Below are 115,044 nucleotides of genomic sequence, written 5' to 3'. Positions count from 1 at the left end.
CCCATAAAAGAATCAATATTTTCAATGATATAAATCGGTTCATATTCAATTCCGCCACTTTTTTCCGGGCGGGAGAATTCTGATTTGGGTTCATTTTCGGCTTCTTTTATCAATATATCGTCAATATGTGGGATAATGTCGGATATATAATCTTCAGATAATATCTCCTCATCCACGCGGGCTGTAATCTGTTGATTTACTGCCGCGCTTTTCTTAGTTGTTCTCAGAAATTCAGGTTCTGTAAATTTTTTACGGCATTCTCCAATGGCCAGAAGAATTTTGTCATACATCTCCTCTTCAGGAGGCAGCATCCTTTTGAGTTCTTCTTTATCGGTTTTGCCGCAGTCTGCCTGAATTTCAGCGAGTTTAATTATTTTTCTTATTCTCTGATTTGTAATATCCTGCAGAGTGGCCTGAACGCTCTCGATCTCATTCAGCAGTTCACTTCCGCGCTCAGTCATAAAGTGATCGATTGAACTTGCTTCGGAGTAAAGTTCTGAGAGATATTCAAGCGCTTCGCTATAGACGTCATCCGGAATTTCAGATAACTTTCCGCTCCCTCTCTCATCAAGTACTATGAGTCTTAGATAATCCAGATCTATGTTGCATATGCCAGACATCATTCACCGGTAATTTATCTTCTGGCGCCCGAAAACTCAGCAATTCCTCTTGCGCAGAGGAACAGGGCAAGTGCTTCGGGTACTCTGTTTAATCCTTTATCCAGGGAATATTTATTCCCGAGTATAGGCATTGTCACAGGAAATTTAGCATCTACAATTATATCATCATCACCAAACACAACTGCATCAGTCAGAGGATCAAACCCTGAAAGTTCAGAAACCGGCATTGGTACAACCCTCATTGAACTTCCGCCATGAAGCGATCCGGGCATTCGTATAAGGCGTTTGATGTCGGTTGTAACCGGTTCATCGGTTAAAACTGCCCTTTTATCAAAAATTTCCCTATATTCGGCTGAATCAGATTTAAGAGCCTCCAGAATTTTTTTCTGAGTCTCTGAGATTATAATGTCGCTTCTGCCTGATTTCAGCGCCTTTGATAATGCCGGCATGGACTCAATAAATGCTGAAGCAGATTTTTCACCAATTCCGCGAAGTGCGCCAATTTTTTTAACTGCACACTTTTTTTCTCCGGAAGAGAGCAGGCACAGGTATTCAGCAAGGGATTCTCTGTACCTCTCAGGCCATCCTGAGCCGGTTGTGTGGGACTTCAGCATAATCTGGGGGTCAATCCCTGTCCCGCAGACATAATCTACAATCTCACGCCTCTCAGCACTGTTCCAGCCCAATACCTCAAGGTTTCTGATGTGGATGTGATATCCTCTTCCTCCGGAGAAGACAAGGAACATATCCTTCTCTGAGAATCCAAGTTCATCGCGCAGTATGGCAATTAGTTTGAATACCTCTTCCTTCACACGCGCAAGCATCATGTCATATGCGCCCCGGACTATGTGGTCGGCATCGAGATCAAATATAAGATCTGCCCCGCACCATTCCTTATCAGTCATTGTTCCTGCTGAGGGAGTACGGTAGTATGCTGTAGAATGATAGACGTGGCGCGGAATCATTGCATGGAGATAATTCTCAACTTCAGGTTTTGAACTGAATGATATGTGGCGCCTCATTCTTACATCATCGGAGGTATCAAAAAAGATGAAACCCCATTCACGCTGTTCAATGGCCGGAGGAACTTCTATGGTGGCTTTTTTATAATGGTTATAAAAATTCTGTTTTAAATACTCCAGAGTTGCAGCATTCATCTGATCTCCTTTTCCATATATGGACCGTTTCTTATGTAGCCCCTTTTCATGTAGTATGGCCTTACGCCGATTCCGCTCATTACGGCAATCTTTCCGTAACCATTCTCTGCTGCAATACTCTCTGCATATTTAAGGAGCCGGTCACCAAAACTCTTATGCTGCCATTCATTCTCTCCGGCAGAACCGGATATCGGCACAACAGAACCATATACATGAAGTTCCCTGAGAAGTGCTGCGTCTTTAAGCTCATCTCTCCAGGGCATGTACGGAAACCGCAGCCTTGCAAAACCAATGAGTGCATCACTTGCGGTGAACTGAATAAAAAATTCCCTGCCTCCGCAGCATGGATACTCAGTAATCTCAATATGCGGCTCTTCATCAATTCTGTTCCTTCCGGCTTCCCTGCATCTTATGCAGCGGCACTTTCCACCCCTTTCAGTCAGTCTGCTGCCTGCAAGCTGTCTGAAATTGCTGAAGTGCGATCCGGCTACAATCAGCTTTGCAGGTATGTCGCGCTGAACTCTCTGCAGGCGTACATATTCCGGAAGGCGTGATTTCCCATAAGCCACAAGATCAATGAGTTTATCCTCGTCATAGACATCGTAACTTCCTTTCGTCCACATATCCTCTATCTCTGAACCGGGAGTCACAAGTGTGGGATATATCTTCAGAAAGTCGGGACAGAAACCCTCATCGGTAAAGAGCGTGTCAAACATCTTTATGTCGTCATCAATCGTTGCTGATGGGAGGTTTGGCATGATGTGAAAACCAACCTTAATTCCGGCATCGCGCAGGAGTCTGTTAGCCTCTATGGAATCACTTACTTTGTGTCCCCTCCTGTTGAAGTCCAGTATCCTGTCATTAGTCTGCTGCACACCGATTTCAACTTTTGTCACTCCAAGTGTGAGCATTCTGTCAATATGCTCTTTTTTGCACCAGTCAGGTCTTGTTTCAAAGGTTACTGCAATGCATCGTACCCCGGAGGATTCATTCTCTCTGCAAAGTTCTTCGAATGTGAATATGTCTCCTCTGTTATCAGAATTATATTCGTTCATTGCCCGAATACATGACCTCATAAACCATTCCTGATATTCAGAGTCTCTTGCAGTCATAGTGCCGCCCATCACAATTAACTCGGCTTTGTCAATGTGATGGCCAAGTATCTCAAACTGTTTAAGCCTTGCCTGAACCTGATTATAAGGGTCGTATTCAAGCTGCCTGCCCCTCAAAGCCGCCGGTTCCTCTCCGGTATAACTCTGGGGAGATTTAAACGGATGGTCCGGACCTCCCGGACATGGCAGACATATCCCGTGAGGGCATGAATGCGGCGAAGTCATAACTGCCACGGGCGCTACCCCTGAGATAGTTCGTGAGGGCTTAACCTGAACAAAAGGCCTTAAAAGTTCCTTCTCAACCTCAGTTGCAGAAGAAAATATCTCTGAATTGCGCGGGATAGTATGAAGCCTGTATTTTTTAGCAACAGATGTTTTTATCCCGGGAACATCTGAAGAATCTCTGGCTTCCGATAAAATTCGGGAGATTAATTCCCTTAAAACAAAATCCTGATTTTTTGGGTCAGTGTTCAACAGCAACCTCTTCTGAACCTGCACCCGGTGAGTATTCAACTGTGGGCACACTTCTGCTCTGAATATATCCGACAAGTTCGTCACCAAGAGTCAAAATAGCCTCTTTATGGCAGATTTTGTTTTTGTGAATATGAACCGGTGATATTTTCAGATTATCATATCTCTCGGTCAGAATCTCATCACAGTTTGTTGACTCATAATATTTTTTTACCTGAACTAAAAGCATGTGTAGATGTAGTAATTCCTCTTTCTGCACTAGATCACCAATCCTTAAGATTTAGTTCAGCCGAAACCACATATAATTTATTGGTGAGGTTTATATCTGAGATAATGAAAAAAGCGGGGTCACTTGTAGGTTTATCTGTGGGGGATGCGTTAGGTGCAGCCTTTGAGGGCTTAAAACCAGAAAATAAGCCTGTATCTGATATTATTTCCGGGGGTGTTCATAATCTGAGGGGAGGAGAGGTTACGGATGATACATATCAGGCCTTATCTGTCGCTAAATCGTTAATCAAGCATAGAAAACTTGCCTATGACGAAACTGCGCTCTTCATGGCTGAAAGTTTCAGGATTCACAGAAAATTATTCGGTCCTACATCTGCAAGGGTGTTTGAAGCCGTATTAGCGGGCAAATCTGCATTTCGCATCTCAAAAGAGGTTTACGATTCAGGAGGCGGCAGGACAAACGGCAGTGTTATGAGGGGTGCGCCGGTGGGTATTTTCTTCGGGCCTGATAAAGTCAGGACAATGAGTATTCTATATTCACAGATGACACATTACCACCCGGTCGCCTGTGAATGCTCGGCTTTTGTAAATATGATGATTAGCTGTATGTGCAGGGGCCGCGGCAGGAGGGAGGCTTATTATCTCGCACTCTCCGGATGCAGAAATGAAGAGGTTCTGGGAGAACTCTCAAAGATTAAGAGAAGAGAACTCACCCCGTCCATTGATGCGCTGGATACAACGCACTGCGCACTCGCTTTTTTTATGCAGGGAAATTCATTTGAGGAGTCAGTCTCGGATGCTGTGTCAATCGGGGGAGATACAGATACTATAGCTGCAGTCACCGGTGCATTGTGTGGCGCTGAATATGGCTGTGATTCCATCCCGGAAAGGTGGCTGTCCAGTCTGAAAATCAGGGAAGAGATTCTAAAAACTGCTTTTCAACTTGCAGATGCCTCCGAAAAATAATTTTTGAGGTGGAAATAAATATTGAACCTTGGGTAGATATTTCTGAGTTTTACAACCAAAATGACGTTTTTCTTTCAGATCGGAGTAAGCTCTACTTTTCTTAACTTCCGGCTCATCGCGCATGGCTGGTCATTCTCCTCAAAAACTCCTGATACCTGATATCGCTCACCTTCAATCACACCTTCCGGGAAACAGATATCATAGAGGCTGCATGTGAGATTCGGGCATGTCTGATTGAATATTATTTCTGATTTGGGAATTGCCCGCTTTGATTCAATAAGTGCAATGACCGGAGGTTCAATCACTTCTATAGCGCAGACTCCGGAGTTATGTATATTGCAGGAATGAACTGTATTTCCTCTAAGTCCGACAATGCGATATCTCCTTTTTGGTACCAGATTGTTACAGACCTTAAACATTCTGCAACCTTCGCATTTTTCAAGCTCACCTTTATAAATAAATTCAAGACCCATTTTTGCGAGGTTTTTACCAATCAGTGTAATAATTACAGCATTTTCAGACATATTTCAGTTACTCCCTTTAAGCAGACGTATTTTATCCATACCTGATTTCTAATAGAATTTAATCCTTATAAAGCATTTTTACAAGTTTTACAGCACAGTCTCTTTCAAGACCCATATCAAGAACAGTAAATCTTTCCGGGCGTATTGTTCTTGCCATCATTAGTGCCTCAACTGCCACTTCATCATCAATGCCGAGTTCTTTTGGAGTTACAGGTGCACCTATTGCGCGAAGGGAATTTCTGATCCACCGCCAGTCGCCGCCGTGCAGATACATCGTCATTATAGAACCTATTCCGCACTGTTCACCGTGAAGGCCGGTATCCGGAGACAGTATGTCCAGAGCGTGGCTGAATTTGTGCTCACCGCCGCTAGCAGGTCTTGATGAACCTCCGATACTCATTGCAATTCCGGATGAGAAGAGTGCCTTTAGAACCATCCATGCCCCTTCTTCAGAACCGGGTTTTATCACATTGGCATTTTTTACAAGTATCTCTGCGGTCATCTTAGAGAGCGCAATGGCATATTCACTTATGACTTCTCCCCTGAGCCTGTGCGCCAGTTCCCAGTCGAGAATGGCTGTATAATTGGAGATGACATCGGCGCATCCTGATGCAGTAAGTCTGTGTGGAGCCTTTGATACGATTGCTGTATCTGCTACAATTGCAATGGGTGGGTGCGCATCAAGTGATACTCTCCCTCCCTCAATCGGCACTGATGCACGCGAGGAGGCTATTCCGTCATGTGATGCTGCTGTAGGGACGCTGATGAAATGTCTGTTAAGATTATATGAAGCAATTTTAGCCACATCTATCGGTTTTCCTCCGCCCACACCTATCAGAAAGTCTGAACCGGATGCGGCATCTTCAGCATCAGCTATGCTCTGTTCTGAAATTGAATCAATTGTAAAAACCGATACGTCATACTTGTCTTCCAAAAGGTCCAGAACACGCCCTCCTGCGGCTTTCATGGTATTTCTGCCGGAGATTATCAACGCAGAATTGCCGGTTCTCAGATCTTCACAGACTTTTGGGATCTGTTCTATTGAATCATGACCGATTATGACATCACGTGGCATCTGAAGCCATTTGGATTTGTCAAATTGCGGTTTTTTGAGTACTTTTATACCTTCTGCGCTCATTATTTTATCAATAAATGATAGGGGATTTTATATACAAATATTATGTAGGTCCGATTGTGAACGGTGAGGCCTATACAATTGTTGACACCCTTACCTACGCCCTGATACTGATACTGTCGGTATATCTGGTGTACAGATGGCTTGAAAGGACAGGGATCTCAATTGACAGGGATTTTATTCTTGCAGTAATTCCCTATGTTGTACTTGGAGGCACGCTAAGAGTTGTAGAGGATACAGGGATTATTCCGTACCCGTGGTATATCCTGCTGATAACTCCGGTGATATTTTTTGCAATATTCTTTTATGCTATAATTGTCCTGATAATATCGCGGACCCTGGAATCAAAGGGGATAATCAGGAGGTATACTCAGGGTTTTGCAGCCGGAGGTATAATCGCTGTTATTGCTTCACTAATTCCGCTTGTCTGGTATGGAATAACACAGTCAGAAATTCACATATCTGTGATGGTTATCATTCTGGCTATGGCTTTTGCATCATCGGCAGCAGTCTGGTTAGTGATAAGATATGTATTTAAATGGGATTTTGCGTCCGATATCCTGTACAAACTGCTGATATTCGGGCATCTGCTTGATGCAAGCGCAACAAGTTTTGGTATTGATCTGCATGAGATGGCATATGTTGAGCAGCATGTTGTCGGTTCTGCTCTGATTGATGCAACCGGAACCGCATTTTCCATGTTCGGGCTTAAACTTGTTGTGGTAATTCCTGCGATATATATCCTTGAGATGTACAGGAAAGAAGGAAACAAAGCGCTCTGGCATCTGATAATTCTTGCAATGATAATGGTCGGAATGGCACCTGGAATCAGGGATATGGTCAGGATGATTCTTTATGTTTGAAGGGAATCTGAAGAGAGCATTTCTGTTTTCTCTCTCTCTTTTTGTATTATTTTTCATATTCGGAGCACTTGCATTCTCGCAGAATCCCGAATCCGGTAAGGCGATGATTGAAACTATAAGTCAGAATATATTCCTGCCGATTTTAACTGACAATGATGCCCTGCTGGCTCTTAATCTCTTTATTAATAATACGGAAGCATCAATTCTTCTCTTCATCGGCGGTGCAACTTTTGGCATTGTTACGATGTTTATACTCATGACTAACGGAATTATCGTTGGTTTTATCCTTCAGTTTACAATGACTGAAAAGGGCCTTCCGGTTGTTTTTGCCGGGATAGTTCCACATGGAATATTTGAAATTCCGGCATTCATAACGGCAGCAGGACTTGGATTTATACTGTCAGAATCCCTCTGGAGAGAATTCAGGGGGAGTGGTGATGCAGCAGCTGAAGCCAGGAGACTTGGGAAGATATTTGTTATGACAGTTATACCGCTTCTTATTGCAGCGGCATTCACAGAGGCATTTATTACGCCTCAAATCATAAATTTAGTTAGTATTTAGGAGTTTTTCATAAATGTCCGAAGAGAAGGGCACACTGCCTTCAAAAGAAACATTCAGCGAATGGTACAATGAAATACTCTGGCGCGCCGAGGTAATGGACGTCAGATACCCTGTTAAAGGGGTTTATGTCTGGTACCCGCATGGTTTTGCAGTCCGAAAGGCTGTATATTCAGCATTAAGAGAACTTCTTGACAGGGATCATGAAGAAACTCTTTTCCCGCTTTTAATTCCTGAAAACGAATTCATGAAGGAGGCTGAGCATATCAAGGGCTTTGAGGAGGAGGTATACTGGGTTACTCATGGCGGAACATCTGAACTTGATGTACCTCTTGCATTAAGGCCGACAAGTGAAACTGCAATCTATCCTATGTATGCGCTGTGGGTGAGATCACATGCTGACCTTCCGTTAAGGCTGTACCAGATTGTTAATACGTTCAGGTATGAGACTAAGCATACCAGGCCCCTTATTCGCCTGCGTGAGATAACATCGTTTAAAGAGGCGCACACCGTCCATGCAACATGGGATGATGCAAAGGATCAGGTTGAAGATGCTGTTGCTCTCTACACTGAGTTTTACAGAAGGCTCTGTGTTCCGGTGATTATCTCTAAAAGGCCGGACTGGGATAAATTTCCGGGCGCGGATTACACCATGGCAACCGATGCGGTTATGCCGGACGGAAGAACGCTTCAGGTCGGCACTGTTCATCATCTCGGTGATAATTTCTCAAAGACCTTTGACATCAGTTTTGAGGATGAGAATGGGGAACAGAAGCCTGCATTCCAGACCTGCTATGGAATATCGGAGAGGTGTATAGCGGCACTTATATCAGTTCACGGAGATGACAAAGGTCTTGTTCTTCCGCCTGAGATGGCACCTGTCCAGGTCGTCATTGTCCCGATTATTATGAAGAAGAGGGCTGATGAAATTCTGGAATCTGCAAAAGCTCTTGAGAAGGAGTTAAAGGAAGCAGGACTCAGGGTAAGGATTGATGACAGGCCACTGAGGCCTGGTGCAAAGTATTACCACTGGGAGATGAAGGGTGTTCCCCTGAGGCTTGAATTAGGCCCCAGAGATATTGACAATAATGTTGTTATGTCGGCAAACCGCCTGGGAGAGAAGGCCAGTCTGAGCCGTGAGAATATTACTGAAGATGTAAGGAAAAGTCTTGATGCTTTTGCTGAGAGTCTCCGTAACAGAGCTGAGGAGACTGTAAAAGAGAAGATCAGAAAAGCGGATACTCTTGATGAGGCCGGAAAAGCTGTTGAAGACGGTGTTGCAGTTGTTCAGTGGTGCGGATGTGAATCCTGCGCCAATGAGATAGAAAAAAGATTAAACGTAAGCATTCTTGGCAGTGAGATAAGGTCTGAATATATCAGTGATGCTGAAGGCGAATGTATAATCTGTAAAAAAGCCGGAAAGCCGGCACTTGTTGCAAGATCGTATTAATTCAGCAGTTATAAATAATAAATCATAATATTTATTTTTGGGAAACCTGAGAGTTCCGGCAGTATTTTATATTGGGTTTTTAATTCATATAAATCCTGAATACGCAAATACAGCGGATAACATATGTTGTCATTATGTAACTGTGTGTATTATTTTTAAGTGCCTAAAAAAAAGTATAATTAAGATTAATGCAGGTCTTATTCCATTATAAAAACAGCAGCTGCAAGAGTTGTGGACCAGTCGCCGTTATCATTTACAACTGTTGATTTTGTCCTGTTCATGGTTTTCTCAGGTACTTTATCAGAAATACTCCTGTACATATTGTCTGCGATCTTTTCTGCATATGCACCTGCAACCTCTTTACTTTCGTCAAAACTGTGGTATTCCGCAAAATATCCCCAGTCTTTTTCAACATCGCGTGGAATTGCCATTCCAACCGATGCTGTTATTCTTTTTCCCGCTTCATTTGATGAAAGACGGGATAGTACGGTAAACGTAATACTGCCGGGGAATAACATTTTTATTCCTTCCTCTTTTGATACAATCCTGCATTTTGGGGGTAGAATTGAACTGACTTCTACAAGGTTGTAGCAATGTATTGACGCTTCTCTTAATGCCATCTCAAAAGATGTAAGTTTGTCAGGGTGAGAACCTGCGCCGGACGTGAAAAACACTTTTTTTGGAACAAACTGACCTGTCACTGAAATATACTCCGAAATTATTCTTTTTTATTATACCTGAGTAACCTTAAAATTATATGAAATTACCCGGGGAAATAACGGTTTTTCATATGCGGCAATGTTTCTGATTATCCGGCACTATCTGAAAAAGTAGTGACAATATTGATGGACAAACCCAAATTAAGTAATATATGGGTGGTGCAATATAATTATGGATGAATTGGGATAGTTGCGGAAAATATCAGATATGTCCTGGAAATACAGGGTAAAATATTGAATTATCCGGTTTACCGGTTATTGTTGGGTATTATGAGTTGTCCCAACTTATCAGCAGAGCGGTAATTCTTATTCTGAATTCAGTTCTTTTTATCCGTTGCAGGTGGTGTATAAACTCTTGTTGCAAGTTCCTTATCAAGCATGTAAAGAAGGCTGGAGTTTCCCTGAGAACCCATAAGTCTTAGTTGATTCAGGATCTCTTCAGCATTTGCCTCCTCTTCAACCTGTTCATCAACATACCACTGAAGCATATTATTTGTCGGATGATCTCTCTCTTCAATAGCAAGTTCAACCAGAAGATTTATTCTTGAAGTTACAAATTTTTCATGCTCAAGGGATGCCTCAAATGCATCAAGGGGTGATGCCCATTCTGTTGGGGGTTCTTTTATTGCCTGGAGTTTTACCCTCCCACCTCTTGAAATCATATAACTGTAAAATTTCATTGCATGCTCAAGTTCTTCCTGAGCCTGAACAGATTCCCAGTTTGCAAAGCCCTTAAGGCCTATGGATTCATACCAGGATGACATTGAGAGATACATATAGGATGAATAAAGTTCCCACATGATCTGTTCGTTAAGCTCTTTCTCAATTTTTGGATTCATTGCCATTTTTATTACGCCTCTTTTCCCTTTTATTTCCTGATTGAGCGCGAAGATATAATAAATTTTCCACCGGAATTATATCCGGTAAAAATCAGACAGTCATAGATAATCAGTCCCTGAAATCCGGTCAAATAAAGTTACACTCCGGCTGAATTGTCAGATTTTCTCCATAAACTCTTTTACAGAATTCTTTCTGGTATCTGTGTCAGAGAAGGGGGAGAATTCATCTTCGTATACAGATTTACTGACCTGATAAAATTCTCCCAGTGGTATTTCTTCACCGCCATTATAATTCCATAGTCTGATTATCTCTTCTGCACCGGAATAAGATGAAAGATTCTGATTATTATGGAATTTCACCTTCTCCTCATAGACATCAGTCATATTAAAATAACTTGCACATATCTGGAGCACTTCGATATATGAAAATCCTTTATGTCCGATGCCTGCTCTGATAAGTCCGGCGAGATGGTCTTTTCTCCCGGAATAACCTCTGGCAATATATGTGGCGCCGCTGACAAGCATCAGACTCATGGGATTAACCGGCCTTTCAGGAGAACCAACCGGTGTAGACCGGCCCTTAAAATGATATGGTGAGGTGGGCGTGTACTGCCCTGTTGTCAGGCCATATACCCGGTTGTCATGAACAATAACTGTAATGTCAAGATTTCTTTTTGCAGCAAATATGAGATGTTCAAGACCCTCTGCATAGGTATCTCCGTCCCCGACACAGCAGATAACCCTGAGATTATTGTTTGCAAGTTTAATTCCGGTTGCGAAGGGAATTGCACGCCCGTGAAGTGAATATACTGTATTTACGTTCAGATAATCCGCAATTTTACCATGGCACCCTATTCCGGCGACGAGAACAACTTTATTGAGGTTTTCACTTTCATCTGCCATATCTGCGAAAACCTCTTTCAGGCTGTGTTCAATTGAGAAATTTCCGCAGCCCATACACCATGTGTTCTGTTCAGTCGTAATCAGGTTTCTGTCCATTTACAGCACCTCCGATATTTTTGAGTAAAGTTCTTCAACAGTCATCTGTCTGCCTCTGTAACTGAGGATCTGTATGTCTGCATGAATTCCCATCCCTTTTAATATCAGGGATAGTTGTCCGGTTGAATTATCCTCGGCAACAATTATTTTTTTAACCCCTGAAAATTCTTTTTTCATCTCTTTTTCAGGGAAGGGAACCATAACAACCGGCTGTATAAACTTTAAGGCTAACTTTTCAGAGACTTCCTCACAGAGCATTGACAAAGAACCCCAGCATACCAGTGCAGTCTCAGAATTTACCATTCCCCCTGTATGTATGCACTTTATTTTCTCAACTGCTGACCTGAGGGCGTTTTCTTTCTTCTCTCTTTTGTCAGCAAGCCATTGCAGCATTTCAGGATCTCCTGTTGAAATTCCGGAACAAAAATGTGTCTTTCCATTAATTTTGACCACTGCATTTTTTGTTCCTAATGGGGCAAATGGGGAGATTCCGTCTTCTGAATCAGCATATCTTTCATATCTGGAATCATCCGGAACGGAATTGATAACAGAGGATTCTGAGAGAGTTTTATTTTCTGAAATTTTACCGGCTGAAGAGAGATCAAATTCAAATGTGTAAATGCCCTCACATACGGTTCTGTCCATCAGAATAATTGCCGGTATCTGAAAATCCCAGGCAATATCCATAGCAAGACGGGACCATGAGAATGCCTGTGAAGAATTTGCAGGCGCAACGACAAAACGGGGGAATTCACCATGTCCTGCATATGATGCAAATAAGAGATCACTCTGTGCATTATACGTCGGTGCTCCGGTGCCTGGAGACTGCCGCTGTGCCAGAACTATAACCAGGGGAATTTCAGCAATTCCGGCATAGCTAAGTCCTTCTGTCATCAGGCAGAACCCACCCCCGGAGGTTCCGGTTGCAGCCCTCCTGCCGGCACATGCAAAGCCTTCTGCCATTAATACAGCAGCGATCTCCCCTTCGGGATGTATAACCTTTATCCCGAAATTATCTGAATTTCCGGCGAGGAAGTGCAGGATACCGGAAGCGGGTGACATGGGATAAGCGATGTAGGCATCAAGTCCGGCATAAACAAGACCAAGTGCAAGTGCTTCGTTTCCGGATAATATTTTTTTCCGGCCCGAAATTTCAGATATATCCGGTATTTTACAGAATTCTGAGAGATAATCATATCCTTTCATGGCAATTTCAAGATTTTTTTCAGTTTTTACCGGCATTTCATCCCTGAGAACTGACAGGGTGAATTCGCGTTCAAGCCCGATGGTTCTGCAGAATGCACCGAGAAGGCAGGAGTTTATCATAACCGGAATTCCGCTGCATTCTTCAACAATCTGTTTTGCCGGGACAGCTGTCCCTGATACTTTTTTTACACTGTCAGAATCAAAAATAAGGATTGATTTCGTTTTGAGCTGTTTTCTGTGGATTTTTACGGTATTTTTATCCAGTGCGATCAGAATATCAATCTCATCTCTCAGTGAACCTGTCTTTTTATCAGATGCCCTGATTACAGAGAAGTTATGCCCTCCTTTGATAAGCGAAGGATGGTCAAAATCCATATATGCATAGTAACCAAGCCTGGAGAATAATCTGGCAATTGTAAGCCCTGCACTGCTGATTCCCTCCCCGGCCTTACCTCCTATAATAACTGAAAAATCCAGTTCCATTTCCTTTTTTCTCCTGTCTGGAAATGGTTTGGATATACATAAATAATTTATGTAAAAAATGATTTTTTTTTATTTTACTACGGGGGAAGCATTATCGTCAAACGGATTTGTCCTTATCATAAGGGAGAAAAGATATGGGTAGCGCTCCTGAAGGTGAGACATGTAATCCAGCCACTGAAATACAAGTTTTCCATATGCACGGTTTATATCTCCGTTAAGATGATCAAAATCTGTGGACGGCAGGCATGCAAAGTCATCACGGCACTGTAGTTCCTCTTCAAGATGAAATACTGCCCTTAAAAGCTCAGTAAAGTCTTCATGCTCAAGCAGAACAGGATTTTCAAGGAGCCTTATCATAAAATCCCTTTTTCCGCTTAAATAGCTTTCAAGAGATATTACATCGATGTCAGAGATATTTACTGTGAAACTGTGAGATTTAATATTTTTCCTGACTCTTTCAAAATCATCCTCTGAGAAATCCCCTTTTATGATAAGTTCTTTCCTTATATCCTCAATAGCCGAATCTCCGGATGATAACTTTGACATCAGTCCGGTTCCGACTTCTGAGAAGAAAGTACCTATGACCATGTTCAGTTTATCCATTTTATCTTTTTTTGACCTTACAGAAAGAAGTTTATTCAGCACAACTGTTACAAGAAGGACATTCATCGGCAGAAAACCAAAGGAATTGAAGATATAATTCACTGTATCTCCAGGATTTTGCAGTATTATAAATTTTAAGGAATACACAGTCAGAGTAATACATATAAGAATAACTCCAAGTTTAATTTCCCAGTCTGCTATTTTCATCATTCATTATTGAGTAAATCTGCAAAAAAAACTTTCCTGAAGAATGGATGAGAGCAGGTAAGTTTAAAATATAATATGGTTCATTTTAAAACCATGAGCAAAAAGTATATTTTCCCGCTATTACTGCTGATTACAGTGCTTCTTCTCTCTGCAGGATGTTCGGATTCTTCACGGACCGGTACCGCCGGAACAGAGAATAATCCCACGTCAGCTGTAACACAGGCTTCAGGTCTTCCTGAAGGTTTCTCTCTGAATCCTATGCCAACAGAAACTGTTCCGGACAATTTGCAGGTTCATGCTGCGGCTGTCAAGGATCCCATTTCCGGAGTGATCACCGTAACCTCAAGAGGTGGTTTTGGACAGTATATGGTTGATTATCTGAAGGTCACAGCATATCTCTCAGATGGCGAAATAATTGAAAAACAGCTCAGCGGAGATGTAAACTCAGAACTTATCATTGAAGAAGGAACAAAAGGTGATGACAGGATACTGGTTGAGGCTTATTACGTAAACGGAGAAGATTACAGGATATATGATGAACTGCTGAAATACAGGGAGAGAACTGACAACAGGTAAAATACCGCCCGATTATACGGGGCAGGTCTAACCGGATAAATTCAGACTTAAATAATTTACAGATCAGTAAATTTCCGGATTAAATGGGAATTATAAGAGTTATTCCGGAAATATTATCATTTTACTCTCCACCTGAGAAGGACACCATCATCAGCCTTCTCCATATCAATTAATTCAAGTTTGGTAAAATTTTCTTCTTTGATAAAACCTGTACCGTCCGCAGCTGTGGGTGCACTCTGCCCGCCGATTATGATGCTGCCTATGCAGGTGTAAAACTCATCAATCAGATTTTCTTCAAACAACGACCAGATAAGAGTTCCTCCGCCTTCTACCATTACTTTTTTTATACCAATATCTGAGAGAGCTTCCATAACTCCTCCAAGGTCAACTTTATCTTTCCCGGCTACAATTATATCTGCATAAGGGCTTAATCTCTCAAGATTTTTATCTGATGCCTTTTCAGAGACTGCGATTATCCTTCTGCCAGGCCCTTTATGAAGAATTTCAGCATTTTCCGGAGTTCTGCCTTCACTGTCAATTATAATTCTGACCGGGTTTTCATCACATCCCCGGTCTGTCCTCTCTTTTTTCAGCCTTTCGGATTTGACTGTTAGTGATGGATCATCTGCAATGACAGTTCCGATTCCAACCATGATTGCGTCACTTCCGGCTTTAATTTCATCAACACGAAGAAAATCGCTTCTTCCGGAAATTTTTACCTGACGTCTTTCTGTTGTGGAGAGTTTTCCGTCTGCACTCATTGCAAGGTTAACAAAAACAAAAGGTTTCATTTCAAATCTCTGTTTGTTTTTAGGAGGTCATAATAAAATTGGTTTCATCCGGAGCCATAAGTTTGATCTACATTGTTGGTGTGCAATTGTGAATACATACAGTAACTTTAAAAGAAATAATTTAAGATATAATATAAATGAGTTTTACAGAGGTTGTATCTAAGTCCGGATTATTTGGTTCAATTGAACATAAGGACGTTGTAAAACTCTCGGTTATAGGCTGCCTGATTATATTCTCTGTTCTGATAACAACTATATATTTTCAGTTCAGTTTTTCCGGCACCTATGAAGCCGTAATATTTCTAATCCCGCAGTTATACTATATACCAATAATTCTCATAACGGTCTGGTATCCAAAACGCGGCATCCTGGCATCAGTCCTGATAATTGCAGGATTTTTGCTTGCTGTAACATATTTTTATTATCAGGGTCTGAGAATCGATCCTTTTATTGCCGGAATAAACGCTGCGTTATTCCTCTGGGTTGGTCTTGCATCTGCATATATTGCTAAGAGTTCCGGCATTTTTAATTTTAGATATTTTGGTTATTTTTATAATTCAAAGAACGGGATACTTATTGTTGATGCAAAAAATCTGAAAATAATTGATGCCAACCCAAAAATATGTAAAATTTCCGGGCAGAGCCATAATAAGATTATTGGGAAAAATCTTACAGTATTTCTCTATAATCTGGGACTTGAAAGTTCAAAAACAGATAAAATTATAGATAAATCCGGAATAATAAATGAGAAAATTATAGTAAAATGTTCTGATGATGATGAAAAAATCTTTCTTGTAACATCTGTTGAGAATAACAAAGAAGACAATATTGAGTGTACCTTTATTGATATCACAGAAAGTGAGAGAGAGAAAAAAGATGCAATTGAAGAGAAAGAACTCTTCAGGCGTTTTGTTGATTCATCCGACAATATTTTCTTCATGCTTGATAAAACCGGAAAAATATTTAAGATTCACTGGTCAAAAGCAAAGGAGAATAACATCCGGGAAGAGCTATTATGCGGCAGATATCTGTCACAGTTACTTGGTAACTGTACAGATGAAGACTGCAAAAAATATACCGATTCCATCTTGAGTTCGGGAAGTACAAAATCCTTTAAATCTTATATACTCACATCAGACGGTTTAAAAAAATCCTGTTCTGTCATATCAGGGCCTCTGAATGATTCAGCAGGTAATACTATTGGTATTATCGGATCAGTTGAATTTATCTTTGATAACCACTCTGAGACATTTGAGGAAGACAAAAATATCGGAATCAATTATGAGATGAACAGATGGAATTTTTTTGTGAATAATGCTGCTCATGAATTGCGTACACCTCTTCAGCCTATTGTAGGATATCTGAATCTCCTTTTAGACGATCCTAAAGATTCGGGACTGAATGATTACAGCGCAGGTATGCTCAGAAGGTGTCTCAGCAGTGTTGAGAGGGAATGTGCAATTGTTGAGAGAATGCTTGAGCTGGGCATATGCGAAAGTTACCCGGTTAATCTTTTGATCTCTGAAATAAAACTGCATGAACTGGCTGAAAAAATCATTAAAATCGGTCATTATTCTGACAGTGCAGATATTCTAAACAGAATTGACGGGAATACAGTGATATATGCGGACCGGGACAGACTCTACCAGGTATTAAACGGTATTATTTCAAATGCAGTGAAGTATAATTCTGACCCCAGAGTCGTTGAGATCAGTTTCAGAAAAGACGAATTATACAATTTCATTGAAATTACTGACAATGGGAATGGGATTCCTCCTGAGTCACTGGCACTTATATTTGAACCGTTTTATATCGACAATCTTAGCTTATTAAGCCGTGAATATGGAAGAATTGGACTTGATCTCTCAATTGCAAAAAAATATATTGAACTTCATGGAGGAGAAATTCTTGTATCTTCAGAGAAGGGCAGAGGCAGTACATTTACTGTGAAAACCCCTGTAAATCCTGTAAATAGTTCATAATCACAGATAATGGTCCCCATTTTACTCCTGTGCTGTATCTGCGGAATAATTATTTTATTCTATAATTGTCACACCCAATAAAACCTCAGATAATTTTATCTATAAGCAGATTCACTCAATACATTTACAGAATGCTCTGTGTTTCGGCCTTTTAATTTCCGGGCGTGGAGAATGACGGGTTGTTATAATGGAATTTGTCAGGTATTTGTTTGGCTCATTTAAGAGGTATGCACTTATATTTGCAGGATTTGTAATTGCCTTTCCTGTTGCAGGATTCATTGGTTCTTTTGGTGGTGCAGAAGGGGGCATGTTCACAGTTGACTGTAATCCGGCATGTGTAATATTTTCGATTTTTCTTTTGGTCACCGGAATTTTAATCATATCATATGGGTTCATAAGACTGGAATGAAAAGAGAGTTTTCTTATTTTTGAATTATTGAGTTGCCGGGGCCTTTTCAGTGGGAGAGATGTTCAGCAAAAATTCCGGCTGAAACTCCTATTGGTTCATAACAATTTTTCTGATCAGCGACATCACTCCGGGAATTTCTTTATCTCCGTTCATCCCGCCGAAATGTGACATTCCCGGAGGCGGTGAACTGAACATCTCATTATCCATCCGGTCAGTAATTTCATCATATATTCTCTTATATGCCGGACAATGCGGGTCAACTCCTGCAACCTTTCCGCCACAGGGAACTATTGCATTATACGGACATCCACCGCGGCAGTACCTGATATGCCTGCATTCACTGCATGCAGAATCTACATAATCCTTAAAATCGTGCATAAGTTTCCAGGCTGCGGATTCTGAGAGTTCTTTCATTGTCGGGCGGTCATGAACATTGCCCATGGCATACTCGGGCATCCCTACAAAGCGATAACATGGATAAACTGCACCGTCAGGTCCTATTGCAAATGTTGTCCCCATGCAGTCAGCAAAAGTGCATACATTTCCTCTTCTTGTAAAAACGCTACGGCAGAGATCACTGATATTCATAATTTCCATATCATCCAGATGCTCAAGCGACATATCCAGAAGATAGACCAGAAGTTCACCATACTCCTCAGGAGGCAGCGCCCATTTATCCGGATCACTGCCCCTTAAAGAGGGAAGTGCCGGATGCAGCTTCATTACAAGGCCGTTTTCATAGAAGAATTCAAAGATATCTTCCTTTCTTTTTGCAGACTGGTTTGTGAAGGTGCAGATAAATCTGACACTAAGGCCGTTTTCAATTGCAGTCTTATAACCTTCAAGCGTTTTCCTGTAATAGCCTTTCCCTCTCTGAAGGTCATTGATCTCCTCCGGACCGTCTATACTTGAACCAACAGGAACTCTGTATTCAGCAAGAATTTTTGCCATTTCAGGAGTCATAAGCCAGAGATTGGTCTGTATGGCAAATTCTGGATTAAGATGGTTCAGACCTTCTGAAAGCAGAGGCAGGGCTTTTCTGTAAAATTCCTCTCCGGCAAGCAGAGGCTCACCCCCATGAAATGTAAATGTTACCCGGTCGTCTTTCCTGAAGTCTTTGAGCCATTCAACAATCTCCTTAACTGTCTCAATTGGCATAACAGGAGAATTAGTATCAGAACTCCAGCAGTACTCACAGTTTGCGGGACATCCCAGTGTCGGGATCAGCATGACATGAAAAGGGTTTTTCATCAGAGCAGTTTTTGATTTATTTAATGAATAATTTTGTCTTCCGGAATTCTGGTGATGATTATCTTGTGAATAAGCAAATGCTGAATGATCCGGGGATCAGGATGACGCAGAGAAATATTTACGAAAAATGTGTCGGACAACAGGGCATTAAACCATGTTGTCAGGATGCCTCAACCCGGATTTGAACCGGGGACAACCAGATCTTCAGTCTGGCGCTCTCCCAGGCTGAGCTATTGAGGCTTCGAACTCATGTGAGCAAATAGAATGGGATGTCTCAACTAATAAATGATTTGATTTTAAACCGGAATTATCAAATATGATATCTCTGTTCGATAATTATTTCATCAGAAAAATGTCCAAATCCGGCCTGAACGCGGAATGCTGCATTGGTTTTCCAGGCTGAGCCGCAGTAAACAGCTGAGCACGCATGCCCCAATTTCCGCATTTCAAAGCCTGAGAGCAATATATGCTGTGGAGACCCAGCTTCCGGATATGATCTTTTCCGGGATCAAAAAAGGAATATTGCAGGAAAACCCTGATTTTATCAGGTATATGGTAGAATAATAATCAGGAGTATCAGATGGGTAACAATAAGAAAAAAAGAGATAAAAAAGAGAAATTTATCAGTGCAGTAAGGCAGAGAAGAACGGGTATTGTCCACCTGACCCACAATGATCTGGATGCTGCCGGATGTGATGCAATCCACAGAAGAAAATACGGGAGGGATATATTTACCATCTGGTCATCAGTCGGAGGCTTCATAAATAATCTGAAGAACGTCTCGGAAACCGAAGGTAAGGGAGATATCCTCAGCATCTCAGATCTTGGATATCAGAAGGGGATAGACAGATATGTCAGAAAAGCTGTTTCAAACGGGTGGAAGATCGAATGGCGCGACCATCACAGGTGGACAGACGAAGAGATTAAGGAAACAGAGGGTATTGTTGAATACCTTAAGGTGGACACATCAGTATGTGCTACAGGAATTGTTGCTGAGGATCTGATGCCGGAAGACAGATCATCGGCAGAGATTGCAAAGGTCGTCTGCGATTATGATCTCTGGCGCCATAATGATCCAAGGTCAAAAATTCTCGGAGAGGTCTGCACCAAAAGGAAAAATCTGAATTATGTCCGCGACTGCCTTACTGAAGGCATAATGATTGATGAAGAGATCGAGAAGATATATTCTCATATTGAAAAGGAAAAGAATGAAGCTATTGAGAAGAGCATTAAAAAAACGAAGATATATCAGGGAAAATACAAAATTGCCTTTGCTCCTCTCTATGGCTATCCGAGTGAGACTGCGCATGCAATCCGTGACAGGATGGGGACAGATATAGAAGTGATAGTCTCTGAAAACGGAAGATTTTCGATCAGATCAGAACCACCTGTGAGCCATCTTATAGCAAAAGAGTTTAACGGAGGCGGGCATCCGCCTGCTGCCGGTGGGAGTTTTGACTTTAAGTTTACAGACAAAATGGTATTTAAACTATTAAAAAAGAGCAGATATTTCAAAATACTCTCCCGGAAATCAGAAAATATAACTGCTGAAAGTTGAGGGATTAATTTCCCGGAGTAGTAATGAATTATAGTTCAAATTCGGAAAATTCCGATATTTTTTTCCAGTAGTCCGGATTACCGGGTTTTTCAAAACCTCCGGAGATAATATTTTCCGGGTCAAAATGATTCATTAATTCCTTAAAATCATTTTTCTTACCATCAACAACGGTAAGGGATTTTACCTCGTATTCATTCATTATTTCTGTAAGCACCGGTATTTTATTTGGATAAATTACAATATTCTGCCGGTATTCCAGTATCAAAGACAATATAGAAGCATTAGCTGAGGGTGAAAAGAAGGAGGTTCTGTACTTTGACAGTTCTTCAAGTTCAAACCGGCTGAATCTGTCAGCTATTATGACATGACCTGAAATCCCTGCATCCCTCTGTTCTCTCATTATTTTTGAATATATATCACATAATGATGACAGGAATTCCTCATGATCCTTGTAGTAAACATCCTCAATTCCAAGGGACATTGGTGACGGCAGTGCCATATGTGCTCTCTTCCTGATCTTTGACGCCCTATTTGCATCATAAATAAGATCTTCCTTTAACGGGGCAGGTTCGGACCTTAAAAAACCGCATTTAAGACCGTCTATGGACTCTTCAATTCTTTTTCTGTAAAATATTCCACCAGTACAGGGACTGTCAATATTATTCTGGGATTTAAGCAGAGCTTCAATTTTGTATGTAATCAGATCACAGGATGTCCTGCGCTGATCTGATATCCACGATGAGAGCTCTTTAATATCCGGATTTTTAATATCGTCTGCACCAAGTGATTCTGTTTTCAGGGCTACTTTTTTTTTCATCTGATATTTATGTATTTATAGCATCAAAAGCTAAAAAAATAGGCATGAGTGATACACCGGTTCTTGTGACATGCGGACTTCCGTACACAAACGGACCATGCCACATAGGACATTTGCGCACATATGTGCCTGCTGATTTTTATGTCAGGTTTCTGCGCCACTGCGGAGATGAAGTTGTCTTTGTCTGCGGTTCAGACAATCACGGAACTCCTATAGTAATCAGTGCCGAAGCAGAAGGGATAACCCCGCGTGAAATGTCTGAGAGATATCACAGGCATTTTGATGAGACATTTAAGAAAATGCTCATCAGTTTTGACCGGTTTGGCATGACTGACGATCCGTCAAATCATGCAAGAACAAAAGAAGTCGTTGAAAAGCTCATACAAAACGATCATATCTATAAAAAGATAATAAGCCAGAGCTACTGTCCGGAATGTGATATGTTCCTGCCGGACAGATATGTGGAGGGAATATGCCCATTCTGTGGAGAGAAAGCAAGAGGTGATGAATGTGACCAGGGCTGCGGCAAGCACCTTGAGCCTGGTGAGATCAAAGATCCGGTGTGCAAAATCTGTGGCGGGAATGCAGAACTGCGTGATCAGGAGCATTTCTTCTTCAGGTTATCAGATTTCAATGAAATGTTTGAAGGTTATCTTCCGGATCTTAAAGGGACATCAAATGCCAGAAATTATGCTTCAGGATGGATCAGGGAGGGACTGCATGACTGGTGCATCACCAGAACCCTGAAATGGGGTGTAAAATTCCCCGAACATGATGATCTTGTGGTTTATGTCTGGGTGGATGCACCTATCGGTTATATTGCCTTCACAGAGGAGTGGGCAGAGAAGACCGGCGGCAACTGGGAACAGTTCTGGAAAGGGGATTCACCAGTCATTCATTTCATCGGTCAGGATATTATATATCATCACTGTGTGTTCTGGCCGGCTCTTCTGGAAGGTGCAGGTTACTCAAAGCCGGACGCAGTAGTGGCAAGCGGAATGGTGAAGATAGACGATAAGACATTTTCCAAAAGCCGCGGTTATGTCGTCTGGACGAATGACGATTATCTTGATCTCGGTCTCTCCCCTGACTATCTTAGGTATTACATACTTTCGTACACAAGTCACACAAAAGAACTGAACTTCTCCTGGAAGGAATATCAGGCGCGTGTAAACAATGAGCTTGTTGATACCTTTGGCAATTTCCTCTACAGAACTCTGCACTTCGCCTCAAAAAAACTTGGCGGAGTTCCGGATTACACCCCGGATGAAGAAATAACAGGAAGAATTGAAGAAGCTATATCGGAAACTGAGGCTGCAATACGCGAGTATGAATTCAAATCTGCCGTTGATTCAATAATGTCTCTGGCTTCATATGGCAATATATACATTCAGAATAACGCCCCCTGGAAACTGATAAAGGACGACAGAGAAAAAGCAGAGAAGGTCGTCAGAAACTGTCTTCAGATCGCAAAAGGTCTTGTGATACTCTTTGACTCTTTAATTCCGGAGAAAGCACAGGAAGCATGGGAGATGTTAGGGTTTACAACTTCTGTTAAAGATCAGAATCTCTCAGAGTCAGTTACAGGTTTTGAGAGTGAAATCCTTCCAAAACCTTCCATTCTCTTTGAAAAAATAGAGGATGAGAAGGTGGAGGAATATGAGAAGACACTGAATATCAGAATCGAAGAAGCAGTAAGAAAGGAAAATAAAGAGAATAAGGAAGATAATATGATAACAATTGACGAATTTGCAAAAGTTGAACTAAAGGTAGCAAAAATTTACGAAGCTGAACCTATTGAAGGTTCAAAGAAACTTCTTAAGATACAGGTTGATCTTGGGGATGAAAAGAGGCAGGTAGTTTCCGGAATTGCCCCGTTTTACACACCGGAAGAACTGATAGGGAAAAGTGTGGTCGTAGTGACAAATCTTAAGCCGGCAAAACTTTTTGGCGTGGAGTCAAATGGTATGATACTTGCGGCAGGAGATGATGCGTCACTTCTGACATCCTTACGGGATGTAGAAGCCGGAACAAAGGTGTTATAATCAATAATCAAACAAGAAGCGATTTAAAATAAATAAACTCTTTTTTTCAGAAATCAGTGAATTTTTATAATATCCCGGGGAACAGAGCGAGTGCCGTTATTTTATAATTTATCTGTTCTGTGGTGGGCAGATTTATTTTATTAAGGAATAACTCTGAAAAATAAGCGGACCTGGAGGGATTCGAACCCCCGACATCCGGGTTAGAAGCCCGGCGCTATATCCTGGCTAAGCCACAGATCCATGCAGTCATCTTCTGCTCTATTAGATTAGCATTACTTACTTATAAATGCTTTTTTTTTATCTGGAGAAAAAAATTAGATTTATCCGGCATGATAAACTGAAGATTCATACAGACAGACAGATGTTGGTTTTGCCCATTCACGCCCTTCAACCCTTTTTGCAAGTGCCATATCTATATATTTAAGTTTAATTCGGGCAGACATTCTCTCTTTCTCTTCACATAATAAAGGATTAATCCATTCGGTCACCCTTTTCATAGTAATATTGATCGACTGAACCTCTGCAATTATTCCCCTGTCACCCGTACAGACATCTTCAAGATCAACATCAGTCATAAATATATGATCTCCCGGGAGAATTTCGGTCAGTGTAATGATATTGTGGGCGCTGTATAGTTCCAGAGTTCTTGGTTTACCCTTCTTTAACTCAGTAATTATATTTGGAGAAATTCCTGTTAATGCTGAAACAATCATTTAAATCACCCGTACATAGGAAGATGTTCCTTCTTTGGAGTTCTCGTATCCTCTGTATCACGCACCTGCTCTGCCATCTTCTGCATTGATGCTTCTATCTCCTCGGCCTGTTCCATAAGGGGGTTAACATCAACATCAAAACCATAAAGATCATTCATGACGCCCAATACTGATACTGATGACCGTGGATCCGGGGTATTAACTGTTTCGCCTAAAAGTCCGACTGCGGGAATATTTCTGATTTTACATTCTGTCAGTATACTTCCCGGAATGCCTGAAATACTTCCCATTGGCAGAATTTCTGCTTTGTCTCTGATAATATCGAGGGCTTCAGTTTCAGTTCCTACACCAAATACTCTTTTCTCAGGTGTATTAGTAATAAGCCCGGCAATTACAACGATCTCTTTTAAGTCATATTCCATAAGCCACTCAATAATTGAATGTGATATTTCATAGCATATCGAGGGATGAATAGGAATATCTGCTACAAATGCGATAATGTTCTCCTTTTCATATATTCTTACAGGTGCATTGATGACACCTTCAATCATCATAGTAATTGGCGGGAAATACTTGCTGGTAATGCTACCAATATAGTTGAATCCTGCATTATCTACAAGATACTGTACAGAGATACTGCCCACCAGTCCGCTCCCCGGAAAACCGACTATACCTTTAATACCCCGGCCGGAGGGTGGTTTTGAGAGAATAGTAATATCTTCCAATAAAAACACCTCATATCTGATTATTCAATTATTACCATTATAGCGGCTTTAAATATAGTATTATCGGTGAAATATGTAATATGTCCTGTTTAGCATAAATATCATTTAATCTTCTGTAAGTTCTAAGGAATAAAACTGTATTCAAAAAATCTGATTAACTTTAACGACAGATAGTTAGGTATGCAGGAATATCCAATTAAAAGAGGTTTCAAAGAAGGATTGAAGGAAAGGATGTATGAGGGTATAGAAGAATATTTTGGCTTAAAACCTGAAGATAATGACGGTGTTCTTACCATAAGCAGCGGTGCATTCAAAAAAATGACCGTGAGCCTTGGGGATAAAGAAAAAGCCCTTGTTGTGGATACAGAGTCTGATATATCATTGTATGATAATCTTCCCGAAGAGGAAGCTGACAGAATAGTCCTTGAAACTTCACGAAAATATAATAAATATCTCGAATTTGTAACCGGTTACAATACAAAGGAGAGAAAAAAGAAGGCAACGGATGCAGCAAAGAAAAGCAAGTAATCTCCTCATGTGAGATACATAACCTATTTTTTTCACCGGAAATTCAATATCTGAATTCGCAGGTTTACGTAATTAATCATAAAAAAAGATAGATTTATTATTCTACTACAATTGCCGGTTTAAATGGCAACGCCTGTCCTGATTTTTTGCCCGGATAGTCATCAGCACGGACTACTTCAACAGGCAGATTGAATTCATGCCTCAAAAATTCGGCGGCTGACTCAAATACAGAGTACTCGTCCACCCTGTTTTCAGCAATTCTTAATGTCAGCTCAGGCGGGAATCTGTGTATCAGATTTGTAATCTGCTTTGCAGCGTCAGTTGCATCCTTTCCGCGCTTCTTCATCTCCTCATCTTTCATGATCTCAGAGATTACCTTCTTTCTGTTCTCTGATTTTGCAATTATATCAAAGACGTCACGCTTCCAGTCCGGTGCAATAATAAGAACAATCTTCTCAGCGTCAATCTGAATGAGCTTAAGGATAGATTCAACATCTTCAACTGTCCTTTCAAGAAGCTCTTCTGAGAGTTCAAGTAAAATATCCGTCTTTGATTCTTCAGGCACAGGCCATTTTGCAAAGGCAACTTCTCCTTCATTTCCGGTAATCTCCCAGAGTTTTTGTGCAGTAAACGGAATGAACGGTGAAAGAAGTCTTATCCATGCTGAACTTATCTCTGAAACTGCAGATGATGATCTGACATTTTCAGGCAGGCGGCGGCGGTACCATTTAAGATCAGATTCTATTCCGAAGTAAGCCTCCTGAAGAGCCTGCCTTGTCTGGAATGACTCCATGCATATGTTTGCATTTTTAATTCTCTCCTGCATCCTGGAGATGAGCCATCTGTCAACAGGATAACTTTCCTCTGATTCGGCACCTTCATGTATTGTATTCCAGAAACGTTCTATCTGTTTTCTTGTAGAAGATACAAGCTCTTTTCTCCAGTCAAAGTCCTGCCAGGGCTCTGCACTGCCAACAAGGAACATTCTGACGGTGTCAGCACCGACTTCCTGTACTGCATCCTCCAGAAGTATAACATTACCTTTGGAAGAGGACATCTTTGCTCCTTCCAAAAGACCCATTCCAAAGACAACCATCCCTTTTGGCTGAAGTTCTTCAGGGAAGAGCGCCTTGTGGTGGAATAACTGGAATGTCAGGTGATTTGATATTAGATCCTTAGCTGAAAATCTAAAATCATATGGATACCAGTATAAAAATTCTGACCTTAGATCGGATATTGTCTCTTCATCTAAAGGAAGATCTGCCGGGCTGCCTTTTCCGAGGAATACATAATCAAATACTTCGGGTGTCAGTTTATCCGCTTCAAGATTTACAAGCTTATGGGCAATTGTATAAAATGCCATATAAATTGTGGAATCGGAGAGCGGCTCAACAAGCCAGTTTTTGTCCCAGGGAAGTTTTGTACCAAGACCTACCCTTCTTGTACATGCCCAGTCCTTAAGCCAGTCCACAGTCCTGTCAAATTCTGTCCGGACTTCGGCAGGCACAAGATTAATTTTGCCAATCTGTTCATGAACTTCTTCTTTCCATTCAGGATCACTGTACTTCAGGAACCACTGATCCTTCAGAATTCTGACATAAACCCTGCCACCACAGCGGCACATGACATCTCTGACATCAAAGTCGTACATTGCCATTGAACCATGCTGTTCAAGCATAATAGCAGAAAATTCATCGCGCGCAACACGTACAGGCTGACCGCCGTACTGCGGGAGCATTCTTCCGGATGTGAACTCCGCGCTGTAAATCTCCTGTGTGAGGGTTTCCATGCCGGGGTCATTCTGGTCTTTAATACCTGATTTCTCTACGGCATCCATGGCGGGGAACTCACCATAGCCTTTTACATTGATTAGAGCAACCGGAACAATTTCTGTGTATCTGCCTTCTTTCTGAAGGTCCCTAAGTGCAATGTAGTCAAATGGAGCATGCGCGGGAACACTCATTACAATTCCGGTTGCCATATCCGGATCTACAAAAGTTGCCGGAAGAATGGGAACCTCTCCTGAAAAAGGATGTAATACCTTTTCATCTATCAGTTCACTGCCGGAAATTTCTCCCTCTGTTGTAAGTTCATGATCCTGAAGGCGTATTTTATCTGCTGCTTCGGGAGACAAAATCCATTTCTGACCGTCAACAGTTACTTTTTTGTACACAACATCCGGATTTATCCAGAGATTTGTTACACCATATGTTGTTTCAGGCCTGAGAGTAGCACAGGGGATTGTATATTCGCCCCATTTAAACATTACAAGAACGTACTTTACAATCTCTGCCTTTTCTCCCTCCAAAAGATCATGGTCCCCCACAGGATTATCGCACTGTGGGCAGTATTTGACTGGATGTGCACCCCTGATGACCCGGTTCTGGTCCATAAGGTGCAGATACTGCCATTCTATGAATTTGCTGTACTGGGGATATACAGTAGTAAAACGTCTTCTCCAGTCGATTGAGAGACCACACGCCCTCATTACGCGCTCATATTCACTGCTGAAATACTTTACAATCTCATCAGGGTCAGTAAATTTATCCAGGACATCAGCAGGGACCCTGTAAAGCTCACTGTACAGCTTTATTGTCTTCTCATCACCATTTGCAATCCTCCGGGATATTCCTATGACAGGCGTTCCTGTAACATGGAATGCCATGGGGAAAAGAACATGCTTCCCTTTCATTCTCCAGAAACGTGCGATGACATCAGGTACAATATATGTTCTTCCGTGTCCTACATGCATTGCTCCGCTGGGATAGGGATATGCAACATTTAAATAGAATTTATCTGCCTCACCCGGATCAGCTTCAAATATATGCGACCAGGACTCTCTGTAATTATCTTCGTAAACTTCTGTTTCAAACCTGCTCACTTACGATCACTCCAAAAAATAATATCAGACAGGTCTCAGCCTGATCTCTTCTCCTTCATTATACCTTCTTATCATTTCCTGAGCTATGCTGTTATTCTTTGACATATGAATATCGCCTTCCTCATTTACTGTAGCAGTAAAGAGATATTCTCTTCCGCCAAAAACATCAACTATTTTTTCGCTGTTTTCCGGAGTATGAATGATCAGGTATTTCTTATCGAAACGGATGTCAAGACCATTGCCTTTTCCGTTTTTGTCCGGAGTTTTTTGAACCGGAACTGTCGGTTTTTCCTTCTCTTCACTTACTTCCTTTGAAGGCAGTTCACTCTTTGGTTTTATATCAATGCCAATGCTGAGTTTGTTTACAATAGCGGCTACATTCTTTCCGCCTTTTCCAATTGCTGCCGGAACATCGCGGTCATCAATATATACTATTGCTTTGCTGTCATTCTGCATTCTGACATCAACAGCACCCTCAGTAAATCTTCCTATCTCTCTTTGTATTTCACGCTCAACAAGCTTTATCGAGATATCTTCTTCCGGGGGAAGTTCTGTCTCAGGAGCCTCTGATTCATCTTCTGTGCATATATGTCCTGATTCTTTTTCAGCTGAAAAAAAGATAGTCTCTCCTTCATAAAGAAATATCTCCGATACGTTCTTTTTACTAATGATATTCCTGACTGAAATTACAGGTCTTGCCATAAATTCCTCTTCATCATCAGGAATTGCATCGGGGACTTTGATCTCAAATTTGAGGTCATATATTCCTGCGACATCTCCTTCGTTGACGCAGACTACTGTATCAATAATCTGTGGAATCACTCCGAATCCTGTTCTGCTGATAACTCTCTGAAGTGCATCTTCAACATCATCTGCGTGCAGAATGCCCACCATATTTATGCCTGCGAGGCGCATATCAGCAAAGACACTGAAGTCATCACTTTTTCTGAGTTCATCAAATATTACATAATCCGGCCTTATAAGGAGCATCACCTCTCCGGTATTCTCCATGCTTCCGTCAAGCGCAGTATACTGGGTAATTTCGTCAGGAACCTGAATATCCCTTGGCGCTTCCATCGTCTTGACAGAATATTCTTTATCTGATAAAAATATAGCAACACTCTGTGCAAGAGTCGTTTTTCCTGTGCCGGGCATTCCTACAATCAGCATTCCCTGACGTCCGTCAAGAAGTCTTTTGGATATAATATCAGAGTGGGTATAGTCAGAGAGTTTTCTGTCAACAATAGGCCTTACGGCATTTATTTCCATTCCATCTGAGAAAGGTTTTCTTGCAATGGAAATTCTCATTGAGCCTATCTGAACAATAGTTATTCCTCTCTTTTCCAGCTCAATAAAGCCATCAGGATCCCTTTTTGCTCTTTCCAGAATCTCAAGTGAAATCCTTCTGAGTTCATATTCGGAAACAGGATCTTCACTTAGAATTTCAAGAGTGCTCTCTTTTAGTGAGCCCTTCTTTGCCACAGGTTTTGCCCTCTCTTTTAAAAAGACTGCAAGTGTATTTTCATCAAAATATTTGTCTATTGATAATGGCGAAAATTCACCGGACTGTGGTTTGAGATAGAGTACATCAAGACCTTTTGCCTTTCCGACTTCTGACTGGACAATATCGCTTGTTATAAATTTTGCATCTTCATTATCAAGAGCAACTTTTCTTATTAAAGCATCAATTTCTCCGCCACTTGCAAGTTTAACCTGATCAAGGCTCGGTCTTACACCTTCATATTTAAGAACAATTATTTCCTCTTCTGCAAGTTTTGATAATTCCTGAAGTTCGGTAAGACCACTGAAACCTATTTCACGCCCCTGGTTTGCCTGTGCCTCCAATTCTGCTATTACGGCCTCTGGAACAATTATTGTGGCCCCTTTATATTCACCCGATTCTTTAATCATCGAAGTGATGCGTCCGTCTATGACGACGCTGGTATCTGGTACAAGTTTCATTAAAAAACCACCGTATAAACTCATGTAATTAATACATAATTAATTTAATAGAGTCATGGTAAGATAAAGGATCAAAATATGAGATTGGCCTGAACTTTGTTCAGTCTTTTTCTGAACCGGAATAGACTTTCTCAGGATCAAATATTTTTTTCCCGATAATCTCTCCTTCAATAGTTCTGTAGAAACAGGAGTCATATCCTGTGTGGCAGGGCGCTCCTTTCTGACGAACCTGATATAATAGAGTATCACTGTCACAGTCTTTCAGGATTTTTACTATTTCCTGCGTATGGCCGCTCTCCTCGCCTTTTTTCCACATTTTATTCCTGCTTCTTGAATAATAATGTGCAAATCCTGTATCTATAGTCAGAGAAAGTGCCTCTTTGTCTGCATATGCAAGCATCAGTACAGCTTTTGTATCACAGTCCTGAACAATAACGGGAACAAGATTGTTTTCATTATACTTAATTTCCATATTTACTCCTGTAATTAATAATTTTAAATATTTATATCTCAGTTTCAAAAACTGTAGTAAATTTTATTTCTCTAATTATTATTCCTTATTTAAGCTCCTGTAAATACGCTGATTAAAGCAAAGAGGATATCTCCAAATATCAGAGCTGTAATTAATCCGGCAGTGATGGGGATGATAAACGGAACCGCGTAGGATATCCAGACAGATCCTGCTTTTTTGTAATATGTTATCTCTTTTGAATAATCCTCAGGATTTTTTCTTATGTCAGCAGTATACATCCTTCTTTTCCCTTCAACCATTCGTTTAAGTGAGCCGCCGTATGTCATAAAATGCCTTTTTATCCCGTCACCATCTTCTTCAAATTCCTCCATAATAAATCCATAATGGTCAGTCAGGGAGTCACTTTTTACCGGATACCCGATCATCATATATTTGATGGGCGCCCTATTCCCCTTCAGTATGTTATATATGAGCAGTACAGCCGGCACTGTCAGATTCAGGATGACAGCATTCACAAAAACGCTGAAAGGGAAAAACTGGTACGGGGGAATCCCCCATATTGGCTGTAGCGGATAGAATGGAATTAATATGGAGATAAATATCATTGCCCAGGCGTCTGCACCCCCAAAAAGGTGAAGATATGCCGACATAAAGTAAAACATTAAGGAGAAGATCAATGTCATTATTATCATGCCTGTGGCAAAATGAATCTGAATTCCAAAAAAAATCATGTAAGTCCACAATGTCATCGGAATTCCGACAGTCAGCATGGGGTACCATGTCTTAAAGGGCACCCGCCGTTCAAGGATATCCCTGTATGACGCATATAGGAGGGTCATTATTACAGCAAACGATGAGATTGCCAGGGGCACAATATACTGCATCTGTATTATAGTTTTGATAAAGTGAAATATAATATCGTGCACCCAGGTACAAAAAGTGATATTAATCTGTCAGGTGATACAGATTAGCATTAATAAATTATCCAGGTCTATTATTCAGAACTGCCATGAAAGTAATGTGTATACTATTAGTCCAATGAGGAATGAAATGGAAATTACTCAGGAACTTGAAAATATTCTAAAAAATTCAGATTATGCGGGTGAATATACCTATAATAATATGCTCGGGTATGTTTTTGATAATAATTTATCCGCCATAATCCTGTCAGAAATAAACGATACCGGATTACTTTTAATTTCAGATGGCGGAGAGATAGAAGGGGCAGTATTTGTTGATAAATTTGGTGTCCTTTATGGGGATAAAGCCCTGTACAAACTTGATAAATCCCTTAATTTCAGAGTATTTGTTATTGAGGACAGGCTGGCTTCAGCTGTAATTTCCCGGGCAAGAATATATAAGGACAGCATTTTAAAAGAGCACATCGATGAAAGTGCAATACCTCATGTGGGCAATTTTGGTGTTGAAGCATCAAAGGTCATCATATATGTATATTTAAACAATAATCCGGCTGAAGGTGCCAGAGTAATTATGAAAAGAAAAGGCAGATCCTCATATAATCATGCAACAACGTCTTCTTCAGGAATTGCTTCATTTCTGATTCCAAAAGGTGATTATTTATGTACTGTTATGATTAAATATCGTACTGATTTTAAGACAAAACTGGCAGTAACCGGTCCGGATGAGTCTTTCAGAATAGATTTATAACCGGAGAAAATATGTCTGATGAAGAGAAAAAGAAGGGATTTAAATCATTTTTTAAAAGGAAATCAGCAGATAAAGTTGATCAGCAGGACATTTCAATAAATATTCCGGCTGATAACAAAAGCAATACTGAAGAGAGTATTGATAAAAGCAATAAAGATCTTCTCTCCGGCAATAATAATGATAGATCTTATCTGAATAATCCTATACCAGACAGTTCTGAGAAAGATGATCCTGCTAAAAGCAGATTTGACCCATATGAACTGTTAAATAATAATTCATCTGGTGATAGTCCGGAAGAGAAACCTGATAGTTATAAGGCCGGAAAAAGCCTTGAAGAAATCTTAAAAAAGATCAGAACTGCTGAAGGTAAAAAAGAAAGTTCAGATAATTCAGATAATTTAATTGATTTTCAAACCGCAGGCAATGAAGAACTCCAAATCACAAATAAAGTACCTTCCGGAAATACCGGTAAAAAAGAGGGGACGTATAATGAAGGGCCGGGAGATGGTCCTGGAGCAACAGGTGTTTATGAAGAATCTGAAGAATACAGCGGTTCATCAGATAAAGAAAACTATGAATCATTTCCCGGAGAATCTGCTGAATTATTACCAGATTTAACAAAAAAGGAAGATAATTCAGGATCAAAGCCTTCAGAGGCCACTTTTGGTATTTCTCCTGATGAATTGCGTGTGCCTGCCGGAAGTCCGGATGAGTCAGAGGAAACTGCCGGAAGATACGGTTTAAGGCAGGAAAATAAATCCGCAATAAATGCAGCTGATACTACCGCAGATGGTCCGGCAGGTCCGCAGATTGCGGCTGCTGCAAAAAAAATATTCATTGATGATGATAGTGATGGGCAGTCTGAATATCCGGAAGAATATGAGAGATTAACTGAAAGTGAAGAGGGGAATGAGAAGAAAACTGAGATTGAAGTCAATGAAAAGAGCGAATCCGGAAATATGGGGTATTCCGGGGTTAAGTCAGAAACCGAAAGAGGCACCGGAAAGGAGAGTGAGACTGATGATTCTGAGCAGAAAGAAGAATCCGGAGCAGAGGAAGATATAATAACGAAAGATTTCCGGAAAGGAAAAAAACCGGAAGATAAAATAACTGATTATGCAGCAGAAATTGCTAAAGAATATAAATTGCAGGACTTTGAGGATAAAATAAAGGCGGTAGATACAGAAATTAAAATATATCCGGCTGCAAAAAAGACAAGGTGGTCTGATGAAGGAGGTTATGGAGACAGAGAGATTTCATATTCTTCAAACGAGGAATTTTCAGATCTTATTCTCCCGAAAGGTGCAACTATTGAACTTGAGGATTTTAAACTTAAATCAAAAGATAAGGCATTTTTACCTGAGGAAAAGGATGAAATATTATCCAGGATTGATTCGATATTCAGTAAGAATTTCCCTGATGAAAAGACGGTTATATCCGGCAGATTAACGGATTTTAAAAGAAAGAAGAAGGGAAAGATCTTTGGAGAAACCAAACCGGCTAAGAAGTTTTTTTCCGGGTTTAAAAAACCTGAAAAAGTATATCAGGCAGAATATAATCCTTCAGTTCATGGTTCAATTGTTGATCTCACATTTAATCCGGAAAACGTGGAAGGTCTTGAGGAGGTTGAATTATATCCTGTGAATGAGCCTTATGCATACGTCAGGATAATATATGACAAAAATACTAATGAGCACATATACAATGTTATTGAACCGTCCCTGAATAAGGCAGAAGAGGAGTTATTACAGGAGATCAAACAGAGACTATTTGAAACTCTTGATGTAAATACAAAAGATGTCACTAAAGAAGAATCGTATGATATTTTAAAAATATCAGTCTCTGAAATAATACAGGATTATGGCATTAAAATAGATCCTCCTTCAAAGGCAAAAATATTGTATATGATTTATAAGGAATTCCTTGGTGACGGTCTCATTGATCCAATTATGCACGATAAGTTCATTGAGGACATATCATGTGATGGCCTTAATGTTCCAATATTTGTCTATCATTCTAATTATGAGTCTATGCAGACAACCCTTTCTTATGAAAAAAGTACAAATCTGGATTCATTTGTTACAAGACTTGCACAAAGAGCCGGGAAATATATATCAATCGCAGAACCCATGCTCGATGCCACAATGTCTGACGGTTCAAGAATTCAGATGACTCTTGGAACTGAAGTTACGGCACACGGTTCCACATTTACAATAAGAAAATTCAAAGAAGAACCTATTACGCCGACTGATCTCATAGAATGGGGAACATTCACGCCACTTTCAATTGCTTACATCTGGCTTGCTGTTGAAAGCGGAAAATCATGTATTTTTGCAGGCGGAACTGCTTCCGGAAAGACCACATCACTGAATGCGATATCACTCTTCATACCTCCTCTTGCAAAAATTGTAACTCTTGAGGATACAAGGGAACTAAAACTTCCACATAAAAACTGGATTCCAAGCATTACCAGAGAGTCATTTGACTCTGACGGGAAGGGTTCAATCGATATGTATGAGCTCCTGAGGGCTGCACTCAGACAGAGGCCTGAATATATCATAGTAGGTGAGGTAAGAGGAAATGAGGCCCTTACCCTTTTTCAGGCAATGAGTACCGGCCACATTACGTATGCAACAATGCATGCAGATTCAGTTGCAAGTGTTGTGCACAGGCTTGAAAATCCACCCCTCAATGTTCCAAGAAATATGCTGAACGCACTTCACCTTGTCAGTGTTCAGGTTCAGTCAAGGGTTGGCGGGCAGAGGATAAGGAGAAACAAACAACTTATTGAGATTCTCGACATTGACCCAAGAACACGTGAATTGATCACAAATGATGTCTTTAAATGGTATGCTGCAACGGATGAAATACGTTATTCCGGAAAATCATACATTCTTGAAGAAATAATGGAAGAACGTGGCTGGAACGAGGAGAGAATTCGTGAAGAATTAAAGAGGAGACAGGAAATTCTTGAATGGATGAGAATTAAGAAACTCAGGAATTATAAGGATGTTGGAAAGGTTCTGATGTCATATTACAGAGATCCTGACGCAATTATGAATCTTGTAAGGGCTGATCTCTATGAATAGTCTTGAGAGATTCTGCTTCAACCTAATGGGTGAACGCGCCAGAAGAAAGAGAGATGATTATCTGTCTCTTAGAACTGATATGATTAAGGCCAGAATGAAAACGCCGTTTGAGGCATATCTTGCAACAGCGTATGTGTCAGCAATAATTGCGGGACTTCTTATGGCATTTATCATAGGAATCATAACATATATCTTAAAACTCCCAAACCTGGTAGTTTACCGCGGACAGGTTCCTGACATAATCATAACCCTTAGCCAGTATAATCTTATAATAGGTACAGTTCTGGTTGTGATACTCTCTCTTTTGATATTCGGGGGGATTACTTATTCTCTGTTTTTAATTTATCCCGGAATACTGGCAGGGGAAAGAAAGAGGAATATTGATTCTACTCTCCCATATGCAATAAATTATATTACTGCAATGTCCACAGCAGGAATCACTCCGGCAGAAGTATTCAGGCTTCTTGGAGAAAGTCCGATATATGGCGAAAGTTCAGTGGAAGCAAGATTTGTTGCACGCGATGTTGACATATTTGGAAAGGATCTTGTTGAGGCTTTAAGGGTGGCCGGCCAATATACACCGAGCGACAGAATGAAGGATTTTTATCAGGGCGCTGTTGCAAGCATATCAAGCGGCAGTAATCTCTCTGATTATTTCAGAAATAAAGCCTCACAGTACACGAGGGAAAACAGGCAGGAACAGAAGACTTTTCTAGAAACACTTGGCCTGATATCAGAATCATATGTTACTGCACTTGTTGCAGGCACATTATTCCTGATTATCCTTCAGTCAATAATGTCAACTATAAGCGGTTCTTCAAGTCCATTGTTTCTCTATGCTGTAATATACGGAATAATTCCTATGGGAAGTATAATGTTTGTAATTCTTATAGATTCCATGACTCCGGAGGTCTGAAATGAAACTGTTTAAGAGTAAGGCAAAAAATGATCAGATTTCAGATACGGATCCAAAACAGGAAGAAATTCTGGCCAAAATAGAAAACAGGCGCAGGTCAAATACAGGTATCAACAGAATATTTCATAATCCTCTGAAATTCCTTACCGAAAATCCACTCAATATTTTAGTTGTTTCAGTACCTGCGGCACTAATTATCTTCTTTACCGGATTTATAACAACAATAAGAGATTACGGCATAAAATCACTTATTACATCAACTTTTATAGATGATATCTTTGTAATCACGCTTGTTGTTGCACTTACACCACTTGCATTTTTTTATACCAAAGAAGGAATGAGAATAAAAAATATCGAGGTTGCGCTTCCGAACTTTTTCAGGGACGTTGCAGGAATGAACGAAAGTGGTATGACACTGCCTACTGCAATACATTCTGTTTCCGGTGGAGATTATGGGAGTCTAACAAAGCACATAAAAAAACTGGACAATGAAATCTCCTGGAATGTTCCTTTTGTTGAGGCGATATACAGATTTGGTGAGAATCTCGGCACCCCACTTGCAAGAAGAAGTGTTGATCTTATTGCAAAGGCCAGTAAAGCCGGTGGGGACGTCAGTGAAGTTTTAAATGCGGCAGCAAATGACTCCTATGAATTTGTAAACCTTGCTACCGAGAGGAGAAATAATATGATGATATATGTGGTGATAGTTCTTGTATCATTTCTTGTATTTCTTTTTGTTATTGCAATTATGACAGGTACATTTCTTGATACAATGGCTGAAGCTGGTGAGGCAGCTTCAGCGTCTTCAGGAGGGGATACGCCTGGAATGTCTTTTGGAGGTTCTGTTGATATGGGGCTGTACAGGAGAATATTTTCTCATGCTGCAATGATTCAGGGTTTCTTCTCCGGACTTGTTGCAGGGCAGATGGGTGAAGGGAGCGCTCTTTCCGGTCTGAAATATTCACTGATAATGCTTCTTATTGCCTGGGTTTCATTTAGGTTCTTTATATGATATTGTAATTTTATGATGCTTTATATCGTAGATTCAATATATTTTGAGTATAAGTTTGATAACTAAAAATCTGCCATATTTTCGGCTAAGAGAGAGTATAATGCCGGACGTTATGATGATAGCTTTATCTTTGCTATCCGCTCTAAAAAACTGAATTTAATCTTTCACTGCACACGGGATTGCCCTGCGCCTGAAAGATTACTGCCTGCTAAGGGTACAGGCATTTTTAAAATCTTTACTTCTCAATTATTTTGATAATTATCAAAGTATTCAGCTAAAAATACCTGTTTTGATTCAAAAAAAGATCAATTTATATTGTCAAGTTTATATCCCTTATCAAGAAGCAGATTCTTGACCCTTTCACGGTGGTTACCCTGAAGTTCTATAGAATTGCCTTTAATTGTGCCACCGCAGGCAAGTTTTCCCTTCAGGAATTTCTGAAGCTCTTCAAGATCTATGTCGTAAGGGTCCAGTCCGTCTATAACGGTAACTTCTTTACCATAACGTCTTTTATTGATCTTTACACTGATCTGCTGCTGCTCCTTGGCAACTTCTTCACAGATACACAGTTCTTTTGGCAGTCCGCATTTCGGACAAATACCACCAGTCATTACCTGATACGTTAATATTCGGGTTATATATTTGTTGGCATGCAAATCACAGCATTTCCTGTACAGAAAGGTAATACAATAAAATAATCATATAAAATATCCTTCAATTCTCTTTTAATTAGCATCCGCGCAAAATCAAACCGTCTCAAACCCTCCCGGTTACTATTTAAGATGGGGCTGTAACCTGAATTTTCCAGTTTAGTTGCTCAGGATTTTTCCGGAAAACAAAAGGCAAATACTCAAATTAAGAGCAGAACATATAAATTACTGAATATGTCTCTCATGATCCTTGGAACTTCTTCTCATGCGGGAAAAAGTACAGTCGTTGCTGCAATATGCAGATCCCTTAAAAACAGCGGTATTGTAAATTCCCCTTTTAAATCGCAGAATATGAGCCTCAATTCATATATAACATCTGAAGGCGATGAAATTGGAATAGCACAGGCCATGCAGGCATTTGCCGCAGGAGTAAATCCACAAAAAGAGATGAATCCGGTTTTACTGAAGCCAAAAGGTGATAAGACATCTCAGATTGTTCTTCTGGGAAAACCGTTCAGAGATGTATATATCGGCGATTATTACATGGAGTTTGAAGAACTGCTGAAAATATCCCTGGATTCATTTTATTCACTTGAAGAAAAATACGGCACTGTTATTGTTGAAGGGGCCGGTGGAGCAGCCGAAATTAATCTCTATAAGCGTGATATAGCAAATATTCAGCTTGCAAAAAAGCTACAGATTCCAATAATTATCGTAGGCGATATTGAAAGGGGGGGGATTTTTGCACAGCTAATCGGAACATACAATCTTCTCCCGGCTGATGTCGCGCCCAATGTTGCGGGATTTATAATAAACAAGTTCAGGGGGGATCCGGAACTGTTCCGGGAAGGTGTTCGTGAGATTGAGAAACGCACCGGAAAACCGGTTATCGGGGTTATACCATATATAGATATAAATATTCCTAGTGAGGATTCTCTCTCTATTCAGGATAAAACTTCGGAGAAGAGGCCTGTAAAAATTGCTATTATAAGACTTCCGAGAATTTCCAATTTCAGTGATTTTGAGATACTTGAGAATTATACAGGGGTTGAATATGTTCATCCTGACAGGATACCCGGAGATTACGATCTGATCATTATTCCGGGCACAAAAAACACAATCGAAGATCTAAAATATTTAAGGGAAAACGGTTTTTATGAGAGATTAAAGGAGGCAAGAGATAAGAAAATACCTATTATCGGGATCTGCGGCGGATATCAGATGCTTGGAAATACAATAACAGATATGTCGGTAGAATCAGATTCTGATGAAATTTATGAGGGTATAGGTCTTCTTAACATCAGCACAAGATTTGAGGGCTACAAAAAGACTACGGTTCAGGTGTCAAGAAGATCAAATCCTGTTGGCCCTATTCTCACCTCTGCCGGAGAGGTCATAGGGTATGAAATTCATATGGGTGTGACATCATCAGAGGGCATCCAAAATGCCTTCGAGGGTGAAGGTGCCGTAACTGATGACGGTCTTGTTATTGGTACATATATGCACGGGCTTTTTTCAAATGTTAAGTTTACAGAATCACTTCTTAAATATCTGCATTCAAAGAGGGGCGTTTTGTTTTCAGGTATTGATGAGTCACATTTTTCCCTTGATAAAAGCTTCAACGATCTTGCCAGTCACTTTGAGAAAAATGCTGATTTTGAATTCATAAGAAAGATCGCATGCAATAACAAAAATTCCGGCAGATAAATCCTCAGCTTATGATATTCAGAAAACTTCTGAAACCTTCTTTTTTAAGGTCATCACACATTACAGCATCTGCATTTTTGTAATCCGGCATCTCCGTTGTTCTGCACGACATACAGTATGTCCTTGCAGGTGAATCATACCATATACCATTAACCATAAACTTTCTTGAATGAACACAGAAGCGGCATCTTTCAGTATTTTCTTTTTTATCCGGAAGGCATTCAACAAAACCTGAAATAACCTTAATTCTGCGGTAATTTCCATCACTCATAAAAATCTGCCCTGTAACCTGCTTTTGTCATAATTTCAGTTATCTTCGCTTTAAGTAAATCTCCGGAATGATCTGAACTTTCGATACATTTCCAGATTTCCTTCAGCTCTGCATCCTCGGAGAGGAGTGTCTTCTCATCACGGATTCTGCCGGAATTCTGCCCGTAACTGTCATAAATTCTGCCCTGACAGCAGATAAAATCTTTACAGAAGGAAGGTCTTGTAGAATATATCACACAGTGGTGCTGCCCTTTTTCATCAGGTTCACTTAAAAAAGGGCACCAGTCCTCATGGCTGTCAGTAAATGGATCATAATCGTCCCTGAAATCCTTTTCAATTCTTGCAAAAAGATTTTCTCCTGAGATTTTATGCACTACAGCATAATTTCCCGGCCCCATCATGCCGGTAATTTTCACATATTTACCCATACCCATGCAGCATCTGCCACAGAGATCACAGTAAAAATCAGTCATAATTACTGATTATGTCAGGCTTTGATTTAAAAAGATTCTATGAAATAAATTCCGAAACATTTTCTTAAAGCTCATTGGCGGAAATTCCACATGCGGCATATTTTTAAAAATACTAATCTTCATCAATTATATCATATAAAATTAAACCGGAGAGTGATAAAATGAAAGTCTGTATAATGTGCGGGGGTGAAGGGACAAGATTACGCCCCCTTACCTTTGAAAGACCAAAACCCTGCATTCCGATAGTGAATAAACCATCCATACAGCATCTTGTTGCTCATCTCTCAAATCTCGGATTCAATGATATTATTATCACAATCGGGTATAAAGGGGATGACATTCAGAATGCACTTGGAGACGGGTCTCTATTTGGGGTAAATATAACATATGTCAGGGAAGATGTAAAACTCGGTACCGCCGGAAGTGTAAAAAATGCTGAGAGATATCTGAGTGATTCTCCTTTTCTGATTGTGGGCGGGGACCATATTACCGATATTGACCTTCTCTCATTTTACAGGGATCATATAAAAGGCGAAAGCGCCGTTTCAATTGCTCTTGTCAGCATTGACAACCCATGTGATTATGGAATTGCTGAAATTGATGTAAATTATCACATCAAACGTTTTCATGAAAAACCGTCACCTGGTGAAATTTTTTCAAACCTTGCAAGTACGGGAATATATGTCTGCAACCCGTCAATATTTGATTTTATTCCGGAAGACACAAAATTTGATTTTGCAAAAGATCTCTTCCCGCTTTTAATGGGTAAGGGAATTGTGATAAAAGGAAGTCTTGCGCGTGGAAACTGGACAGATGTCGGCAGTCCCAGTTCACTCCGGGAGGCAGAAAGATGGAAACTTCAGGAGATGAATTATACAAATATTAACGGAAATGTCACAGTCAAAGGTGCTAAAGTCCTTGGTCCGGTTCTCTTGGGTGATGCAGTAACAATTGGTGAAAATTCAAGGATAATCGGTCCGGTTTCAATCGGTTCCGGTACTGAAATTGAGGAAAATGTAATTATAGGTCCTTATACCAGCATAGGTGAGCACTGTATGATAGGGCATGACTCAAAAATATTTTCATCTTCAGTTTATAATCATGTGGACATCGGTAATAATTCAACAATAAGCGGCAGTATAATTGACAATGATGCCAAAATTGGAGTGTCAGTAAATATTGAAAATAATACTGTTATCGGTCCGAGAACAGTTCTTAAAAACAGGACAGTTGTCCATTCCGGAACAAGAATCTGGCCAGAGGTTACAACCGAGGAGGATGAAACAGTAAAAGAATATCTCCTGAATGAAGAGTTTGAAACATCTCATACAGGCTCTTAAATTTTTCTTATTTTCCCGGTATGCCGGCGTATTGTCTTAGGTGTGTTATTATAATATATTTTATATTTATTATATTCCTGGATAATCAGCCATGCCGGACAAGTCTGTGGGTTATTGCAACAAGGGGGTGCCTTGCGTAATCCAGAACCTTGACATCGTCAAGTGTCTCAAGATTCATCTCTCTCGCCGTTTTCTCAAGACCCAGTTCCACATCCTCCTGAATGTCGATTACGTAGGCATCGAGATTTATAATTCCAAGTCTGTTTGCTGCAACCGCACGGTGGTGGCCGTCAACAAGAATCAGTTTACCAGGTCTTCGGACCACAATTATTGGTTCTGCAAGACCTTTTTTTATTTCATAGATTCTACCTTCAAGTTCATCCTGATATATTTTTGACTGGGTTGGTAAGAGGTTTTTAACCGGAACTACTTCTCTTTCAAGTCCTGGTTTAATATCATGAAGCATTTTTAATGTTTCAATGAATTTATATACTTTTTCGGGAGAAACATGCTCGATCTGTGATCTTATAACATCTGTATTTGAAATAATTCCAAGGAGATCCCCGTTTTCATCCACAACTGGGAGTTTTTGAATTCCTGATCTGAAAATTACTCTTGCGGCATCATTTATACCCATGTCCGGATCTGCTACAATGAGATGTTTTGACATAATTCTCTCAACAGGAGTTGAAGGATGGGCGAAAAGCAGATCCCTTGCAGAAATATATCCTACTACTTTTCTCTCTTTTGTGACCGGAAAACCATCGTGTCCTGTCTCTTTTATAGCTTCAATAACGTCCTTAACTGTACCGTCTCCGGTAATTGTTACAACATCGTATGTCATATAGTCGTGGACTTTTTTTCTTTCCATTACCAGATTAAGTAGTTATAGAAAGACTTGAAGGATTCGGTAGTATGGATCATTTCTCCGGAGTTCAGACATAAAATATGCTTAAAAATCTATGAATAAAAAAAAGAAAAGCAGTTAATTCAGGGAAATAACTAAAGATTAACTGTTATTATTCGGTATTAATTGATATTGAATTATTCAATGGGGATAATTCCCCCTGTTTCATGTTCTGATTTTTTAAAATGAATTTCCAGTACACCATTCTTAAATGTTGCACTGGTATCCTTTTCCTCAACATCATAAGGAAGGGAGACGATCCTCTTCATACTGCCATAGATACGCTCACGCATATAATAATCAGAGTCCTTGTCTCCTTCTTCAACTGATTTCTCGCGGTTACATGCGATCTCAAGTGTAGAGGGGTTAATCAGGCGTATTTTTACGTCCTCTTTCTCCACACCCGGAAGATCTGCAACTACAACAGCCTCGTCCTGATGATCCATCACATCAACGCGGCACTCACCCTTTATTGCCGGCATTATCTGGTTGCTGAATAGATTTGCAGGTACAATGGATTCTCCAAGCCTTGTTTCCATCTCTGCCATCATTGAATCAATTTCATTCCAAAGGGAGTGAAATGGATAGAGTCTTCTTCTGATCATTTTTTATATCTCCAAACATTTTTTTCTTTCAGAAAATCTTCTGAAATTAAATCTCATTTAGCACATTGGCATTATTAATATTATCTGATGCTTAAAGGCGGGGTGTTATTATACAACTTTTTATCCTTTAAATTCAAATATATTTTAAGATGTCTCAAAAAAAAGGGAAGAAGAATGATACGGACTGGCAGAAGACCCTGTCAAGAGCTTTTATAGTATTCATTCTTATTTCATGTGTTGTAGGTTTTTCACTCACTTTTTCTTTCTTTTCGGTATTTAAGAAAGTTGAAAAGGGAGATTATGTAGCAGTAGATTATACGCTCAGTTATCAGGATGGAATACCAATTATCTCTTCAGACAGAAACCTTGTTCAGAGTTATTATGAAAAAGGATTTCCTGTAGCCTTATCAGAGTCTCTGATTATACAGGCCGGAGCACTGGCAGATCAGAAACTGTTTCCGGTGGATGCCTATGTCTATCCTGAGGGCATTGCACAGTATGCAATCTTTGATCTTGAAATGGATGCCGTCAGCAGCGGGGTGGAAGGAATGGGTTCAGGTGACGTTAAAAAGGTTAATCTTGACTTTGCCTCCACATTAACCAGGAATATGACTGCTGAGGAATACAATATGATAGGGGGCAATTTCTCATCTGCACAGGCAGGTATGGTTGTGCCGCTTGCATTTGGTTACACTCCGGATGAGGATGCAGAAAATTCAACAATGACTCTTGAAAGGCCTTCAGTAATTATCGAAAAAACAGATGACGGAATAGTTCTTCAGTATGGTTATTCAGTTATTGATTTGACTGTTCAGGAAATAAGATAGTTTCAGGGTTTAACTCCATAAACTCTCTTTATTTTACGTGCATATGCTTTCCATCCCTCTTTTCTCATCATAGAACCGTTTCTCAGTTTTATGTGTGTAACTTTGTAGCGGTGCCCGTCAGTACTGTAGATGTCACCTATGACAAAATCATCTTCGCCCTCAACTTCGGCATAAAGAGGGATTGTTTTTCTGTCATCATGAAATGAAACCTTTACTACAACCCTGTCGATCTTTCTTGTCCACAGTGCTGAAATATCAGAAGCTTTTGCTTTGTGCCGCCTTTTTTCTCCCATCTCTATATCTGTGACCTCTACTCCCGCCGCGTCGTCGCCGATCTCTGCAACCAGGAGGTCCCCTTTCTGAATAATCTCATCTTCAAAAAGTTCAATAATTCCTTTTTCGGAAATTCCTTCTGAACTGACTATTGCCTTTACTTTCAGCAGTTCCGGCTCTGCGGGTCTTTTAACATGGTGAATATTTCCACATGTACTGCACTTTACAAGGAGGTCTCCCGACTCTTTCAGGATCTCATGTTCACATTCACAGTTACAGGCAGGACAAAAAAATTCTTCATTCATTGCAATATTAGTAAACCGGACAGCAGATATATCCTTTCAGGAGATAACAATAATTTTCTGATCCGGTTACATGGCATTTGCAGCATCAGAAAGGGTTTCATCTAAATAAATCTAATAAATATTGGATAAATGGGAATAATCAGGGCAGAAGAGAGGGTCATATGCTATGGGCATCCAAATGTCAGGGCAGAGCATAAATCCACATTTGAAATTACATGCGAAGAAAACCTGTCAGTAAAAGGAACCTGTATTATCGGGGTTTCAGCTGACAAGGGGGCGGCAGGTCTATCGGATATTTTCAGAAAAACATTATGCAATGACGGGGCAGTTTTAAAAACAAGATTATCTGTCGGAAATATGACACATACTATTTTGTCAGATGGATCGGGCGCATTTACTCTCAGCCATCCGACTGATCTTGTATGGAGGAGAAGTACATTTGTCTGCCCCAGAACAATTGGTATTTATTCAGATACCGTTGCGAATAAAATTCCGGACGGGATTATCTCACTCTTAAAAGATGGGGCCGAGATGATTGTTGATCTCGAGGTGTCATTTAACCCTGAAGTTCAGTCACCTTCAGTTCTGCTTCCAGAAGGATTTTTTCACACTGTCGAAGGATGCCGGTGCCCTTCTCATAAAGAGTAATACTCTCTTCAAGGGACGCTTCTCCGGATTCAATTTTCTCAATAATATCTTTCAGTTCAGCCAGTAATTCTTCATAACTTTTTTTCATTGTAAACCGCCTCAATTTTTGCGTCTGCATAACCATCATTAAAATTAATAATTACTGATTCTCCCAGGGAGAGATCATTTACAGACGAGTATATTTTTCCTCCGGATTCAATTAAACAAAAACCGTTTTTCATTGGATTTTTTGGATTTGATGATGATAGTCTGGAATTCAGTGCCTCCAGGAAAATTCTCCGGTTTCTGAGTGATGATTCGATCCCGCGTTTCAGGCGTGTTGTCATCTCATCTGTCTTTTCATTCTCAAAATTCAGACGTCTCTCAAGTCTTCCGGGATGAAATCCAAGCTTAATGCTCTCCAGTCTTTCTCTCTCATTTTCAAGTCCTGAAAGAAGGCTTTTTTCTATCAGATTTCTGAAATACCCAAGCTCTTTTCTGAGTTCTTCCATATCCGGCACAACCAGTTCAGCTGCAGCTGACGGCGTTGGTGCACGTACGTCAGCAGCAAAGTCTGAGAGAGTATAATCAATCTCATGCCCGACTGCACTCACAACCGGAGTTTTGCATCTGGTTATGGCGCGTACAACATCGGGATGATTAAAAGCAAAGAGGTCCTCGAAGCTGCCTCCGCCTCTTCCTATAATAATTACATCTGTCATCCCGTCTATGGCGTGTAATGCGCTGGCTATTTCAAGGTGTGCCTTATCTCCCTGGACTGATGCGTGGCTGAGGATAATTTCTACCGGAAATCTTCTGCTGATTACATTTTCAATATCGCGCCGTGCAGCACCTCCGGCTGATGTTACAAGACCGATTTTTGCTGGAAAGCGCGGCAGAGGTTTTTTTCTTATTTCTGAAAAAAGGCCTTCCTTTGACAACTCTTCCTTCCATTTCAGGATAAGCAGATATTTATCTCCTGTTCCGGAGGTCTGCATTAATCTGGATACAAACTGGTACTTGCCATGTGGTTCATATACATCAACAGAACCAAAAACACGGACAAGATCACCGTTAACAGGTTTAAAAGGCAACTCCGAAGCAGCTGTTCTCCACATCACACAGTTTATTGTATATGTCCTGTTATTCCTGATTTCAATGAGGGAATAATAGAGATGACCTGATGCATGCGCCCTTAAGTTTGTAATTTCACCTTCCATCCAGACGCTGCATAACTGCTCATTGTCAAGCAGTTTTTTTATAATAGCTGATATCTCCGAGACCTTTTTTACCTTCTCTGTTTCGCCGTTATTCTCCTTTGTACTGAGATTATTTTCTGAGTAACTGCCAACCCTTATCTTATGATCATCATCCTGCCAATAATCCGAAATCTGTCTGTTTCGGTTTTGGTTAGTCATCAGTTAAGATTTACCCGGAGTGACAGATATAATCTCTGAATCAGCGGAATTATTTCGGCCATAATGGTATTATTCCCTCTGCTGTCATACAGCTGAAATATCCGACAAAAGTGTTTCACCGCAATTTATATTGGTCCGGCAGCAAAAATCTGATTTGGTTATATGTCCGGCAAAAAATCCAGCGGTAATGAAGAGATATTTTCCAAAGAGAAATCTAACCGGAATAATATTGATAATCCGGGTTTCAGTCAGAATAATTATATTCAGCAGAATAGTGAAATCCTGTCATTCTCAGATAAATACGGAGTTCAGCTTAAAGTTCCGGCAATATCAGTTATCCTTTCAGGACTTTTTCCGGGACTTGGGCAGGTTTATAATGGCGATTCTCTCCTAAAAGGACTTCTGATATTTTTTGGAACGACATTTGGCTTCTTTATATTCCTGATTCCAGGGTTAATTGTATGGATTTATGGTCTGTATGACGGATGGAAGAAAGCCGCCGGAGTTAATTCGGGACTTTATGAATATAAACCTGTAAAAACAGCAGATCTCATTCTTATGGTCATGATCCCCCTGATTGTGATGGTAGTTCTCATGTTTCTGAGCATATATGCAATGATGCATTTTACAGAGATGTCGTATGAATTAATCAATATTTAATCTAAAAGGAAATTATGCCGTTTTTCAGAGCCTCAGGATTGGAATACCGGTTTATATTTCGGACCTACAGACAAAATTATCATATATAATTACGGATCATCTATAATAATGCCAAAATATTCTGTGTCCAGTATGTTTTTTCATGAATTCAGAGTAGATGAGATTTTTAAATATGCCTGGGATGCGGGCTGCACATCCGTTGAATTCTGGCTTGAAACACCGGATTTCTGGCTTAATGGAATGGATACTGATAAGCTTCTCCGTATTATGGAAAATTTTCCTGGTCTTCTTCCTGTAACAATGCATGCGCCTGTGCTGGACTTAAACCCCTGTTCAATTAATCCGTTCGTTGTTGAAGCATCAGTAAGATCAACTGTTCTGGCGCTAAAGACCGCAGAAAAATGTAAAGCAGAAATTATTACCATCCACCCGGGAAGAAGAACCGCTAAAAGACCGGCAGGCAAAAGGGACTACAAAAGGTTTGAAAATTATATAAATATCATAAAAGAAGAGAGCGAACATCTGAAAGTGAAAGTATGCATTGAAAATATGGAGCAGAAAGTTAATTCTCTCTTCTATCAGCCTGAAATGGTCCATAAACTTCTGAATGAAGAAGAATGGCTGTACTTCACTCTTGATACGGCGCATGCGCTTGTATCAGGAGAAGAAAGACTGAATAAATTTATAGATCTAAATTTTGACAGAATTGCAAATATTCATCTGAGTACAGTGAATAATTCAGGAAGACATCTTCCGGTAAGCGGAGATGTGAGGATATCCAATTTTCTGGAAAAAATATCTGGATTTGGCTATGATGGCCATATAACTCTTGAAATAGAAGATTTAAATTTCCCTGACAAATTATCTGCTGAAGAAAAAAAAGAAATTATCAGTGGCGAAATTAATTATGTATCATCATTTTTCCGGTGAGGAAAAAAGCAGTTAACAAAAAAAATATAATATCTCAGGACAAAAAAAGAATCGGATAAATAGTATATGAATATAGAATTTATTTTTGCCGCAGATGCGGCGTGGTTGAATTGATCGAAGTAAATGTTGCAACTGCACTTTTCATATTATGTCTAATATTATCCGCTTTTTTTTCAGGATCTGAAGTTGCCCTTATATCATTGAATCATGCAAAGGTAAGGCATCTGATTGAAGAAAACAAAAACGGAGCAAAAGCACTTGAAAAATTAAAAAAGAATACAGATCATCTCCTTATAACAATTCTGATAGGTAATAATCTGGTCAATATCGGCGCTGCATCAATAGCAACTGCTATTGCAATAGAACAGTTTGGGAGTGTTGGAGTCGGAATAGCCACAGGTATTGTAACAGTACTCATGCTTATATTTGGTGAAATCGGGCCTAAGACATATGCTGCAAGGGAAGCAGAAAAATTTGCCCTGTTCTCAGCCAAAGGAATTCTTTTTCTCTCTTATATACTCACGCCTGTACTATGGTTTTACGATGGATTTAAGAAAGTATTCAGAATAAAAGGAGAACTTGGAAGTCCGGTGGTAACCGAAGAGGAGATTAAGCAGTGGATTGATGTGGGTGAAGAGAGCGGAACCATTGAAGAGGATGAACATGAAATGCTTTACAGAGTGTTCAGGTTCACAGACACCATTGCGAGGGAAATAATGACTTCCAGAGGGGATGTTGTGATGATCAGTGATGAAAATTCCCTTGAGGAAGCAATGGAACTCTTCAATAAAACGGGTTTTTCCAGAATTCCTGTATATCATGATCAAATGGACAACATAACAGGAACACTGAATGTAAAAGATGTATTTGCGGCAGTATATAATAAAAATACAGAAGGTGGAATAACCAGGCTTATCTATGACCCAATTTTTGTTCCTGAGAGTAAAAAGATCGATGAACTGCTAAATGAAATTCAAAAACAAAAGACCCATCTTGCAATTGTTGTTGATGAATATGGCACATATGCAGGAATTATAACTATTGAAGATATTCTTGAAGAACTTGTGGGTGAAATTCTTGATGAATTTGATGTTGAAGAACCTGATATAAAAAAGATAGATGAAAATGTTTTTATTGTGGATGCCGGAGCCTGGGTTGATCGTGTTAATGAAAAACTGAATATAAATCTCCCGATGGATGAATCCTATGAAACAATGGGCGGTCTGCTGATTGACAGGCTTGGTTACATTCCTAAAAAAGGAGAGTTAATGGAAATAGATGATACCGGAATAAAACTTAAGGTTATGAAAATGAGAGGAAGAAGAATTGTTGATATCAGGCTGACGATGCAGAACAGCAAAAACAGCATAAAATAAGAATAAAAATATCATTTTAAAAGCCAATATATTATGATGAAAAAGATAGCCTTTCTCGCTTCCGGAAGAGGTTCTAATTTCCAGGCTGTCATTGATAAGGTAAACGATGGCACAATAGACGCAGAAATTATTGCACTGATTACAGACAGACCGGATGCATATGCAGTTGAAAGGGCATGTAAAAACAATGTACCTGTTTTTGCCATTGATTTCAAATCTTTTGATTCAAGGGCCGATTACGATGCGGAACTTCTTAGGGTAATGGAGGAGGTCAATGCTGATCTCTATGTACTTGCTGGTTATATGCGCTTATTGGACCAAAGGACTGCGGGATGTTTTCCCGGCAGAATGATAAATATCCACCCGGCCCTTTTACCTTCCTTCAAAGGGCTTAACGCGCAGAAACAGGCAATTGAATATGGAGTCAGAATTTCCGGATGTACTGTCCATTTTGTTGATGAGGGGATGGATTCCGGAGCAATTATACTTCAGCACTCCGTTCCTGTTTTTGATGATGATGACGAGAACTTACTTGCAGAGAGAATATTGAAAGAAGAACATGAGGCACTTCCTGAAGCAGTGAAACTCTTCTGTGAAGACAAAATTTCAATAAGTAAGAGAAGAGTAATAATAAAGGAATAATTATTGGATAAACAGGGTTAAATTCCTTTTAAAAATAAATATATTGTTCTTAATTGTAAAATATGGCTGCAAAAAAATCCAGTAAAACGGCATTTAAAAAAATTGCAATGGAAAGAATTGATATTCTATTCAAAAATGCCGGAAGAGAATTTAGCAACAATCCTGAACTGAGCAACAGGTATGTAGATATTGCCAGAAGAATTGCAATGCGTCAGAGGGTCAGGATACCTACAGAATATAAGCGAAAGTTCTGCAGGAACTGCCACTCCTATGCAGTTCCGGGTGAAAATATGTCAGTCAGAATTCACAGGGGAAAAGTGATATACAGATGCAGTCAGTGTGGATACATCCGGAGAATACCTATAAATAATGGAGATCGGAAATGAGCAGAAGAGAACTGAACAAAGAGTTAAATGAACTAAAAGCAACAGTCTGGATTGGAAAAAACGGAATTGGTGAAAGTACAGTAGAGGAAATAAAAAGACAGATCAAGGATTCCGGAACGATAAAGATCAAATGGCTGAGAAGCACGGATGTAAACCCTGAAGATATTGCTGACAAAACAGGATCTACACTTGTTCAGACAAGAGGTAGAACTATGGTTCTTCAGAAAAGGAAAAAATAATTCCGTAAATTATTTTTTTGATAATTACAGATAGCTTTTTTTAAGGATATGTGTATTTTTCTGTTCATTGCAGCGCAGTGATCCAGAAATATATAATAACATATCTGACCAATATATAGAGACTGCTAATTTTAGCATTCAAGAGTGGTTAGAAAATGACAACAGTATATGATATTCCACCGGATGTCTTAATCGAAAAGGTGGCTGGCGAGCTTAAAGCGCTCGATTCGATTGAGGCTCCGGAATGGGCAAAATTTGCGAAGACAGGAGTACACAAGGAAATGCCTCCAAAAGATTCAGATTGGTGGTATATTCGTGCAGCATCAGTTATGCGCCGCATTTATATGGACGGGCCTGTAGGAGTACAGAGACTCAGGTCAGTTTACGGAGGTAAACAGAACCGTGGATCAAAACCTTCCAGTTTCAGGAAGGGCTCAGGCTCTGTTATCAGAAAGATACTCCAGCAGCTTGAAGCAGCAGGATTTATCATAAACACTCCGGAAGGAAGAAAAGTATCCCCTGCCGGGAGATCATTTATGGACAAAGTTGCAAATGATGCAATGGCGTCAGTAACTGAATCAGTACCGGCAATGGCAAAGTACTAAGGAGGAGTAGAAGATGGGTGACGACGAACTTGCAGAACTTAGAAGGAGAAGAATGGAAGAGATGAGGCGTCAGCAGATGGAACCAGGCGCTGCTGAAGCTGAGATGGAAAGGAGAAAAGAAGCTGAAGCTCAAATCCGGACCATTCTGACACAGATCCTCGAGCCTGAAGCTCGTGAACGTTTAAATACCATCAAAATGACAAAACCGGAATTTGCAAGAGCTGTTGAGCAGCAGCTGGTAATGCTTGCTCAAAGTGGAAGAATTCAGTCAAGAATTTCTGATGCACAGTTAAAACAGCTCTTAAGTCAGCTTGTTCCACAGAAAAAAGATTTCAACATCACAAGAAGATAATGAAAGCCGGAATACTCTTTAGTGGGGGCAAGGACAGTTCACTTGCGGCATTAATGCTGTCAAGAGATTATGAAGCCGAGCTAAACACTTTTGTCTTTGATGAAAATTATGACATATCCGGTGTGAAAGCAGCGGCAAATGTTCTTGGCCTGCCACTCAGAAAGAGAGTATTTGAAGAAGGATTGCTCGATATTGTCGTGGAGATGATGGTAAAGGATGGATATCCGAATGATGCCATCAACCTTGTGCACAGGAAAGCCGTCTATTCACTTACAGATGAATATGATGTTATAGGGGATGGTACACGCCTGAATGATCGTGTACCTATGCTTAAATACTCAGAAATCCAGAGGATTGAATCTAAGTACAAAAGCGCCCTCGTGCGACCTCTGCTTGGTTTTACAAGACGTGAAGTCAATTATCTGACAGAACGTTATTTCACCGTAGCATATGGTGAAACAGGTCAGATTATGAATGGAGACTATGAAAATGAAATCAGGTCAGCATTCACTGCAAAAGGTCATAATCCAGACAAAATATTTCCAGACCACCACGAGCAGTCCCTTGTCACCGGAATGAAATCAGAAAAAAAGTGGTGAAAGATAAATGAGTAAAGTTACAAAGGCCAGAAAAATAAGATTGGCAAAAGCATGCGAACAGAATCGCCGTGTGCCTGCATGGGTTATGATTAAAACAAAGCGCAATGTGGCTACACACCCAAAAAGGCGCAGCTGGAGACGCAGCACACTTAGGGTGTGAATAATATGGCAGATATTCTTAAAGAACAGATTTATATCATACCTCTTCGTGAGGTGAAAAGGGCACCACGCTGGAAGCGCAGTCCAAGAGCAATGAAGGTAATACGCGCATACCTTACAAAGCACATGAAAAGTGAAGACATTAAAATCGATTCCAGCATTAATGAAAAAATCTGGGAACGCGGATGCGAAAAACCTCCAAGGAAAATTCGTGTTCGTGCAATGAAATTTGAGGACGGTCAGGTTCAGGCTGAACTTGCCGAAGAGTGAATATGATTGAGACGATCGACTTCGCAGGCGATGAAAATATCGGAGTATATACTCGTGTATTTGAGGATCTGGCAGTTGTTCCGCTGGATGCCCCGGAAGAGTATATTAGTGTAGTAGAAAAAAGACTTGGTGTTGAAGTTATAAACACCACAATTCAGGGAAGTTCGATCATAGGCTCACTACTTGCAGGAAACAGCAATGGATTCATCGTAAGCAGCCTTGCAACTTCCAGTGAAGTAGCAGTTCTTAAGGGGCATGGAGATGTCATGTTCCTTGGTGCTTCTATGAATGCTGCGGGGAATGTAATACTTGCAAATGATGAACTGGCCATTGTGCATCCGGGAATTACTGACAGAGTGGCAGAGAAGATTTCAGCCTTTCTTGACGTGCCCGTATTAATGTCAACAATAGGAAACATTCCTACTGTTGGAATGGCCGGGGTTGCAACCAATAAGGGTCTGCTATTAAATCCAGGTCTCACAAAACATGAAATCCGGGATATTGAAGAGATAACGGATCTTCCTGTTGGAACAGGAACTGTAAATATGGGTAATGGGCTCATAGGCACAGGCCTTATTGCCAACACTACAGGTTTTCTTGTTGGATCATCTACAAGTGGATTTGAGCTTAGCAGAATTGATGAAGTTTTCGGTTATTAAAAGGAGTTGAAAACAAATGGAAATACAGAACTTTGAGGTAAATGGCACCTATAAAAACGGTAACGACTGGCAGCCTTTTACAAAGGAGATCTCAGCTTATAATGAGTCCCTGGCTACAGAAAAGATTTACACGATTATCGGCAGCAAACACCGCTTAAAGAGAAGTTATATTAAAATTAATGGCATCAGACTGATTAACGGTGAGTAAATTGGGAGATGTTGACCCTCGTGAAGTACAGATGCTGCAGCAGTACCTGAATGAAATCAGCAAAGAGGCTGAAGCATATTCTTCACAGCTACAGATTCTTGAATCACGCAGGCTTGAATCAATTTCCGCAATTGAGACCCTGAATTCATTTTCAGAGTCTCCTGACAATACAATTCTTCTCCAGATTGGTGGAGGGGCTTCAGTCAGAGTGAAAATTGAAGAACCCGAAAAGGTACTCTTAAACATTGGATCGGATGTTTTTGTAGAGAAAAATTGTCAGGACTCCGGCGCATATCTCAAAGATCGTGTTAAGGAACTTGAAGTTCTGGAACAGAAGATCTCTGCAACAATCGGGCAGCTCAACAAGCAGGCCGGCGATATTGCCAAAAAGATAGAAGCATCATATAAACAGCTTCAGTCTGAAAACGCAGAATCCTGATCATCCATGTTTAAATCGCTTAAGGAAAAGCTCAAAGGCGTTACCAGAAAGTTTGGTTCAAATATAGATGAGGTAATTGAGAGAGAGGATGTAAATAAACCGGCAGATGAAGAGAAATCTGTTTCTCAGCCGGAAAAAACAACTCCTACTTCTGGCGATAAAAATGAATTTAAGCCAGATTCTCAGAATATTACGGTTTTAGATAATGATCGTTCGCCCTCGCCGGTATCTGAACCAAAGAATATCTCTGCTGAAAAGCAGCGTCCTGTAAAAACCGGTTTTGCCCAGAAGTTTAAGGTTTTAATCACTGAAAGAGAAATTCTTCTGTCCGAAAAGGATATACAGGAACCTCTGGAAGAACTTGAACTTATTCTTCTGGAAAACGATGTTGCATATGATGCAACAGAGGCAATTATCGAAAGTATGCGCAGGAATCTTGTCGGCCAGAAGAGAAAGATAAAAACCTCTGCAGAGGATTTTGTTCTTGAAGCCCTGAAAAATGCTCTTCTGGATGTTCTTGGTGAAGGATTTTCACTGAAGGATTATATTGATTCGCATGAAAAACCGGTAAAAATTCTTTTTACAGGAGTTAACGGAGCAGGAAAAACAACTTCTATTGCGAAGGTTGCCTATTACCTGAAAAATAACGGATATTCGGTTGTAATCGGCTCAGGGGATACATTCAGGGCAGGTGCCAATGAGCAGATGAAGACTCATGCTGAGAGAGTCGGTGTTAAGGTAATTAACCACCAGGAAGGTGCAGATCCTTCTGCTGTCCTCTTTGATGCAGTGTCATATGCAAAGGCACATGACATTGATGTTGTACTTGGCGATACGGCAGGACGATTTCACAACAAAACAAATCTGATGAAGCAGCTCGATAAGATTAAAAGAGTTATATCTCCGGATATCATTTCATATGTAGATGAAGCAGTAGCCGGGAATGATGCTGTTATCAGAGCAGAGGAATTCAATAATTCCGTAGGCACAGATGTTGTAGTTTTGACAAAAGCCGATATGGATGTAAAAGGGGGCGCTGCAATCTCAATTGCGCACACTATAGGAAAGCCTGTAATGTTTCTTGGAACCGGGCAGTCTTATAGTGATATAACTCCTTTTGAGCCGGAAAAAGTAGTAAATGATCTTTTAGGGGAATAAATAACAATGCTTGATCGTCTGGGTACAGGTCTGAAAGATGCAGTAAAGAAGCTTGCCGGAAAGACAGTTATTGACAGGGCCGCAGTGGAAGAACTTGTAAAAGATCTCCAGAGAGTGCTGTTGCAGGCGGATGTAAACGTCAAACTTGTAATGAATCTTTCAAAGGCCATAAAGAAGCGTTCACTTGAGGAAGAACCACCTAAGGGAATGAGTGTACGTGAGCACGTCCTGAGAATTGTATATCAGGAACTCGTGAACCTTATGGGCGATGAAGTTACAGTGACTCTTGGTCCGCAGATAATTCTGATGGCGGGTCTTCAGGGAAGCGGTAAGACAACCACAACCGGAAAACTTGCAAGATATTTCCAGAGAAAAGGTCTGAGGGTTGGAGTTATCTGTGCTGATGTCTTCAGGCCCGGAGCTTACGATCAGCTGAAAAATCTTTGTAATAAAGTTAATGTCCCCTGCTATGGTGAACCGGGTGTTACTGACGCAGTTAAAATTGTTGAAAATGGTATTCGTGAATTAAAAAATACAGAAGTTCTGATTATTGATACTCAGGGACGTCACGCGCTCGAGGATGATCTCATCAGTGAGATAATCGATCTCAATAATCTTACAAAAGCCACGCACAGATGGCTTGTAATAGATGCTGCGCTTGGACAGCAGGCAAAAGAGCAGGCTGCAAGATTTCATGAAGCCATAAGCATAGACGGCGTTATCATCACAAAGATGGACGGAACAGCAAAGGGAGGTGGTGCCCTTTCTGCCGTTGCAGAGACCGGCTCAGGAATTGTCTTTACCGGAAGTGGAGAGACTATTGAAGATCTTGAACGCTTTGATCCTGACAGCTTTATTTCAAGGCTTCTTGGTATGGGTGACTTAAAATCACTCATTGAAAAGGCAGAAGAGGTCATGGCAGATGAGGAATTTGATGTCAATGCCATGATGAAGGGCAAATTCACTCTGAGGGACATGTACAAACAACTTGAATCCCTTAAGAAGATGGGTCCTTTAAAACAGGTGATGTCAATGCTCCCAATGGGAGGGGCAAAAATTCCTGAAGATGTCTTTGATACCACCAGTGTCAAAATGGAGCGCTATAAGATAATTATGGACTCTATGACTAATGATGAACTTGAAAATCCTTCTGTCATAAGCGGTTCAAGAGTTCATAGAATATCTCTCGGTGCCGGTGCAACCCCTGAAGAAGTCCGGGAATTATTGAAATACTACAAAACCATGCAGCGCGCGATCAAAGGATTTCGCGGTGCCGGCGGAAAATTTAACATGCAGCGCATGATGAAGAAATTTGGCGGAATGTAATATTATGAGAAGATTTCTTATAATCGGGCATAAAGCTCCTACTGCCGGAGAATTCTCTTTAAATGATCTACCCGGCAGTGCCGGAAGGCTTGATGTGCTTTGCAGATCTGTTAATTCATGTTTTTTCCTCTCACATGAGTTTAGAAGAGATGTTGAGTGTTTTCTTCTCCTTCTTGGAGAGCCAAACCCCCCAAAGACGATAATGATCAGCGGAGAAGAAGTCAGATATTTAAATCCGGATGAGAGAAGCGCAGGTTCGCTGATAAAAAAGGCACTAAGTATCCCCTGCGGAGATAAATTTACCGAATCCACAAAGGGAATATATGTCAGGAAAGGCGGATTAAAAGAGCTTCTTGATGAATATGAGTTTGTGGTTCTTGATGAAAACGGGACTGATATCAGAGATATTACTGATATGCCTGATAATTACATATTATCAGATCACATGAACTTTACAGAGGATGAAGAGTCACTCATAAAAGATCTGCCCAAAATCTCAGCCGGACCAAAAGTTCTCCATGCAGATCACACAATAATAACGATTCTCAACGAATCAGACAGGAGAGAGTAATGTCGGAATTATCAGAGCAGATTAAGGAAATTCTTAATTACGGGCCTATATGTGATCACTGCCTCGGAAGATTTTTCGGGAAGAGAACACACGGGCTTGGTAATGATGAAAGAGGAAGGGCATTAAGGATATATTCCTGTATTGAAGAGGACATACCCTTTCGCCCCGAAGAGGAAACCTGCTGGATATGCGGAAATCTCTTTGATACCGTTGATTCCTGGGCAGAGAAAGTAAAAGAATCTCTGGAGGGCCTGGAATTTAAAACCCTTCTTTTGGGTTGTAAGATCCCTCCTATGATCTCTGAGAGCGAGGAGATGGTCTGGAGCGATTTATCTTTAAAATCACCAGAACCTGTAAAGGCAGAATTCAACCGTGAAACGGGCAAGAGAATTATTTCACAGCTTGGCTGTGAGGTCAATTTCAAAAGACCTGATGTTGTTGCAGTCTGTAATATTGCCGGAGATTCTGTAGAAGTGGAAGTAAATCCGGTTTATATCTATGGTAGATATCGTAAAAATATAAGGGGCATACCACAGACAAGATGGCACTGCCGCGAATGCAGAGGCAGTGGCTGTGAGAGATGTGGTTTCACAGGAAAGATGTATCAGGATTCTGTTGAAGAACTGATCGGAAGACCCCTTATTGAACTTTTTGAAGCAGAGGATGCAATATTACACGGTTCCGGCAGGGAAGATATTGATGCCCTTATGATTGGAACCGGAAGGCCTTTTGTAATTGAAATTGTAAAACCCCGTCTCAGAGATATCTCTTTTGAAGATATGGAGTCTGCCATAGGCGATTATGCCAAAGGAAGTGTGGAAGCTGTGTTTGATCACGTGAGCGACCGGCATGAGGTAGAAACCCTTAAATCCGGAAAAGCTCATAAAAAATACAGTATTCTGGTTGAAGTAGACGGCGATTTCTCATCGGAAGATGTTAAATCTGCTCTGAATTGTCTAAAAGGTGCGACTATAGACCAGCGCACCCCGGACAGGGTTTCACACCGCAGGGCTGATTTAGTGAGAAAACGCAAGGTCATAGATATAGAGTGCCTTGGTGTAGAGGACGGTAAATTCAGAATTGAGGTTCTCGGAGATGCCGGACTTTACATCAAAGAACTTATATCAGGTGATGAAGGCAGAACAGAGCCGAATTTATCATTAAATCTCGGTGCTGATGCCAAAGTTACCGCCCTTGATGTAATTATGGTCGAAGGCGTAGTACCTGAATCAAGGAAGTTCGACTAAACCTTATACAATTAAAATTTAGGAGTATTAAAATGGCACATCATAATGGTCAGAGAAAAAAGACACGCTATAAGTTCAAAAAAGATCTAAGACAGCGTGGATTAGGTCCTGTAACAAGACTTATTCAGGAATTTGAGAACGGACAGAAGGTACACATTGTAATTGATCCAAGTGTACAGACCGGAATGCCCCACAGGAGATTCCATGGAAGAACCGGAACAGTAACTGGCAGACAGGGACGCGCATGGGTTCTGGAAGTTAAGGATGGAAATTCACTCAAGACAGTGATTTCAAGACCACAACACCTAAGACCACAGAAACAATAATCTTTTTTTATAACAGGGATTGGCATGAAAGTAAAAGGCATTATCAATGAGGAGAAAATTACTCTTCAGGAATTACGTGAGGAATTACTGAAGGTTGAGGCAGTGCGCCTTGAGGCTGGAAAAGAGATGTCATATGAGCTTCGGAGAAGCATTGAGCATGCCAATCATCTCTCAAAAACAAGCGCAGAAAGTTCAAGAGAACTTGTTGAGAAACTTCTTGAATTTGAAAAGATGAAGCCGGAGATTGCATTCAGAATTGTCGGTGTTATGCCACAGTCAAGGGATGAATTAAGGGCAATCTATGCTAAGGAGCGCTTCAACCTCACAGGTGAAGAGCTTGATGAAATCCTGGACCTTGTTAAGGCCCACCTCTGATTTTTTTCGGAAGGAATTCTTCTATGAGATCTGATAAAAAAGAACTTTATGCTGTAGTAATTGACGTCCTCCCGATGGGACATGGTGATGTAAGACGGCCACAGTACAAAAAGGAGCCTCTTGTTCAGGCTATGGGTACTGAACAGTTCAAACTGCTTGAGCTTGTGCCAAAAGACGCTGATATCACAACGGGAGATATTGTATATATTGGTGAGAAGCAGAGAGATAAAATTGAAAGGGTAAAAAAGAGAATCAGTTATGACGATCTTACCCAGACTGCAAAACTTGAAGTTCCTTATGCAATTAAAAGTATTGTCATGAAGAAAGAATCGAGTTATGTTGATTTCTTCAACAAAGCGGTTCCGATTACATCTAAACAGCATATGCTTCATCTGCTTCCCGGAATCGGTAAAAAACTTCTGTGGGAAATTCTTGACGAGAGAGAGAAAAAACCCTTTGCAAGTTTCGCTGATATAAGTGAAAGAATCAAATCAATTCCTCATCCCGAACAGATGATTATTAAGAGAATCATTGAAGAGATGCAGGATCCGAATATTAAATATCATCTCTTTACATCAAAATGAGAGCGCCGCATGATCAGCATTTCCTTGTTGATACAGAGGCTGTGGAGAGGATATCCGGATATGCAGATGTATCCGGAAGAAATGTTCTTGAGATAGGTCCTGGTAAAGGAATACTGACAGAATCTCTACTCAGAAAAGGCGCCAGGGTAATTGCTGTCGAACTTGACGGTAAATTGGTACCCTATCTGGAGAAGCGTTTTTCAGGGGAAGTTAAATCCGGAAATCTGACCATTGTTCATGGCGATGCAATAAGGTGCGAAATTCCGGATTTTGATCTTGTCGTTGCAAACCTTCCGTATTCAGCTTCATCAAAGATAACTTTCAGACTGATAGGTATGGGCTTTGAAGAGGCCGTACTGATGTACCAGAAAGAATTTGCAATGAAAATGATGGCTCTTCCTGGCACTTCTGAATGTGGGAGATTATCTGTCATGGTTCAGACTTATGCAAAGGTCATGCCCCTGCTTGAACTGTTGCCTTCGTCCTTCTCCCCAAAGCCAAAGGTAAAATCATATGTTGTAAGACTTACATTAAAAGATGAACTTACATATCCGATAAATAACAGAGAACTATATGCCATTATAGTCAGGGAACTTTTCTCACATAGGAGAAAAACTATCAGAAAGGCTGTTAATATCTCAAAGAATAATATCGGAATAGATGAATCAGAGAGAATATTGTCCTGTGTTTCTGAAGATATACTTAAAAAAAGGCCTCAGGAACTGACCCTCAAAGAGTTTGCAGAATTATCAAATACTGCTTCAGGTTAATTTCTGATATTCATCAGATTAAAAGAAAAATTAAGTCTTTTTCCGGATTTATATATTAATTATTACTTCTCTTCCGGACAATGCATCTATATATAATGTTCTTTCCTCAAGATCCGAACCTGCTTTTATCTCAAAAAGTGGATAATAATAAAGCCTGAACTCTATTATCTCCGAGGTCGGTTCGAGGGCTTTTAATATAGTTCTGATATCTCCCTCTTTGATGTTAATATCCCATTTTTCACCGTTTAAAGTTCCGGTTCTGAAATCAAAATTCCTTTGCCGGGTGCCAAGTTTGGGAAGAGTGCTTGTTATAAGCGGAACATATACAGGTTCATCGGACTCTCCAACTGTATCTGATATTGTAACCATCTTTCTCTCTTCAAGTCTGGATAATGCAGACTTAACCGGAGACTGCTTAAGCCGGGTCATACCTTCGAGATCTGCAACTGTCTCTCCGGAAAATGACATGACGTTAAGAACCTTTATGGAGTTTTCATCAAGTCCGATGTAATCGGAAAAGCATGGCCTGAATTTAAGCCCTCCGGCAGTATCGACACATCGCCCCTTAACGCCGTCAATGACAAATGATGTATGCTGTGTAGTCTTTCTGAACCTGCCGCGTATGTATTTTACAGATACATGAAATAGTGGTATATAGATCATATTTCCGGATATGAGCCTTTCACCCGATCCAAAACCAAATCTTTTCCTGCGGAGTTTTGTTCCGGCAATCTCAAAGGCTTCATCCCTTTCAATCAGGTTTATGACTGCCTCTTCAGGGCTTTTTGTAGTTGATCTGGTGATCTTCTTTCTTGCAGCTTTTTTTTGTGCAGGTTTTGGTTTGGGTTTATCTTCTTCTTTTATCCCGGGAGTTTTAGGATTTTCCTCTTCTGTCTGAAAATCATTTTTTTCCTGTTCTTCTTCCGGATGGTCTGTCAGTAAAATTTCGGGCAGTTTAGATATGTTTTCATCTTCTTCATCATCTTCAGGTTTATCAGGCCTGGTTATTCTTCCGGCGTCTTCATAAATTGACATATCTTCTTCTTCCTCTTCCTCCTCTTCTTCAAAGTACTCGACAATTTCCCTCTCTTCAAGGAGGGGAGTTACTCCTCTGTGTTTTGTCTGGCGTTTCCCAAACTGAATTTTTGTCTTTTCATGGGCAAGGGAACCCATTACAAAGAAATCTCCGGGGTTTAAAGTTGTAAGCTCCTCAACCTCCTGTTTAGAACTGAAGAATATCCCTACTGCCTTTAGATCATTATCTATTGAGAGTTTTCCTATGATCTGATTGTTGCACTGAGATAGCACATTTTTTGTGACTATAGCCGGTCTCTGTGTAGCAACAAGAAGACCAAGTCCACGTTTTCTGCCCCTGCGTGAGATCTCCTCAATTTTTTTAATTGAATCACGGGACTGGGGAATGAATTTGTCTGCCTCTTCAACTATGAGAAGATATGGTTTCTTCTGTTCTGATGCCACATCATACAAAACATGCGCAAGCCTTGTTACCCTTGGAACCATATCAACTTCTGAAACATCAAATATTATCGGTCTGCTCTCGGAAACGGCCTTAGAGACCAGTTGTTTGATATTTATCTTCTCGATATCATAATCCAGACTGATGTCATCAACATCAGCATCAGCGCCTTCTGCGCCAATCCACAGTATATCCGGAAATTTTTCTTTTAAAGAGTAATATTCGCCCTCTGTGTCAATAAGGCAGAATCCGATCTTTGCCCTGCACATTGTTTCACATAAAACCGCAATGCTCCAGCTTTTTCCGGCTCCAGACTGTGCAATAATACAGGTTCTTCCGGTAACCAGTTCCTGTGCATCAATTGAAAAATCACGTCCCTGGGCTTTGCCAATTTTAAGCTGCATATGAAATCCTTATCGATATTTAAGACTTAATAACTATTAACTTTAACAATGTTAAATTCAGCATATATTAATTCCGTATTGGAACGCCATACTATAATCTGAAAAATTGTGATTTTATGAATGATAAGGAAATTATACCGGAATATCATGAACAGGTTTACCAGCCGGAAGCTGATACTTATCTGCTGTTAAAGGCAGTAATGGCAGAGATTAGATGTGACGACAGGGTTATCGAAATCGGAACCGGGAGCGGAAAGATCGCAGGGGAGGTATATAAAATCTCTAAAAATGTGACAGCTACTGATATAAATCCGCATGCATGCAGATCAGCAGCAGCATTAGGTCCGGAGGTTATCAGGACTGATATCGCAGCCGGGATATGCTCCGGATTTGATCTTGTCATTTTTAACCCTCCTTATCTGCCAACCGGAGAAGAGGAGAAAATTGATGACTGGCTTGAGTATGCACTTGACGGTGGAATTTCCGGCAGGGAAACTATAGAAAAGTTTGCAGAGGCGCTGCCGGGAATTATGGATAAAAACGGCAGATGCCTTCTCCTTGTATCATCACTTACCGGAGCTGAAAAGGTAAGGGATATTTTTTCCAGAAAAAAAATGCTTTCGTTTGTTATTTTAAGTGAGAAGTGTGAAGATGAGACTCTCTATATTCTGAGAATAGTGCATGATATCTGTTGTGATCACTTATATAGCTGAATTGAAAGTATAAATTATTTTGGTATAATAATGGTATATCCGGTGGGCTAATCTGGATATTATTGTCGCAATAACTGTGATCCTGTCCACAATAGCAAATTAAACAGAAATGGTTTACAAAAATAACAAAACAATAAATAATTATGAGTAATAATTAGTGCTGGAGTATTAAAATGGATGAAGTAGAAATTATTGAAGCAGATTTTACACCTCTTGCGTGGTGGATTTTTCTGCTTCAGGGACTTATTGGAATCATATTCGGTGCAGCAGCGATTCTGTGGGCACCTTTAATTGTCGATCTCATTGCATTCTTTATTGGTGCATTGATTATTATTTACAGTATTTCAACTATTATAAAAGGTTTAGCCGGGCAGGATAAGGGCACTTCAAGAATACTCCTGATAATTCTTGGAATTATTGGAATTATTATTGGTCTTCTTGCAATTATGAACCTTGCAGTCCTCTGGGTAACCATAGCAGTTCTTATTGCTCTGTGGGCATTTATTACCGGATTTGGAGATCTCTGGATTGGATTTACTGCTGAGCGTGAAAATGGGTGGTACAGGGCATTGCTTGTAATTTCAGGAATTATTGCATTGATGCTCGGAATTATGATGATGGTATTCCCGATGGCCGGCACAGCAGTTATTGTTCAGGTGCTTGGTATATTTGCCGTAGCGATGGGTATTGTAAGTCTTATTACCGGATTTATTATTCAGGCAAAAATTAAGGGATAATACCCTTTTTTAGGTCCTCAGAAACATTTTTGAAAGTTTTTTTGATGATATTGTAATTATTGCCGGCCGGCCGTGTGGGCAGGTATATGGATTTTCAGTTGCAGATAACTGTTTTACAAGTTTCTTCATCTGTTCGAAGGAAAGTTCAGTTCCGGCTTTAATTGCGGCCTTACACGATACTGTTGAGGCAATCTTTTCTTTTCTCTCTTCAAAGGTACTTGTGCCATCATCCATTATATCGGAGATTATATCTTTTATAATTTCAGTCCCGATTCTCTTGCCAAGGACGAGAGGTACCGACCGTATTGCAAAACTATCTCTGCCGAACTCTTCAATCTTAAATCCTTCTTCTTCAAGTTCTTTCAGTCCGGATATTAATATCATGGATTCTGATGCTCTCAGGTTTAGTATAACAGGAACTAATAGTTCCTGTGAATTCTTTCCGGACATTTTATTGGCCTGGATCTGATCGTAGATTATTCTTTCATGTGCAGCATGCTGGTCAATAAGTACAAGTTCTTCACCTTCACTACCTGACATGAATGCAACAATATATGAAGAATTGAACTGGCCGGCAATTTTCATATCCGGAAATCTGGACTCCCCATTATATTTATATGAGAAATTTTCTGTGAGTCTGAGTTGTCTGTCTGTTGCAGAAAATTTAGGATGGTAGCGCTGATCTTTATCTGGACTGGTATCAATAAATCCTGCAAAGGGTGATTTTTTCTGACCGGGATCTCTGCTTATAATCTTCCCATATGCTTCACTGACTGCTGAGGATCTTTGTTCTTCTGTTGTGCAGGAAGAAAAAATACCTGAATCTCTGCTTTTTACAACAGATGAATCTCTGACATACACAGGTTCCTGCTCTTTTTTGAGATATGATGAGAAGAGATCCGGTTTTTGGCTTCTCACACCGGATGTTTCTTTTTCCTGTGCGGAATTCAGTTCTTCTTTCATACCGGAAGGAAAATATCCGTATTTGTCAAAGTCCTGATCTGAAGGTTTACCGGATTCTGAGTTGTTGTGTTTCTTTTCGTTATCTTTTGTTCCGTATGATGTTCTGTTTTCAAAAGAGAAAACGGAAGGATTTTTTTTATAAATCAGAGACTCCCCTTTAAGTGCTTCAGATACTGACTCTCTTAATGCACTTCTGATCTCTGTCTCTCTTGAAAACCTGACTTCTCTCTTTGTCGGGTGGACATTTACGTCAACTATATTTCTGTCAATTATGAGATTAAGGTAAGCAACCGGGTACCTGTTCTTAGGCAGAAGTGTTCCGTATCCCTCTTTAATGGCCCTTGAAAGCGGGACAGAAGAGATCGGACGGTTGTTTACCGATATATGTACTGACTGCTGTGTTGAAGAATTTACAGAAGGTTTTGCACAAAAACCATCCACCTTCATAAATGGGAATGTTTTTTTAATCTCTATAAGATCATTAACTGATTCACTGCCATAGATGTGCCCGATCTTCTCCTTAAAATCACCTGATGTGCCGGAGAACAACTTGTCTTTGCCGTTATGTGTCAGAAGTACTGATACAGAAGGGTTTGCCAGAGCTATCTGCTCTGTTGATTTTAATATATGGGAGAATTCAGTCTGTCTTGATTTAAGAAATTTTTTCCTTGCGGGTGTGTTGAAGAAGAGATTCTCTACAAGAACTGAGGTTCCGGACGGTGCACCGGTCTCACTGACTTCTCTATCTTTTCCACCTTCAATTACAATTTTTGTGCCCTGAATGGAGTCTCTGGTGTTTTCTTTCGTTATTAGTGTAAACCTGGATACTGAGGCTATACTTGCAAGTGCCTCACCACGAAAACCCATTGTTCCGATTGTTATCAGATCGCCTGCGGATGATAATTTACTTGTTGCATGTCTTCTGACAGAGAGTACAGCTGAATCCCGATCCATGCCGCATCCGTCATCAGAGACTCTTATTCTGAATATTTCATGTGAGTCTGATCCAATGTCAATTTTTATATTTTTTGCACCGGAGTCTATTGAATTCTCCACAAGTTCCTTAACAACAGATGCAGGTCTTTCAACAACCTCTCCGGCTGCAATTTTGTTTATTGTGTCATCATCAAGGAGATGAATTTTACCAGGTATATCAGTATTCAATTTATATCATCTCCGGTTTCTTCTTTCAGGGCATATATCAGTGTAAGCGCCTCTCTTGGAGTTAGTGAGTCTGTATCTATCTCTCTTATTCTCTTTGCAAGTCTGTTATCGTTTCCGTAATCATGGACCGACGGGCAGTTACCCTGGTCAATAAGAAGCATCTGAGTATATCTGGGCTGTACTCTTCCTGGTATTGAATATTCTCTCTCCTGTTCCGACTTCAGAATTTCAGATGCTCTCTCAAGTACTCTATTTGGTATTCCTGCCAGTTTTACAACATGGATACCATAACTACGATCTGTCGCACCCGGAATAATTTTTCTTAAGAATACAACATCTCTGCCGGTCTCGTTTACGGCGAAATGATAATTTTTTACTCTTTTAAGTTCTCCTTCCATTCCGACCATTTCATGGAAATGGGTTGCGAAGAGTGTTCTCGGTCCGCTCTTTGACCTGCTGTGCAGGTATTCAAGAACTGCTTTTGCAATGGAGTATCCGTCAAGTGTGCTTGTTCCTCTGCCTATCTCATCAAGAATAACAAGGCTTTTGTCTGTTATATTATTCAGAATATTGGCAAGTTCAAGCATCTCAACCATAAATGTGCTCTGGCCGCTTGAAAGGTCGTCAAATGCACCAACGCGGGTAAATATCCGGTCAACAATTCCTATAACGGCACCGGCCGCGGGAACAAAGCATCCTGCCTGTGCCATAACTGTTATCAGGGCAACCTGGCGCATATAAGTTGATTTTCCAGCCATATTTGCTCCGGTGATTATTAGTATCTGGTCACCATCACTTTCAAGCCCGGAATCATTTGGCACAAAGCTGCTGTCCATATTTCTTTCAACAACAGGATGACGTCCGTCTGATATTATGAGCCTTCCGGAGTTTTCAATAACTGGTCGTTTATAGTTATACAGATCAGATACATTGCCAAATGCTGCATATACGTCAAGAAGCCCTATATGTCCGGATGTTTTCTGTATTGCAGGGACGGCTTTTGTAAGTGATAATATTAAGTTATTAAATAATTCAAGTTCGAGAGCAAGCAATTTCTCTTCGGCGTTTGATATTAGTGATTCTTTCTCCTGTAAAACCGGAAGGGTATATCTCTCACCGTTTGACATCGTCTGTTTTCGTAAGTATTCAGGAGGTACAAGTCCGATATTTGACTTTGTAACTTCAATATAATACCCAAATACTTTGTTATATCCTACTTTTAAGGATTTAATTCCGGTTCTCTCTCTTTCACTCTGCTGAAATTCTGCAATCCAGTTTTTTCCGGAATATGCAGTCTCTCTTAACTCATCGAGTTCACTGTTGTAACTGTCTCTGATTACGCCGCCTGTTCTTGCAAGTACTGGCGGTTCATCATTAATTGCAGATTCAATAAGTTCTGTTACCTCAGTGAGTGCCTCTGCACCGGAAACCGACTCGCTGATTAATGCAGGAAGTTTTTCAGATGGCGGGTTTATGAGGAATTTTATCTCCGGGATTTTAATTAGTGCATTTTTGAGTGTGATGAGATCACGCGGCCCTGCATTTCCGTATGATATTCTTCCGGCAATTCTTTCTATGTCAGGAAATTTATGCAGAAGTCCGCGTAGTTGGTATCTTACAGCGGAGTTTGTCAGGAAATATTCAACTGCGTCATGTCTCCTCTCAATCTCTTCTTTGTCTATTAATGGTGATGTCAGGAATTTTTTCAGTATTCTTGTTCCCATTGATGTTTTTGTATCGTTTAATACTCCAAAGAGTGATGTATCTTTCCCGCGGTTTCTTATGTTTTCCAGAATTTCAAGGTTTCTAAGCGTAATTGCGTCAAGAACCATGTTGTTCTCCGGAATTCTGACAGATAATTTTCTTATATGCCCCAGATCTTTCTTCTGGGTATAGCAGGCATATGAGAGGCAGGCACCGGCAGAGCAAACTGCAAGGTCCATGCCCATGCATCCGAATCCTTCAAGCGAGGAGATGCTAAAGTAATCCTGAAGAAAATCCTTTGCGGTTTCGTAGTCAAATGCTCTCGTGTTGTATGGAGTGACAAGAATATTTTTATCCTCCAGTTGTCTTACTGCCGATTCAGGAACTTTATTGGATATTATGCACTCGGACGGACTGTAACGCACAATTTCTGAGTTCAGTGATGTATAGCCGTTTTTGTCCCTGCATTCAGATATGAAGAATTCTCCGGTTGAGACATCAAGAAAGGCCATTCCAAACTCATTCTTTTTGGAGTTATAGTCCAGTGACATCAGGTAGCATGAACCTGAAGTCCCAATCATTGAGGAATCAATTACAGTTCCCGGAGTGATTACTCTGACAACATCTCTTTTGACCAGGCCTTTTGCTTTTTTTGGGTCCTCAATCTGGTCGCAGACGGCAACCCGGTAGCCCTTCTGAACCATTCTTGAGATGTATGTCTCTCCTGCGTGGATCGGAACTCCGGCAAGAGCCATCTTTTCTCCGTCTTTATCTCTGCCGCGGGAGGTCAGAGTTATATCCAGTTCATGGGCAACAACCTCGGCATCTTCTCCAAAAGTTTCATAGAAGTCTCCCATCTGGAAAAAGAGGATTGTTCCGGGATATTTCTCCTTTAAGTCATAAAACTGCTTCATTGCAGGTGTTGGTCCCTTACTCATCCTACCATAAAGATCTTTTTTATAGACTAATGAGTGTTTTGAGGGTGACATATTCGGGGGGGTACAAAGGAGGCCAATAAACCGTATTTTGCTATCAGGATTTGAAAGTGTGCAGGTTATGCAATATTTCTTTAGATTAAGTGTCCGGAGATATGATTTCTCTGGCGGATGGTTAGCATATAGCATCATATGGTTTATGATTCATGTGAGGCTTAAGTGCTGTTAATTCAGATGCAATATTTCATTGAGTATCCAGCATTATTTCCGAAAACATAAGGATATGTTCTCTCATAGAGGTGCCTTAATAATAGTCTGATGCAGGCGTAATTTTGTGGTGCAAATTATCTTAGGTATATGTCGGGATTCTGAATTATTTTTGTCAGATTTTGATTTGGGTTGAAAAGAATACTTTTTTTTAATCTGCCTGGAAATATGATTTTTATTTTGTTTTTAAAGCAGAACCTGTAGCTGAGCATCTGCATGGCTTTAAAGATATTGTGGTGGTATATGTCCTTAAATTTGCAGATAAATCTGATTTTAGCGGATAAATATTTGAGTTACATAATGTTACCTGATTTGTTCGTCAGATCATTGCTGTCTGTTTGAACATCAATAAATCCTGAATCCGGCAACCGGGATTTTGGATTGAAACATAATGGGGGCTGGAGAAAGGAGATCTATAGCTGAACATCCGTATGGCTGCAACAGTATTGTGGTGGTATATGTCCTTAAATTTGAAGATAAATCTGATTTTAGCGGATAAATATTTGAGTTACATAGTGTTACCTGATTTGTTCGTCAGATCATTGCTGTCTGTTTGAACATCAATAAATCCTGGATCCGGCAACCGGGATTTTGGATTGAAACATAATGGGGGCTGGAGAAGGGAGATCTGTAGCTGAGCATCTGCATGGCTTTAAAGATATTGTGGTGGTATATGTCCTTAAATTTGAAGATAAATCTGATTTTAGCGGATAAATATTTGAGTTACATAATGCTACCTGATTTGTTCGTCAGATCATTGCTGTCTGTTTGAACATCAATAAATCCTGGATCCGGCAACCGGGATTTTGGATTGAAACATAATGGGGGCTGGAGAAGGGAGATCTGTAGCTGAGCATCTGGATGGCTTTAAAGATATTGTGGTGGTATATGTCCTTAAATTTGAAGATAAATCTGATTTTAGCGGATAAATATTTGAGTTACATAATGTTACCTGATTTGTTCGTCAGATCATTGCTGTCTGTTTGAACATCAATAAATCCTGGATCCGGCAACCGGGATTTTGGATTGAAACATAATGGGGGCTGGAGAAGGGAGATCTGTAGCTGAGCATCTGGATGGCTTTAAAGATATTGTGGTGGTATATGTCCTTAAATTTGAAGATAAATCTGATTTTTAGCGGATAAATATTTGAGTTACATAGTGTTACCTGATTTGTTCGTCAGATCATTGCTGTCTGTTTTGATCTTTTAATTTGCAGTTCCTGAAGTGGAAAATATCCGGAGAATACATCAATAATATTTTGCAGCAAAGAAAAAAATTACTTGATAATTATTTCAATCAAATGAAAAATTTAGAATTTAGAAAATGTTCTCCAAATAAACATTCACATATATCCATTGTGTTGGACTTTTGGATTAATATCCATCCCAAACATCCTATTTGGGATTGATGGCAATATATGGGGCTTAATTTTGATTTCACAGATTATTACTAAAAAGAACCCAAATAAGTATCAAAAAAACAGTATTACTGAAAAATCAGCTGAGATTAATTCAGTAATTCAATCAGAGCCAGTACACAGATAAATCATCCTTTTATCAGAATTCTTCCGGCAACATATCGCCATCCAACCGATAATTATTACCGAAAATATCCCCCATATATGATTCGAAGTTTTTGCGCAGAATAGGTATTCTACGAAATCCTTATTATATTGGAGATTTAACTAAATAAATGATGAAAGGAGATTATTTTTCAGATTGGCTAAAACGCTTCTCACACCACCTCAGAATGCGAAATTACTCATATAGAACAATAAAAAGTTATGAAGGTTCTGTAAAAAAATTTGGATATTACCTCTGGATAAGAAGAAATGAAGGTGAAGATAAACTTCATATGTACTGGTCTGACTTTAGTAAAGCCAGACTTGATACTGAAGTGGATACAACTCCAGTAATGATAAACGATTTTCTGGCTTACATTATGGCATTGAGAGAATACAAACCGGCTACCCTTCACAGAATAATCTCCTCTTTAAGTTCATTTTACAGGTATTGCTTTAAACAGGGAATCATTGAGGCAAACCCAATGACCGGAGTTGACAGGCCCAAAATAAAAGAGCAGGAACTGAAATATCTGAAGCATAATCAGGTAGTCAGGCTTCTCGATACTATTCAGGATGAAAGGGACAGGCTGATAATCAGAACAATATATTCAACCGGAGTCCGTGTATCTGAACTATGTTCCATAGATATTGATGACATTGATTTTGAAGATCATACTATTAAAGTAAAAGGTAAAGGGGGAAAAATACGAACAGTTTTTGTAGATGATGAGACACTTGAGCAGATAGACAGATTTACAGCCGGAAAGATCTCCGGGCCTGTATTTGTCGGGCAGATGGGAAAGCATATCTCGCCAAGAACTGTGCAGTATATCTTCAATAAATATGCTCCTGCGGGAATAACTCCTCATAAGATCAGGCACAGCTACGCAAGTGAATTATATAGGAGATCTAAAAATCTGAGGGTTGTGCAGGAGAACCTGGGACATTCATCGATAAAAACAACTGAAGTTTATCTGCATACTGATGTTGATGAAAGAAGGGATGTGTACAGGAAATATTTCCCTCTCTCGGACAAATAATGTTTTAATTTGCCTAAACAGGACAATCCAGTACATATTCTTATGTTTTATCCGGATGTCTATTTGGTTTTTTAATTTTTTATATGTGCCGGGTAATTTCGTGATTAATCAGTATCCTAAATATTTATAGAATAATTAAGGTTTTGTGCAAAATTTGTTTCTTTATTGTAGGTCTCTTTAAAATGGTAGGATTTCCATATAATGGAATTAATTGCGGCAATATTAAATATAGTTGTTGTGAATAATATTGTTCACAAATCTGATAAACCATATGTTGCTATATCCGGAGAATCTGTTCATTTATCCTGATGTGACATATAATATCATGAAGAAAGGGGCTAAAAAAATGGTTTATGCTATACCGGAAGAGGCAGTGGTTTTAATTTATTGTATGGATATTCACGGCAAAAACCGGCAGAATTCAGGTGAAGAATTAAATCAAAATTTTGCCAATAAAAAATTTTTCCTTGCTTAGTAAATTAAATTATGGTAAATGGCTGACTGAGAGAAAAGAATGCTGATTAATTTTGATATAATATTGCCAAGGAAGAGAATAATAAAATGATAAATACTGATGAAAATATGAATCCTAAAGATGCACAGAATGATAAACCGGATAATGATATAGATCCTGTCATCAATCCGGAGGAAAATGAAAGCAATGCTGATGTCACATCCGGAGAAAGGGCAGACTATAATGAATCCCTAATGCCGGAAGAACTGTCAGGTCTTAAAGGCAAAGAAAATAATGATGAGGCAGAATATACGGGGGTGCCGGAAGAATATGATATTTCTGAAAGAGAAATATCCAAAACAGATGAGGTTTCAGATACTATTGACAAACCGGAAGAATATGATTCATCGGAAGATATGGGTATAATAGAGGAGCTGCCTTTACCGGATAGTTTGGAAGAATCAAATCAAGGAAATGCTGATGGTCAGTCAGAATCTGAATATGACATAAAGGAGGATTTTGGGGCCGCAGATAAACTTACTCCTGAGGAAAAAGATAGAATAAACAAATATAAAAAATTCAAGAAGGTTGATGGCTCAACATACCGAAGGGTAAACCAGTTTTTAAGAAAGCATACATATATTACTGCGAGAGAGTGGGCAATAGCCCGTTTATGTGCAGATTTCTCAACAAGAGGTGGGGCCGAGATGACATTTATCGGTGAAAATCTGCCTGAACTCATTCCTTTCATGACAGATACATACTCGCCCCAGGCTGTAAATCAGGCGAGAAGCTCATTTAAAAAGAAGGTAAAGAAATCCGGAGCTACATTTTTTTACGGTGCATTGTGTGGTTTTTTTACCGCTGATGAACTTGATGATATATTATTTGAATCAAGTGAGGTTGCAAGATTTCTTCTTGAAATTGAAGGCACCTCAGTAGATCTTGACGATGAAATTGATATTGAGGATAAAATTACGGATGTAATGAGGAGTGTTGCAGAAGCATCATCGATGATAAGGGCGCCAAAAACAGTCAGTGATGAACCGGAAGATAATTTTGAGTATGAGGATATTCCGGAAGAGAAGATTCATGAGGAGTGTTATTCGGAAATTGAGGGAATAGCAGAAGATTCAGACATTAAAGATGAATAAATTTGTTTTCAGATAATTAAGACTAATAGCGGGCCCGGATATTCTGAACTAATATTCCTCCGGCATTTACCGTGCAGGATATATAGCTGCGGACAGTTGCTTCACTCCGGATATAATCCGGTCATCTCCTTTTCAAAACTACATACTCCTAAATACTGATTCTCCATGAGATTTCAGGAATATTTCATGATTTCAGGTTATCATTGCAGTTCTACCGTCGGTTATAAACTGCCGGATGCTATACATTATCAAATGAAAAATTTGCATTTAAATTATCTGAAGGTTTATCCATTATCTGGTGTGGACAGAATGTCTGGACATAAGTAATTTCCCAAAAAATTGCCGGTCGGGATATCTGTACATAATCTTAATGTAAAAGCTATAGCTTTTAAAAATCCAATATTAAAGCAGAGTTAATAAGAGGCAATATATGACAGAATTAAAAAAGAAGCAGCTTTTTGGTACAAATGGTGTAAGAGGAATTGTCGGGGAGGCCATGAACCCTGAGCTTGCGATGAATATAGGTCTTTCACTCAGCAAAATGAGAAAGGGAACACTTGCTGTAGGGATGGACACAAGAACTTCCGGGCCGGCACTAATAAATGCACTTAAAGCCGGAATTCTCTCCGGTGGTTGCAATGTGGTTGATCTGGGCGTACTTCCTACACCTGCACTTCAGTATCTTGTCAGAAAATATTTTGATGGTGGAGCTGTTGTAACTGCCTCACATAATCCTCCGGAATACAACGGTATAAAATTAATTGATACCGATGGAACGGAGATGGATGATGACAATACAATAGCACTTGAAGAGATACTGTTTTCAGGAGACTTTGATGTAAAAGACTGGAGAGAGACTGGTGAGGAGAGGCACTCGCCGGAGATGTTAACAGAATACATAGATGCAATTGCCGGTTATTTTCCAGAGACAGGTAAAGAACTAATAGTGGCGGTTGATCCAGGATCTGGCCCGGCATGCAGGACAACACCTCAGATCCTCTCAAAGATGGGATGCAGGGTTCATACAATTAACGGGAAAACGGATGGTACATTTCCCGGAAGACTTCCTGAACCATCTCCGGAAGGCCTGAGGGGACTGTCTGAACTTACTGTCGCAACCGGAGCATCATTTGGAGTAGCACATGACGGAGATGCAGACCGGGCAGTATTCGTTGATGACAAGGGTGAATATGTAGAAGAAAATGAGGAATTTGCATTAATGCAGAGATTAATCTGTAAAGAAAAAGGGCCGGGAGTGGTTGTTACTCCGGTGAGCACATCAAAGATTGCAGAAGAAATTGCCTCTGAAGAAGACTGCCGGGTGGTTTATACAAAAGTAGGCAGCATTTATGTTGCAAGAAAGATGCTTGAACTGACACAGTCTGGCGAAAATGTTCTCTTCGGAGGGGAAGGCAACGGCGGGCTAATCTTTCCGGGACACCAGCACTGTCGTGACGGTGGCATGACTGCCGCAGCTATGACATATCTGATATCATCTTCCGGGAAGAAACTTTCAGAGTTAAGATCTGAACTACCTCCGAGACATATGAAGCGTGGGAAAGTTTATACTGAAGATCCAAATGCAGTAATTAATAATATTCAGGTGGCATTTAAAAATGATAATCTGGATCTGACAGATGGTATCAGAGTAAACAGGGATAACTCATGGGCACTTCTAAGACCCTCAGGAACAGAACCATTTATGAGATTATTTGTTGAAGCAAAAACAGAAGAGGAATCTGATAAATTTTACGATGAAATTATCAATGCAGCTGAAAATTAAGGTTTGACATAATCCTTAATAAATTCATTATTTATATTAAACAGGTACTCCATAGCATAACCGGCATAACTGCCAAATTTTTTACCTGCTACATCTCTGATAGTGCTGTTTATGGCGCTGCTTCCTGTTTTACTGAAATGATAATCTTTCATATAATTTTTAATGAAAAAATCTCTTATGTGGGTATCCACCGGAAAAATATCATAACGCTTTAGTGAAAGTAAAAGAACCCATTCTGCAACGCTTCTTTTAACTCCTTTAAATTCTGAAAGATATGCAACTGCCTCTTCATAATTCATAGCAGAGACTTTATCTGCCCAGTTTTTATCCTCAATGATTTTTTCGGCTGTGTTAAATATATTTGTGGCATAATAGCCAATATTACAGGTTTTTAAGATCCTTAACCCAGATTCAGATATTATCTCCGGTCTTGGAACTGAGTAATATTTCCTGCCTTCGAAAGTTATTTCTTTCCCAATACCTTTTGCAATTCTGGTTATTCTGTCATCGTCACCCCTTGTCCGTATTTTATTGACAGTCATCTGGAATAAGAGGCATTCCCAGGGATCCTGGTTAATAATTCTTAAACCTCTCAGTTTTTCAAAGGAATTTTTTAGTAAATAATCACCCCTGAACTTTTTATAAAATTCATTCAGATCATAATCCAGGCAGAAATAATTAAAGATAAATTTCTCATTACAACCGATATATTCAATAATATTCTGTTTCTGTCTGATTTTAATTACATTTTCAGTAACAACTCCTGTCCACCATCCATCAGAATATTCCCACCTCGGCGCCTGCCCGCAGGATAATGTAATATCCAGATTAAATGGTGTTTCAGAATTGAGATTAATTGTACAGATATCAGTCATTTATACTACATTATTAGTTTACAGTCATAATTATAATATTATATCCTCTGAGTTAAGTCATCATAATGGTTATTTCAAAAATAGTTGAAAATAGTAACACATATATGTACTAATGTAATACTATGGTTGTGAAGTATAATGCATATACCTGACGCATTTATACCTCTGCCACAGGCAGCGGTTTACTGGTTAATTGCCCTGATTTTTATTGCACTAGCATTAAAGTGGGCCAGAAATGAACTGAGTGAAGAAAAAATTCCATTAATTGCTGTTCTTGCAGCCGGCATCTTTGCCATTCAGGCATTTAACCTGCCAGTGGGTATGGGTACATCCGGTCATCTTGTTGGAGGTGCACTCGCAGCTATTGTTCTGGGTTCTCCATATGCCGCAGTATTCATCCTGACAATTGTTCTTATTATTCAGGGTGTAATCTTTGGAGACGGAGGAATTACCACAATGGGTGCCAATATTATTAACATGGGGGTAATTGGTGGATTTGTTGGATTTTATTCATACAAAGGATTAAAATCAGCTACAAAAAATATGTACCTCTCAGCAGCAGTTGGTGCATGGCTCGCATGCTTTATATCATCCATTGCCTGTGCAGTAATGATGGCAATAGCAGGAACATTTCCGCTTGTTCCGGGAATTATTGCAATGGGCACATATCATGCGCTTATAGGGATTATTGAAGGAATTATCACTGCCGGAGCAATATATCTGATAGTAACTTCAAGATCTGATCTGATGGAATCAGAACCCGGGGTGCCAGCATGATGAACAACAATAAATTTCTGGCTGCGGGGCTGATAATTGCAATATTAATAGGTGTTGTTGCAGTATTTATGGCCTCAGGGGACCCGGATGGTCTTGAAAGTACAGCACTTGTAGTTCAGGGTGAAAAAACTCTGACAGGCCCTTCACCGGAAGAAGGTGATGCAGAAGCTATAGGTTTAGGCACATTTTCGTATGACGCACCACTTCCGGATTATTCAGTCGTTGGCGCTGAGAAACCTGGAGAATTATTCGCTGTAATTATAGGAATAGTTTTTACCCTGCTTATTGTCGGAGGCGCATCGTACATCATAACATCAAAAGGCTCAAAGCCTTAAAAAGCCCATTTTTTAAAAATGCATATTCTTGAAACAAGGGATCTGTCATATTCTTATAACTCTTCAATAAAGGCACTTAATAATATTAATTTCATTGCCGGAAGAAAACAGAAGATTGGTATCATTGGTTCAAACGGAGCGGGAAAAAGTACTTTGTTCAGGCATTTTAATGGTATATTAAAACCTGAGTCCGGAGAAGTACTTATCAGGGGAGAACATATCTCCAAATCAAATATAAAAGAGATCAGAAAATTAGTAGGAATCGTTTTTCAGAATTCAGATGATCAGGTCTTTTCACCAACGGTTGAGGAAGATGTTGCATTTGGGCCTACAAATCTTGGTCTTGATGATGATACTGTAAGCCACCGTGTTGATGAGGCACTGAGAATATTATCAATTGAACATTTAAGAGAGAGGCCGCCGCATCAACTGAGCGGCGGTGAGAAAAAAAGGGTTGCTATTGCAGGAATTTTAGCTATGGAACCACAGGTTCTGATACTTGATGAACCAACAGCAGGGCTTGATCCAAAAGGTGTAAATGATCTCCTTGAATTTCTTAATATCCTGCCTGAAAAATACGGCATGACTGTTATCTTCTCAACTCACCATGTTGATCTTGTAGCTGAAATTGCGGATTACATATATGTAATGGATGATGGCAGAATTGTTGCAGAAGGAACTGTTGAAGAGATCTTTCTAAAGCAGGAACTCCTTACTGAAATCGGACTTGATGTCCCCGTAATCCCAAAACTTATCAATTCACTGCAGAAAAAAGGAATTGATATTGATATGGCATTTTCATATAAGGAATGTGAAAAAGTCCTGACAGAGGCCTTTGAGAGAATAAAATGATCGAAGAATTATTTAATATCGAGAAGATGGCCGCCGGAACAAGTCCTGTGCACAGACTTGACTCAAGAGTTAAAATAATTCTTGCATTCTCTGTAATAATTGCTATGGTTGCCTATCCTTACAGCAGGGATGTTTTCTACCCGGGAATTGCTTTTTTCCTTATATTCATATCATTATGGTTTATTTCAGGACTTACGGTCAAATCCTACTTAAAAAGACTTATAATGGTACTTCCGTTTGGGATATTCATCATAGTATTCCAGATCTTTTTTAAGAACAGTTATTACGGGACATTTACGCCGGTCATAGATCTTCCCTTAGGCATCTATATATATGCAGAATCAATAGAATTCGCATCAATACTTCTTGTTAAATTTCTGATATGCATATCATTTATAATTCTTCTCTCATCAACAACAACTATGCAGGATATTTTAAAAGGTGCCAGGAGGCTTGGCCTTCCTCCGGAATTTGCCCTTGTAATAGGTCTTATGATAAGATATCTCTTTGTTTTTGCTGAAATCTATAATAAAATTAAAAATGTCTTTGAAACAAGATGTTTCAATGCCTTTGACTGGAATCTGCCACACAAATACAGGCTCAGAGTTCTTTCTTATGCAATCGGGACATTATTATTAAGATCATATGAACAGGGAGAAAGAACCTACCTGAGTATGCTTTGCAGAGGATATTCAAAGGATACATATGTCCATTTAAAAAAGAAGAGCCTGAAAAAGACCGAATTGCTCCTTGTGGCAGGTTCATTGCTCATTGTGGTATTAATTCCGGCAGTCACATATTTTGTACTAAACTGATAAATCAAATTTTTGAAGTTTGAGGGGATAATTTCTTGCCAATTCCCAATATGAGCTCAAAAAAAACCTTCAGCAAATATTTTGGCTCCAATTCCTATAAGAACAAGCCCGCCGATAATTTCTGCCTTTTTCCCTATAAGATCACGGAATTTTTCACCAAAAACAACACCGGTAAATGAAAACAGTAAGGTCACAACACCTATTATAACAATCGGAATCAGAATCGGTTCATTCAGAAATGCAAACGTAAACCCTACTGCAAGGGCGTCAATACTTGTTGCAATACCTAATATTAAGAGAATTGTGCCATTTGTAACATCTCTCTCTTCATCTTCCTCAGATTCTGATAAACCTTCATAAATCATCTTCAGACCAATTGCTGACAGCAGAATAAAAGCAATCCAGTGGTCCCATGCGTCAACCAAATCAGCAAAACCTGTCCCCAAAGTCCACCCGATAACCGGCATTAAAGCCTGGAATAATCCAAAAACCAATGCCATAATAAGGGCTGTCCTTATTTTGGATTCCTTCGGAACTTTTACACCGGCTGAGATGGAAACTGCAAAGGCGTCCATTGCAAGTCCGGTTGCAATAAGTAATACGGAAATTAAGTTCATAAAAATAGCTAAAAATATTATTTTTTCCTGAGTTTATTTATCTCATCACGGGCCTCTTTTACCCTTACCAGGAATGTCCCGTGACAGGGTTTTGTATATGGAAAGATTACAGCATCCCCGTCAATTCCAATTTTTATTGGAGGAACTCCTATGATATAAACATCAAATATTTTGTAACCGGGAGGAACTTCGTAATATTCCTTTATATTTTTTTCAACATATTCACGCGCTTCCTTAAAACTGGAATTCCTCTGTATAACTTCATATGGAAGTTTCTCTAAGCATCCCATTTTATTCCACTCTCCATTGCATTTATCAGCGGTTTTGGGTTATGTTCTGCTCTTCCGGATATGACAGAACATTCAAAATTAATTCCTTCCTTAAGTGATTCAATCTCTTTTCCGAATATTACAGGAATTACTACCCCTCCATTCAGTATTATATTCATAGAAGCTGCGTAAGAAAGACCTGAATCATTATGGACAAATACAAAGCATAAAGAGAACTCCTGCCTCTTTTCAACAAGATCGCCAATCATTTTGTCCAGATCATGCAGTTCATCAATATAGTGCTTTTCAGGATCAGCATATTTCATCAGCATTCTTGCAGCAGGATTTGCTGCAATTACAGGTCTAATGCCAGCATTTCTCAGTTTATACGCAAGATACATTGCGGCGGCAGTCTGTGTGGGCACCTGCGGACACCCAAGCACAAGCAATGCTTTTTGATGGTCTCTTATCTCAATCATTGTTACACCGGAGTAAGTACATAGATATTCATTATATTACAAATATCATTGCAAATAATTCCTGGAATATTGATGACCAGATTAATATTTGTAATGAGGAAATAACTAAACTAAATGTCTGAAGATGAACGGATTGATATAATATTTGTAAAGGAATGGAATACATCTGAAATAATAGAACTATACAGACAGGGAAACTGGTGGAATGAAGAATGGAACAAAGAAGGTATTGCACCACTTATCTCGGGAAGTTTTATATTTGCAGTTGCGTACTCTGTAAAACTTGATAAGGCTGTAGGCATGGGAAGAGTTATTTCAGATGGTGCTTCAGACGGATATATCCAGGACCTTGTAATCCTGAAAGAATACAGGGGTATGGGACTTGGAAAAAAAATCCTGAAATCTCTTGTTGATGAATCGGTTAAAAGAGGCCTTTCATGGATTGGTCTGATTGCAGAACCGGAGACAGAAGATTTTTACCGTACGGAAGGGTTTGAAATAATGAAAGGGCATCTTCCGATGATATACACAGGATGATAAATAATATGCTTAAATTTGAAGATTTTAAACCTATAACTCTAAATGACATTGGGATAATTAAAGAACACCAGATAAATTACCCTCCTGTTCACAGTGATAATTCATTTACAAATATGTTCTGCTGGAATGATTATGCTGCTTACAGATATCTGATGGTGGAAGATTCTTTAATCATTATTAGTACAATCGAGGGCGTGCATTCCGTAAGAGGGCCATTCGGATCTGAGAATACTGATCTTTTTTTGAAAACCGTAAATCTGGCCGCTGAAATCGGCGGGGAATATGCCTACCAGATTTTTGATGTCAAAACCAGGGAGAAATTCTCAAGAATATTTCCGGATGCAAAAATGAACCCTGACAGGGATTTTTTCGATTATATATACAAAACATCGGATCTAAAAGATCTTCCCGGAAAAAAATATCTCACAATCAGAAAGCACCTTAATAAATTCAGAAATAAATGCAGATATACAATTGAGAGTATAACGGAAGAGAACCTCTACGAAGTGGAGGATTTTCTTATCAGGTGGTGTGAATGGAAGGAGTGTAGCAAGACAAAGGTTTTTGGCTACGAGAAAGACGCAGCCGTTTCTTCGGTTAAGAATTTTGTAAAACTTGGTCTTTCGGGCCTGATAATAAGAGTTGAAGATAATATCTCGGCCATATCCATATTTGAAGAACTTAATACGGATACAGCTATCGTTCATTTTGAAAAAGGACTTCCCGACTGTCAGGGTAATTACAAAGGCATCAACAATGAAACTGCAAAAGTGCTGTCAGACAGATATGAATTTATCAACCGTGAATCAGACCTTGGACTGTCCGGACTTAGAGATGCCAAGATACGTTATCACCCCTGCAGCTTTGCAGAAGTACATTATGTAAAAGCAGAGGATCTGATAAAAGTTATAGATTTATAGTAATCTATTCCCTGAGTGCCTCTGAAACGCACTCTTCAACAGATCCTATTTTTGCAGTTGCTCCGCACATATTCGGAACATATGCGAATGCTTTTCCGGAATCAACCATTATCCTCTCAAATTTGTCCATTGCAGGTGAAACAACTATGCAGGTGTCACTTATCACCTTTGCGCCGCTCTTCTCAATTTTTGAGACATATTTCCGGTTCGAATCCATTACTCCTTCTGCAACAAAGATGTAGAACGGTTTTTTAACAGTTTTGCCGTCCAGAAGATCTGAAAGTTTCATAAGTTCGTCAGGAGAGCAGTGCGGGCAGCCAACTGCAACCGCATCGACTCCTTCATCATTAAACAGGGCTTCGATCTCACTCTGTTCAATGATAATTTTTTCAGGTGGTTCTTCAGCAAAAGTCGGCAGTTTTGTCTCAGGAGTTATGCCTTTTACATGATAAAGGGCAACAGCACCGCTTGCAGCCATTGCAGCGCCAAGCGCCTTTAGCTGGTCCCTTGATGGCCGGATATTTGTGAATAATGGTATTTTTTTGCCTACCTTACTTCCGGTGAGGTATCCGATAGCACCATAGTGGTGTGCATGGATATTGTCTCCGCCTTCAACCTCAACTGCAATCTCGGGCATCCTGTTTTTGAATATATGGAGGCCGTAATTTGGAGTTTTGCCTATCATCGCCGCCGCAAGGGCGGAGGGTCCGCCTTCCCTGTTTGTCCTTGCACCAATGACTGAGTTTGCATAAGATACGGCTGATGACTCAGACCATGCAAGATGGTCACCGTAATTTGTGATATTAAGATAATATGGTGTACATGTACACTCCATCTTAATTCCAAGCCTTTTGTAGGCATTAATTACTTTATTCTGGTTATCAGCAAATTCACGCGGAATATCTATATTCTGCCAGCCCTCTCTGGGCATGCCGATAGGGTTTAAGACCGAAGGGACAACTACACGTGCATCAAGATTGTTAAGCCATTCAAGCCCCCATTTCCCTATTGTCTTATATGATGCCCCGCTGACCTGAGCACTTGATATTGGTATTAAATTCTCTGCATTGAAGACCTTGCCCAAAGCCACAAGAATCTCCATCATCTTCTGTCTTGTCTCACCATACTCTCCGGTAAGAACTTTCTCATCTTCACTGTCAAGATACATTTTATTCAGTCCCACTCTGCCCGTATAAATTCGTCTTTCTTTCCCATCTCCATTGTAGCATCCACTCCAATCTTCACATTCAGACCGTCGCCAATCCTTGACGGATCAAGTGAAGAACCTCTGACGCCTGGGATTATCATCAGGTCACGGTCTCCCCTGACACGGGTTGCAATTGCATATTCAACATCCTCCATATTCCGGATATCAATATCCTCATCAACAACCACAACATGCTTAAGGGAGGTATGTGCTGCAAATGCAGCCATAACTGCATTTTTGCCGTCTCCTTCGGTATTTTTGCGTATCTTCACAACCCCGTGAAGGTAACCGCATCCTCCGGTTGTGAGCAGCACATCCCTGACAGTTGTGACTCCTGCAACCGTCCTGTAGATCTTAGGTTCATATGGCATTCCCATAAGGAGTTTATGCTCGTTTCCTGCCGGAAGTATGCCATGATAAATTGGATCGTTTTTAACATGCATTCCGGTTATTTCAATTACAGGCGCAGACCTTACAGGATCGTATGTTCCTGTTATGTCAACAAAAGGCCCCTCGTCTGTCATATCTTTCCCTATAAATCCCTCAAGGACAATCTCGGCATCAGGGACTAAAACCCCGTTTGAGCACTCATAGACATCCAGACTGCCTCCCATAAGTTCAGCTGCGAAATTAAGTTCCTTATTCTCCGGAACCCTTGTGCAGGATGCAAATGTGACTGCCGGATGTGTACCTATTGTTATTGCAATGGGAAGTTTTTCTCCGTTTTCAAGAGCCTTTTTAAGAAGTGTATGGGTATGCCTGCCTTCGACAAGTCTTGCTGCAAGATGTTTTTCATCAAGGACCAGCATTCTGTGAATAGATGCGTTCCTGACACCGCCATATTCGGAGAATACAACTGCTGATGTGAGATATCGGCCTGCATCGAGAGGAAAATGCTTCATTATCGGAATTGAGAATAAATTTGGGGGGTGCATGTAGTGTCTTCCCTTATAATTAACTTCTCCGGAATATTCTGCTTTTGAGAGATTTTCTACAAGTTCATCCTCATTATATCCGAGTGCCAGGGCTATTGCTTTTCTTGATGCCGTAACATTCATTACACTTCTGTAGCTGCCGTCAAGTTTATGGAAAAAAACCAGCTTGTCTGTGCCGGCAGCAATTTTAGGAGCCTCATATACAGAGGAGACTTCCTCTTCAATATCTATAACAAGGTCGTTTTCCCTCATCTTTTCTATAAAATTTCGCATTAATTACCACTCCATCTCTCTGAAATACTGTGTTTTACACCGAGGTGATCGAGAACTCTGGCAACAACCATATCTATAAGGTCATCAATTGTTTTTGGTTTTAAGTAAAAACCCGGACTTATAACCATTATTGTTGCTCCGGCACCGTCAAGCTCAGCCATATTTCTGAGGTGTATTCCTGAAAGGGGCATCTCCCTTGGCATAAGGATGCACTTTCTGCCTTCCTTTAAGCATACATCTGCCGCTCTTGTGATCAGGTTGTCACTAAAACCTGAATTTATTGCTGCAAGTGTCTTCATGCTGCATGGTATGATAACCATTGCATCGTACCTGAAAGAACCGCTTGCGATATCTGCAAACATATCCTTTTCAGCTACATATATGCCGTCAAATCCGGATAGATCAACTTCTTCATAATCAGCAATCTTCTTTGCCATATCTGATATTATAATATGCACTTCCGCCAGAGGCGTGAGCACCTCAAGAAGCCGTCTTGCATAAATTATTCCGCTTGCACCTGTGACAGCGACAACATATTTTTTCATAATTCTCCTTTAAGTCCGGGTTGGTTATTATATCGATTTAAAATATTATTAAAATATCTGGATTTAATGAATGATATTATCAGCGTGTGCAAATCTGCCTTGTTGGCAGGCTGTTATAGTTAATACCTGTTATTCCTCATGACCGCCCCTAAATTTTCTGTCAGAGATTGAGTTTATCCTGCCGGGTTGGTTTGCGTATATCAAGGACATCGCAGGCTGCATCTTCTACACTTTTTCTGTATTCTTCCGGAGTATATATTCCTATTCTCCACTGGCTTTTTCTTGTTTCATTTAATGTATTTACAAGGGGAGATAAGTCTTCCAGTGAAGTTAATGCTGCACCTTCACCCACATTGACATCAATATTCATAAACGATGGTCTTGACGGAATATCGACCAGTATTTTATCATCATCAAGTCCGCAGGCCTCACAGATCGCTTTTTTTATACCGGATTCATCACCAAGTTCTATCATTTTAGTCACTGATGAATATCTTAGCTGTTCTATCCCTGCATAGATTGATCTTTTGTACAGTCGCCTGACTGAGAGTCTTTCCATAAGTTCCCTTGCAAAATCAGAATCTGAAGTGGAGACTTCCATCATAAATGCAGGATCATTTAACGAAAAGAGCCTCTCTGCTTCAGAAGTTCCTATGTTCAGAAGGTGTGCTTCTGCCGCCGCCTTTACCATTGCTTCGGCAATTCTGCTCACATGATGGTAATATACAGCAGGCCTCATTAGAGTTCTTGCAATGAGAAGGGATTCTGCTGCATTAATACCGCTCTTTTTCAGTACAAGCCCTTTTTCAGAGATAATAGTACTGTGAATAAGCCGCTGTGCATCAACTGTCCCGTAAGGCACTCCGGAGTAATGGGCGTCCCTCAGGAGATAGTCCATTCGGTCAACATCAAGTTCACCATGGATAATTCCGGCGTAATTATGCTCACCGCCGATTATTGAGTATAACTCATCCGGAGATATCTCCGACTGTTCAAAAAGAACCGCAAGTTCACCCTTTTTCAGATGTGACCTGATTTCGTGGTGCTGCCTTCCGATATACTTTTCCATCAGTGATTCTGTAGCATGGGAGAAAGGACCGTGCCCAATGTCGTGCAGGAGCCCGGCAAGGGATACAAGAGTTGTGTCATGCGCAGAGAGCATAAGATTCTTTGCCATAACACCTGCAAGATGCATGGTGCCGAGTGAATGTTCAAAACGGGTGTGGTTTGCACCTGGGTAAACGAGATGAGAAAATCCAAGTTGTTTTACATATCTGAGCCTCTGAACGGCAGATGAATCCAGGAAAGGGAGAATTTCGCCGGGGACTTCAACATAACCATGAACAGGATCTTTAATAAATTTCATATTCCAGATTCAGTTTAAGAGTGAATTACAGAGACATATAATACCTGCGGAAAATTCAGGTAATATTTTTTTGAAATTTGGTGAATATAACCGGATTCAACGATAAATTAATTAAAAATCCTCCTATGAAAAACTTTGATTTTTCATCCATCCTCTGTGAATCCGCAGACTCATGTGTGACTATTTTAATTGTAGGCAGTATATGCATTTGAGTCTGATTAAAAATTCTGCTATTATTTTGATTAATCAGGTTCAGAGAAATAATATCCTGAATCTGAACCTTCAGTCATCTCTTCATCAGCCTTCATTTTCCCGTCACAATATGATAATTTAAAGATAGTACAGACTACAAACAATCATTTCAATGAATAAGTGCAATGATAACCTTAGCTCAATGAAGATCTGTTTCCTGTCCGGAGGTACAGGCACTCCAAAACTGATCAGGGGTTTTAGAAATCACGTTGATGATGAAAATATCTCGGTTATTGTAAATACAGCCGAGGATATGTGGATTTACGGAAGCCACCTGTCACCCGATATTGACACTGTTATGTACCTCTTTGCCGGAATTTTAAACACTGATTTATGGTGGGGCATTAAAGGGGATACAACAGTTACAAATGATTATTTAAAAGATCTCGGCGAGGATATCTACCTGACACTTGGTGACCGTGACCGTGCAGTGAATATAGCAAGAGGGAGGATGCTAAATGAAGGATATTCTCTCACAAAGTCCACAGAAATCCTCTCTAAAAAGCTTGGCGTAAAAGCAAAGGTTCTCCCGATGACAGATTCGGAGGTAACTACATATATCAAATCAGAAGAAGGACTGATTCATTTCCAGGAGTTCTGGGTCCGTCATAAAGGTAAGGTTAAAATTGAAGAGGTTGTAAGGGATTATTCCGGTGCATCTGCAACCACAGAAGCACTGGATTCTATCAAAAACGCAGATGCTGTAATTCTTGGCCCTTCCAATCCTGTTACAAGTATATCTCCTATTCTGGAGTGTGCAGGAATAAGAGAAGCCTTAGTAAATAAGTTTGTAATCGCAGTCAGCCCGTTTATAGGGGATGCACCGATAAGCGGGCCTGCAAAGGAGCTTATGGAAGCCTGGGGGCTGGCCCCTGATTCAGCCGCCACCTCTGCCCTGTATAAAGAATTTACAGATGTATTTGTCCAGGATATAAGGGATGAAATCCCGGTTGAAAAATCCCGTAGATTTGATACTCTTATGCTGAATGAAGAGATCAGCAGAGAACTTGCCGGTTCCCTTATTGAAATCATCAGGGAAAAAAAATGACCCATCAATTTATATGAGGGTTAATACATTTTTTTACCATCTATGACTGAATATTTCGCATTTTCAAAGATAGATTCTGCACTTGACAAAACAAAGGCAGTATTATGGCCATTTAACCTGGGCATATGGCTCAGGCTGGCATTAATTTCCTTATTTGCAGGCGGAATTACGGCAATAAATCCATTCCAGTTTACAGGCGGTTCTTCAGATATGAGTGATTTCAATACTGTAATGCCAGCCATGGGTGGATTTCCTGACCTGACAGTGGTATTACTTATAATACTTGCACTTGTTATCCTGTTCCTGATATTTGGCTATCTGTCATCCGTATTCCAGTTTATTTTTGTGGACTGCCTGAGAACAAAGGAATTCAGAATAAGGCAGTACTTCAGTGAAAGAGTAGGAAAAGGTGCAAGGCTATTTGGATTTGACCTTGCAGTAAGTTTAATTTTGATACTGCTGGTTGCTGTGGCAATGATAGCACTGATTGCCGGCTTTATGGGTGCAGGCGGTGGTGCAATGAATATCATGTTCTTCTTTACCATGATGCTTGCGATAATTATCATTGCAATTCCAGTAGCTCTTTTATTCATGCTTACCATTGATTTTGTAGTTCCTATTATGATAGCAAAGGACTGTGGAGTTATTGAAGGATGGAAAGAATGCTGGAATGTGATGAAAAGGGGATGGCTTCAGGTTATAATTTACATAATTATGAAATTTATCCTGTCAGTTGTTATTATGATAATAATGGTAATTATAGCAGTGATTGCAGCTATAATCATCGGAGTGCCGTTCCTTCTTGCATTCATAGCGACAATCGGATTATCCTCAGGTGCATTGCTTTCTCCGCTGGCAGTTATTCTCCTGATTGCCTATATTATCATACTAATACCGGTTGTCCTGATTATCAGTGTCCCGTTTGTGACATATATCAGAATGTATTCACTTGAAGTGCTCGGCGCAATGGCACCTGAATATTCAATGACAGATTACCCGGATGAAATTATTGCAGCAACAGATCATTCTGAAGAATAATCTGCATACTTTTTTTAAAAGGCAGACTAATTATCTCCACCCAGATGATCACAATAATTTCCGGTGGAAAATACTCCTTAAGACTCATATCAGGTCTGCGATCTTTTCTCAATGACAATGAAATAGCAGTAATCTCAAATACATCTGATTCCTTTAAGATGAGCGGCGGAATTGTATCCCATGATATTGACAACCTCCTTTTTCTCTTCTCCGGAATATTAAATACAAACACATGGACCGGAATTGCGGGGGACACTTACTCCACAAATAAATTCCTGGAACGGTTAAACCATCCGGAATATTATGAGACAGGTGACCGTGAAAGGGGACTTCAGATTGCAAGAGCTGAGATGATAAGTTTGGGCCTGAAAATGACGGAGATCACAGGGGAGTTTTGCCAGGATTTGGGTATCACAGCCACAATAATTCCTGCAACAGACAGAAATATTTCTGCAGTTATAAAAACCGGAGAGATATCATATTCTCCTGTGGAATACAGAAACCACATTAACACCGGAGAATTGAACCCCTGCTCAGCCGAATCAGTTATGATTCAGTCCGGTGGCGTACCCTATGCGGCGCCTGAGGCTATAAAAGCCCTTATTTCTTCAGACTTTGTAATCATTGGTCCGGGTGATTATGCCACTTCAGTTCTTCCCGTTCTCGCATGCAGGGGGATTGTTACGGCACTTAAATCAGCCAAAGTTATCTCTCTTCTGCCGCGTATGCCTGTAAATTATCCAAATTGCAGAGAATCAACCATGTATGATAATACTGTGGCCCTCTGCCGTAGATTTTCAGATATAATTATTCAGGATATAAAAGAGGAGACCGATATTCCCGGCACAATGAAAATTCATGCCAGTACTGGTTCCAAAGGGAAAAATGAATCCCTTGCATGGGATATAATGTCAATTGGAAGAGGCATAGGAAGATATTCCAAAGAGAAAGTCCGCCATACTTTTCAATAGTTCAATAAATTTTCCGGAGAGCTGAAGGAAACTGTCAATACTTACTTCTGAGTGGATAAGTTCATCAATATCTCCTGACTCCGACAGATTCCCTGATATGCCACCTAAGACTGAATTAATTGCAGATGATGTTTCAGAAACCGGTTCTGTGATCTCAGTAACCGGGATGCCGGTCATTTCCTGCCATATAATATCATCGGTACCTGATGGACTGAACGCGAGAGAATCACCTGCATAGCTGTATGCCTCATCTGCCCTTTCTTCTGCCTGAAGGGCATAATTTTCCGCTTCAGCATAGAGCCCGGAACTGTACTTGTCCTGAGCGAGAATGAGCAGAGTTTTTGCATTATCATTATATGATTTTATCATCAGAATTTTGTCATCTGAGCCGGAGCTACCAGCTGACACTGATGAAATTATTTTATCCAGTGAAGCCGTCTTTTCTTCTGTAGTCTGAATGCAGTGGAGTGCACCATGTCTTTCAAGGAGTGCATGAGCATCAGTGATATCTGACTTTGCTGATGATATCAGCTGAGACGCTGCACCTGCATCAGAAACCTTTGCCGCCTCAACAGAAGAGAAGGCAGAGATATATTTTTCATATGCCGTTGTTGTATTCACTCCGGAAATTCTGTCAGTATCGATGGCTGTCTTCAGAACCGAAAGTTCATATTCTGCATCTGAAATCCCGGATAACACATCTGAAGGATTTACAAAATTAATTCTGATGACCTCTTCATCATCAGGATTCCCGCCGCCGTCATAATATGAAACAGTAAGAAGATCATGCTCTCCCGAACTTAAGACATCAGGTACAGTGCCTTTTAACTCAGCCTCAATATAATTATTGTATGTCTTTGGGTAGTAGAGTTCAAAACCGGTTATAGTTTCATAACGTCCGTGCCGTACAGGAAGATCATGCCTGACACCGTCAATTACAATGCAGAACTGCCATTTTGGTTCGAGAAGATCGGTATAAAATTCAATTGATTCAGCATCGGAGTCAAAGTTATATTCGATTGTATAATGTGCATATACTTCTTCTCCGGGTCCCGCGCTGAATTCAGGAACTGTGTAACCCCACATATCAATTCCGTCATCTGCCATTACACCCGGAATAATGAGTAAAATTATCAGAATTCCGGATAAAATGCTGTATCTCATTAAAGTTGGGATTTTAAACATATTAAGATCTGATTTCTCTATAAAATATCTTCATTTCTGCCTTTGACTATCATAGTTGTAATTTTGCTGTGCTGAACAACCGCAGAACTTACACTGCCCATAATCATCCGTTCGAGTCCTGTTTTTCCAGATGAGCCAAGGATAATCATATCTGCAGATATCTCATCTGCAAGATCCAGAATTGCATCCCTGGGATCGCCAAAGAGCGTGTGGGCAATGGCATTTACTCCTGCATCTGCACAGTCTTCAGATGCATCATTAAGGACTCTTTCAGCTTCATTCTCCATAACTTCGTTCATTATCTCAGAACTGCCGTCGGGCAGTGCGGATACAGGGTCAAAAGGCACCCCGCCCCCGACAACATACTGAATTACAAAAACAGGATGTAGTTCTGCTTTTCTGAGTTTTGCCTCCTGTATAGCTACAGACAGTGCCTTCTTTGAATCAATTGAACCGTCAAGCGCGACAATAATTTTTCTGAACATTTATTCTTCATCTCCGGTATAAATTCCGGTCCGGCAGAATTATGTGAAACATTGACTGCAGAGAGATAAAACTCCCTAATCTTCAGAGTTCATTTCTTCCGGACTAAGTAATTGGTTATTCTGATGTTATCATCCTTTTAAATGATAAAATATACCTTTTTTTTGAAAGATGGATGCAGATATCGCTGAAGACACAGTGCGCTTTTTATAAAATATCTATTCTGATGAAGATATCTGCCGTCCGTTTTCATGGACAGATAGTGAAAGCAAAATAAAACCTAAAAACAAATATAATTCAGATATTTTATGCGAACACAGTTAAAGGACGTTACAAAGGATACAGAAAGGGCAGAAGTAATCGGATGGGTTCATGAAGTAAGGGACCTTGGAGGACTTTCCTTCTATATTCTAAGGGACAGAACAGGATTTTTACAGGCAACCGTAGTTAAAAAGAAGGCACCTGAAACGGTAATTGAGTGCGCAAAGAGTATATCACGCGAATCTGTGGTAAGAATTACAGGGGCAGTAAAAGCAACTGAAAAAGCTCCGGGTGGAAGAGAGATTATTCCGGAGACAATGGAATTAATCAGCCGGGCAGAAACCCCATTACCGCTTGATGTTTCAGAAAAGGTTCTTGCAGAAGTAGATACAAGGATTGATAACCGTTATCTTGATGCAAGAAGGCCGAAAGTCGGTGCAATCTTTAAGATCAGAAGTGCTGTTACGCATGCGCTCTATGATCTCTTCTTCAGTGAAGGATTCATAAACATCCATTCACCAAAGGTAGTCGCCGCAGCAACCGAAGGCGGTACTGAGCTTTTCCCTCTTGCATACTTTGAAAAAGAAGCATTTTTAAATCAGAGTCCGCAGCTTTACAAACAGATGATGATGTCTGCCGGATTTGAGAAGGTATTTGAGATCGGGCCGATCTTCAGGGCTGAAGAACATAATACAACAAGGCATCTCAACGAAGCGACGTCGATTGATGTTGAAGTTTCATTCGCTGACCACAATGATGTAATGGATCTCCTTGAAAGGGCAGTCGTTGCAGCATATGCCAATGTTGAAAAAACGTGCAGCGATGAACTTGAACTCTTTGATATTGATTTCACTGTTCCTAAGTCACCGTTCCCAAAGATTACATATGCGCAGGCAATTGACATCGCGGCCATATCAATTGATGAGGGTATTGGGTACGGCGATGACCTTTCAACCGCTGCTGAGCGCGCAATCGGCGAGGAGATGGGGCAGCATTATTTCATCACTGACTGGCCTACAGAGATAAAACCATATTATGCGATGCCTTTTGAAGACAATCCGGAAGTCTGCAAGGCTTTTGACATGATGCATCCCAGAATGGAACTTTCAAGCGGTGCGCAGCGTATTCACCAGCATGATCTTCTGGTAGAGCAGATTATAAACAAAGGACTTTCGCCTGAAAGCTTTGAATTCTACCTGAAACCCTTTAAGTATGGTATGCCTCCGCACTCTGGATGGGGAATGGGTATGGAGCGTCTCATTATGACAATGCTTGACCTGCCAAATATCAGAGAAGCAGTATTATTCCCAAGGGACAGACATAGGCTTACTCCATGACACTAATGCAGAAACTTCTGCCGACAACTGTAGTCGGCAGCTATCCGGCTATACAGGGAAAAGGATTAAAATCTATTCTTGACCCTTTTCAGCCTGCGCTTGAAACCGCTGTAAATGACCAGATTAAAGCCGGCATTGATATTATCTCATCCGGGCAGGTGAGGGGGGATATGATCTCACAGATTATTTCTCTTCTGCCCGGAATCCGAGGTAATAATGTTACAGGCATGGTCCAGGCTCCTTCAAAGCCGATAACTGTTCATGATACAAAATATGCAGTTTCAAAGCATGAAAGGGTTAAGGCAATGTTTGCCGGTCCTTCAACGATTGCACATGCGCTGAAGATCGATACGCCTGTTTACCGCAACAAGAATGAACTTGTTCTTGATCTTGCGCAGGCACTTGCTCATGAGGCAAAGAATCTTGAAAATGCCGGCATCACAATCCTTCAGATAGATGAACCAATACTTTCAACCGGTGCTGCCGATATGGCAACTGCACATGAGGCGATAAGTGCGATTACAGGAGCTGTAAGGGTTCCGGCATGCCTGCATGTATGCGGCAATATTGGAAGTGTCTTTGATGACATCATCAAAATGCCGGTTGAGATCCTCGATTTTGAATTTGCGTGTAATCCTGAAAATCTGGAGTATATCTCCGGAAAAGACCTCAAAAATAAAATGATTGGTTTTGGGGTTGTTGATTCATCATCTGAAAAGATTGATTCTGTAGAAGAGATTTATTCCAGAATATTAAAGGCAACTGATCTCTTTGATCCTGCAAAAATATTAATCGACCCAGACTGTGGCCTTAGGATGCATACGAGAGAGACTGCATTTGCAAAACTGAAAAATATGGTCTCTGCTGCCGATATGGTCAGAAATGAATTATAAATTTTTTTAACATGGATGAAAGATTCAGCAATAATTTTGATCTGCTGAGATTTTTAGCGGCAGCGTCTATTATTTTCTCACATTGTTTTGCCCTTTCTCTTGGCTATGCCAATGTTCATCTCTTTGACTGGCACCTCCTTGTCGGCCAGTTCGGACTTGCAGTACTTCTTGTAATAAGCGGCTATCTCATAACAAAAAGCTGGGAAAAACGACCGGAATTAAAAATATATTTTAAAAAAAGGGCACTCAGACTATTTCCCGGAATGATAGCATCCATTATCTTCATAATTTTGGTTATAGGTCCGGTTAATACATCATATACTTTAAAGGAATATTTTCTAAGACTTGCAGATCCGCAGACATGGGTGGCAATTCCGTTTTATGTCAATGGCTGGGCAATCGGAATATTTACTGAAAATCCTGTAACATATGTCAATGCTCCGTTATGGACAATACCATTTGAATTTATGTTATACACTCTGGTGGCATTTCTTGGAATAACGGCAATATTATTGCGAAAAAACGCCCTACTGCCGGTAATATTTATGACTGTTCTGATGTGGGCTGTGTGGTATGACAATCCTGCACTCAATAAGATCAGATTTGCCGCTTATTTCCTGATTGGTTCGTATCTTTATGTTAACCGGGAAAAAATAGAGTATAAACTGTGGCTTTCGGCACTGCTGTTCATACCGGTGGTAATTTTTTTCAAAACGCCATTTATGTTCGTCTTTGCGCTTATTGCAATACCATATTTTGTTCTCTGCATTGCATACCTCCCGGTAAGACATCTTCACAAATTCGGAATAGCGGGTGACCCTTCGTATGGTATGTACATCTACTCTTACCCGATTCAGCAGACCATAATTCATTTTATTCCGGCAATAGCAGTCAGTCAGTTGATAGGACTTACATTTGCAGTTGTGATTCCAATGGCATATGCATCATGGCATTTAATTGAGAAAAAAGCACTTTCCCTGAAATAGTCATTTTGGAATAGATTTTCCCGGAATAAATCCACTAAACAGGTCATCCGGATAATTTTTTTCATATGATAATTTCAGGCCGGAATTATTAAAGATAAAGGCAGATGTAAGATTATACAACCCGGGCTGTGGTTGAAAGCTCAATTCCGCCTTCTTTTATGTTATATGGGAACACCCTTCCGGGAACATCTGTTCCGGGGATTTTATTTATTGTAAGGTTTCTCTCAATCTCATTTCCATGCATAAATTCATTGAGTGAAATGACGATATCAGAATTTCTTATTAATTTTATTTCATCATAAAGGCTGTGGATATTATTGTACATAAGGTATAATATATTCACATCTGAACTATTATCCATGGCAGATGCTTTTTTCATAAGTGTCAGTGCACTATCTATTCCAAAATTCATTATTACCGATGATATTGAATCAATGACTATTTTTTCACCGGTAATATAATCTGAAATCTCTTCAGGTGTCATTTTGGAGGCATCAGTCATACCTTCGGTGACAGATCCGTCAATCATAATATAAGAACTTTCAACATTCTCTGAGGAGCGGAAAAACTGTTCTGCTATCATCTCAGCACCTGATACAGGACCCGCACAGAGAAGAATGGATTTGCCTTTTATGATCCCGCCGCCAAGCTGAAAGTCAAGACCGGAAATTCCGGTGGACCTTTTGCCTACACCAATATTGGTTCTAATTCCTTTATCAGGCATAATTAAACATTCCCTTCTTTCCCGTCACAGTTACTGCAATACTGAGATCTGAGTTTCTTTCTTAAGAGTTTCCAGCCGTTAACTCTGGGAAGCTCATCTATAATTATATAGCGCCTTGGTACTTTATAACCCGCAAGCCTTGATTTTGCAAAATCCTCAAGTGCTCCGGTATCCAGGACTCTGCCATCCGCAGGGACAACTGCAGCAACAGGAATTTCACCACGATGAACATCAGGACAGCCAAATAATGCAATATCATCAATATCAGGATGTTCAATCATAGCTTTTTCTATCTCAGTTGGATATATCTTCCAGCCTGACATTACAATCATATCCTTCTTTCTGTCGGTTATCGAAACCCTTCCGTCAGGGTCAATAAAGCCCATATCTCCGGTTAAGAACCACCCGTCATCAATAAAAACAGCAGCTGTCTCTTCAGGCATATTCCAGTAGCCTTTTGCAACTCCCGGCCCACGAAGAGCAATTTCACCAGTCTCTTCCGCCGGAAGTTCAGTTGCAGGATCTTCAGGAGAGACTATCTTCACCTCTGAATATCCTACCGGTTTTCCAACGCTTCTGTAACGATCCGCAGACTCATAATCCCCGGGAATGATGGCAGTGCCTGTTCCGACAACAATTGTCTCGGAAAGTCCATAGGCATTGACTATCGGAATGCCAAATCTTGAATGAAACTCTTTCCATACACCTGGATGAAGGGGCCCTCCGCCGCTTATCATCTCCTTTGCAGATGATAATTTCTTCTCAGTGCCATCAGGTGTTTTCATGAGTGAATGAATTACAGGCGGCATTCCGGCGAGAACAGTCACACTGAACCGCTCTGCAAGGCTTATATATTCATCAAGATCAAATCTTTCAATTATTATCCAGGTCGCGCCGGCTTTCAGTGCTGATATGCCCCACGAAACCCCGACATGTGCCATAGGATATATTCCGAGGAATACATCATCTGTCGTAAGTGCTAAAACCTCCCTTTCAGTATCAAGTGCTGCAATCCAGTTTCCGTGAGTAAGCATTGCGCCTTTCTGCCGCCCTGTTGTTCCGGAAGTGTACTGGAGCTGACAGAGATCATCCATTCGGCAGTCTGCCGGCCTGAAAAAACCTTCTGAGTTTTCTTCAAGCAGTTTCCATTCTTCACCTTCTATAGATATATAACTGACAGGAGATATATCCGTACAGGACAATGACCCTTTCCTGGCATTATGCTCACCCAAAGTATCGGTTACAAGGAGTTTTGCACCGGAATCTTCCAGAAGATATCTTATTTCTGCAGGTTTTAAAACAATATTCATCGGTACTGCAACTGCACCGACCCGCCATATTGCAAAATATAATATTACATATTCAGGAATTGATGGCAGATATATTCCAACACGGTCACCTTTTAGGATACCCAGTTCTGTTAAAACATAAGACCAGTTGTTTATTTTGTCATAAAGTTCCCTGTATGAATAACCATAATTATTTGCAGGGGAAAATAAGGCCTTTTTTTCACCAAGTCTGGCGTTATTATCAATAAAAGTTGTGCAGTTTGGCAATTTTAATCCTCCGGTAAATTCCGGATTATCTCCTGCATATATATTCATCTCTGATTTTTAAAAGATTGTTTAAATATTACCAGGGAAGGAGAGAAAAAAAGAAGATCATATTTATGTATTTTCCGGAATTCTGCCATCCTGAAGAGTATAATATATCTGTGTTCATCACTGGTACTCAACAGGCTGGATATCTTTAGGTCTTCCACCCTTGAAATGATTCTTCATGTTCTGATACTGCTCTCTTAAGCTGTCGTTTATCATAGGATGAACTTTCTCAAGAGCTTTTTTAAAATCATCCTCCAGAACCATGCTTCTTCCTTCCCTCATTGCAAACATGGCAGATTCACGGCAGAGAAGTTCAAGATCCGAACCGACATAACCTTCTGTCTTACCTGCAATCTTAACAATGAGGGAGTCCCTTACAGGATCGTCAAGTTTAAGCGCATTTTTATTCAGAAGATCAATTATAATTTTCCTTCTTTTACCTGAAGATAACCTCTTTTCAGCTTTCTTACTGCATAGTTCACATGCCTTTCTTATTTCATCCACCGTAATTATCCTGTTTGGCATAATGTCTCGTTTTTTTCTTATGTCAACAAAAATTTCCTCAAATATTAATTCATCAAAATCTTTTGTAATCTCAAGAATATCCTCTATGACAGAATATTCTATAGGTAAAAATCTGGAGTGAATATGCAGTATCTTCTCTCGTGATTTTGCGTCCGGTTCTCCAATATATACCAGCCTGTCAAACCTTCCGGCACGCAGGAGTGCCTGGTCAATGATATCCGGCCTGTTGGTTGCGGCAAGAACTGAAACACCGGTGAGATCTTCAAGACCGTCAAATTCAGTCAGAATCTGGTTGACCACGCTTTCAATAACATGAGAATCTGATCCACGCCCCCTTGCGGGTGCAAGCGCGTCAAGTTCATCAAAAAATATTATCGAGGGTGCCACCTGACGCGCTTTCCTGAATACTTCCCTGACAGCCTTTTCACTCTCCCCTACCCATTTAGAGAGAAGCTGTGGCCCCCTTACCGGAATGAAATTTGCTCCGCTCTCATTTGCCACTGCTTTTGCTATCAGTGTTTTACCTGTCCCGGGAGGGCCGTAAAGCAGAACACCTCTTGGAGGTTCAATGCCAAGATTTTCAAACCTTTCCCTTTTGGTGAGCGGATATTCAACAGTCTCACGGACTTCCTCCTTTTCAGCGTCAAGACCTCCTATATCCCGCCAGTTTATATGAGATACTTCAAGGAAAACTTCACGCATTGCACTTGGGCTGATCTCTCTTAATGCCAGCCTGAAATCTCTTATTAATATTTCAATTGATTCAAGAATTTCAGGAGATATTTCGTCTGATTCAAGATCAATATGCGGGAGATACCTGCGGAGTGCCCTCATGGCAGCTTCACGGCCGAGTGCCGCTAGATCAGCACCAACAAAACCTGTAGTTTTTCCTGCAAGTTCTTTTAAGAGCATCTCCCTTGTTTTGCCGACTTCATCTTTTATCATCCGGAGTTCTTCTTCAAGATCTCCCCTGTCACTGGGTTCTGCGGCTTTAAGCTCTTTTTTCTTGGCTATAATTCTGTTCTCTCCCTCAATAGGCATACCTCTGGTATGGATTCGGAGTATCTCCATACGATCTTCCTCTCCCGGCACTCCAATCTCAATCTCACGGTCAAAACGTCCCGGCCTTCTAAGAGCCTGGTCAATTGCATCAAGCCGGTTGGTAGCACCTATTACAACTACCTGCCCCCTCTCGTCAAGACCGTCCATCATGGTCAGAAGCTGAGCAACAACCCTCCTCTCAACTTCGCCTGTTACATCCTCTCTTTTTGGTGCAATGGAGTCCAGTTCATCTATGAATATGATGGAGGGAGCATTTTCCTCAGCCTCGTCAAAAATTTCCCTCAGTCTTTGTTCACTCTCGCCGTAATATTTGGAGATTATTTCAGGTCCGGCGATTGATATGAAGTGTGCGCCGCTCTCATTTGCGACTGCCTTTGCAATGAGGGTTTTTCCTGTTCCCGGAGGGCCGTATAGTAAAACACCTTTTGGGGGATCGATTCCAAGTTTACTGAATAATTCCGGGTGCCGCATCGGGAGTTCAATAGTTTCCCTTACATTCTGAAGCTCAGTTTTAAGGCCGCCGATGTCTTCATATGATATCATTTTCAGGCCTTCAAAGCCTGCGGCAGGTTTATCTGAAAATTCTATTTCAGTATCTCTTGAAATAATCACTGCATTTTCTGGTTCCAGATGAATTACCTTAAATGCTACCGGCTGAGGCTGAACAAACGGCATTCCGGCCAGAACCGGAACACTGTCATCATGCAGCACAGGATAATCAATAAGTCTTGACATTGCACTGTTGTAATTTATCGGCAGCTGACGCGGGAGGTCCTCCGGCGGAGCCAGAACAACTCTCTTTGCAGTTACAACCTCCTTTACAGGCGTTACTGAAACCCTGTCACCGATACTGATTCCGGCATTCATCCGGGTAAAGTTATCAATTTTAATTTTTTCCTGATTCCAGTCATTGACCATCATCCTCCATACCTTTGCAACAGTCTTTCTTTTCCCTTCGAGATAGACAAGATCTCCGGGGGAGATATGAAGCTGAAGCATCGTTTCAGGATCAAGTCTTGCCCTTCCGCTTCCCTGATCTTCAGGATAAGCGCTATCAGTTCTGAGATTTATCATGATTACACCTTAAGACAAATATATGCTAATGGATATAAGTAATTGTCATATATGCTCACTATCGTATTTGATCCATTCCATGGTGCTGCGGGAGATATGATAATATCCTCACTGCTTGACCTGGGGGCAGATGAAGAAGAGGTTATGACTGCAATGGAGTCAGTCGTGACCAGACCCTCTCTTAAAAGAGTAAATAGGTGTGGAATTTCAGCTTTATACATCAATACACATGCAGAGAAGATCTCCAGAACCCCGGAAGAGGTATATTCAATTGTTAAAACCGCATCAGCGCCAAAAAATGCTATAACGATGGCATTATCGGTATTCAGAAGAATAGCGGAGGCTGAAGAGAAGATACACGGCCACTGCCCACATTTCCACGAAGTCGGCGCGGATGATGCCATTGCAGATGTTATTGGCGCATGCACAGCGTTTCTCTCTGTTAATCCTGATCTGGTTTTTGTAATGCCTGTAAGGACAGGAACCGGATTTGTAAGGTCAGCACACGGCATAATTCCGGTGCCTGCGCCCGCAACTATGGAGATAATGTGCAGAGGTAAACTCAGGTATTTACATTCCGATGAAAAATGTGAACTGCTTACACCTACCGGTGCGGCATTATTATCAGAATTCAGTTCATATGCCGGAACTGACCACCCACCTGAGGGCAGGATATTATCAACAGGATATGGTGCAGGAACTGCTGATACAGAAGATATACCAAATGTGCTCAGATTATATACAGTTGAATCTGAGCAAAATGAAGAGAATGTTGTGGACATTCTGGAGACAAATGTGGATGATACAACCGGTGAAAATATTGCATATCTTATCCGGAAACTCATGAATTCCGGGGCAAGGGATGTATCCGCAATTCCGGCAATAATGAAGAAAGGCAGGCCCGGACACCTGTTAAAAGTAATATGCAGCCCAAAAGACTCTGAAAAGTTTGTAGGGATTTTATGTGATGAACTAGGCACACTGGGTATAAGGCACTTTAAGTCTGTTCACAGGACTGCTATAAAGAGGATGTTTGAAAAGATTGAGTTAAATTCCGGGGAAAATAAATATTCTGTAACCATAAAAGCCGGCATAAAGGAGAACAGAATTATTTCACTTAAACCTGAATATGATGATATTAAAATCATTGCTGAAAATACCGGAATTCCACTGCAGGAAGTCAGAAGAATTGCCACAGAGAAAGGTTATCAGACATTGAAGCAGAGATTCAGCAGTACAGAACTGAACTAAATGAATAATATATTTTTTTAACGGAAAGTAAACCATGGATATTTCAAAGATACATACAGGCTCAGACGTACTTGACGAACTTATAGGCGGAGGTCTGGAGAAAAGAGTAATTACACAATATTATGGCGAACCTGCAGGAGGTAAAAGCACCTTCTGTCTCATGAGTGCTGTAAGTGTCCTTAAGTCCGGGGGTTCAGTTATATACATAGACTCGGAAGGTTTTTCAGCAGAGCGGTACAGGCAGATTGCCGGAGAAAATGCCACTGAAATGGCTGCTAATATCATTTTATTTGAACCATGTGACTTCAGGGAGCAGAGTATTATGATCGACCAGTGCAGGGAAATCCTGGAGAAAAAAAGCACCGGGCTGATTATTCTTGATTCTATTACGGCACTGTACAGGGTGAATGCCGCAGGTTCCGGAGATGTGCAGAGGCAGCTGTCGCAGCAGCTGATTAAACTTCTGGCTTATTCAAGAAGATATGATATCCCCGTAATTGTAACAAATCAGGTCTATACTGACATTGATACAGACAGGCTGTCAGGCCTTGGAGGGACATCACTAAGACATATTTCAAAGGTGATCGTCAGAATAGAAAGGGATAATAACTCAAGAAAAGCTGTTCTTGAAAAACACCGCTCAAAACCGGAGGGAGAATCTTTTCGGTTTGAAATAACAGAAAAAGGGATTAAAAAGATATCGAACCCTTAAATACTGTAACAGCAGGCCCCTTCATTCTTGCCCTTCCGTCATCTATAAATATCGTCAGCGGACCGCCTTTTGTTGTGACACTGACCACATTCCCGGTTTTGTTAAGATAATTTGCAACTGCGGCAGAGGCTGTTGATCCTGTACCGCAGCTGAATGTTTCGTCCTCAACGCCTCTTTCAAATGTCCGGATGGCAATTTCATCTTTGCCTGTGATCTCTACAAAATTTACATTTGCCCCTTTTGGAAATGATTCATGGTGTCTTATCTTTGGTGCTATTTCACACACGGGCAGAATGTTAAGGTCCCCGGTGAAGACTACGGCATGGGGCACTCCTGTATTCACAGCATACACGGTCCTGCCGTCAATCTCCTCGCAATAGTTTCCTGATCCTGCTGCCGGTATCCGTGTTCTCTCAAAGATAATTTCACCCATGTCTATAACTGCCGAAAATTCACCTTCGGAATCATACTCCATATCAACAGAGAGAACTCCGGACTCAGTCTCAATTGTGCAGTTAGCCTTAACATATTCCATATCGAAGGCATATTTTGCAAGGCAGCGGATGCCATTGCCGCACATCTCGGCCTCACTTTCATCGGGCTGAAAAAGTCTCATTCTTACATCTGCAACTTCAGATCCGGATACAAATAAGACTCCGTCTGCACCTATACCATACCTGCGGTCGCAGTATAATCCGGCAAACTGCCCCTTCATCAGATCCGGAATTATATTCTCTTTCATCTCATCAATTAAAATGAAATCATTACCGTTACCCTGCAGTTTTGTAAAGAATATCTCCATTTAAAAAACCCTGTTTACGTATTTGTCCCTAAAATTAATCAATTTATTTACATACTTTTTTTTCAGTATTTATAGTGCCGGCATCCACAGATGGACACTTGTCAATACAGAAAAAAACATACAGGTGCCGCCAAAATACTAAAGCAAGAATATAATGTCGTAAAATAATAATGTAGATTATGATAATGTTCTGTGGTTCTGAATTAACGAACACCCCACTTCTCCAGAGCCTTTCTAAGTTCTGTGTGGTCTTTTGCATATTCCTGTGCCGTTAAACCCTCCATATATGCATCCACTGCCTGCCTCATTGCACGCGCACCTGATTCAGTCCCATCAGGGTGCCCGTGAATACCACCTCCGGCCTGCAGAACAATATCACAGCCAAGTCCTGATATTTCAGCGTGAACCTTTCCCGGATGCAACCCGCCGCTTGCCACCGGAAAAACAGGTTTCAGCCCGAAATAATCTTCTTTCAATATTTCGTTGTCCCTTTTAAGCTCTTCGGGTGAATGGCCCATCTTTCCACTTATAGTTCCGGTATGCAGCTGGTCCCCGCCTGAAAGGCGGACAAGTCTTGCAAGCGGCCTCATTGCAATACCGTGTTCTGGCATTCTGGTCATTGCACCATGCATTGTCCGGTGAACATGAACCGGTACATTTATTTTCATCTCTTCTGATAGTGCCTGAAGCGCCGAATAACCGCAGGTGATTACATCAACCATAAGTGTGTTTGCACCATGCTCAAGTGCTCTTTCAGCACGCTCTACTATTCTGTCAGCACGGTCAGAGATATTGACAGCATAAAGGATTTTCCTGCCTGTTTCACCCTGTGCCCTGTCAATTTTCCCCATAACTGCCTCAATTCTCTCATCCATTGGACAAAATGCCTGGTCTGTCAGTGTTTCATCATCTTTAATGAAATCTACACCACCAACAGCGGCATTATATGCAACTTCAGCAGTATCTTTTGGAGTCAGGCCAACCTTTGGTTTAATAATAGTTCCGACATGCGGTCTTCCGGATTTATCTGTACCGATAAGCCTCCTGACACCTTTCATACCAAAAAGAGGTCCTTCAAAGCAGGCAAGTTTTTCAGGAATGTCAATATCCAGAAGACGCACAGCGTCAAGTCTTCCAAGTCCAAAAAGATTTCCGGCAAAAACACTTAGATACTGAGGTATATTTCCAGGTTCAAAAATCTCAGCAGGATAGCGTATTTTTGCGACATACCCGTCTCCCTCTGCATGAAGTTCCTCAACGCTCCCGTCAAGAGCTTTTACATAATCCTTTCTTGTTTTAAGATCAGTCCATGTACCTGTTGTCTCTTCTTCAGCAATTGCTATTGCCGCATCCTCAGGTTTTGTATCGCTGCGTGGCCTGAAGTAATAATATGAGAATAGATCAGACATAGTAATTTACCATTACCGGCAAGGTATTAAAATATTATTGAGGTTCTGCAAAAATATCACTTCCTGAAAATACAAAACACCTTAGATTACTGATGCGTATAAATTCACGCGGAATAATGAAAAGAATGATTAGTATTCCAACAGACTCTTTAATATTACAGGAATTTTTATGAAAGTCGCTATTGTTTTTGACAGTGCAGGCACTCTATTATATACTTACCGTGTAGCGATGGATGTAAGGTCCAGGAAAATGAAGACGGGTGTAGAAAGTACAATGCTCACATGTTCCAAAGAGGGACGATCACTGATTCTTCTTTACGCACACTCGCTGAATATATTTGAGACGCCGTCTGATACACTTCTCTCTGATTATATGAAAAAAGAAGGTATAAAATTTGGAATTGCCTGTTCAAACGGTATAGTTACGCATGAAGAAGTCTCAGAATATCTTCTGAATGATGAATTCGCCAGAATTTCAGATCTCCAGGTATGTATAAAAAAAGTCTGGAACTGTTGCAAAAAACTACCGATTGTTGCTATGAACAGTGGTGTTATCGTTAACCGGAACCTTAAGGGAATTGAATTTACTATAACTTCCGGAGGGCGGCCTTTTTCAAATGCAAAAGAGGCAGTCTCCGATTTACATAAGATGGGAGTTGCAACATATGTAGCATCAGGAGACAGAACAGACAAACTGGTCAGAATGGCTGACTATCTTGGTATTGCCCATGACAATATACACGGTGTTGCTACGCCGTCAATAAAAGCACAGGTCATAAAAGATCTGAAATGTGAATATGATACTGTAATTATGGTTGGGGACGGAGTAAATGATATTCCAGCACTAAGAGAAGCAGATATTTCAGTTCTTACATGTCAGCAAAATAAGAATAAGCCAAATAAACTTATTGAAGCAGCAGACATTATTATAAATGATGTGAGTGAAATTAAAAATATCGCAGAAAATGCAATCAATGGGCGGGATTTCAAAAAAAATTGAATTCTTCAGAGTCCAATATAAACTATTTTAAATTTTAAAGACAATTTTTCATCTACAAAAGATAAGTTGATACTCTCCGGAATTATTTTGATACACTGACACATCAGACTGATGTTAACAGACAATCCAGAAGGAGTAGTATTATTATTATCATAAAACAGTTATTATTTAGAGGATTAATCTTATGGCACCATTTGTTACGGTTGAGAATCTTTGCAAGGACTTTGATGGACATAGGGTTCTGGACAATATAAATTTTGATATAGAAGAAGGGGAAATTGTCGGAATAATAGGCAGAAGCGGTGCAGGCAAAACAGTGCTGATGCATCTTATAAGGGGCGTAGACACACCGCCGACTTCCGGCAGAATTATTTTCCATATATCATACTGTGAAAAATGTCCACATACAGATCTGCAAAGCAAAGCAGGGAGTAAATGCCCAAAATGTGGTAGTAAATTAATTTCAGGCGATTTTGATCTCTGGGATGAAAATAACGCAGGGATGAAGAGAAGGATTATGCGCCGCAGTGCGATAATGTTTCAGAGGTCATTTGCACTTTATGGTGATGACAGGGTAATAGAAAATGTCATGCACGCATTAAGTGATGTAAATTATCCTTCAGAAAAACAGGTTTCAAGAGCTGCAGATCTTCTTGATGAAGTAAGACTCTCGCATAGGATGATGCACATTGCCCGCGATCTCTCCGGTGGAGAAAAACAGCGTGTGGTTCTTGCAAGGCAGCTTGCAAAAGAGCCACTCTTATTATGTGCAGATGAACCTACCGGAACTCTTGACCCCAGAACTGCCAATATCGTCCATGAGATGCTTCATGAGGCATCCGTAAATAACGGTATGAGTATGGTGGTATCTTCTCACTTCTCTGAGATAATTGAAGACATCTGCAAACGCGCAATATTTCTTGAAGATGGTAAGATCAAAAGAATCGGCGACTCCAAAGAAATTGTCAGGGAGTTTCTGAAAGATGCAAACGATGAAGAGAGCTTTGATAAACCTGATATCGGCAAAGATCTGCTTAAAGCAAAAGATGTTACCAAACGCTATATTACTGTTGACAGGGGTATGATTAAAGCCGTTGACGGGGTGTCTTTTGAGGTTGCCGAAAGAGAAATCTTTGGTATAATAGGAACAAGCGGCGCAGGAAAAACTACACTGTCAAGAATAATATCGGGGATTATTGAGCCTACCGGCGGAAACATGGATGTCAGAATCGGTGATCAGTGGATAGATATGACAAAGCCCGGAATAGAATTCCGCGGTCGGGCAAAATGCTACATTGGTCTGCTTCACCAGGAATATGATCTTTACCCGCACAGGAATATTCTGGATAACCTGACAGATTCAATCGGCCTTGAATTCCCGAAAGAACTTGCCATGAGAAAGGCAATAATCACTCTTAAAATGGCCGGTTTTACCGAGGATAAGAGCAGGGACATTCTGAACCGTCTCCCAAGTCAGCTGAGTGAAGGAGAGAAACACCGTGTTGCACTTGCACAGGTGCTTATCCGTGAACCAAGAATTATTCTTCTTGATGAGCCAACCGGAACAATGGATCCAATTACAAAGATAGATGTCAAACATTCCATAATGCACGCACGTGAAGAGATGGACGAGACATTTATTGTTGTTTCCCACGATATGGAATTTGTAAGGGATATATGTGACAGGGCGATGTTGATGAGACATGGTAAGATAGTAACTATCGGAAAAACGGAAGAAGTTCTGGAATACCTTACCAATGAAGAACGCGAAATTATGTCCCGTTCTGAAGTATGAGGTGTAAATTAAATGAAAATTCACCTTGACGGTGAGATAAGAGAAATAAAAGAAGGATCCAGGCTCAGGGATTTACTTCCTGATTTCAGGGAAGGGTTTTCTGTAGCCATAATTAAACCAGCAGGCATTCATGAAAGTGAAACAGCAAGTATCAGACTTCTGACTACCGCCGGAGAGATAGTAGTTGAGTTAAATGAGACTGCTGATAAACTCACAGGTGATGCAGGCTTTATAAATCTTTTTTCAGAACCGGAAAATGTTCACCCTGTCAGATGGTCTGACAGATATGGTGTTTCAGCCGGAAATTTTTCAGCCGGAATAATTCCGGATAAAAAGCATCACAGATATGCCCATAATGATGTAATACTGGGATGTGCCGGCTATGACCCGAAAAAATCCTTCCTTATTCTCTCAAAAATACCTCACTTTGCAGATCATGGATCAGATGTCTCCGGTGGAGTTATCGGAAAAATTGTCAGCGGAAAGGCAGTTGTTGAAAAACTGACTGTCAATGACAGAATTATTAATGCTGAAAGGATAATCAGCAGGGTTGACAGGTCTTCTTCTTTTACCACACAGGATATGGACCTGATACTGGAAGACGGTATGGAGATAATTTCCAGAATAGTCATACGTGCGTCCGGGTATTCTGATGACAATATCGACACAAGATCAGCAAACAGTGTTGAACATCTCCTTCTGACATATTCTGATGGCAGATTTGTCAATAACCTCAGTGCAGGTGCATTCATAAGGGACGAGAGAATGAAGAAGAGCATCGTCCCGTTTGAGTTTAAAAAAACAAGACTTGAAGGTTCTGTGACTGTCAGAACAGCTGGAAAACAGAAGGGCAGTATATATATCTATAAAAAAAGTGTTGCAAGCAGCCCGTCACATACCCATGTAGGAGAGGTTGAACATGGTATTGAAATTGCAAAACTTGCCGGCATGGATGAACAGTTTTCAGTAAAAGTCATCCCTGACCAGATTGACCTTCGCGGAATGAACCTTACAGAAGCAAAAGAGACTGCACTGAAATACGGCATATCATTCAGTTCTGATTCTGAAGATGAAGAGAGGGCTGTAACAGACCAGAACCCTGCTACAACACTTGAGGTGTTAAAGGAAGGGTCAGTGGAAGTTAAAACCGTTCCTTTGTCATCGGTTCTTAAAATTGAACTCTGGGATGAGAATGCACCAAAAACATGCGAAATATTCCGTGAAGTGACCGGGCTGAAGTGGTACCGCATTGGAAAACTGCCCGTAACACTCAATTTTGAAGATGTTTATCTATTCAGTCCAAAGATACCCAAAACCACTAAGATTAATATCGAGAACAACCCGTCAGGTGAAATTCCGGCTTATACCCTTGCCATGACAAACGACTCAAGGAAAAACAGCGGTCTTGTTGGGATAAGAACCGCACCGAACAGCGATTTTGGCCCTACATCAGAGCCGTTCAATGCCACAAACGTCATCGGCCGCCTGATTGACACAGATAAATTAAAATTTATTGAAGAAGGCAGTCGGATTTACATTATGGAGGAAAAATCAGATGCCTCCTGATAAACATTACACCCCGGAATTTGTAGGTACTGTTACAAAGTATGTATTTGTTGAATCTCCGGATGTGACTCCCCAGATGCTTGTAACAGCTGCATATGAAATCTCAGAAGGAGTTATGATTAAAGAAACATGCTTTGGTCTTCAGATTACAGGGCCGCAGAACAAAGTATCCAGGATTATAACTGAAATAAGAAAAAAAGATCCGGCACATATTTTTGTCAAGGATCGTGGCTACCCGCCCGGAGACAAAAGAAGATGCAGGGCAAATCTTGGAGGTGCAAGACCTGGATATTATGGCCATGAGTTTGAAATCGGTCTGGTCAGATATATATCAAAAGGTCTTGAGGAACTCGGCAGAGATGGTAATCAGTATCATTATAATCCTGAAAAAACTCTGACTGAAAAGAAGAAGCTTCCGGCAGAAGAACTTGTAAATATTATTAATTCAGAGGTGCCCTGACAATGGCAAAAGTTTTCATATACCCATCAACAAGCCTTATATTATCAGATATGGTCGAGAGATTCGGACATCAGCCCCTTGGAGCAGCAGTTGCAGTAAGGGAAAAGATACAGACTCCGGGACTTGATTCACCCCCTATGCAGATGACTCCGGAAGACCCAAAAAAAGGCCTGAAATATGCAGCAGTTGAAGTTCCTGCCGGAGTCAGGGGAAGAATGGCTCTCTTTGGCCCGATGATTGATGAGGCAGAGGCTGCGATAATTATCAATGACGCAGACCTGTCTTTTGGCTGTATGGGATGTGCCAGAACAAATGAACTTGTAAAATACCTGGTACGGACAAGGGAAGACATCCCTGTGCTTGACCTCAATTATCCGTCGAATGAAGAGGAAGGGATACAGTTTGTTGCAGATATTAAGGGCTTCCTTGACAGCCTGGAGGTGCCCGGTGAGAAATCAGCCGGTAAGGAAAATTCCAGAGGTGAAGAATAAGTGAATGATCAACCTGTAAGAGTGGCGCAGTTGTCATGCGGCCCTGAACACAGCGGAGTGCAGAAGGAGATCTATGATGCAGCCGAGATGGTCAATGCAGAGATGTTCTTTCCGGATGTCACATTAAAGGATATCAGAGAGGCATATGAGGAATTCGGTCTTGAGGCAAAGTCCGGGGACTTAAAACTTGCAATTGCAAGGGCAAAGGCTCTTGTGGAAGGATCCGTGGAAGCAGATGCGGTATTCATTGCCACATGCTTCAGATGCTCAGAAGCTGCAATCGTCAGAAATGAACTGAGAAGGTATATCCACAATAACTCCAGTCTTCCGGTGGTAAGTTATTCATTTACTGAAAGGACAACTTCCGGAACACTCCTGACAAGAATGGAAGCTTTAACAACAATTGCAAGAAGAAGGGCACTTTTAGCAAGGGAAGTTCAGGAAGGAATAACTCTTGGCATTGATTCCGGTTCTTCAACGACAAAAGCTGTTGTTATGAAAGACAATGAGATTGTCGGCACAGGGTGGACAGCTACAACTGAGGTATTAGGCAGTGCAAAAACTGTTATGGAAAATGCCCTTGAAGAAGCAGGAATTAAGCTCTCTGATGTCGATGCAATCGGCACAACAGGATATGGCAGGTATCTTATAGGCAATAAGCTTAAAGCAGACCTGATTCAGGAAGAGCTAACTGTAAATTCAAAAGGTGCTGTATATCTTGCTGACCGGCAGAAAGGTGAAGCAACTGTCATTGATATTGGAGGGATGGATAATAAGGCAATCTCTGTTCAGGACGGAATTCCTGGCACTTTTACAATGGGAGGAATATGCGCCGGAGCTTCCGGAAGGTTCCTTGAGATGACTTCAAAGAGGCTTGGAGTTGATATTACAGAACTCGGTCCGCTTGCGATGGGGGGACAGTCAGGTGAAGTTCCAATGAACAGCTACTGTATTGTCTTTGGAACCCAGAGCCTTGTAAACGCCCTTGCGGAAGGTCACACAAAACAGGACGTTGCCGCAGCCGCATGCCGGAGTGTTGCCGAGCAGGTATTTGAACAGCAGCTCCAGGAAGTTGACATTAAAGAACCGGTGATAATGGTCGGAGGTACGTCACTTATTCAGGGCCTTGTACATGAGATGGGCAAACTTCTACAGACAGATATTGTCGTTCCGCATCATTCACAGTATATCGGTTCAGTTGGATCTGCACTTCTTGCATCCGGATTCATAGAAAATAAGGACAGATGAGACAATGGCTCTTGATTATTTTCAGGTTGAATGCACAGAGAAGAAAGGCAGAAAAGCCTATGAAGAGATAGCCGGAGATATTCTGATGGACCTAAATCTGCTGCAGATTATCAGCAGATTTTACATCAAAATTGATCCGGAGTTTCCGTTCTTTGTTGCTGCGGGAGAGATCAGGAAGATGCCGGGGAAAATACGTGCCGGGGATTTTACAGGAATATTGAATGACGAAGGTAAGATTACAATAGAGATTGGGGATGAAACTTATCTGTCATTCCTTCTCAGAAAACTCTGGGATCTCTACGGCCGTGACAATATCATTCAGCCTGACCGTTTTACAATAACCATTGATGCCGGCATTGCAAAAGTGAAAGAGATAGAAAACCTTGTTGTCTTTGATGCCGGGACAGGGGTATATAAAGACATCATATATGCTATGCAGTGGATAGCCCCTGAAGGTTTTAAAGTGCGAAGAGAATGCACAAAAGGCAACCGTTTCTATTATATTGCAACTGAGAATATTCTGACCGATGAGCTTGTTGAAAAGGAGATATCAAAGGCTTTTCAGAAACTGGAGGGTTAATATATGACATTTGTTCCGATTACATACAAAGGAGGAGTATATAAGCATGACATTATACTTGACCTGATAGATGATCTCGGCGGGCATATTGTTCAGAAGCATATGATTGCACAGGATGTTGTACTACAGTGTCTTGTACCTAAAGAAGACATTCCACTGATAAAAGAGACTGGCAGGCCTTTTGGAAGTGAAGTTTTTGAGTCACCACTGGTAGGCACAGAGATCGCAGTAATTTCGCCAAGCCTTGAGATACATCATCTCCCGCATACATCCTGCGATGTGGCGGAATATCTCAGAAGTGCCGGTGCCAAGACCAATATGATTGGCCTTGCAAGAGGTTTTGGGAAGAGAATTGCAAACCTCAATATTGAGGAGAGGGATATCATCAACGAGCATGACTGTGCGGTTCTAATGCTTGGCAATTTTGAATCATGTATCCGGCATAAACTTCCGGCGCTGAGGCGTGGCATTAAAGTACCGATTATTCTAACCGGTGGTCCTGACACTGAATCACTCTCCGTCCTTGCAGATCCGCCTCTTGAAGGATATGTCGGCAATATCGGCAGGATTGGGCACAGGATGAAAAAACAGGAGGGTGAGATTGAATATCTTGATGATCTTGTGGATGTCATATCCGGAGTTCTTGATGAAAAAAGGGAGGAGATAGCAAAGGATCCCCTCTCTATATCACCGGCGAAGTTAATGTCCACACTAGATGAAGAGATGCAGATTACAAAAGGTTCAACCCACCCGACTCCTATCACTGTGCAGACAGCAGGACTGAGAGTGAAAATCCCATACGGAGAATATGCAGATGAGGTCAGTGCGGTAGAGATCGAAGACGGAGTTAAAATCGGTGATATCTGTGATATTGCCCCTTCCCGTATGCGCAATTACATATGGGTAAAGATCAAACCTTTTTCAGATACGAATATTATGGTTTGATATTATCCACAAACCAAATATTTTGAATATAATACAATATAATTTAACTATGACAGGTGTTTTTAGCTGTGGAATTTGAAAAGCTGTTAAAGGACATTGCAGAGATCGGTAAGGAAGAATTTGCAGAAGGGTGGCTGGATGAGATTGAAAAGGAATATGGCAAAGTTCCTCTGATATTTCAGAGAATGTCTAAAAGACCTGAAGTTCTCCTCTCTCATCTGCTCTACAAAGGTGCTGTAACTGATACCAGCACCCTTGATCCAAAATATGTGGAATTAATTTCACTTGCAGTCGGTGCTGCACTCAACTGCAAGCACTGCACTGAATATCATATGAGGGCTGCATTGAAAAAAGGTGCAACAAAGGATGAAATTCTTGAGGTTGTTCTTATTGCCGGTTCTCTTGCTCAGGCATCGGTTCTTGCTGATGCATACAGGGTTATTGATTCAGGAGAAGAGACCTGCAAAGGTTCATGCGATCTAAACGGGCTTTCAATTAAAAATAAAGTTAATGGCGACTGAGTGATTAACACCTGCTTATGACGGTTTTAATCCATAATAAACATACTTTTTTTATTTGCATCTGTTGCTGATTTCATTATTAATTTCATACCTTTTCCGGTTGATATGCGGCCCGGATTTTCGTAATTCTCCGGGAGGTATTAAATAGAACCCAGTCTCTATATGTGAATTGTTACTTTAAAAGGAGGTACATTCTATGGATATTGGAGATATGTTTAATGATTCCTTTGAATATACAAAGGAAGGACTGATGGGTAAATGGACAAAGTGGATTCTGCTTATTATTGCATCTGTTATTTTTCCGCTGATTATGGGATACCAGTTAAGAATTATGAGGGGTGAAAAACCTGCACCTGAAGCAGACAACTGGGTAAAAATGTTTGTTGACGGAATTGTATATCTTATCATTTCAATAATTTACATGATTCCGGTGATGATTGTCGGATTTATAATTATTGGCGGATCATTTATGGCGCTGGGTGCAGGTGATATAACAAGCCCCGTTGCCCTGATTGGTGCATTTGGAATAGGACTCATCATAGTATTAATTCTTGCAGTAATTATCGAACTTATAGCCATTGCAGGAATCATCCGGTTTGCAAGAGAAGGCAAATTTACTGAGGCATTTAATTTTTCTGAGATTATGGCAAAAATCGGAAAAATCGGATGGGCAAAATATTTCATAATGCTCTTTATTCTCTGGATTGCAATAGCAGTATTTTATACTATACTTGAAATGATCCCTGTAATCGGATGGCTTTTAATTTTCATACTCATGCCGGCAGTTGCAATATTTTCTTCACGTTATATATGCCTCATATATGACAGTGCTTAAAAAAAGAATAACACTTTTTTTTATTATTTTAGTTTCCGGATTATTTAATCCGGGTAAAAAAATATATTAAACTATACTGATCTAATCTTTTCTGCCGGAGATGTAACCGATAATAAGCAATAATAAAAATATTCCTGTCAGGGCAGTTACAGGGCTCCCCGACTGCCTGATGTTATCTGTCACTTCTTCATTGCTATTATTTCCATCCGGCAAACCGGATTTATTCTTATCTTCTGAAAGATTATCAGATGGTTCAGAACCTTTTAAACTGAAATTATTACCCATATCACCGGATGAACTTTTGGTTACCATCTGAAATAATCCGGAAGTATCATCAGTGCAGAATGCAAGATATTCACCGTCATCAGAAAATGAGAGATCCTTTACACCATTAACATCCGGGATATCTGCAATCAGATCACCATTCCGGTTAAATACAGATATCCGGTTATCATGTGCAACTGCTGTGCAGGAACCATCGGCAGAGAGTGCAACTCCTTTTGCACCTGCAATTAACTTCTCCCAGCGGATATTCCCTGTACGTGACAGGGCGTTTAAGGTGTCATCAACGGTATAAACAATAAAATCACCCTTTGAAGAGAGAGCAAGGTCAATTACAGGTTTCACTGAATGGGATTTCCTCGTCCAGATGATACTGCCACCATCGTCCATGAATATCAGATCACCAATTGAGGATCCGCCTGCAATATAACTGCCGTCTTCTGATACAGCAACCGAATCAAGGTCATATCCTGCATCAAAACTGACCGCTGTTTTATCTGTTGTATTATAAATATTCAAATCCTGATTATCTGTTGCAAAATAGAGAAGATTACCGTCATGAGATATTGCAGTGGATCTTATGACATACCCGTAATTTTTCCTGAATAATGAACTTCCGTCATGGTCAAAGAGGTCGAGTGAAACACCGCCGGAGAGTATCTTCCTGCCATCATCTGAGACAGCGGCATTATCTGACAGTCCAAGTTCTTTTGTCCATAATATACTGCCTTTATTGTCACAGCAGAAAAAACCGCCCGTGCCTCCACCTGCGACTGTTCCGCCGTCTCCGGATATTGAAACTTCTGCTGTGCCGGGGACAGTAATGATCTCCCAGAGCTTTTCAAAGGATATTTCATCGGCACTGACTGCATTATTTACGGCAGAAGCAACAGAAGGGATTGTCAGTATGAAAAGGAGAGAAAAAAAAAGAACTGAATATTTTTCCATCAGGCTTTCTCCCTTCTCCGCAGGAAAACAACGGACAGACCTGCAATTAATGACATTACAACCGATATACCAAGAGGTGCCGATTCAGAGGTATTATTTTCACTTTTTTCTGTATATGTGAAGAGGTCAGGATAAACATCAGCTGCAACCTCCTCAAGTCCTTCAACAATTCTTGGCCCGCCCCGGTCAATAATATCTGCATCAACAACATATACACGGTTATTCTTCACCGCATTCATATTTTTGAATCGTGATTCTTCCATGAGGTAATTATAGATTACATCCCTTCCTTCTTCACCCATGCCGGTACCTGAACTTACGACAATCACATCCGGATTTGTGACAACAAACTCTTCAAGGCTTACAGTACCCCATCCTTTAACTTCAGGGAATGCGTTCTTTGCACTGATTATCTCAAACATCTCGTTCTGGAAGGTGTCGCTTCCGCTTACCCAGACAGGATCATACCAGACTATATGCGCAACTGTCGGATGTTCATCTGCTCCGGCGGCCTTTGTCCGTATGGAATTAATGCGGCTTTCCATATCACTTACGATTTCTTTAGCTTTTGATTCAGTTCCGGTTGCCTCTCCGATAATTGTAATATCATTTAAGACATCTGAAATATCGGTAGGATTGGTTGAGATCACAACAAAGCCCATATTCCTGAGTTTATTTGCCACCTCTTCAGTATTCCCAAACGATGCAACAATAAGATCTGGTTTTGCAGCCACTATTTTTTCAACATTTGGCGTGGAATATCCACCGACTTT

118 protein-coding genes and 2 tRNA genes (2 of these 120 running past the window's edge) are annotated in these 115,044 nt (G+C 40.5%); 69 read left to right on the top strand and 51 right to left on the bottom strand.

The annotated features are described in order from the left end of the window. The 4 genes in view from METLIM_RS08665 to METLIM_RS08650 are tightly spaced (at most 11 nt apart) and all read right to left on the bottom strand, a layout consistent with a single transcriptional unit that may run on beyond the window. Window positions 1-623, bottom strand: partial view of a hypothetical protein gene (locus METLIM_RS08665; protein WP_157202268.1) — the 5' portion only. 115 nt of this gene lie to the left of the window's left edge; 623 of the gene's 738 nt are visible here — the first part of the coding sequence; the start codon lies at window positions 621-623; its stop codon lies beyond the left edge, outside the window. Window positions 624-634: 11 nt separating this feature from the next. Continuing rightward, window positions 635-1,777: a DNA primase catalytic subunit PriS gene (gene priS / locus METLIM_RS08660; RefSeq protein WP_004077736.1), complete on the bottom strand. Its 1,143-nt coding sequence runs from the start codon at window positions 1,775-1,777 to the stop codon at window positions 635-637. Beyond that, the gene (locus METLIM_RS08655; RefSeq protein ID WP_004077734.1) at window positions 1,774-3,363 is read right to left on the bottom strand and encodes a tRNA uridine(34) 5-carboxymethylaminomethyl modification radical SAM/GNAT enzyme Elp3; all 1,590 of its coding nucleotides are present in this window, start codon (window positions 3,361-3,363) and stop codon (window positions 1,774-1,776) included. The genes priS and METLIM_RS08655 overlap by 4 nt, the downstream gene beginning before the upstream one ends. Beyond that, on the bottom strand, window positions 3,353-3,619 hold the full coding sequence (locus tag METLIM_RS08650; protein WP_083824947.1) for a UPF0058 family protein: 267 nt from the start codon (window positions 3,617-3,619) through the stop codon (window positions 3,353-3,355). Before METLIM_RS08650 ends, METLIM_RS08655 begins: the two co-directional genes overlap by 11 nt. A gap of 74 nt (window positions 3,620-3,693) precedes the next feature. Between METLIM_RS08650 and METLIM_RS08645 the strand changes: the two genes are divergently transcribed. Continuing rightward, the gene (locus METLIM_RS08645; protein ID WP_004077728.1) at window positions 3,694-4,554 is read left to right on the top strand and encodes an ADP-ribosylglycohydrolase family protein; all 861 of its coding nucleotides are present in this window, start codon (window positions 3,694-3,696) and stop codon (window positions 4,552-4,554) included. Window positions 4,555-4,628: 74 nt separating this feature from the next. Here the strand turns inward: METLIM_RS08645 and METLIM_RS08640 are convergent, their stop codons facing one another. Then, a complete protein-coding gene (locus METLIM_RS08640) occupies window positions 4,629-5,078 on the bottom strand; it encodes a UPF0179 family protein (protein WP_004077726.1) in 450 nt (149 codons plus the stop codon). Between the two features lie 58 nt (window positions 5,079-5,136). Then, window positions 5,137-6,216, bottom strand: coding sequence for an NAD(P)-dependent glycerol-1-phosphate dehydrogenase (locus METLIM_RS08635; protein ID WP_004077724.1), 1,080 nt, complete (start codon window positions 6,214-6,216; stop codon window positions 5,137-5,139). Between the two features lie 14 nt (window positions 6,217-6,230). Here METLIM_RS08635 and METLIM_RS08630 point away from each other — a divergent pair, with 14 nt between their 5' ends. From METLIM_RS08630 to proS, 3 genes are read left to right on the top strand one after another with little or no spacing between them, the layout of a single operon-like run. After that, on the top strand, window positions 6,231-7,076 hold the full coding sequence (locus METLIM_RS08630) for a DUF63 family protein (RefSeq protein ID WP_004077722.1): 846 nt from the start codon (window positions 6,231-6,233) through the stop codon (window positions 7,074-7,076). Continuing rightward, window positions 7,069-7,638, top strand: coding sequence for a stage II sporulation protein M (locus METLIM_RS08625; RefSeq protein WP_004077720.1), 570 nt, complete (start codon window positions 7,069-7,071; stop codon window positions 7,636-7,638). The genes METLIM_RS08630 and METLIM_RS08625 overlap by 8 nt, the downstream gene beginning before the upstream one ends. Window positions 7,639-7,651: 13 nt before the next feature. After that, window positions 7,652-9,085: a proline--tRNA ligase gene (gene proS / locus METLIM_RS08620; RefSeq protein WP_004077718.1), complete on the top strand. Its 1,434-nt coding sequence runs from the start codon at window positions 7,652-7,654 to the stop codon at window positions 9,083-9,085. A 197-nt stretch (window positions 9,086-9,282) separates the two neighbouring features. Here proS and METLIM_RS08615 read toward each other — a convergent pair whose 3' ends face one another. From METLIM_RS08615 to METLIM_RS08595, 5 genes are all read right to left on the bottom strand, one after another. Next, the gene (locus METLIM_RS08615) at window positions 9,283-9,786 is read right to left on the bottom strand and encodes a pyruvoyl-dependent arginine decarboxylase (RefSeq protein WP_004077717.1); all 504 of its coding nucleotides are present in this window, start codon (window positions 9,784-9,786) and stop codon (window positions 9,283-9,285) included. A 335-nt stretch (window positions 9,787-10,121) separates the two neighbouring features. Next, a complete protein-coding gene (locus METLIM_RS08610) occupies window positions 10,122-10,649 on the bottom strand; it encodes a ferritin (RefSeq protein WP_004077715.1) in 528 nt (175 codons plus the stop codon). Window positions 10,650-10,799: 150 nt separating this feature from the next. Then, window positions 10,800-11,642: a thiamine pyrophosphate-dependent enzyme gene (locus METLIM_RS08605; RefSeq protein WP_004077712.1), complete on the bottom strand. Its 843-nt coding sequence runs from the start codon at window positions 11,640-11,642 to the stop codon at window positions 10,800-10,802. Continuing rightward, a complete protein-coding gene (locus METLIM_RS08600; protein WP_004077710.1) occupies window positions 11,643-13,331 on the bottom strand; it encodes a 2-oxoacid:acceptor oxidoreductase subunit alpha in 1,689 nt (562 codons plus the stop codon). It lies immediately after the preceding gene. Window positions 13,332-13,400: 69 nt separating this feature from the next. Continuing rightward, window positions 13,401-14,144 (bottom strand): hypothetical protein, encoded by a 744-nt coding sequence (locus METLIM_RS08595; protein WP_245543516.1) that lies wholly within the window; start codon window positions 14,142-14,144, stop codon window positions 13,401-13,403. A gap of 90 nt (window positions 14,145-14,234) precedes the next feature. Here METLIM_RS08595 and METLIM_RS08590 point away from each other — a divergent pair, with 90 nt between their 5' ends. After that, window positions 14,235-14,717, top strand: coding sequence for a hypothetical protein (locus METLIM_RS08590; protein ID WP_004077706.1), 483 nt, complete (start codon window positions 14,235-14,237; stop codon window positions 14,715-14,717). Between the two features lie 116 nt (window positions 14,718-14,833). Here METLIM_RS08590 and METLIM_RS08585 read toward each other — a convergent pair whose 3' ends face one another. Further along, complete coding sequence (locus tag METLIM_RS08585; RefSeq protein ID WP_004077704.1) at window positions 14,834-15,508, bottom strand: 2,5-diamino-6-(ribosylamino)-4(3H)-pyrimidinone 5'-phosphate reductase; 675 nt, start codon at window positions 15,506-15,508, stop codon at window positions 14,834-14,836. 137 nt (window positions 15,509-15,645) lie between these two features. On the opposite strand from METLIM_RS08585, the gene METLIM_RS08580 reads away from it, so the two are divergent. Then, entirely contained in the window at window positions 15,646-17,490 is a 1,845-nt protein-coding gene (locus tag METLIM_RS08580; protein ID WP_004077702.1) for a sensor histidine kinase, read from the top strand. Window positions 17,491-17,601: 111 nt separating this feature from the next. Here the strand turns inward: METLIM_RS08580 and METLIM_RS16605 are convergent, their stop codons facing one another. The 3 genes from METLIM_RS16605 to METLIM_RS08565 all read right to left on the bottom strand — a co-directional run bounded on the left by METLIM_RS16605 (window position 17,602) and on the right by METLIM_RS08565 (window position 19,390). After that, window positions 17,602-17,871, bottom strand: coding sequence for a hypothetical protein (locus METLIM_RS16605; protein WP_157202267.1), 270 nt, complete (start codon window positions 17,869-17,871; stop codon window positions 17,602-17,604). A 115-nt stretch (window positions 17,872-17,986) separates the two neighbouring features. Then, window positions 17,987-19,150: a TIGR04083 family peptide-modifying radical SAM enzyme gene (locus METLIM_RS08570; RefSeq protein WP_004077697.1), complete on the bottom strand. Its 1,164-nt coding sequence runs from the start codon at window positions 19,148-19,150 to the stop codon at window positions 17,987-17,989. Window positions 19,151-19,316: 166 nt separating this feature from the next. Further along, window positions 19,317-19,390: transfer RNA gene (locus tag METLIM_RS08565), tRNA-Phe, on the bottom strand. Window positions 19,391-19,730: 340 nt separating this feature from the next. Here METLIM_RS08565 and METLIM_RS08560 point away from each other — a divergent pair. Further along, a complete protein-coding gene (locus METLIM_RS08560; RefSeq protein WP_004077695.1) occupies window positions 19,731-20,708 on the top strand; it encodes a DHH family phosphoesterase in 978 nt (325 codons plus the stop codon). A 28-nt stretch (window positions 20,709-20,736) separates the two neighbouring features. Here METLIM_RS08560 and METLIM_RS08555 read toward each other — a convergent pair whose 3' ends face one another. Further along, complete coding sequence (locus METLIM_RS08555; RefSeq protein ID WP_004077693.1) at window positions 20,737-21,525, bottom strand: hypothetical protein; 789 nt, start codon at window positions 21,523-21,525, stop codon at window positions 20,737-20,739. 44 nt (window positions 21,526-21,569) lie between these two features. Between METLIM_RS08555 and metG the strand changes: the two genes are divergently transcribed. Beyond that, on the top strand, window positions 21,570-23,570 hold the full coding sequence (gene metG, locus METLIM_RS08550; RefSeq protein WP_004077691.1) for a methionine--tRNA ligase: 2,001 nt from the start codon (window positions 21,570-21,572) through the stop codon (window positions 23,568-23,570). A gap of 165 nt (window positions 23,571-23,735) precedes the next feature. On the opposite strand, the gene METLIM_RS08545 is transcribed toward metG, so the two are convergent. From METLIM_RS08545 to METLIM_RS08535, 3 genes are all read right to left on the bottom strand, one after another. Continuing rightward, window positions 23,736-23,810, bottom strand: a tRNA-Arg gene (locus tag METLIM_RS08545). An 80-nt stretch (window positions 23,811-23,890) separates the two neighbouring features. Further along, on the bottom strand, window positions 23,891-24,283 hold the full coding sequence (locus METLIM_RS08540; RefSeq protein ID WP_004077689.1) for a DUF473 domain-containing protein: 393 nt from the start codon (window positions 24,281-24,283) through the stop codon (window positions 23,891-23,893). A gap of 5 nt (window positions 24,284-24,288) precedes the next feature. Beyond that, window positions 24,289-25,008, bottom strand: coding sequence for a proteasome assembly chaperone family protein (locus tag METLIM_RS08535; protein ID WP_004077687.1), 720 nt, complete (start codon window positions 25,006-25,008; stop codon window positions 24,289-24,291). 180 nt (window positions 25,009-25,188) lie between these two features. Here METLIM_RS08535 and METLIM_RS08530 point away from each other — a divergent pair, with 180 nt between their 5' ends. Then, window positions 25,189-25,536, top strand: a complete 348-nt coding sequence (locus tag METLIM_RS08530) for a DUF5611 family protein (RefSeq protein WP_004077684.1) — start codon at window positions 25,189-25,191, stop codon at window positions 25,534-25,536. A 97-nt stretch (window positions 25,537-25,633) separates the two neighbouring features. Here the strand turns inward: METLIM_RS08530 and leuS are convergent, their stop codons facing one another. The 4 genes from leuS to METLIM_RS08510 all read right to left on the bottom strand — a co-directional run bounded on the left by leuS (window position 25,634) and on the right by METLIM_RS08510 (window position 31,723). Next, the gene (gene leuS / locus METLIM_RS08525) at window positions 25,634-28,417 is read right to left on the bottom strand and encodes a leucine--tRNA ligase (RefSeq protein WP_004077678.1); all 2,784 of its coding nucleotides are present in this window, start codon (window positions 28,415-28,417) and stop codon (window positions 25,634-25,636) included. A 24-nt stretch (window positions 28,418-28,441) separates the two neighbouring features. Continuing rightward, window positions 28,442-30,379 carry a PINc/VapC family ATPase gene (locus tag METLIM_RS08520; protein WP_004077677.1) on the bottom strand — a complete coding sequence of 646 codons (1,938 nt, stop codon included), beginning with the start codon at window positions 30,377-30,379 and terminating at the stop codon, window positions 28,442-28,444. Between the two features lie 100 nt (window positions 30,380-30,479). Continuing rightward, window positions 30,480-30,851 carry a phosphoribosyl-AMP cyclohydrolase gene (gene hisI, locus METLIM_RS08515; RefSeq protein WP_004077675.1) on the bottom strand — a complete coding sequence of 124 codons (372 nt, stop codon included), beginning with the start codon at window positions 30,849-30,851 and terminating at the stop codon, window positions 30,480-30,482. An 89-nt stretch (window positions 30,852-30,940) separates the two neighbouring features. Further along, window positions 30,941-31,723 (bottom strand): A24 family peptidase C-terminal domain-containing protein, encoded by a 783-nt coding sequence (locus tag METLIM_RS08510; RefSeq protein ID WP_245543515.1) that lies wholly within the window; start codon window positions 31,721-31,723, stop codon window positions 30,941-30,943. Window positions 31,724-31,901: 178 nt separating this feature from the next. Between METLIM_RS08510 and METLIM_RS08505 the strand changes: the two genes are divergently transcribed. Genes METLIM_RS08505 through METLIM_RS08490 form a run of 4 tightly spaced genes read left to right on the top strand, consistent with a single transcriptional unit; the run spans window position 31,902 to window position 37,536 of the window. Beyond that, window positions 31,902-32,519 carry a hypothetical protein gene (locus tag METLIM_RS08505; protein ID WP_004077672.1) on the top strand — a complete coding sequence of 206 codons (618 nt, stop codon included), beginning with the start codon at window positions 31,902-31,904 and terminating at the stop codon, window positions 32,517-32,519. Window positions 32,520-32,530: 11 nt separating this feature from the next. Then, window positions 32,531-35,608, top strand: coding sequence for an ATPase, T2SS/T4P/T4SS family (locus tag METLIM_RS17620; RefSeq protein ID WP_004077670.1), 3,078 nt, complete (start codon window positions 32,531-32,533; stop codon window positions 35,606-35,608). Continuing rightward, entirely contained in the window at window positions 35,601-36,524 is a 924-nt protein-coding gene (locus METLIM_RS08495) for a type II secretion system F family protein (protein WP_004077668.1), read from the top strand. Before METLIM_RS17620 ends, METLIM_RS08495 begins: the two co-directional genes overlap by 8 nt. A 1-nt stretch (window position 36,525) precedes the next feature. Continuing rightward, on the top strand, window positions 36,526-37,536 hold the full coding sequence (locus tag METLIM_RS08490) for a type II secretion system F family protein (protein ID WP_004077666.1): 1,011 nt from the start codon (window positions 36,526-36,528) through the stop codon (window positions 37,534-37,536). A gap of 305 nt (window positions 37,537-37,841) precedes the next feature. Here the strand turns inward: METLIM_RS08490 and yciH are convergent, their stop codons facing one another. Next, window positions 37,842-38,147 carry a stress response translation initiation inhibitor YciH gene (yciH, locus tag METLIM_RS08485; protein WP_004077655.1) on the bottom strand — a complete coding sequence of 102 codons (306 nt, stop codon included), beginning with the start codon at window positions 38,145-38,147 and terminating at the stop codon, window positions 37,842-37,844. Window positions 38,148-38,420: 273 nt separating this feature from the next. Between yciH and METLIM_RS08480 the strand changes: the two genes are divergently transcribed. Beyond that, window positions 38,421-39,893 carry a cobyric acid synthase gene (locus tag METLIM_RS08480; protein ID WP_004077654.1) on the top strand — a complete coding sequence of 491 codons (1,473 nt, stop codon included), beginning with the start codon at window positions 38,421-38,423 and terminating at the stop codon, window positions 39,891-39,893. Window positions 39,894-39,897: 4 nt separating this feature from the next. Here METLIM_RS08480 and METLIM_RS08475 read toward each other — a convergent pair whose 3' ends face one another. Continuing rightward, complete coding sequence (locus METLIM_RS08475; RefSeq protein ID WP_004077653.1) at window positions 39,898-40,164, bottom strand: hypothetical protein; 267 nt, start codon at window positions 40,162-40,164, stop codon at window positions 39,898-39,900. Next, window positions 40,157-40,636: a YkgJ family cysteine cluster protein gene (locus METLIM_RS08470; protein WP_004077650.1), complete on the bottom strand. Its 480-nt coding sequence runs from the start codon at window positions 40,634-40,636 to the stop codon at window positions 40,157-40,159. Before METLIM_RS08470 ends, METLIM_RS08475 begins: the two co-directional genes overlap by 8 nt. Window positions 40,637-40,797: 161 nt before the next feature. On the opposite strand from METLIM_RS08470, the gene METLIM_RS08465 reads away from it, so the two are divergent. Then, on the top strand, window positions 40,798-41,976 hold the full coding sequence (locus METLIM_RS08465) for a nucleotidyltransferase family protein (protein WP_004077648.1): 1,179 nt from the start codon (window positions 40,798-40,800) through the stop codon (window positions 41,974-41,976). An 85-nt stretch (window positions 41,977-42,061) separates the two neighbouring features. Here the strand turns inward: METLIM_RS08465 and METLIM_RS08460 are convergent, their stop codons facing one another. Further along, window positions 42,062-42,847 (bottom strand): CBS domain-containing ParB/RepB/Spo0J family partition protein, encoded by a 786-nt coding sequence (locus METLIM_RS08460; protein ID WP_004077646.1) that lies wholly within the window; start codon window positions 42,845-42,847, stop codon window positions 42,062-42,064. A gap of 173 nt (window positions 42,848-43,020) precedes the next feature. Beyond that, window positions 43,021-43,488: an Hsp20/alpha crystallin family protein gene (locus METLIM_RS08455; RefSeq protein WP_004077644.1), complete on the bottom strand. Its 468-nt coding sequence runs from the start codon at window positions 43,486-43,488 to the stop codon at window positions 43,021-43,023. A gap of 149 nt (window positions 43,489-43,637) precedes the next feature. On the opposite strand from METLIM_RS08455, the gene METLIM_RS08450 reads away from it, so the two are divergent. Beyond that, window positions 43,638-44,315 (top strand): hypothetical protein, encoded by a 678-nt coding sequence (locus METLIM_RS08450; protein WP_004077642.1) that lies wholly within the window; start codon window positions 43,638-43,640, stop codon window positions 44,313-44,315. Window positions 44,316-44,317: 2 nt separating this feature from the next. Here METLIM_RS08450 and METLIM_RS08445 read toward each other — a convergent pair whose 3' ends face one another. Further along, a complete protein-coding gene (locus METLIM_RS08445) occupies window positions 44,318-44,893 on the bottom strand; it encodes an HVO_0476 family zinc finger protein (protein WP_004077640.1) in 576 nt (191 codons plus the stop codon). A 129-nt stretch (window positions 44,894-45,022) separates the two neighbouring features. Between METLIM_RS08445 and METLIM_RS08440 the strand changes: the two genes are divergently transcribed. Further along, a complete protein-coding gene (locus METLIM_RS08440) occupies window positions 45,023-45,541 on the top strand; it encodes a DUF371 domain-containing protein (protein ID WP_004077638.1) in 519 nt (172 codons plus the stop codon). Here METLIM_RS08440 and xseB read toward each other — a convergent pair. Together xseB and xseA are read right to left on the bottom strand one after the other, a co-directional pair. Beyond that, a complete protein-coding gene (gene xseB, locus METLIM_RS17380; protein WP_342632999.1) occupies window positions 45,450-45,659 on the bottom strand; it encodes an exodeoxyribonuclease VII small subunit in 210 nt (69 codons plus the stop codon). The genes METLIM_RS08440 and xseB overlap by 92 nt on opposite strands. Beyond that, complete coding sequence (gene xseA, locus METLIM_RS08435; RefSeq protein ID WP_004077635.1) at window positions 45,613-46,938, bottom strand: exodeoxyribonuclease VII large subunit; 1,326 nt, start codon at window positions 46,936-46,938, stop codon at window positions 45,613-45,615. Before xseA ends, xseB begins: the two co-directional genes overlap by 47 nt. A 162-nt stretch (window positions 46,939-47,100) precedes the next feature. On the opposite strand from xseA, the gene METLIM_RS08430 reads away from it, so the two are divergent. The 22 genes from METLIM_RS08430 to rsmA all read left to right on the top strand — a co-directional run bounded on the left by METLIM_RS08430 (window position 47,101) and on the right by rsmA (window position 60,819). Beyond that, the gene (locus tag METLIM_RS08430; RefSeq protein ID WP_004077633.1) at window positions 47,101-47,598 is read left to right on the top strand and encodes a hypothetical protein; all 498 of its coding nucleotides are present in this window, start codon (window positions 47,101-47,103) and stop codon (window positions 47,596-47,598) included. A gap of 132 nt (window positions 47,599-47,730) precedes the next feature. Next, window positions 47,731-48,528 (top strand): sugar phosphate isomerase/epimerase family protein, encoded by a 798-nt coding sequence (locus METLIM_RS08425; protein ID WP_169312375.1) that lies wholly within the window; start codon window positions 47,731-47,733, stop codon window positions 48,526-48,528. Window positions 48,529-48,629: 101 nt separating this feature from the next. Beyond that, window positions 48,630-49,904, top strand: a complete 1,275-nt coding sequence (locus tag METLIM_RS08420; protein WP_004077631.1) for a hemolysin family protein — start codon at window positions 48,630-48,632, stop codon at window positions 49,902-49,904. A gap of 33 nt (window positions 49,905-49,937) precedes the next feature. Then, window positions 49,938-50,546: a phosphoribosylglycinamide formyltransferase gene (gene purN, locus METLIM_RS08415; RefSeq protein WP_004077630.1), complete on the top strand. Its 609-nt coding sequence runs from the start codon at window positions 49,938-49,940 to the stop codon at window positions 50,544-50,546. A gap of 62 nt (window positions 50,547-50,608) precedes the next feature. Next, window positions 50,609-50,932 (top strand): ribonuclease P protein component 4, encoded by a 324-nt coding sequence (locus tag METLIM_RS08410; protein WP_004077629.1) that lies wholly within the window; start codon window positions 50,609-50,611, stop codon window positions 50,930-50,932. After that, a complete protein-coding gene (locus tag METLIM_RS08405) occupies window positions 50,929-51,171 on the top strand; it encodes a YhbY family RNA-binding protein (RefSeq protein ID WP_004077628.1) in 243 nt (80 codons plus the stop codon). The genes METLIM_RS08410 and METLIM_RS08405 overlap by 4 nt, the downstream gene beginning before the upstream one ends. A 155-nt stretch (window positions 51,172-51,326) precedes the next feature. Further along, entirely contained in the window at window positions 51,327-51,776 is a 450-nt protein-coding gene (locus tag METLIM_RS08400) for a 30S ribosomal protein S19e (protein ID WP_004077627.1), read from the top strand. A 13-nt stretch (window positions 51,777-51,789) separates the two neighbouring features. Continuing rightward, a complete protein-coding gene (locus tag METLIM_RS08395; RefSeq protein WP_004077626.1) occupies window positions 51,790-52,128 on the top strand; it encodes a DNA-binding protein in 339 nt (112 codons plus the stop codon). Beyond that, window positions 52,128-52,727, top strand: coding sequence for an alpha hydrolase (locus tag METLIM_RS08390; protein ID WP_004077625.1), 600 nt, complete (start codon window positions 52,128-52,130; stop codon window positions 52,725-52,727). The genes METLIM_RS08395 and METLIM_RS08390 overlap by 1 nt, the downstream gene beginning before the upstream one ends. Before the next feature lie 7 nt (window positions 52,728-52,734). Then, the gene (locus tag METLIM_RS16095) at window positions 52,735-52,887 is read left to right on the top strand and encodes a 50S ribosomal protein L39e (protein ID WP_004077623.1); all 153 of its coding nucleotides are present in this window, start codon (window positions 52,735-52,737) and stop codon (window positions 52,885-52,887) included. 5 nt (window positions 52,888-52,892) lie between these two features. After that, window positions 52,893-53,156, top strand: a complete 264-nt coding sequence (locus tag METLIM_RS08385; RefSeq protein ID WP_004077621.1) for a 50S ribosomal protein L31e — start codon at window positions 52,893-52,895, stop codon at window positions 53,154-53,156. Between the two features lie 2 nt (window positions 53,157-53,158). Next, window positions 53,159-53,815: a translation initiation factor IF-6 gene (locus METLIM_RS08380; RefSeq protein ID WP_004077619.1), complete on the top strand. Its 657-nt coding sequence runs from the start codon at window positions 53,159-53,161 to the stop codon at window positions 53,813-53,815. 16 nt (window positions 53,816-53,831) lie between these two features. Continuing rightward, window positions 53,832-54,023, top strand: a complete 192-nt coding sequence (gene rpl18a / locus METLIM_RS08375; protein WP_004077617.1) for a 50S ribosomal protein L18Ae — start codon at window positions 53,832-53,834, stop codon at window positions 54,021-54,023. Further along, window positions 54,016-54,462, top strand: a complete 447-nt coding sequence (gene pfdA / locus METLIM_RS08370) for a prefoldin subunit alpha (protein ID WP_004077614.1) — start codon at window positions 54,016-54,018, stop codon at window positions 54,460-54,462. The genes rpl18a and pfdA overlap by 8 nt, the downstream gene beginning before the upstream one ends. 6 nt (window positions 54,463-54,468) lie before the next feature. Further along, window positions 54,469-55,620: a signal recognition particle-docking protein FtsY gene (ftsY, locus tag METLIM_RS08365; protein WP_004077612.1), complete on the top strand. Its 1,152-nt coding sequence runs from the start codon at window positions 54,469-54,471 to the stop codon at window positions 55,618-55,620. Window positions 55,621-55,626: 6 nt separating this feature from the next. Further along, entirely contained in the window at window positions 55,627-56,946 is a 1,320-nt protein-coding gene (locus METLIM_RS08360; RefSeq protein WP_004077610.1) for a signal recognition particle protein Srp54, read from the top strand. A gap of 4 nt (window positions 56,947-56,950) precedes the next feature. Further along, window positions 56,951-57,517, top strand: coding sequence for a tRNA (pseudouridine(54)-N(1))-methyltransferase TrmY (trmY, locus tag METLIM_RS08355; RefSeq protein ID WP_004077608.1), 567 nt, complete (start codon window positions 56,951-56,953; stop codon window positions 57,515-57,517). Continuing rightward, entirely contained in the window at window positions 57,517-58,764 is a 1,248-nt protein-coding gene (locus tag METLIM_RS08350) for a tRNA pseudouridine(54/55) synthase Pus10 (RefSeq protein WP_004077606.1), read from the top strand. The genes trmY and METLIM_RS08350 overlap by 1 nt, the downstream gene beginning before the upstream one ends. Before the next feature lie 32 nt (window positions 58,765-58,796). Further along, window positions 58,797-59,090, top strand: a complete 294-nt coding sequence (locus METLIM_RS08345) for a 50S ribosomal protein L21e (protein WP_004077604.1) — start codon at window positions 58,797-58,799, stop codon at window positions 59,088-59,090. Between the two features lie 24 nt (window positions 59,091-59,114). After that, on the top strand, window positions 59,115-59,465 hold the full coding sequence (locus tag METLIM_RS08340; protein ID WP_004077602.1) for an RNA polymerase Rpb4 family protein: 351 nt from the start codon (window positions 59,115-59,117) through the stop codon (window positions 59,463-59,465). A gap of 23 nt (window positions 59,466-59,488) precedes the next feature. After that, the gene (locus METLIM_RS08335) at window positions 59,489-60,049 is read left to right on the top strand and encodes a DUF655 domain-containing protein (protein ID WP_004077600.1); all 561 of its coding nucleotides are present in this window, start codon (window positions 59,489-59,491) and stop codon (window positions 60,047-60,049) included. After that, window positions 60,046-60,819 carry a 16S rRNA (adenine(1518)-N(6)/adenine(1519)-N(6))-dimethyltransferase RsmA gene (rsmA, locus tag METLIM_RS08330; RefSeq protein WP_004077599.1) on the top strand — a complete coding sequence of 258 codons (774 nt, stop codon included), beginning with the start codon at window positions 60,046-60,048 and terminating at the stop codon, window positions 60,817-60,819. Before METLIM_RS08335 ends, rsmA begins: the two co-directional genes overlap by 4 nt. Before the next feature lie 48 nt (window positions 60,820-60,867). On the opposite strand, the gene METLIM_RS08325 is transcribed toward rsmA, so the two are convergent. After that, window positions 60,868-62,700, bottom strand: coding sequence for an ATP-binding protein (locus METLIM_RS08325; RefSeq protein ID WP_004077596.1), 1,833 nt, complete (start codon window positions 62,698-62,700; stop codon window positions 60,868-60,870). A 116-nt stretch (window positions 62,701-62,816) separates the two neighbouring features. On the opposite strand from METLIM_RS08325, the gene METLIM_RS08320 reads away from it, so the two are divergent. After that, window positions 62,817-63,413, top strand: coding sequence for a HemK2/MTQ2 family protein methyltransferase (locus tag METLIM_RS08320; RefSeq protein WP_004077595.1), 597 nt, complete (start codon window positions 62,817-62,819; stop codon window positions 63,411-63,413). A 173-nt stretch (window positions 63,414-63,586) separates the two neighbouring features. Then, complete coding sequence (locus METLIM_RS08315) at window positions 63,587-64,150, top strand: DUF308 domain-containing protein (protein WP_004077593.1); 564 nt, start codon at window positions 63,587-63,589, stop codon at window positions 64,148-64,150. A gap of 9 nt (window positions 64,151-64,159) precedes the next feature. Here METLIM_RS08315 and mutL read toward each other — a convergent pair whose 3' ends face one another. Both mutL and mutS read right to left on the bottom strand, forming a co-directional pair. Then, window positions 64,160-66,277 (bottom strand): DNA mismatch repair endonuclease MutL, encoded by a 2,118-nt coding sequence (gene mutL / locus METLIM_RS08310; protein ID WP_004077590.1) that lies wholly within the window; start codon window positions 66,275-66,277, stop codon window positions 64,160-64,162. After that, window positions 66,274-68,919 (bottom strand): DNA mismatch repair protein MutS, encoded by a 2,646-nt coding sequence (mutS, locus tag METLIM_RS08305; RefSeq protein ID WP_048146297.1) that lies wholly within the window; start codon window positions 68,917-68,919, stop codon window positions 66,274-66,276. The genes mutL and mutS overlap by 4 nt, the downstream gene beginning before the upstream one ends. Before the next feature lie 1,962 nt (window positions 68,920-70,881). On the opposite strand from mutS, the gene xerA reads away from it, so the two are divergent. From xerA to glmM, 4 genes are all read left to right on the top strand, one after another. After that, window positions 70,882-71,790, top strand: a complete 909-nt coding sequence (gene xerA / locus METLIM_RS08300; RefSeq protein WP_048146296.1) for a site-specific tyrosine recombinase/integron integrase — start codon at window positions 70,882-70,884, stop codon at window positions 71,788-71,790. Between the two features lie 310 nt (window positions 71,791-72,100). Beyond that, a complete protein-coding gene (locus tag METLIM_RS16600; protein ID WP_157202266.1) occupies window positions 72,101-72,265 on the top strand; it encodes a hypothetical protein in 165 nt (54 codons plus the stop codon). An 86-nt stretch (window positions 72,266-72,351) separates the two neighbouring features. Beyond that, window positions 72,352-73,398, top strand: coding sequence for a DUF5806 family protein (locus METLIM_RS17375; RefSeq protein WP_004077584.1), 1,047 nt, complete (start codon window positions 72,352-72,354; stop codon window positions 73,396-73,398). A 430-nt stretch (window positions 73,399-73,828) separates the two neighbouring features. Next, window positions 73,829-75,181 (top strand): phosphoglucosamine mutase, encoded by a 1,353-nt coding sequence (glmM, locus tag METLIM_RS08290; protein WP_004077583.1) that lies wholly within the window; start codon window positions 73,829-73,831, stop codon window positions 75,179-75,181. Here the strand turns inward: glmM and METLIM_RS08285 are convergent. Then, window positions 75,178-76,056: a DNA-3-methyladenine glycosylase family protein gene (locus METLIM_RS08285; RefSeq protein ID WP_004077581.1), complete on the bottom strand. Its 879-nt coding sequence runs from the start codon at window positions 76,054-76,056 to the stop codon at window positions 75,178-75,180. The two genes, glmM and METLIM_RS08285, sit on opposite strands and share 4 nt — an antisense overlap. A 138-nt stretch (window positions 76,057-76,194) precedes the next feature. On the opposite strand from METLIM_RS08285, the gene cbiM reads away from it, so the two are divergent. From cbiM to cbiQ, 4 genes are read left to right on the top strand one after another with little or no spacing between them, the layout of a single operon-like run. Next, window positions 76,195-76,833, top strand: a complete 639-nt coding sequence (gene cbiM, locus METLIM_RS08280; protein ID WP_004077579.1) for a cobalt transporter CbiM — start codon at window positions 76,195-76,197, stop codon at window positions 76,831-76,833. Next, window positions 76,830-77,168: a PDGLE domain-containing protein gene (locus tag METLIM_RS08275; protein ID WP_004077577.1), complete on the top strand. Its 339-nt coding sequence runs from the start codon at window positions 76,830-76,832 to the stop codon at window positions 77,166-77,168. The genes cbiM and METLIM_RS08275 overlap by 4 nt, the downstream gene beginning before the upstream one ends. An 18-nt stretch (window positions 77,169-77,186) precedes the next feature. Then, the gene (locus METLIM_RS08270; RefSeq protein ID WP_004077574.1) at window positions 77,187-78,020 is read left to right on the top strand and encodes an ATP-binding cassette domain-containing protein; all 834 of its coding nucleotides are present in this window, start codon (window positions 77,187-77,189) and stop codon (window positions 78,018-78,020) included. Next, entirely contained in the window at window positions 78,017-78,835 is an 819-nt protein-coding gene (gene cbiQ, locus METLIM_RS08265; RefSeq protein WP_004077572.1) for a cobalt ECF transporter T component CbiQ, read from the top strand. The genes METLIM_RS08270 and cbiQ overlap by 4 nt, the downstream gene beginning before the upstream one ends. 56 nt (window positions 78,836-78,891) lie before the next feature. On the opposite strand, the gene METLIM_RS08260 is transcribed toward cbiQ, so the two are convergent. Genes METLIM_RS08260 through METLIM_RS08250 form a run of 3 tightly spaced genes read right to left on the bottom strand, consistent with a single transcriptional unit; the run spans window position 78,892 to window position 80,200 of the window. Next, on the bottom strand, window positions 78,892-79,452 hold the full coding sequence (locus METLIM_RS08260) for a manganese efflux pump MntP (RefSeq protein WP_004077571.1): 561 nt from the start codon (window positions 79,450-79,452) through the stop codon (window positions 78,892-78,894). Between the two features lie 17 nt (window positions 79,453-79,469). Continuing rightward, entirely contained in the window at window positions 79,470-79,742 is a 273-nt protein-coding gene (locus tag METLIM_RS08255) for a DUF1894 domain-containing protein (RefSeq protein ID WP_004077569.1), read from the bottom strand. Then, the gene (locus METLIM_RS08250) at window positions 79,730-80,200 is read right to left on the bottom strand and encodes a DUF1890 domain-containing protein (protein ID WP_004077567.1); all 471 of its coding nucleotides are present in this window, start codon (window positions 80,198-80,200) and stop codon (window positions 79,730-79,732) included. The genes METLIM_RS08255 and METLIM_RS08250 overlap by 13 nt, the downstream gene beginning before the upstream one ends. Before the next feature lie 114 nt (window positions 80,201-80,314). On the opposite strand from METLIM_RS08250, the gene METLIM_RS08245 reads away from it, so the two are divergent. Next, window positions 80,315-80,737, top strand: a complete 423-nt coding sequence (locus METLIM_RS08245) for a GNAT family N-acetyltransferase (protein ID WP_004077564.1) — start codon at window positions 80,315-80,317, stop codon at window positions 80,735-80,737. 8 nt (window positions 80,738-80,745) lie between these two features. Further along, window positions 80,746-81,660 (top strand): DUF2156 domain-containing protein, encoded by a 915-nt coding sequence (locus METLIM_RS08240; RefSeq protein WP_004077563.1) that lies wholly within the window; start codon window positions 80,746-80,748, stop codon window positions 81,658-81,660. A 4-nt stretch (window positions 81,661-81,664) separates the two neighbouring features. Here METLIM_RS08240 and METLIM_RS08235 read toward each other — a convergent pair whose 3' ends face one another. The 4 genes from METLIM_RS08235 to METLIM_RS08220 all read right to left on the bottom strand — a co-directional run bounded on the left by METLIM_RS08235 (window position 81,665) and on the right by METLIM_RS08220 (window position 85,986). Next, window positions 81,665-82,828 carry an aconitase X catalytic domain-containing protein gene (locus METLIM_RS08235; RefSeq protein WP_004077558.1) on the bottom strand — a complete coding sequence of 388 codons (1,164 nt, stop codon included), beginning with the start codon at window positions 82,826-82,828 and terminating at the stop codon, window positions 81,665-81,667. Window positions 82,829-82,833: 5 nt separating this feature from the next. After that, complete coding sequence (locus tag METLIM_RS08230; protein WP_004077556.1) at window positions 82,834-84,075, bottom strand: UbiD family decarboxylase; 1,242 nt, start codon at window positions 84,073-84,075, stop codon at window positions 82,834-82,836. Further along, on the bottom strand, window positions 84,075-84,620 hold the full coding sequence (locus METLIM_RS08225) for a UbiX family flavin prenyltransferase (protein WP_004077551.1): 546 nt from the start codon (window positions 84,618-84,620) through the stop codon (window positions 84,075-84,077). The genes METLIM_RS08230 and METLIM_RS08225 overlap by 1 nt, the downstream gene beginning before the upstream one ends. Before the next feature lie 160 nt (window positions 84,621-84,780). Continuing rightward, on the bottom strand, window positions 84,781-85,986 hold the full coding sequence (locus tag METLIM_RS08220) for an HD domain-containing protein (RefSeq protein ID WP_004077548.1): 1,206 nt from the start codon (window positions 85,984-85,986) through the stop codon (window positions 84,781-84,783). 394 nt (window positions 85,987-86,380) lie between these two features. On the opposite strand from METLIM_RS08220, the gene cofD reads away from it, so the two are divergent. The 3 genes from cofD to METLIM_RS08205 are packed head-to-tail and all read left to right on the top strand — an operon-like array spanning window position 86,381 to window position 89,295. Then, the gene (cofD, locus tag METLIM_RS08215; RefSeq protein WP_157202265.1) at window positions 86,381-87,286 is read left to right on the top strand and encodes a 2-phospho-L-lactate transferase; all 906 of its coding nucleotides are present in this window, start codon (window positions 86,381-86,383) and stop codon (window positions 87,284-87,286) included. Window positions 87,287-87,328: 42 nt separating this feature from the next. After that, on the top strand, window positions 87,329-88,324 hold the full coding sequence (locus METLIM_RS08210; RefSeq protein WP_004077543.1) for a DUF7544 domain-containing protein: 996 nt from the start codon (window positions 87,329-87,331) through the stop codon (window positions 88,322-88,324). Window positions 88,325-88,368: 44 nt separating this feature from the next. Then, window positions 88,369-89,295 (top strand): 2-phospho-L-lactate transferase CofD family protein, encoded by a 927-nt coding sequence (locus tag METLIM_RS08205; protein WP_004077541.1) that lies wholly within the window; start codon window positions 88,369-88,371, stop codon window positions 89,293-89,295. Here the strand turns inward: METLIM_RS08205 and METLIM_RS08200 are convergent. Continuing rightward, window positions 89,236-90,402: a hypothetical protein gene (locus METLIM_RS08200; RefSeq protein WP_157202264.1), complete on the bottom strand. Its 1,167-nt coding sequence runs from the start codon at window positions 90,400-90,402 to the stop codon at window positions 89,236-89,238. The two genes, METLIM_RS08205 and METLIM_RS08200, sit on opposite strands and share 60 nt — an antisense overlap. 95 nt (window positions 90,403-90,497) lie before the next feature. After that, window positions 90,498-90,965 carry a universal stress protein gene (locus tag METLIM_RS08195; protein WP_004077538.1) on the bottom strand — a complete coding sequence of 156 codons (468 nt, stop codon included), beginning with the start codon at window positions 90,963-90,965 and terminating at the stop codon, window positions 90,498-90,500. A gap of 306 nt (window positions 90,966-91,271) precedes the next feature. Between METLIM_RS08195 and aspS the strand changes: the two genes are divergently transcribed. Genes aspS through METLIM_RS08180 form a run of 3 tightly spaced genes read left to right on the top strand, consistent with a single transcriptional unit; the run spans window position 91,272 to window position 94,440 of the window. Beyond that, window positions 91,272-92,561, top strand: coding sequence for an aspartate--tRNA(Asn) ligase (gene aspS, locus METLIM_RS08190; RefSeq protein ID WP_004077536.1), 1,290 nt, complete (start codon window positions 91,272-91,274; stop codon window positions 92,559-92,561). After that, window positions 92,558-93,454: a methionine synthase gene (locus METLIM_RS08185; RefSeq protein ID WP_004077534.1), complete on the top strand. Its 897-nt coding sequence runs from the start codon at window positions 92,558-92,560 to the stop codon at window positions 93,452-93,454. The genes aspS and METLIM_RS08185 overlap by 4 nt, the downstream gene beginning before the upstream one ends. A gap of 11 nt (window positions 93,455-93,465) precedes the next feature. After that, window positions 93,466-94,440: an acyltransferase family protein gene (locus METLIM_RS08180; protein ID WP_004077532.1), complete on the top strand. Its 975-nt coding sequence runs from the start codon at window positions 93,466-93,468 to the stop codon at window positions 94,438-94,440. 112 nt (window positions 94,441-94,552) lie between these two features. On the opposite strand, the gene METLIM_RS08175 is transcribed toward METLIM_RS08180, so the two are convergent. The 3 genes from METLIM_RS08175 to METLIM_RS08165 form a co-directional block, all read right to left on the bottom strand. Then, complete coding sequence (locus METLIM_RS08175) at window positions 94,553-95,164, bottom strand: RAD55 family ATPase (protein WP_004077529.1); 612 nt, start codon at window positions 95,162-95,164, stop codon at window positions 94,553-94,555. 2 nt (window positions 95,165-95,166) lie between these two features. Further along, entirely contained in the window at window positions 95,167-96,768 is a 1,602-nt protein-coding gene (locus METLIM_RS08170) for a class I adenylate-forming enzyme family protein (protein WP_004077526.1), read from the bottom strand. 117 nt (window positions 96,769-96,885) lie between these two features. Beyond that, entirely contained in the window at window positions 96,886-99,426 is a 2,541-nt protein-coding gene (locus tag METLIM_RS08165) for a CDC48 family AAA ATPase (protein WP_004077524.1), read from the bottom strand. A 51-nt stretch (window positions 99,427-99,477) separates the two neighbouring features. Between METLIM_RS08165 and larC the strand changes: the two genes are divergently transcribed. Together larC and radB are read left to right on the top strand one after the other, a co-directional pair. Next, a complete protein-coding gene (larC, locus tag METLIM_RS08160; protein WP_004077514.1) occupies window positions 99,478-100,677 on the top strand; it encodes a nickel pincer cofactor biosynthesis protein LarC in 1,200 nt (399 codons plus the stop codon). A gap of 34 nt (window positions 100,678-100,711) precedes the next feature. Next, entirely contained in the window at window positions 100,712-101,389 is a 678-nt protein-coding gene (radB, locus tag METLIM_RS08155; protein WP_004077512.1) for a DNA repair and recombination protein RadB, read from the top strand. Here radB and dapF read toward each other — a convergent pair. Continuing rightward, window positions 101,367-102,191 carry a diaminopimelate epimerase gene (dapF, locus tag METLIM_RS08150; protein WP_004077510.1) on the bottom strand — a complete coding sequence of 275 codons (825 nt, stop codon included), beginning with the start codon at window positions 102,189-102,191 and terminating at the stop codon, window positions 101,367-101,369. The genes radB and dapF overlap by 23 nt on opposite strands. 203 nt (window positions 102,192-102,394) lie before the next feature. Continuing rightward, window positions 102,395-103,600, bottom strand: coding sequence for a RuBisCO large subunit C-terminal-like domain-containing protein (locus METLIM_RS08145; RefSeq protein ID WP_004077508.1), 1,206 nt, complete (start codon window positions 103,598-103,600; stop codon window positions 102,395-102,397). 169 nt (window positions 103,601-103,769) lie between these two features. Here METLIM_RS08145 and METLIM_RS08140 point away from each other — a divergent pair, with 169 nt between their 5' ends. From METLIM_RS08140 to METLIM_RS08095, 10 genes are all read left to right on the top strand, one after another. Further along, a complete protein-coding gene (locus METLIM_RS08140; RefSeq protein WP_004077507.1) occupies window positions 103,770-104,600 on the top strand; it encodes an HAD family hydrolase in 831 nt (276 codons plus the stop codon). A 184-nt stretch (window positions 104,601-104,784) separates the two neighbouring features. Next, window positions 104,785-106,395 (top strand): methyl coenzyme M reductase system, component A2, encoded by a 1,611-nt coding sequence (gene atwA, locus METLIM_RS08135; RefSeq protein ID WP_004077506.1) that lies wholly within the window; start codon window positions 104,785-104,787, stop codon window positions 106,393-106,395. Between the two features lie 12 nt (window positions 106,396-106,407). Then, window positions 106,408-107,961, top strand: a complete 1,554-nt coding sequence (gene mmp3 / locus METLIM_RS08130; RefSeq protein WP_004077505.1) for a methyl-coenzyme M reductase-associated protein Mmp3 — start codon at window positions 106,408-106,410, stop codon at window positions 107,959-107,961. Then, window positions 107,951-108,421, top strand: coding sequence for a methanogenesis marker 6 protein (locus METLIM_RS08125; RefSeq protein ID WP_004077504.1), 471 nt, complete (start codon window positions 107,951-107,953; stop codon window positions 108,419-108,421). Before mmp3 ends, METLIM_RS08125 begins: the two co-directional genes overlap by 11 nt. A gap of 2 nt (window positions 108,422-108,423) precedes the next feature. Beyond that, window positions 108,424-108,912 carry a methanogenesis marker 5 protein gene (locus METLIM_RS08120; protein ID WP_004077503.1) on the top strand — a complete coding sequence of 163 codons (489 nt, stop codon included), beginning with the start codon at window positions 108,424-108,426 and terminating at the stop codon, window positions 108,910-108,912. Next, on the top strand, window positions 108,913-110,160 hold the full coding sequence (locus METLIM_RS08115) for a methanogenesis marker 15 protein (RefSeq protein WP_004077501.1): 1,248 nt from the start codon (window positions 108,913-108,915) through the stop codon (window positions 110,158-110,160). Between the two features lie 4 nt (window positions 110,161-110,164). Next, entirely contained in the window at window positions 110,165-110,740 is a 576-nt protein-coding gene (locus METLIM_RS08110; protein WP_004077480.1) for a methanogenesis marker 17 protein, read from the top strand. Window positions 110,741-110,743: 3 nt separating this feature from the next. Beyond that, window positions 110,744-111,685 carry a methanogenesis marker 7 protein gene (locus METLIM_RS08105; protein ID WP_004077478.1) on the top strand — a complete coding sequence of 314 codons (942 nt, stop codon included), beginning with the start codon at window positions 110,744-110,746 and terminating at the stop codon, window positions 111,683-111,685. Window positions 111,686-111,753: 68 nt separating this feature from the next. After that, window positions 111,754-112,206: a carboxymuconolactone decarboxylase family protein gene (locus tag METLIM_RS08100; protein ID WP_004077476.1), complete on the top strand. Its 453-nt coding sequence runs from the start codon at window positions 111,754-111,756 to the stop codon at window positions 112,204-112,206. 196 nt (window positions 112,207-112,402) lie between these two features. Continuing rightward, window positions 112,403-113,041: a DUF4013 domain-containing protein gene (locus METLIM_RS08095; RefSeq protein ID WP_004077474.1), complete on the top strand. Its 639-nt coding sequence runs from the start codon at window positions 112,403-112,405 to the stop codon at window positions 113,039-113,041. A gap of 81 nt (window positions 113,042-113,122) precedes the next feature. Here METLIM_RS08095 and METLIM_RS08090 read toward each other — a convergent pair whose 3' ends face one another. Beyond that, window positions 113,123-114,271: a WD40 repeat domain-containing protein gene (locus tag METLIM_RS08090; RefSeq protein WP_004077473.1), complete on the bottom strand. Its 1,149-nt coding sequence runs from the start codon at window positions 114,269-114,271 to the stop codon at window positions 113,123-113,125. Continuing rightward, window positions 114,271-115,044, bottom strand: partial view of a helical backbone metal receptor gene (locus METLIM_RS08085; RefSeq protein ID WP_004077468.1) — the 3' portion only. 1,233 nt of this gene lie beyond the right edge of the window; 774 of the gene's 2,007 nt are visible here — the last part of the coding sequence; its start codon lies off the right edge, out of view; it ends in the stop codon at window positions 114,271-114,273. Before METLIM_RS08085 ends, METLIM_RS08090 begins: the two co-directional genes overlap by 1 nt.

Source organism: Methanoplanus limicola DSM 2279 (genome assembly GCF_000243255.1).
GTDB lineage: Archaea > Halobacteriota > Methanomicrobia > Methanomicrobiales > Methanomicrobiaceae > Methanoplanus > Methanoplanus limicola.
Note: the sequence above shows the minus strand (reverse complement) of the source record. Positions and strands in the feature narration are given on the sequence as shown.

Bases quoted from the DNA above. Each gene is read 5' to 3' on its own strand.
- METLIM_RS08165 (WP_004077524.1), bottom strand. From the start codon at position 99,426: ATGATAAATCTCAGAACTGATAGCGCTTATCCTGAAGATCAGGGAAGC.
- proS (WP_004077718.1), top strand. From the start codon at position 7,652: ATGTCCGAAGAGAAGGGCACACTGCCTTCAAAAGAAACATTCAGCGAA.
- METLIM_RS08270 (WP_004077574.1), top strand. From the start codon at position 77,187: ATGCATATTCTTGAAACAAGGGATCTGTCATATTCTTATAACTCTTCA.
- METLIM_RS08220 (WP_004077548.1), bottom strand. From the start codon at position 85,986: ATGAAATTTATTAAAGATCCTGTTCATGGTTATGTTGAAGTCCCCGGC.
- METLIM_RS08275 (WP_004077577.1), top strand. From the start codon at position 76,830: ATGATGAACAACAATAAATTTCTGGCTGCGGGGCTGATAATTGCAATA.
- METLIM_RS08395 (WP_004077626.1), top strand. From the start codon at position 51,790: ATGGGTGACGACGAACTTGCAGAACTTAGAAGGAGAAGAATGGAAGAG.
- METLIM_RS08260 (WP_004077571.1), bottom strand. From the start codon at position 79,452: ATGAACTTAATTTCCGTATTACTTATTGCAACCGGACTTGCAATGGAC.
- rsmA (WP_004077599.1), top strand. From the start codon at position 60,046: ATGAGAGCGCCGCATGATCAGCATTTCCTTGTTGATACAGAGGCTGTG.
- ftsY (WP_004077612.1), top strand. From the start codon at position 54,469: ATGTTTAAATCGCTTAAGGAAAAGCTCAAAGGCGTTACCAGAAAGTTT.
- mutS (WP_048146297.1), bottom strand. From the start codon at position 68,919: ATGAGTAAGGGACCAACACCTGCAATGAAGCAGTTTTATGACTTAAAG.
- dapF (WP_004077510.1), bottom strand. From the start codon at position 102,191: ATGGAGATATTCTTTACAAAACTGCAGGGTAACGGTAATGATTTCATT.
- METLIM_RS08635 (WP_004077724.1), bottom strand. From the start codon at position 6,216: ATGAGCGCAGAAGGTATAAAAGTACTCAAAAAACCGCAATTTGACAAA.
- METLIM_RS08630 (WP_004077722.1), top strand. From the start codon at position 6,231: ATGATAGGGGATTTTATATACAAATATTATGTAGGTCCGATTGTGAAC.
- metG (WP_004077691.1), top strand. From the start codon at position 21,570: ATGAGTGATACACCGGTTCTTGTGACATGCGGACTTCCGTACACAAAC.
- METLIM_RS08255 (WP_004077569.1), bottom strand. From the start codon at position 79,742: ATGGGATGCTTAGAGAAACTTCCATATGAAGTTATACAGAGGAATTCC.
- METLIM_RS08505 (WP_004077672.1), top strand. From the start codon at position 31,902: ATGGAAATTACTCAGGAACTTGAAAATATTCTAAAAAATTCAGATTAT.
- METLIM_RS08205 (WP_004077541.1), top strand. From the start codon at position 88,369: ATGATCACAATAATTTCCGGTGGAAAATACTCCTTAAGACTCATATCA.
- METLIM_RS08440 (WP_004077638.1), top strand. From the start codon at position 45,023: ATGGGAATAATCAGGGCAGAAGAGAGGGTCATATGCTATGGGCATCCA.
- METLIM_RS08560 (WP_004077695.1), top strand. From the start codon at position 19,731: ATGGGTAACAATAAGAAAAAAAGAGATAAAAAAGAGAAATTTATCAGT.
- mmp3 (WP_004077505.1), top strand. From the start codon at position 106,408: ATGAAAATTCACCTTGACGGTGAGATAAGAGAAATAAAAGAAGGATCC.
- hisI (WP_004077675.1), bottom strand. From the start codon at position 30,851: ATGGAAATTAAGTATAATGAAAACAATCTTGTTCCCGTTATTGTTCAG.
- METLIM_RS16605 (WP_157202267.1), bottom strand. From the start codon at position 17,871: ATGATTAAAATTCCGGTGACCAAAAGAAAAATCGAAAATATTACACAT.
- METLIM_RS08605 (WP_004077712.1), bottom strand. From the start codon at position 11,642: ATGGACAGAAACCTGATTACGACTGAACAGAACACATGGTGTATGGGC.
- METLIM_RS08430 (WP_004077633.1), top strand. From the start codon at position 47,101: ATGTCCGGCAAAAAATCCAGCGGTAATGAAGAGATATTTTCCAAAGAG.
- METLIM_RS08470 (WP_004077650.1), bottom strand. From the start codon at position 40,636: ATGACTGATTTTTACTGTGATCTCTGTGGCAGATGCTGCATGGGTATG.
- METLIM_RS08595 (WP_245543516.1), bottom strand. From the start codon at position 14,144: ATGATGAAAATAGCAGACTGGGAAATTAAACTTGGAGTTATTCTTATA.
- METLIM_RS08325 (WP_004077596.1), bottom strand. From the start codon at position 62,700: ATGCAGCTTAAAATTGGCAAAGCCCAGGGACGTGATTTTTCAATTGAT.
- METLIM_RS08495 (WP_004077668.1), top strand. From the start codon at position 35,601: ATGAATAGTCTTGAGAGATTCTGCTTCAACCTAATGGGTGAACGCGCC.
- METLIM_RS08385 (WP_004077621.1), top strand. From the start codon at position 52,893: ATGGCAGATATTCTTAAAGAACAGATTTATATCATACCTCTTCGTGAG.
- METLIM_RS08400 (WP_004077627.1), top strand. From the start codon at position 51,327: ATGACAACAGTATATGATATTCCACCGGATGTCTTAATCGAAAAGGTG.
- rpl18a (WP_004077617.1), top strand. From the start codon at position 53,832: ATGGAAATACAGAACTTTGAGGTAAATGGCACCTATAAAAACGGTAAC.
- xseA (WP_004077635.1), bottom strand. From the start codon at position 46,938: ATGACTAACCAAAACCGAAACAGACAGATTTCGGATTATTGGCAGGAT.
- priS (WP_004077736.1), bottom strand. From the start codon at position 1,777: ATGAATGCTGCAACTCTGGAGTATTTAAAACAGAATTTTTATAACCAT.
- purN (WP_004077630.1), top strand. From the start codon at position 49,938: ATGATGAAAAAGATAGCCTTTCTCGCTTCCGGAAGAGGTTCTAATTTC.
- cbiQ (WP_004077572.1), top strand. From the start codon at position 78,017: ATGATCGAAGAATTATTTAATATCGAGAAGATGGCCGCCGGAACAAGT.
- METLIM_RS08105 (WP_004077478.1), top strand. From the start codon at position 110,744: ATGACATTTGTTCCGATTACATACAAAGGAGGAGTATATAAGCATGAC.
- METLIM_RS08225 (WP_004077551.1), bottom strand. From the start codon at position 84,620: ATGAAAAAATATGTTGTCGCTGTCACAGGTGCAAGCGGAATAATTTAT.
- METLIM_RS08405 (WP_004077628.1), top strand. From the start codon at position 50,929: ATGAGCAGAAGAGAACTGAACAAAGAGTTAAATGAACTAAAAGCAACA.
- METLIM_RS08360 (WP_004077610.1), top strand. From the start codon at position 55,627: ATGCTTGATCGTCTGGGTACAGGTCTGAAAGATGCAGTAAAGAAGCTT.
- METLIM_RS08250 (WP_004077567.1), bottom strand. From the start codon at position 80,200: ATGATTGAGATAAGAGACCATCAAAAAGCATTGCTTGTGCTTGGGTGT.
- METLIM_RS08210 (WP_004077543.1), top strand. From the start codon at position 87,329: ATGACTGAATATTTCGCATTTTCAAAGATAGATTCTGCACTTGACAAA.
- METLIM_RS08110 (WP_004077480.1), top strand. From the start codon at position 110,165: ATGGCTCTTGATTATTTTCAGGTTGAATGCACAGAGAAGAAAGGCAGA.
- yciH (WP_004077655.1), bottom strand. From the start codon at position 38,147: ATGACTGGTGGTATTTGTCCGAAATGCGGACTGCCAAAAGAACTGTGT.
- METLIM_RS08125 (WP_004077504.1), top strand. From the start codon at position 107,951: ATGCCTCCTGATAAACATTACACCCCGGAATTTGTAGGTACTGTTACA.
- xerA (WP_048146296.1), top strand. From the start codon at position 70,882: ATGAAAGGAGATTATTTTTCAGATTGGCTAAAACGCTTCTCACACCAC.
- METLIM_RS08465 (WP_004077648.1), top strand. From the start codon at position 40,798: ATGAAAGTCTGTATAATGTGCGGGGGTGAAGGGACAAGATTACGCCCC.
- METLIM_RS08410 (WP_004077629.1), top strand. From the start codon at position 50,609: ATGGCTGCAAAAAAATCCAGTAAAACGGCATTTAAAAAAATTGCAATG.
- METLIM_RS08460 (WP_004077646.1), bottom strand. From the start codon at position 42,847: ATGGAAAGAAAAAAAGTCCACGACTATATGACATACGATGTTGTAACA.
- METLIM_RS16095 (WP_004077623.1), top strand. From the start codon at position 52,735: ATGAGTAAAGTTACAAAGGCCAGAAAAATAAGATTGGCAAAAGCATGC.
- METLIM_RS08095 (WP_004077474.1), top strand. From the start codon at position 112,403: ATGGATATTGGAGATATGTTTAATGATTCCTTTGAATATACAAAGGAA.
- METLIM_RS08315 (WP_004077593.1), top strand. From the start codon at position 63,587: ATGGATGAAGTAGAAATTATTGAAGCAGATTTTACACCTCTTGCGTGG.
- METLIM_RS08230 (WP_004077556.1), bottom strand. From the start codon at position 84,075: ATGCGAAATTTTATAGAAAAGATGAGGGAAAACGACCTTGTTATAGAT.
- METLIM_RS08590 (WP_004077706.1), top strand. From the start codon at position 14,235: ATGAGCAAAAAGTATATTTTCCCGCTATTACTGCTGATTACAGTGCTT.
- METLIM_RS17620 (WP_004077670.1), top strand. From the start codon at position 32,531: ATGTCTGATGAAGAGAAAAAGAAGGGATTTAAATCATTTTTTAAAAGG.
- METLIM_RS08350 (WP_004077606.1), top strand. From the start codon at position 57,517: ATGTCGGAATTATCAGAGCAGATTAAGGAAATTCTTAATTACGGGCCT.
- larC (WP_004077514.1), top strand. From the start codon at position 99,478: ATGCTCACTATCGTATTTGATCCATTCCATGGTGCTGCGGGAGATATG.
- aspS (WP_004077536.1), top strand. From the start codon at position 91,272: ATGCGAACACAGTTAAAGGACGTTACAAAGGATACAGAAAGGGCAGAA.
- METLIM_RS08240 (WP_004077563.1), top strand. From the start codon at position 80,746: ATGCTTAAATTTGAAGATTTTAAACCTATAACTCTAAATGACATTGGG.
- METLIM_RS08645 (WP_004077728.1), top strand. From the start codon at position 3,694: ATGAAAAAAGCGGGGTCACTTGTAGGTTTATCTGTGGGGGATGCGTTA.
- METLIM_RS08170 (WP_004077526.1), bottom strand. From the start codon at position 96,768: ATGAATATATATGCAGGAGATAATCCGGAATTTACCGGAGGATTAAAA.
- METLIM_RS08425 (WP_169312375.1), top strand. From the start codon at position 47,731: ATGTTTTTTCATGAATTCAGAGTAGATGAGATTTTTAAATATGCCTGG.
- cbiM (WP_004077579.1), top strand. From the start codon at position 76,195: ATGCATATACCTGACGCATTTATACCTCTGCCACAGGCAGCGGTTTAC.
- METLIM_RS08480 (WP_004077654.1), top strand. From the start codon at position 38,421: ATGTCTCTCATGATCCTTGGAACTTCTTCTCATGCGGGAAAAAGTACA.
- METLIM_RS08120 (WP_004077503.1), top strand. From the start codon at position 108,424: ATGGCAAAAGTTTTCATATACCCATCAACAAGCCTTATATTATCAGAT.
- METLIM_RS08180 (WP_004077532.1), top strand. From the start codon at position 93,466: ATGGATGAAAGATTCAGCAATAATTTTGATCTGCTGAGATTTTTAGCG.
- METLIM_RS08455 (WP_004077644.1), bottom strand. From the start codon at position 43,488: ATGATCAGAAGAAGACTCTATCCATTTCACTCCCTTTGGAATGAAATT.
- METLIM_RS08345 (WP_004077604.1), top strand. From the start codon at position 58,797: ATGGCACATCATAATGGTCAGAGAAAAAAGACACGCTATAAGTTCAAA.
- METLIM_RS08320 (WP_004077595.1), top strand. From the start codon at position 62,817: ATGAATGATAAGGAAATTATACCGGAATATCATGAACAGGTTTACCAG.
- METLIM_RS08195 (WP_004077538.1), bottom strand. From the start codon at position 90,965: ATGTTCAGAAAAATTATTGTCGCGCTTGACGGTTCAATTGATTCAAAG.
- METLIM_RS08475 (WP_004077653.1), bottom strand. From the start codon at position 40,164: ATGAGTGATGGAAATTACCGCAGAATTAAGGTTATTTCAGGTTTTGTT.
- METLIM_RS08540 (WP_004077689.1), bottom strand. From the start codon at position 24,283: ATGATTGTTTCAGCATTAACAGGAATTTCTCCAAATATAATTACTGAG.
- METLIM_RS08530 (WP_004077684.1), top strand. From the start codon at position 25,189: ATGCAGGAATATCCAATTAAAAGAGGTTTCAAAGAAGGATTGAAGGAA.
- METLIM_RS17375 (WP_004077584.1), top strand. From the start codon at position 72,352: ATGATAAATACTGATGAAAATATGAATCCTAAAGATGCACAGAATGAT.
- METLIM_RS08340 (WP_004077602.1), top strand. From the start codon at position 59,115: ATGAAAGTAAAAGGCATTATCAATGAGGAGAAAATTACTCTTCAGGAA.
- METLIM_RS08585 (WP_004077704.1), bottom strand. From the start codon at position 15,508: ATGAAACCTTTTGTTTTTGTTAACCTTGCAATGAGTGCAGACGGAAAA.
- METLIM_RS08140 (WP_004077507.1), top strand. From the start codon at position 103,770: ATGAAAGTCGCTATTGTTTTTGACAGTGCAGGCACTCTATTATATACT.
- METLIM_RS08570 (WP_004077697.1), bottom strand. From the start codon at position 19,150: ATGAAAAACCCTTTTCATGTCATGCTGATCCCGACACTGGGATGTCCC.
- METLIM_RS08245 (WP_004077564.1), top strand. From the start codon at position 80,315: ATGTCTGAAGATGAACGGATTGATATAATATTTGTAAAGGAATGGAAT.
- METLIM_RS08555 (WP_004077693.1), bottom strand. From the start codon at position 21,525: ATGAAAAAAAAAGTAGCCCTGAAAACAGAATCACTTGGTGCAGACGAT.
- METLIM_RS08490 (WP_004077666.1), top strand. From the start codon at position 36,526: ATGAAACTGTTTAAGAGTAAGGCAAAAAATGATCAGATTTCAGATACG.
- trmY (WP_004077608.1), top strand. From the start codon at position 56,951: ATGAGAAGATTTCTTATAATCGGGCATAAAGCTCCTACTGCCGGAGAA.
- METLIM_RS08640 (WP_004077726.1), bottom strand. From the start codon at position 5,078: ATGTCTGAAAATGCTGTAATTATTACACTGATTGGTAAAAACCTCGCA.
- glmM (WP_004077583.1), top strand. From the start codon at position 73,829: ATGACAGAATTAAAAAAGAAGCAGCTTTTTGGTACAAATGGTGTAAGA.
- METLIM_RS08175 (WP_004077529.1), bottom strand. From the start codon at position 95,164: ATGCCTGATAAAGGAATTAGAACCAATATTGGTGTAGGCAAAAGGTCC.
- METLIM_RS08580 (WP_004077702.1), top strand. From the start codon at position 15,646: ATGAGTTTTACAGAGGTTGTATCTAAGTCCGGATTATTTGGTTCAATT.
- METLIM_RS08380 (WP_004077619.1), top strand. From the start codon at position 53,159: ATGATTGAGACGATCGACTTCGCAGGCGATGAAAATATCGGAGTATAT.
- METLIM_RS08090 (WP_004077473.1), bottom strand. From the start codon at position 114,271: ATGGAAAAATATTCAGTTCTTTTTTTTTCTCTCCTTTTCATACTGACA.
- METLIM_RS08145 (WP_004077508.1), bottom strand. From the start codon at position 103,600: ATGTCTGATCTATTCTCATATTATTACTTCAGGCCACGCAGCGATACA.
- METLIM_RS08600 (WP_004077710.1), bottom strand. From the start codon at position 13,331: ATGGAACTGGATTTTTCAGTTATTATAGGAGGTAAGGCCGGGGAGGGA.
- METLIM_RS08520 (WP_004077677.1), bottom strand. From the start codon at position 30,379: ATGAAACTTGTACCAGATACCAGCGTCGTCATAGACGGACGCATCACT.
- METLIM_RS08335 (WP_004077600.1), top strand. From the start codon at position 59,489: ATGAGATCTGATAAAAAAGAACTTTATGCTGTAGTAATTGACGTCCTC.
- xseB (WP_342632999.1), bottom strand. From the start codon at position 45,659: ATGCAGACGCAAAAATTGAGGCGGTTTACAATGAAAAAAAGTTATGAA.
- atwA (WP_004077506.1), top strand. From the start codon at position 104,785: ATGGCACCATTTGTTACGGTTGAGAATCTTTGCAAGGACTTTGATGGA.
- METLIM_RS08185 (WP_004077534.1), top strand. From the start codon at position 92,558: ATGACACTAATGCAGAAACTTCTGCCGACAACTGTAGTCGGCAGCTAT.
- radB (WP_004077512.1), top strand. From the start codon at position 100,712: ATGGATATTTCAAAGATACATACAGGCTCAGACGTACTTGACGAACTT.
- METLIM_RS08450 (WP_004077642.1), top strand. From the start codon at position 43,638: ATGTCTCAAAAAAAAGGGAAGAAGAATGATACGGACTGGCAGAAGACC.
- METLIM_RS08200 (WP_157202264.1), bottom strand. From the start codon at position 90,402: ATGGCAGATGACGGAATTGATATGTGGGGTTACACAGTTCCTGAATTC.
- METLIM_RS08390 (WP_004077625.1), top strand. From the start codon at position 52,128: ATGAAAGCCGGAATACTCTTTAGTGGGGGCAAGGACAGTTCACTTGCG.
- METLIM_RS08285 (WP_004077581.1), bottom strand. From the start codon at position 76,056: ATGACTGATATCTGTACAATTAATCTCAATTCTGAAACACCATTTAAT.
- METLIM_RS08445 (WP_004077640.1), bottom strand. From the start codon at position 44,893: ATGAATGAAGAATTTTTTTGTCCTGCCTGTAACTGTGAATGTGAACAT.
- METLIM_RS08625 (WP_004077720.1), top strand. From the start codon at position 7,069: ATGTTTGAAGGGAATCTGAAGAGAGCATTTCTGTTTTCTCTCTCTCTT.
- cofD (WP_157202265.1), top strand. From the start codon at position 86,381: ATGAAGATCTGTTTCCTGTCCGGAGGTACAGGCACTCCAAAACTGATC.
- METLIM_RS08610 (WP_004077715.1), bottom strand. From the start codon at position 10,649: ATGGCAATGAATCCAAAAATTGAGAAAGAGCTTAACGAACAGATCATG.
- METLIM_RS08235 (WP_004077558.1), bottom strand. From the start codon at position 82,828: ATGTATCTTGACAGTGAAGATGAGAAAGTTCTTACCGGAGAGTATGGT.